Genomic DNA, 114251 nt, shown 5'->3' on the forward strand with positions numbered 1-114251 from the left:
CGAACTGGAGCGCCGCTGCGTCTCCATGCTCGCCCAGCTGTGGCACGCCCCCGACCCGGCGAAGGCCGTCGGCTGCTCGACCACCGGCTCCAGCGAGGCCTGCATGCTCGCCGGCATGGCCCTCAAGCGGCGCTGGAGCAAGCGGCACGCCGACCGCTATCCGGGCACCGCCCGCCCCAACCTGGTCATGGGCGTCAACGTCCAGGTCTGCTGGGAGAAGTTCTGCAACTTCTGGGAGGTCGAGCCCCGGCTCGTCCCCATGGAGGGCGACCGCCTCCACCTCGACGCCGAGTCCGCCGCCGCGCTCTGCGACGAGAACACCATCGGCGTCGTCGCCGTCCTCGGCTCGACCTTCGACGGCTCCTACGAACCCGTCGCCGAGATCTGCGCCGCTCTGGACGCCCTCCAGGAACGCACCGGTCTCGACGTCCCCGTCCATGTCGACGGCGCCTCCGGCGCCATGGTCGCCCCCTTCCTCGACGAGGACCTGATCTGGGACTTCCGGCTCCCCCGCGTCTCCTCCATCAACACCTCCGGTCACAAGTACGGCCTGGTCTACCCGGGCGTCGGCTGGGCCCTGTGGCGCTCCTCCGCCGAACTTCCCGAGGAGCTCGTCTTCCGCGTCAACTACCTGGGCGGCGACATGCCCACCTTCGCCCTCAACTTCTCCCGGCCGGGCGCCCAGGTCGTCGCGCAGTACTACACCTTCCTCAGGCTCGGCCGGGAGGGCTACCGGGCGGTGCAGCAGACCTCCCGCGACATCGCCCGCGGCCTCGCCGAACGGATCGATGCCATGGGCGACTTCCGGCTCCTCACCCGCGGCGACCAACTGCCCGTCTTCGCCTTCACCACCGCCCCCGACGTCACCTCCTTCAACGTCTTCGACGTCTCCCGGCGGCTGCGCGAGAGCGGCTGGCTGGTCCCGGCCTACACCTTCCCCCCGCACCGCGAGGACCTGTCCGTGCTGCGCGTGGTCTGCCGCAACGGCTTCTCCGCCGACCTCGCCGGACTGCTCGTCGAGGACCTGGACCGACTGCTGCCCGAACTGCGGAGCCAGTCCCACCCGTTCACCCAGGACAGGGCCGCGGCGACCTCCTTCCACCACTAGGGCCTGTCGTCAAACTCCCGTCTGCCCCGCCCGGTCAGCCGACCCGCTCGCCGCAGGCCAGCCGGAACTCCGACCAGCGCACACCGTCCGCGGTCAGCGCGTACGTACAGGGCGACCCCTCACGCAGCAGGCCCAGCGGGGTGCGGCGGGTGTGGTGCGTCCCGTCGTCGCGCCGGACGAACGTCCGGCCGCCGTCCGCGCTCTCGTACCCCGAGATCTCCGCGCCGATCCCCACCCTGCCGCCGGGCCCCCGTCCCGGGAGACGGCGACCGCCGCCCGCCCCGACAGCGGGTCCGTGCCCGAGACCCACCAGGACCCGTCGGGCTCCGGCTGCTCCTGGGGACGGGGACGCGCCCCCAGGAGGGGCACCCGGGCCAGCGCCCGGCGCCGCCCGTCCCGCGGCGAGATCATCACGAGCCGCTGCCGCGCACAGTCGTCCGGCCGGGCCGCGGACGGCACGGCGCAGTCGGTGCCGAGCACCGCCCCTTCGGGTATCTCCGGGGCCGTCCCGACCGTACGCCGGTCGCACGCCCGCCAGGTGCGCCCGCCGTCCTTCGTGAACCAGGTCCGCGCGCCCGGCTCGGCGCCGCCCTCCTCGACGAGCGCCCGGCCGGGGCCGAGGGGGAGCACGTTCGCCGATACGCCGTCCGTCCCCGTCACCAGGGGCAGCGGGGAGCGCCGCAGCACCCATTCCCTCGCCCCGGCGTCCCGCCTCCAGAGCCGGCTTCGACCCCGTACACCCGCTCGACACGACCAGCACCAGCGCCACGACGGCGCCGGCCACTCCTCCCACGGGCCTGCGCATCGACGTCCCCTCTGTCCTCCCTCGGGCGGTCCGCGGTGAACCACTGCTTTCGATACACCGCTCACCGCCTTCGGGTTCCCACCTCGGCGCCACCACTTCGCCGTCACTTCCCGAGCCGCCCGAACTTCCGCACCGCCAGCGGGAAGAAGACCGCGAGCAGCGCCAGGGGCCACACGACCGCCGCCCAGACGTGCCCCGGCTCGCCGCCCGGATTGCCGAAGAGGTCACGGACCGCCGTCGCGGTCGCCGACATCGGATTCCACTCCACGAACGTGCCGAGCCAGCCCGGCATCGAGTCCGGGGAGGCGAAGGCGTTGGAGAGGAAGCCGATGGGCCAGACCAGGATCTGCACCGCCTGCACCAGCTCGGCCCGCCCCGCGACCAGCGCGAGGAAGATCCCGATCCACAGCATCGCGAACCGCAGCAGGAGCAGCAGCCCCAGCGCACCCAGGGTGCTCCCCGGTCCGCCGTCGGCCCGCCAGCCGATCGCGTACCCGACGCCGACCATCACCGACAGCCCCACCGCCGACTGGAGCATGTCGGCCGCCGACCGTCCCACGAGCACCGCGCCGTCGCTCATCGGCATCGCCCGGAACCGGTCGATCACGCCCTTGTTCAGGTCCTGCGTCACCGCCGTCATGGTGCCTTCGAGCCCGAACACCATGGTCAGCGTGAGCATCCCGGGCACCAGGAAGTCGACGTAGTCGCCGTCGACGCTCCGGCCGCCGCCGACCAGATAGCCGAACATCAGCAGCATCATCACCGGGAACACGAGGCCGACCAGGACCTGCACCGGCTGCCGCGCCCAGTGCGCCAGCTCCCGGCGGGTCATCGTCCAGCAGTCGCTCACCACGTACGCCGCACTCATGCCGCCACCTCCGTCTGACGCGCGCCCGACCCGTCCGGGGCACCGCCCGAGGCACCCGACCCGTCCGACCCGTCCGACCCGCCCGGCCCGCCCGGCCCGCCCGTCAGATGCAGGAACACCTCGTCCAGCGTCGGCCGCCGCAGGGCGATGTCCTCCGCCTCGATCCCGGCCGCCCCCAGCACCCGCACGGTCTCGGCGAGCGAGGCCATCCGGTCCGCCACCGGCGCGCTGAGCAGCCGCCGGTCGGCGTCCACGGTCACCTCCGCCCGCGGCACGGGCAGCAGTCCGGCCGCCTCGTCGAGCCGCGCCCGGTCCCGTACGACGACGTCGATGCGGTCCACCCCGACCCGGGCCTTGAGCTCGTCGGCCGTGCCGTCGGCCACGACCCGTCCTCTGTCCACGACCGAGATCCGGTCCGCGAGCTGGTCCGCCTCCTCCAGGTACTGCGTGGTCAGCAGCACGGTGGTGCCTCCGCCGACGAGCGAGCGCACCGACTCCCAGACCTCGCCACGCCCGCGTGGGTCGAGTCCCGTCGTCGGCTCGTCGAGGAAGAGCACCTCGGGCTCCGTGATCAGCGAGGCCGCCAGGTCGAGCCGCCGCCGCATGCCGCCACTGAACTGCTTGACCGGCTTGCGGCCGGTGTCGGTGAGGCCGAAGCGCTCGAGGAGCTCGTCGGCCCGGGTGCCCGCACGGCGGGCGCCCAGGTGGTGGAGCCGGCCGAACATCTCCAGGTTCTGCCGGCCGCCCAGCTCCTCGTCGAGCGCCGCGTGCTGCCCGAGCAGCCCGATCCGCCGCCGTACCTCACGGGCCTCGGTCCGTACGTCGTGCCCCGCCACGCGCACCAGGCCCTCGTCGTGGCGCAGCAGGGTGGCCAGGATCCGTACGGTCGTCGTCTTGCCCGCGCCGTTGGGCCCGAGCAGGCCGTGGACGGTGCCGCGCCGGACCGTGAGGTCGAGACCGGACAGGGCGTCCTTCTCGCCGTACCGCTTGCGCGCGCCCTCCACGAGGATCGCGTCCCCAATCGCCGCCATGTCGATTCCTCCCGAAATCTTCTTAGTCAAATTTGATTAGCTCCCACCGACGGAGCAAGGTATGCCCTCCCGAGGGCTTAGTCAAACTTGATTAGCCCGCACTCGTCCCCAGCACCTGATCAGGCCGCGCTCCCGATCAGGTCGCGTAGGGGTTCTCCTCGCCCGCCGCGAGCACACCCACGAAGGGATCGCCCTCGCCCGCGAACACGTACGCCCCGCCCTCGATCCGCTCGATCAGGCCGAGTGTCCACGCCTTGCCGGCGTCCGCCGAGTGGACCCACATGTGCATGATCTCGCCGATGTGCCCGAGCTGACCGGGGCCGCCCTCCGGCGTGTAGTACTCCGTGACCGAGGTCCGCCACTCGTCGAGCGCCCGCACCCGCTGCCGGAGCAGCTCCGCCGCCTCCGCCCGGGGCAGGTCCACGATGAAGCCGATGCCCGCCGACAGGACGTCCATCTTCTGGTCGTACGTGGTCAGCGCCTCGCGCAGCAGGGCGAAGTACTCCGCGAGGCCGCTCTCCGTCAGCTCGTACTCGACGCGCGGCGGCCCGCCCACCGCGCTCGGCGCCACCTCGTGCGCGTGCAGCAGCCCCTGCTTGGCCATCTGCTTGAGCGCGTGATAGATCGAGCCCGGCTTGGCGTGGGACCACTCGTGCGCGCCCCAGAACTCCAGGTCGTTGCGGACCTGGTAGCCGTGGGCGCGGCCGTGCTGCTTCACCGCGCCCAGGACGAGAAGACGGATCGCCGACATCCCACGTACCTCCTAGTCAATTTTGACCAGGGTACGCGCGCGGGGTCACCCCGCCCGCTCCGCCGCGATCAGCTCGAAGGAGCCCTTGCCGTCCAGGGACTCGCGGATGACGTCGGCGTGCCCGGCGTGCCGGCCGGCCTCCTGTACGAGGTGGAGGAGCATCCAGCGGATGGAGACCCGCCCGTCCTCGGGGAACCAGGGGGCCTTGGGCAGCGGGAAGGTGTCGTCCAGGCTCGGCACCGAGCGGACGTACTCCTCGGTCTCCTTCGCCACGCCGTCCCAGAACGCCACGATCTCCGGGATCGTCTCGCCGTTCACGAGCCGGAAGCCCTCGCCCCAGGTCGCCTCGGTGCGCACCCGCTCGTTCGGCTGCTGCTGGGCCATCCGGAGCCAGTTCAGCTCGACCTCGGCGACGTGCTTGATCAGCCCGGAGAGGCTGAGTTCGCTGGCGCTGGGGCGGCTCGCCGCCTGCTCCTCGCTGAGACCGAGGACCGCGCGGCGGAGCGCGGCGCGCTGCGCCTCGACGAAGTTGAGGAGCGCGCCGCGCTCGTCGCCGTGAGCCTCCGTGGGAACAAGAGCCACCATGATGTCCGCCTTCCGTACGCCTACGCAGTGGGGTGCCGGGGAGGGGTTGCGCCCTTCCCGACACCCATCAACCTACGGACCCTTGCGGACAACCACTGTCCTCAAGGAGAAAGCCGCCCGGCCCGGATGCGGCCCGACCGGGCCCGGCGCGACGCCGCCCGGAGTCGGCGGGCTCACGCCGGCCGGATCAGAAGGGGAACCGACTCCGGCCGTGCTGGATCGAGATCCACTTCTGGGTGGTGAAGCTCTCCACCATCGCCTCGCCGTTGAGCCGCCCGACACCCGAGTGCTTCTCGCCGCCGAAGGGCACGATCGGCTCGTCGTGCACGGTGCCGTCGTTGATGTGGATCATGCCGGTGTGGATCCGCTTGGCGACCCGCACACCCCGCTCGACGTTCCCGGTGTGGACGGCGCCGCTGAGCCCGTACGGGGTGTCGTTGGCGATCCGTACGGCCTCCTCCTCGCCGTCGAAGGGGACGATCAGGGCGACCGGGCCGAAGATCTCCTGGCCCAGGATCGCGGCGTCCGGGGCGAAGCCGGTGAGGACGGACGGGGAGACGAGGTTGCCGTCGACCGTGCCGTGCAGAAGCGCCGTGGCGCCGGCCTCGACCGTCTGGTCCACGAGCGAGGAGACTGCCTCCGCCTGCTGGGAGTTGATGAGCGGACCGATGTGGGTGGCGGGGTCGGCGGGGTCGCCGACGCGCAGGGTCTTCACCTTCGCCACGAACTTCTCGGTGAACTCCTCCTCCACCGTCCGGTCCACCAGGATCCGGTTGGCGGCCATGCAGACCTGGCCCTGGTGCACGAAGCGGCTGAAGACGGCCGCGTCGACCGCGTAGTCCACGTCGGCGTCGTCGAGCACGATCAGGGCGCTGTTGCCGCCGAGTTCGAGGACGGCGTGCTTGAAGTTCTGCGCGCAGACCGTGGCGACGTGGCGGCCGACCTTGTCGGAGCCGGTGAAGGAGATGACCTTCGGCACGGGGTGGGTCAGGAGCGCGTCGCCGATCTCGGCGATGTCGGTGACCACGACGTTCAGCAGACCGGCCGGCAGGCCGGCCTCCTCCAGGACCTTGGCGACGAGGGTGCCGCCGCAGATCGGGGTGTTCTGGTGCGGCTTGAGGACGACCGCGTTGCCGAGGGCCAGCGCGGGCGCGACCGACTTGATCGACAGGAGGAAGGGGAAGTTGAAGGGGGAGATGACGCCGACGACGCCGACCGGGACGCGGTAGACGCGGTTCTCCTTGCCGTCGACCGGCGACGGCAGGATGCGCCCCTCGGGGCGCAGCGCCAGCTGGACCGCCTCGCGCAGGAACTCCTTGGCGAGGTGCAGTTCGAAGGCCGCCTTGAGACGGGTGCCGCCGAGCTCGGCGACGATCGTCTCGGCGATCTCCTCCTCTCGGTCCTCGACGATCCGCAGCGCGCGCTCGAAGACGAGCCGGCGGGTGTACGGGTTGGTCTCGGCCCACTCGGCCTGGGCGCGCTCGGCGGCACGGTACGCGCGGTCGACCTCACCGGCGGTGGCGACGGTGATCGACGCGAGCTTCTCCCCCGTGTACGGGTTGAAGTCGATGATGTCCCACGAGCCGCTGCCCGGCTTCCACTCGCCGTCGATGTACTGGTGGGCCAGGTCGGTGAAGTGCGACATGGATCGAGACTCCTTCTACCCGCTCTACTTCCGCACGGATGACAGAAGTGACGTCGAGGCGCCGAAACGCCAGAACTGATGTCACGTCATCGTACTGATGTGTCAGGTGAGTTGGAGGAGTCCTCGCAGAAGATCACGGCTTTCGGCCGGATCGGGCGCTTCCTTCTGCAGTCGCTCCATCACGCGCTGGTACTGGGCGACCTCCTCGCGCTTGTCGAGGTAGAGGGCGCTGGTGAGCTGCTCCAGGTAGACGATGTCGGACAGGTCGGACTCGGGGAAGCTCAGCATCGTGAAGGCGCCGCTCTCACCGGCGTGCCCGCCGAAGCTGAAGGGCATGATCTGGAGGGTGACGCCCGGGTGCTCGGAGATCTCGATGAGATGCCTCAACTGGCCCCGCATGACGGACCGGTCGCCGTAGGGGCGGCGCAGGGCGGCCTCGTCGAGGACCGCGTGGAACTGCGGGGCGCGCTCGGAGACGAGAACCTTCTGCCGTTCGAGGCGGAGCGCGACGCGGCGGTCGATCTCGGCGGCGGGGGCGCCGGGCATGCCCCGGGTGACGACGGCCTGGGCGTACGCCTCGGTCTGCAACAGGCCGTGGACGAACTGCACTTCGTAGACGCGGATGAGGGAGGCGGCGCCCTCCAGGCCGATGTAGGTCTGGAACCAGCCCGGCAGGACGTCGCCGAAGCTGTGCCACCAGCCCGCGACGTTGGCCTCGCGGGCGAGCCCGAGGAGCGAGCCGCGTTCGGCCTCGTCCCCGACCCCGTACAGCGTGAGCAGATCCTCGACGTCCCTGGCCTTGAAGCTCACCCGTCCCAACTCCATGCGGCTGATCTTGGATTCGGACGCGCGGATCGAGTAACCGGCCGCCTCGCGGGTGATCCCGCGCGACTCGCGCAACCGCCTCAGCTGTGAGCCCAGCAGGATGCGCCGCACCACACTCCCGCTCGCTCCGCCCGATTCGCCTGCGGTCACGGCTCCAGCCTCCCCTTACGGTGTCGAGCCCCCGTCGAGCCCCGGATTCTGCCACCAAACGCTTCAGCGCGTACACATTCGATTACGGAAAGACGGCGAGTTCCGGGCAGTCGCGGAAAGTTCGCCTCCAGCGTCGGACGACTTATGCACAGATTAGGCACGGGGACGGACAGGTCCGGCGCGTGCACGTGCATCTGCCCTTGCATCCAGTGGTCGCATTCGGAACCATGGACCCCGCGCAGCCGCGTACTCGTTCGTGTTGTCGTGTTGTCGCACCACAGTCGCGATTCCCGGGAGTGCCTCGCATGGGGACGAATGGATCGACCGTGCTCGAGCCGTTACGGCAGGGCCTTCCGCCGATCGATCCCGGAGCCGTCTCCACCTCCGCCTCGTGCGCGCTGCCCGCGCGGTACGAAGCCGTGCGCGGAGCCCGGAAGTTCACCAGCGCGACGCTCGACCGCTGGGAGCTGACCGAGCGCTTCGACGATGTGGCCCTGGTCGTCTCCGAGCTCGTCACCAACGCGCTGCGCCACGCGGTGCCCGCCGACGCGCCCCAGGAAGAAGGCCAGAACCCACCGGTCCGCCTGCATTTGATGCGCTGGTCCTCGCGCCTGGTGTGCGCCGTGCGCGACCCCAGCAGGGAGAGCCCGGAGGCACGCGGCGGCGAGGAGGACTTCGCCGCCGAGTCGGGACGCGGACTGTTCCTGGTGGACTCGTTCAGCGACAGCTGGGGGTGGCACCCGCTCGCCGGCACGCTGCGCGGCAAGGTCGTCTGGGCGCTGTTCCGGATCGGTCCGGAGTAGCCGCGCCGCGGACCGGACGTACGAAGGAGGGGCCCCGGCGACATCCGCCGGGGCCCCTCCTTCGTACGTCCGTCACCTGTCCGTCGTCCGTCCGCGTCTCCGCGCGCGCGTCGACCGTGCACCACGCACCCTCGTCGCGCTCACACCAAGTGGTCGAACTCGCCGTCCTTGACGCCGAGGAGGAGCGCCTCTATCTCCGCGGGCGTGTAGACGAGGGCGGGTCCTTCGGGGTGGCGCGAGTTGCGTACGGCAACGTTTCCCCCCGGCAGTTTGGCGAACTCCACGCAGGACCCCTGGGAGTTGCTGTGCCTGCTCTTCTGCCACACGACGCCTCGCAGCTCCGTGGCCGCCATGCCGTTGTACGCGCGATGCGCATGATGCACTGGTAGCTCCCCGAGTTGCTTGGTGCAGGTGTCAACTTCCTCGGATCATAGCTGTGTTCATATGCCCATGCATGAGCAGATGCACGTGCACGGGGGGTGGCGTAGCGGCTACGCGACAGAGCGTGCTACCAGCGGGTATGGCACCGCGTCCGCCCTCACCCTACGGGTCCCGATCTTGGACCGGACGCCCAGGAAGTCACGTCCTCGGTCAGGAGCCGTCGCCCGAGGGAATCAGGGGCAGCTCCGAGAGGAGCTTGCCCGTGCGGTCGTACAGCGCCGTTCCGACGGTCCCCATGCCCGGCCCGGTATGGACGTACCAGACGCCCCAGCCCGGATTCCCCGGCAGTTCGACGAGCGTGGCGACGGCCTTGCGGCCCTTGGCGTTCGTCAGCTCCACGCGGCCCGCCGCACGGGTCCCGTAGTAGAGCCCCGAGTGGAACGCCCCCTTCGGGTCCCCCTCGCTCTGGTGGCTCACGCCCGGCGCGTTCAGGTCGATGTTGCCGTCGGTGACGCTGCGCACGTTCTCGAACCCGTCCGGTCCCGCCCAGTGCTTGCCCTCCGCCGTCAGCCAGACCTTCCAGCCCTTCCCGGCGGCGACCCGCTCTCCGGAGGCCACGACCTTGACCGGGGTCGGGTCCGGCGGCGGCGGCTTCTCGCTCGTACGGACGGCCGGCGCCGAGGTCGGGACGAGGGTCGGCGGGACGGCGACAGGAGCCGGTCCCGGGGCCGGGCGTACGGGGGTCAGGACGACCACGACGGCCACCACGGCCGTCGCGGCCGCGAGCACCGAGAGCGCCGACAGCGCGGCCGTACGGCGCCGCCGCCGCGCCCGGCCCGCCCGCCGGACGGCCTCCAGCGGCAGCGGCCCCGGGACGAGGTCGGAGGCGGCCCGGGCGAACACCGCGCGCAGGTCGGTTTCGGGACGGGGCCCGGAACCTCGGTGGGAACGGGGACCGGGGCCGGGGCTCGGGTCGGGCCGGGGATCGGGGGGTGTCGTCGGCCGTGCGGGGGTCATCGTCGGGCTCCGGTGGGGGCGGGGAAAGACGGCGCGGGGACGGTGCCGAGCCCCGGGTGGGCGCGCAGCGCGGTCAGACCGCGCCGGGCATGGGTCTTGACCGTGCCGATCGAGCAGTTGAGGACGCTCGCGATCTCCAGCTCGGTCAGATCCTCCCAGTAGCGGAGCACCATGACCGCGCGCTGGCGGGCGGTCAGATCCGCTAACGCGGCCAGGAGCGCGGTGCGTTGCTCGACCGCGTCGGCATGGCCCGCCGAGGTGTGGCGCAGCGACTCCGGCAGGACCGGCGTCAGGAGATGGACGACCCGCTTCCGGCGGACCCGGCTGAGGTTGTTGTTGATCAGCGCGCGGCGCACGTAGAGGTCGATCTCCCCGCGCGGAACCCGGCGCCACCGCGCGTACACCTTGGCCAGCGTCGTCTGCACCAGGTCCTCGGCCTCGTGGAAGTCCCCGGTCAGGAGCTGGGCCGTGCGCACCAGACGCGGCCAGGCGGCGACGGCGAACTCGGTGAAGCCGTCGTCCTCGGAGGTCGCGGGCGCCCGGAAGTCCCCGGAGGTCCCGGTGTCCCCGGTCATCCCGGTCGTCCCGGTGTTCCCGGCGGTCCCGGTGTCCCCGGTCGTCCTGGCAGTCCCGGTGTCCCCGGTCGTCCTGGAGGCCCCGGTGGCCGCTCCCGCCTCGGCGACCTCGGTGGCGGACTCGTACGGCACGGTGTCGGACCTCGCGATCGGTCGGTGGATCGATGGAGCCGTGGAGAGGCGGCGGTGGAGAGGTGGCGGGGCCCGCCCCGTGCCGGGCCCCACCACGTTTCTGCCACGGTCAGCCGCGGCCGGCCGGGAAGTCGAAGCCGGGAAGCTCGGCCAGGAGCCTGCCCGCCCGGTCGTAGAGGGTGACGCCGAGGCCGCTGCCGCCGTTCCCGCTCGCCGGCCCCGTGTGCGCGTACCAGACACCCCAGTCGGGGTGGCCGGGCAGGGCGATGAGGGTGGCGACGGTCTTGTGGCCCTCGGCGTCGCTCAGTTCGACGCGACCCGCCGCGCGGGTTCCGTAGTAGAGGCCGGAGTGGAAGACGCCCTTCGCGTCCCCCTCGCTCTGGTGGCTCACGCCGGGCTCGGAGCGGTCGATGTTGCCGTCGACCACGCTGCGGAAGTTCTCGTAGCCGTCCGGGCCTGCCCAGTGCTTGCCATCGCGGGTCAGCCACACGGTGAAGCCCCCGCCGGCGTCCACCCGCAGGCCGGGGCGGACGGTGCGGACCGGCTTCGGCGCGGGCACGGCGGCCTTGGCCGGGGTGACCTCGGCGGGCTCGGTCCGGGCCGCGGTCCCGGCCGCGACGGAGGTCGCGGAGGTGGCCGCGGACGTGGCGGAGGACTCGGTGGGCGCTCCGGCCGCCGACGGTGCCGCGATCGCCACCGCTGCCACGACGCCGGCGGCCGCCAGCCAGTACTTCTTCATGCGGGTGCTCCTGGAGGGATGTCGGTGGAGGACCGCGGACGTCCGCGCCCCTCTTCCCCTACCAACTCCGGCCGGCCGCGCTCCGGATGACATGCTCGCGAAATTCGTACCGGACAGTGTCCCCGCCGGGCAGGGGGCGGCGGCTACCGCGTACGCGCCCGCGTGGAGTCCGTCAGGGCTGTCGTGACCTCGTCCAGTGCTTCCAGGAGGAGCACCGCGCCCTTGTGCAGCAGGAAGTGGTCCGGTGCGTCGTCGTCCCAGGCGTCGACCGTCTCGCGCAGCTCATCCCACTGCGGCGTCTTGCGCTCCCGGATGTGCCTGGCGCCCCGTTCCGTGGCGCGCCGCAGCGACTCCGCGAGGGTCACGGCGGCCGCCACGGGCGGAGCGCCGGGTTCCGGCAGGTGCGCCTCCATGAGCATCGCCACCCGCCCGAACTCCGCGAGCGCGTGCTCGGCCTGTTCGGCCGCCGCGTGCGAGAGGCCCCGGTGCCGCACGGGCTCGTGCGTCGCCCGCTCCACGGCCTCCTGCCAGGCGACGCGGGCCGCACGGGTGTCCAGAAGCGCCTCCCGTACGTCGGGGCTGCCGGGCCCGCGCGGATCGGCGTACCGCGCGGTGACGACCGCCGCGTACCGGCCGACCGACGCGAGCCAGTCGGCGAGCCGACCGCGCAGCCGGGGCGTCTCCCAGGCCGGGTAGACGGCGTACGCGAGCATCGCGAGCAGCCCGCCGACCAGGGTCAGCGTCACCCGGTCCCGCACGGTCTGGGTGACCCCCGCGCCCTCCATGCCGAGCAGGAACACGACGTACGCGGCGACGAAGACCTGGCCGGCCGCGTATCCCGTGCGCATCAGCAGGTACATCGCGAAGGCGCACACCACGGCAAGGCCCGCCGACAGATACACGCCCGGGTGGGCCCACTGGACGACCGCCGTCGCGAGGGTCACTCCGACGAGGGTGCCGCCGAAGCGGGCCACCGAGCGCGCGTACGTCTGCGAGAAGTCCGGTCGCATCACCATCACCGAGGCCATCGGCGCCCAGTAGCCGTGGCCGAGCGGGAGCGCCGTGCCCAGCAGGTAGCCGGCGGCCGTGACCGCCGAGACGCGGATCGCGTGGCGCAGGATCGGCGAGTCCCGGCGCAGCTCGGCGCGGGCCTTCGCGACGACGATCGGGGTGAGGCGGACGAGGGTGGGGCGCTCCCGGGGCGTGGCGCCGTGGCCCGAGGTCTCCGTCCTCGGCTCGGCCGTCTCGACGACGTCGCCGAGCAGCGCGACGAGACGGATCGCGGCACGGCGGGGCGGCCCGTGCAGGAGCGAGAGGGTCTCGGGGGCGTGGAGGGCTGCGACGGCGGGATCGGGGAGGGCGACCGGTTCGCCGTGCCGGATCGCGTGCGCGGCGGCGTCCAGAACGGAGCCCGCCGCTCCCAGCATCTCCCGCACGCGCGCGCGTGCGGGGCCTTCCTCCGGGACACCGACGGCCGGGTCGGCGAGGGAGGCGAGGACCGGGCGGATGCGCTCGGCGAGGCCGCGGGCGCCGTGGAGCTCGGCCGGGCGGCGGCGGGCCTGGGCGGGGGTCACGGCGGCGGCGGCGCGAGCGTGCATGAGGGGCAGGGGGTCGAACGGGGCGACCGGGTCGTGGCGGAGGCGGCGGGCGTAGTCCGCCTCGGCGGCGAGGGCGTCCGCGAGGGCGTCGCGCTGGGCGCCCCAGGGCCGGACCGGGAGGAGGACGACCAGGCCGGCCTGGACGACACCGCCCGCGAAGATCATGGCGGCGTGGCCGGCGGCCTCGGCCACGGAGGTGGGGAGGGTGACCGTGACCAGCATGATCGCCACGTTGGAGGAGGCGATGATGCCGGCGGTGGGCCCGGCGGCCCAGGCGAGCCCCGAGAGGAACGTCCAGAGGAGCAGCAGGGCGAGGAAGAGCGCCCCGTGGGAGACCGTGAGATAGCCGATGAAGGTCGACACGGCGAGGCTGGCGCCGGAGGCGAGGGCGAGGGTGGGGCGGGGGCGCCAGGAACGCTGGAAGGTGGCGATGGCCGCCTGGAAGGCGCCGAAGGCGGAGGAGGCGGCGACGGCGGGGCCGAAGACGGCGAGCGAGAAGCCGATGACGAGAGCGAGCCCGAGGGCGGCGCGGGCGGCGATGACGGGGTCGAGCCGCCGCCGCTCGACGGTGAGCCCGGAGCGGGCGGTCTCCTTCAACGCCCGGAGCCAGCTCATGCCCCGAGCGTATCCGGGACAGGGACGAAACGACCTATTTCACCCGCACGTGGGATTCTGCGTGCATGACGTCCGAGGTCACGGCCGCCGGCTGGGCCGTGCGGCAGGCCGCACCGGTCCGGGACGACCCCGCCGGGCGGACGGCACTGATGGAGCGGTGCCACGACGGCCCGTTCGGCAGGAGGCCCCGGCACCGTCCACCGGGCGGCGATGTCGTTCATGCGCCGGCAGCCGCGGTGGGGAGCTCCGCCGGCGCACGCTTCTCAGCGCCTGTTCCCGCCGCCCCGGCCGGGCCCTCGTCCCTCGACCCCCCGCCGCTCCGGCCCGAGCCCCGCGCGGTCCGCAGCCGAGGCGCCGTGCGTCCAGCCCTCCTCGTCCCAGGCCGCACGCACGCGCGTGGACCGGGTTTCCGGGAAGAGTTCGTCCGTGCGGGTGGTGACCGCCAGGTCCCGTGAGGCGAGGGCCGGGAGAAGGGTCGGGGCCTCGGACGCAACACGGCGGGACGTCGCCGCGAGACGCGCGCCGAGCCGGTTCGCGTACGCCAGCAGGAACGACTGCCGGAACGACTTCGTGCGCTTGCGGCCCCCCGCCCGCTGTTCCGCCTCCGCCCGGGTCATCGCCGCCGTCCCCTGCACGAGCAGCGAGGTGTAGAGCAGCTCCACCGGGTCCAGGTCCGCCTCGAAGCCGACCACCGTCGAGAAGCCGTACGCCTCATTCCACACCGCCCGGCAGTGGTTCGCCGTCGCGACCGCGTCGAGCAGGATCGCCTTCGCCTGCTCGTACGGCGGCTCCACCCCGATCCGGACCGCCCCCGGCGACTCCGGCGACGGCGCCCCGGCCGCGAGCGTCGCCTCGTCCAGGCTGTGCCGCGCCATCAGTTCCTGCGCCTTGGCGGTGAGGGCCTCCGCCTCCTCCGGGTACCCCGTCGCCTCCGCCTTCGCGAGCAGCGCCCGGATCCGGGTCAGCATCCGCGGCTCCCCCGCGATGCCCGGCGGCAGCGCCTCCCCCGGCACGGGGCCGACCGCGTCGAGCCTCGGCAGCCGCACCAGGAGCCGGTACAGCTCCAGGACCGTCGTCGCGTGCGAGAAGCGGTCCGTCGGCCGGCCGGGGGACGCGTCCAGCTCGTCGAGCTGGGACCGCCAGCGGTGCGGCAGCCTCTCGTAGCGGGCCGTCTCGGCCAGGACCAGGCCGGTCAGCACCCGGAGGTGCGCGTCGGAGAGGTCGCGGCGGGCGATGCGTACGAGGTCGGCGGGCTGCCAGCCGCGGCCCCACAGGGTCCGCACGAACTCCTCGCCGCGCCGGCCCAGTTCCGTGTCGGCGCGCCGGTCGGCGGCCAGCAGCGAGGCCGCCGTGTCGAGGGACCCGTCGTCGCGCGCGTACAGCGCCTCGAAGGCCCGCTCGACCGTGCCGCTGCCGCCGCTGGTGCTGCCGCTGTCTCCGGCGCTGCTCGTGCCGCCGGTGTCGCTCGTGCTCACGCCGTCCTCGTGTCCCATGCCTCGCGGTCCTCCGCGCAGCTCACCACGGGTTCGGTGGTTACCTCCGTGTGCCCCTCGGACATGAATGTGCCTCCTTCCGCGATCTTCTCCGTCCTCCACGATGGTCTCAGCCATCACGTCGTCACCGCGGCCGCAGGGTCCGAGGGGGAGAACATGCTGCTCGTCACCGGTGTCTCCGGCGCTCTCGGCTCGCTCGTCGCCGACCGCGAGGACGTCGTCCTCGGTACGCGCGCGGGGCTGCCCGGCACCCGCCGCCTCGACTTCGACGCGCCCGAGACGCTGCCGGAGGCCTTCGCGGGGGTGGAGACACGCCCGACGCCGAGAACCGGATCACGGGCCCGCTGGGCGGGGGCCGTCTCGCCGCGGTCGCCCGCGCGGACCTCGCCGACATCGCCGTCTCGGTCGCGACGGACCCGGCCGCCCACCGCAACCGGGTGTACGAACTCGTCGGCGAGCGCGCCCTCGGCGGCGCCGAGCTCACGGAGGCCCTGGGCGCCACGTACGCCCCCGGCAGCCTCGCCGACGCCCGCGCCGCGATCGCCGCGTCCGGGGCGGCGCCGTTCCCCGGCTCGGGGGGGGGTAGCGCCATGCCTCCGTACGAGGGGCCGAACGCGGCTCGGGGCGGGTCCGGCCTGCGTACGGGAGGGCCGGCCCCGGCTCGGGGGTAGGGCCAGGCATACCCCTCGGACGCCTGCCTGTGGTCGTGATCGGCGGCCGCGGGAACGGTTCGCTTGAGCCATGACCTCGATGCGCTCGAACACTCCCGCCGTCCCGCACGCCACGGCCTTCACCACCATCTCCACCGCTGCCGTACGGCTCCGCCGGCTCACCCGTCACCACCGGGACGTCCGCGCGCTCGACGGCGTCGACCTCGACTTCCGCGCCGGGACCTTCACCGCCGTCATGGGCCCCTCGGGCTCCGGCAAGTCCACGCTCCTCCAGTGCGCCGCCGGGCTCGACCGGCCGACCTCCGGGCAGGTGGAGGTCGGCGGGGTCGCCCTCGAAGGGCTGAGCGAACGGCGGCTGACCCTGCTGCGGCGGGACCGGATCGGTTTCGTCTTCCAGTCCTTCAATCTGCTGCCCGCCCTCACCGCCGCGCAGAACGTCGCCCTGCCCCTCCGGCTCGCCGGCCGCCGTCCGTCCCGCACCGAGGTCCGAGCGGCGCTGGCCCGCGTCGGGCTGGCGGGGCGGGAGCGGCACAGGCCGGGCGAGTTGTCGGGCGGACAGCAACAACGGGTGGCGATCGCCCGGGCACTGATCACGCGGCCGGCCGTTCTCTTCGGCGACGAGCCGACCGGCGCGCTCGACTCGACGACGAGCCGCGAGGTGCTGGACATGCTGCGGGAGCTGGTCGACCGGGACGGCCAGACGATCGTCATGGTCACCCACGACCCGGTGGCGGCGGCCCGCGCGGACCGGGTGGTCTTCCTGGTCGACGGGCGGGTGGCGGGCGAGCTCCGGGCCCCGACGGTGGAGACGGTCACGGCGCGGATGACCGCGCTGGAGACGGACGCGACGGACGCTGCGGTCCCGACCGCCCCGGAGCCGGACGCGGCGGTCCCGACCGCCCCGGAGCCGGACGCGGCGCGGTCGACCGCGCGTGAGCCGGGCGCGCCCGGCGCGCCGGAGGCTCCGGTCCGCACCACCGCTTCTCCCGCCCGGAGCGTCTCGTGCTGACCGTCGTCCTCTCCGGCCTCCGCGCCCGCTGGGCCTCCTTCCTCGGCGGGTTCGTCGCCCTCGCGCTCGGCGTGGGGCTGCTCGCCACCATGGGCCTGGGGCTGTCCGCGACCTTTCACGCGCCCGAGCGTTCTCCTCAGCGGTTCGCCTCCCCGCCCGTCGTGGTGCAGGGTCAGGACCGGCTCACACTGGACGTACGACGCGGGACCGGGACCGTGTCCGTGGCGCAGCGACTCGACCGTCCACAGCCTGTGGACAACGATCTGCTCCGCGAGCTGGAGGCCCGCTGGACCGTCACCCGCTCCGGCGGCCCCGACGCCGTCGGCGTCGACGCCCCCGCCGCCGAGGTCCGCGCCCTCGTCGGCGCTCGCGCCCAGGTCCTCACCGGCGACGAACGGCGGCGCGCCGACCCCGGCCACGACCGGGACGCCGACGCGCTGGTCGGCGTCAACGCCCTCCTCGGCACCTCCGGCGGCGTCACCGCCTTCGTCTCCGTCTTCGTCGTCGCCTCCACCTTCGCCTTCGCCGTCGCCCTGCGCCGCCGCGAGTTCGGGCTGCTCAGGACCGCCGGAGCCACCCCCGGACAGATCCGCCGGCTCCTCCTCGCCGAGGCCGCGGCACTCGGCGTCCTCGCCTCCGCCGCCGGGTGCGCGCTCGGCGCGGCCGGCGCGCCGCTGCTCGCCAGGACCCTCGTCGACGGTGGCCTCGCGCCCGCGTGGTTCACGGTCGGCGGCCCGGCCTGGCCCTTCCACGCCGCCTTCTGGACGGGCGTGACGGTCGCTCTGGCCGGGGCGGTCGCCGCGTCCCGGCGGGCCGGGAAGGTCGGCCCGGCGGCCGCGCTCCGCGAGGCGGACGTCGACGCCGACACCCTGCCCCTCGGCCGGGCCCTGCTCGGTACGGGGCTGCTCCTGGCCGGCCTGGGGCTCCTCGTCCACACCTACGCCACGGACCCGTCCGCGCTGCTCAAGCGGAAGACGTACACGACCCTCCCGATGCTCCTGATCACCGGAATCGCCCTGCTCTCCCCGCTCCTGGTCCGGCCGATGGCGCGGCTGCTGAGGCTTCGGGGGGCTGTGGGGACGCTGGTACGGGAGAACAGCGCCGCATCCGTCCGTCGTACGGCGGCCGTCGCCGCCCCCGTCCTCGTGACCGTCGCGCTCGCCGGGACGCTCTTCGGCTCGGCGACGAGCGTCACGCGCGCGAAGGGCGTCGAGGGGCGCGAGCAGACGGCCGCGGAGTACGTCGTGGCGGGCCCGGCCCTGCGGCCGGTGGCGGCGCCCGCCGGGGCCGTCGTCTCCCCCACGGGGCCGACCTCGGTCTTCGTACGGGACGGGGACGAGGCCGTCGTGAAGTACGGGGCGCGGGCGGTCACCGATCCGGCGGCCTTCGCCGCACTCGCCCGGCTGCCCGTGGTCACCGGCGATCCGCGGGACCTCGACGACCGGACGATCGTCGTCAACGAGGAGTTCGAGCGGCACCGGGTGGGCGAGACCGTCGAGGTCTGGCGGGCGGACGGGACCGGCCCGGTACGGCTCCGCGTCGTGGCCGTCCTCGCCCTGGGGACCGGCGACAACGGCCCGTACGTCACCCGGGCGAACGCCCCCGGCTCCGTCCCCGACCGGATCGACGCCCACGGCGGCGGTACGGCCACGGCGCGGGCCCTGGAGGCGAGCGGCGGCACCGTCAGGACGGCCGACGCCTGGGCCGAGGCCGAGCGCCCGTCGAGCGGCGGCCCGCAGGCGCGGCTCGGCATGGTCCTGGTCCTCGGCATCGCCCTCGTCTACACGGTGATCGGCCTCGCCAACACCCTGCTCATGGCGACCTCCGTACGCGGCGGAGAGCTGGCCTCCCTCCGGCTCGCCGGAGCCACCCGGGCCCAGATCCTGCGGGTGGTGACAGGCGAGGCGACCCTCGCCGTGGCGATCGGCACCGTGCTCGGCCTCACGGTGACCGCGCTGGTCCTGGGTGCCCTCGGAGCGGGCCTCGCCGCCCTCTCGGCCCCGGTCGCCCTGGCCCTCCCGTGGGCCACGGTCGGCGCGGCGGCGGGCGTGTGCGCGACGGTCGCGGTCGCCGCGTCGGCCCTCCCCGCGTGGCGCCTGACGCGCTGAGCGGCGATGGTGGGACGGACGGGGCGGTGACCGGGGTCGGAGCCGGGTCACCGCCCCGTCCACGCGCGCGTCCCCGCCGGTACGGGGCCGCCCGGCCCACCGGGCCCACCCCCGTCAGCGCCCGTCCCCGTCCCTCCGCGCCCGTCCCTCCACGTCCCTCCGCCCGTGCGAAACGCCTTGCGGCGCGCTCCGGAGGGCGGTGATCATCGGTCCCGTGCCAGGACAGCGGAAGCGGAAGAGACAACGGCGGCGGGGGCTCGACGAGCTCACACGCGAAGCGGACCGTTTCGGCCCGGACGCCGGGCACTGGGAGCTCCGCTACACGACGCGGGACGAGGCGGAGTGGCGGGCGGAACTCCGGCGGCTGCGGGCCGAGGAGCCCGGCCTCGACTGGGACGCGGTCCGGCTGGACATGCTCTGCGGACGCGCGACGCACCCGACGGCGTACCGACTGAGCGTCTTCGTCCCCCACCCGGTCCCGGCGGAGCCCCTGGCCACCCCGGCTCCGGAAGAACTCGCGGAAGGGCTCGCGGAAGGGCTCGCGGAAGGGCCCGCCACCCTCCCGTTCCCGGAGGAGCACCCCACCGCTCCGGCCCCCCGGCAGCCCTAGACAGGTGCCGGGACCGGGACGCACCCCCGTGCCGCCCCGGCCCCGCGGGGCCGGCGCGGGACCGGTTCAGGCCCCGCTCTCCCCCGCCTCCGCCGCCACGGACTTCGCCGCCCGCCACTCCGGGGCGAGGACCGACCAGACCTCCTCGTCGTGCCGTCGGCCCCGGTACGGGTAACTGCCCCTCAGGACGGCGTCCCTGCTCATGCCCAGGCGGCGGGCCACCGCGATGCTCGGCTCGTTGTCGGAGGACACCACCCACTCCACCCGGTGGATCCCGCGGACCTCGATCGCCCAGTCGATGAGCGTCCGGGCCGCCCGGGTGATCAGGCCCTTGCCGACGCCCGCCGGCTCCAGCCAGCAACCCGCCTCGGCCCTCCCGCTCCCGGTGTCGAGCTGACGGAGGATCACCGCGCCGACGAGGGTGCCGTCGGACCAGATGCCGTGGATGCGGCCCGAGTCGGCGGCCGCCTTCTCCGCGTACATCCGGAGGAACGCCCGGCTCGACTCCAGGTCGGTGACGACGTCGGGAAGGCCGTTGCGCGCGCCGATGAACTCGCGTCCCCGGTCCATGTGCGCCAGGAACTCCTCCGCCTGCCACGGTTCGAGCGGGCGCAGCTCCGCGCCGTCGTCTCCCAGGGGTGTCGCGTACATCGTCGTCGTCGCCTTCCGGGTCAGGGCCGCCACGCGCGGCGGACGGATCCTCTCACCCGACGGCGGGTTCACGGGATCAGGATCAACTTCCCGCGCACGTGCCCCGATTCGCTCAGCTCCTGGGCCCGCGCCGCCTCCTTCAGGGGGAGCGTGTCGGCGAGCCGGACCGCGAGGGTCCCGGCCGCGGCCCCGCGCGCGTGGGCGGTGAGTCCGGCCCGTACGGCCGCGGGCTCGCCCAGGACTCCGGAGAACACGATCCCGTGCTTCTCCGCGTCCACGTCCGCGATCGTCACGATCCGCTCCTTCGCCGCCTCGCCCCCGCCGGGCCCGCCGCCGCCGAGAAGCTCGATCGCGACCGGCAGCACCCCGTGCCCGGCCGCGTCGAACACGGCGTCCACGCCGTGCGGGGCGGCGGCCCGGACCCGGTCGGCCAGGCCCTCCCCGTACGCCACGGGGATCGCGCCGAGTTCGCGCAGGTAGGCGTGGTTGGACTCGGACGCGCTGCCGATCACGATGACCCCGGCGGCGACGGCGAGCTGGACGCCCACCGAGCCGACGACCCCCGCCGCGCCGTGCAGGAACAGCGTCTCGCCCGCCCGTACGCCGAGCAGGTCGAGAACCCGCTGCGCCGTCTCCCCGGCCACCGGGAGGCTCGCGGCGGCCTCCCAGGACAGCCCGGCCGGCTTCGGGGCGACGATGTCGGCGATCGCGTACTCCGCGTAGGCACCGGTCTTCGTCCAGCCGAGGACCTCGTCGCCGACCGCGAGGCCGGTGACGCCCTCGCCGAGCCCGTCGACGGTGCCGGCGAACTCCAGGCCGGGTACGGCCGGGAAGGTCGTCGGGTAGAAATCCTCGACCCAGCCGTAACGCCGCTTCCAGTCCACCGGGTTGACCCCGACGGCCGCCACCTTGACGCGGACCTCGCCGGGACCGGGCTCCGGTACGGCGACCCCCGCCGCGTGACGCAGCACCTCGGGACCGCCGAACTCCTCGTACACGATCGCTTCCATCTCAGCCTCCACAGCCGCCCGTTCACTTCGACGGATCAAGACTGCGGTCACGGACACCCCCTCCCCGCCCTCCCAACGGCCAGTCCCGCCTGTCCGAAAGACCGGCCGCTCCCCACCCCTCCCCGCGTACGCTCCCCCGCATGGACGCGCACACGCTGACCACCGCGTACGAGATCATCCGGCAGCCGCTCGGGGAGATCCTCCCCAAGGTCTCGGCGGCCCTCGCCCCGCTCGTCCCGCACGTGGACGCGGCCGAACTCTCCACCCACTGCGCCCACTCCCCCTTCAAGGCCCTCGGCGGTACGGAGCTGCTGACCGCCTCCGAACTGGCGCCGCTGCTCACGGCCGGCGTGCCCGGGAGCCCCTGGCAGGGCGTGGCGACGATCGGCGGCCGGGAGCGCGAGGTCGTCGCCGTCACCAGCCACGCGACCCGGCGCGGTGCCGTGCTCGTGCTCGTACGGGAGGACGGCAGCGCCCCCGCGGGCGAGGCCGAACTCGCCGTGGCGCAGGCGCTGTGGGACCTGGTGGCCGGCCACTTCGACCGGTTCGCGACGGAGGCCCTGCCCGGCGCCCTGGCCCGGTCGCGGGCGGCCGCCGACACCCGGGCGCGGGTGATCGCGGAGCTGACCGCCACGCACTCCGCAGCCCTCTCCGGAGTCCTCGGAGTGCTGCGCAGCCGCGCCCTGGACGACACGACCGCCCGGGCGACCGCGACCGACCTGGCCGCGTCGGCACTGATCGAGATGCGGGCGGCCCAGCGACAGGACCGGGCGCTCGCGGAGGAGCCGGTCCAGGACGCCTTCGAGCGACTCGCCGCCGAACTCCGGCCGATGCTGCGGCACAGCCGGGTCAGGCTCGACCTGGGCGCGCCCGACTCGGACCGCTCGCTCGCGGCGGACGTGGCGCACAGCGCGCGGGCGATCGTCCGGTCCCTGCTCCTGATCGTGCTCGAACAGGACTCGGCGCACCGGATCCATGTCGGCTGGCAGCTCACCGAACACGAGCTGCGGGCTTCGGTACGGGACGACGGGGCGGGCGCGCTCGCCCCCTGCGACCTGGGCGCGGGCACGGTCAAGGACCGGCTCGACGTGCTCGGCGGACGGCTCGACATGGACGCGGTGCCGGGCTGGGGCACGACGATCACGGCCGTGATCCCGCTGGCCGCGCCGGCCGCGCCGGTCGAGGCGGCGCACCCGCTGACCGGCCTCGGCGAGCGAGAGGTGGAGGTCCTGCGCCACCTGGCCCTCGGTCACCGCAACCGGCGCATCGCGGAGGCGCTGCACATCAGCGAGTCGACGGTGAAGTTCCACGTCGCGAACATCCTGAACAAACTGGGCGTCGACTCCCGGGGGGAGGCGGCGGCCCTCTTCCACGCGGCGGCGTAGAGCCTGCGGGGAGCCTGGGCCCGGCAAGGGCGCCGTCCGCTGCGCCCGCCCGTTCCGCCCCGGCGCAACGCATGCCCGCTACCGGGGGTGGGGCGAGGCGCGGCCGGAGCGCACCGGACCGCCTCACCGGCGCTGTCAGTGCCAGGTGCCAGACTCGCACCCATGACCGAGCGCTGGGCCCTCGCAGCCGACGCCGAGGGAGACGGCGCGCAGCTCGTGCCCCTCGGCCCGGACGGCCTGCCCGCCGGAGACGTGCGGCACGAGCCGGACCTGGTCGCGGCCGTACGAGCCAGGCCCGGGGTCGCCCGCTGGGTGTGGCGGTCGACGGCCGAGGTGTATCCCCGCCTGCTGGCCGGCGGCGTCCGGGTCGAGCGGTGCTACGACATGGAGGACGCCGAGCAGCTGCTCCTCGGCCACGAGGGCCGGCTCGGCGAACCCCGTTCCGCGGCGGCGGCCTGGGCGCGCCTGCGGAACGCCCCGGTGCCGCCCGATCCCCCGCAGCGCGGCGCCGAGCCCGGTTCGCAGGACTCCCTCTTCGAACCGCGTCCCGTCGTCTCCGTCCCCTTCGACGCGCTCCTCGCGGTCTACGCGGAGCAGCTGCGCCGCCACGAGCGGGCGGAGCACCCGGGCCGGATGCGGCTGCTCACCGCCGCCGAGTCGGCGGGGATGCTGGTGGCCGCCGAGATGCACCGGGCGGGCCTGCCGTGGCGGGCGGACGTGCACCGGGACCTGCTGCACGAACTGCTCGGCGAGCGGTACGCGGGCGGCGGCGAGCCGCGCCGCCTCGCGGAGCTCGCGGACGAGGTGTCGGCGGCCTTCGGGCGCCGGGTCCGGCCGGACCTGCCCGCCGATGTCGTGAAGGCCTTCGCGCAGGCCGGGGTGCGGGTGAGATCGACCCGCCGCTGGGAGCTGGAGGAGCTCGACCACCCGGCGGTGAAGCCGCTGATCGCGTACAAGAAGCTGTACCGGATCTGGACGGCGCACGGCTGGTCGTGGCTCCAGGACTGGGTGCGGGACGGCCGTTTCCGGCCGGAGTACCTCCCCGGGGGCACGGTCAGCGGCCGCTGGACGACGAACGGCGGCGGGGCCCTGCAGATCCCGAAGGTGATCCGGCGCGCGGTGGTCGCGGACGAGGGCTGGCGCCTGGTCGTGGCCGACGCCGACCAGATGGAGCCGCGGGTGCTCGCCGCGATCTCCCGGGACCCGGGCCTGATGGAGGTCGCGGGGCACCCCGACGACCTCTACACCCGGCTCTCGGACCGGGCCTTCTCGGGCGATCGCGACCACGCCAAGATCGCTCTCCTGGGCGCGATCTACGGACAGACCAGCGGCGACGGCCTGAAGAACCTGGCGGCCCTGCGGCGCCGCTTCCCGCGCGCGGTGGCCTATGTCGACGAGGCGGCGAAGGCGGGCGAGGAAGGCCTGCTCGTACGGACCTGGCTGGGCCGGACCAGCCCGCGGGCGGTGGGCTCGGGCGAGGACGAGGAGGCGGGACTGCCACAGGAGGGAGGCGAACCGGCATCGGAGGAAGCCGAGTTCACCCCGGGCTACGCCTCGGGGAACGCGCGGGCGCGCGGCCGCTTCACCCGTAACTTCGTGGTGCAGGGCAGCGCGGCCGACTGGGCGCTGCTGATGCTGGCGGCCTTGCGGCGCGCCCTCTCCGGGCTGCGGGCGGAGCTGGTGTTCTTCCAGCACGACGAGGTGATCGTGCACTGCCCCGCGGAGGAGGCCGAGGCGGTCACGGCGGCGATCCGCGCGGCCGGGGACGAGGCGGGCCGGATCGCGTTCGGGGACACACCGGTGCGGTTCCCGTTCACGGTGGCCACGGTCGAGCGGTACGCGGACGCGAAGTAGGAGCGGGAGGGGGAGGCGTCGGAGGGATGGACCCGCCGTGGGGCGGACCCATCCCCCCTCCGGCGGTCCTACGGGGCGGACACCTTCTGCCACTTCGGGCTGAGGGCGATCGCCTTGAGCTGCTCCATCGTGAGCGCGGGCTCGGCGCGGGTGGCCGCCTCGTGCTGCGTGCCGGCGTTGAAGGCGGAGACGACGACCCGGAAGCCCTCGGGGGTCATGGTGTCGGCGGTCCACCAGACGACGCCCTCGCCGCCCTTCTCGCCCGGCTGCTGGGTGAGCTTGACCCTGCGGCCGTCGGGGAGCGTGGTGACGTCCCCGCTGCCGAAGAGGTCGCCGGCCACGTCCGACATGTTCGGCTGGACGTTGATCTGGACGAGGCTCCTGCCCCTGCCGTCGTCGACGACCAGGTAGCCGTACCCGCCGTCGCCGCCCTTGTCGGCGACCTTCAGGCCCTTGGGCAGGAGGGAACGCAGCGTGGACTGGACGGCGGCGCCGCTCGGCTCCACGTGCTCCGGGGGCTCGCCCGTGCCACCCTTGCTGCCCTCGCCGGCCTTGTCGGCACCACTGCCCTGACCGCCCTCACCGCCGGGGGTGTCCAGGTTCTCGGGCAGCCGCGCGGCCAGCGGGCCCCAGGCGCGGGCCGTGACGAGCGCCCTGAGCTGAGCGGGAGAGAAGGGCGGGTTCTCACGGCTGACGGGAGCGCCCTTCTCCGCGGCGGCGTTGTACTCGCTCACGTCGATGAGGAAGCCGTCGTGAGTGAGCAGGACCGCACGCCACTGCTTGGTCTCCTCGCGCTTGTCGGGGTACTCGTACCCCTCGAGGATCATGAGCCGGGAGCCGTTCGGCAGGGTCTCCTCGGTGCAGTCGTCGTAGGGGACGGCGACCTTGTCCGGGCAGGACACCTGGTCCTGGCCCGCCTCGCCGGTGCCTGTGCGGAAGAGGCCGACGGTGACGGCGGCCCTGCCGTTCCCGTCGTCGAAGACGCCGCTGACGGACTGGCCCTCGCCCTCCAGGTCGGCGATCTCCCAGGGTCCGGCCGGTGTGTTGGCCTTGAGGACCGCCGCGAGGTCCTTGACCTCGATCGCGGAAACCGCCTTCCGGTCCCCCTGCTTCTCGGGCGGGGCCTGCTCGGTGGCGCCGCTGGGGTGGTTGCCGGTCCTGGGGCTCGCCACGGAGACCTTCTCCGGCGATCCGCCCGGGGACAGCAGCGAACCGCCGTACACGCCGCCGATGCCGACGGCGGCGAGCGCGAGGACGCCGCCGGTCATCGCGAGGCGACGGCGGACCAGCCGCCGCTTGCCGCGGCGCAGCCCGCCCTCGACCAGCTCGCGCCGGTCGTCGGCGGCGAAGCCGTCGCCGGTGCGGCGCAGGATCGCGCCGAGCTCGTCCTCGAAGCCTTCGGGCGGGGGGAAGTCGTTCTGGGCCATGCGGAATCACCGTCTCCGGTCGGGGGTGTCGGACGGGGGGGGAACGCGGGAGCGTACGGGGGAGGGAAAAGGTAGGGAGGGCAGGGAACGCGGAGGTCAGCGCGCGGCGAACTCGGTGATGCTGCCGCCGAGTCGTTCACGCAGCTTCGCGAGGGCGCGTACGGAGCGGGTACGTACCGCGGCGGAGCTGACGTGCAGGGCGTCGGCGGTCTCCTCGATGCTGCGGTCCTCCCAGTACCGCAGCACGACGACCGCCCGGTCCTTGGGGGCGAGTCCGGCGAGCGCGTCCAGCAGCGCGATCCGCAGGGCCGGGTCCTCGCCGTTGTCGGGGGCGCGGTCGGGCAGCTCACCGAGGGGGCGCTCGGTGGCCGAACGGCGTCGCTGGTGGCTGAGGAACGTGCGGACGAGCACGGTCTGGGCGTACGCGGCGGGGTTCCCGATCCGGGCCATGCGGCCCCACAGGGCGTACATCCTGCCGAGGGTCTCCTGGGTGAGGTCCTCGGCGAGGTGGGTGTCCCCGCTGGTCAGCAGACAGGCCGAGCGGAACAGCGGGCCCGTGCGTGCGGCGGCGAACTCCAGGAACTCGTCCGCGCGGGACTTTCTCATGCCCCTCCTCCCCCTCGCCGGTCACGTGGTGTGGTCGCCGTACACCTCATTGACGCGACGGGGAGGGGCAAATGTTTCAGCGAATCCGCGGAGATTTTCCGGCCGGTCCCCGGGGTCCCGCCGACGGATCTCCAAGGGAGTCCCCCCGAGCGAATCCGCAGGTGACCACCCCGAATACGTCCAAAAGCTCAGAAAAGGGGTAATCCTGGAGTATGAACACTCTCAGCGCAGCCCAGACCCTGGCCGCGGGAGTCTGGCAGTCAGGCCTCGGACAGCTGCTCGGCGGGCTCGTCATCGTCGCCGTACTGATAGCAGCGGTCTGGCTGGGCTTCCGGGTCCGCGACCGCGAATCCAATCCGCCCAAGCCGGACGAGCAGCCCCATCGCCCGGAGGACGGCAGCCTGCCGGGCGAGACGTCCGGGTACCGCAGGCCCACCGAGATGCCGCAGACGGACGGCGAGCACCGGCTCATGCCGTACCAGCTCAAGGACGGCTCCGAGGCGTCGCCCGAACCGCCGACCGAGGAGAAGCGCAAGTGGGGCGGGATCTCCAGCGGAGGCTTCGGCAGCGGAGGCACGGGCCACGGCGACTGAACCCTTCCCGCCCGACGGAGGCCACGCCCCGTGGATGAGAACGCTGTCCCCGCAACGCTCCCGGGAGCCCTCCCCCCGGCTCCCTTCGAGGAGCACCGACCGCACCTGCGGGCCGTCGCGTACCGCCTCCTCGGCACTGCCGAGGAGGCGGACGAGGCGATAGAGGACGTACGGAGGACCTGGCCGGCCCGGCTCCCCCCGGTCGCACCGGGCCCCGTTCCGGCCCCGTACGACCCCACCGAGGCCGTCGCCGGCGTCTGCCTGGACCGGCTGCGGTCCCGCGAGACCCATCGCGAACACCCCTGGGACCCATGGGACCCCTGGGCCTCGGGCCTGCCGCACCCCCCGAGCGACACGCACCACCGGAACCACCCGGGCGACCCGGGCGAACCCGAGGACCCACCCCTCCCGGCCGCCCTCGACGGACTGACACCGCCGGAACGGCTCGCGTACGTCCTGCACGACGAGTTCTCCGTCCCGTACGAGCGGATCGCACCGGTCCTGGAACGCACCCCGGCCGCCACCCGCCGGCTCGCGGGCCGGGCCCGCTACCGACTGCGGGAGGCCGAGGAGATGCCGGAGCCGGACCTGCCGCGCCAGCGGGACGTGGTCGCGGCCTTCCTTGCGGCCGCGCGGAGCGGCGACGCCGCAGCCCTGCACGACCTCCTCGACCCCGACGTGGTGCTGCGGGCCGACGCCACGGCCGAACGGGCCGGGACGAGGAACGCGCACGGCCCCGGGGCGGTCGCCGAGGCGATCGCCCGTCAGGTGGGCACGGCCAGAAAGGCCCTGGTGGACGGGGCGGCGGGACTGGCCTGGCCGGCGGAGGGCGATCCGGGGCTGGTGTTCGCCTTCACCGTCCTGGAGAACCGGATCACGGCGATCGACGCCCTGTCGGACGCGGACCACCTGAGCCGCCTGAAGCTCCAGCTCTGAGGGCCGCGGTCGTGGCTCACTCCCCGACGGCGCGCCCCGCACGGGAGGCCACATGGGCGGGCGGTACGACATCGGCGGGCAGCACGGGATCGGTGACCGGCTCGCCGAAGGTGGTCACCACGGGCAGCACCCCGGCCCACAGTCCGAGCGCCGCGTCCTCGGAGTCACCGTCGTCCGGCGGCCCGCTGCTGGTCTTCACGGAGGCCTCGGTCAGGTCGAGCGCGAGCAAGGCGGTGGCGGCCAGTTCCTTCCGACTGGGCTGCCGTGCGTACTCCCACTGCCCCGGAGAACTCTGCTCGGTGAGCGCCCGCAGGCCGCGCAGCTTCTCGTCCGGGTCGGTCACGAGGCGGGGGACGCCGTAGACCATCGCGCAGCGGTAGTTCACGCCGTGCTCGAAGACGGAACGGGCCAGGACCAGTCCGTCGACGTGGGTGACGGTGACGCAGACGGTGGCGCCGGGAGCCTGGACGAGGCTGCGGCTGGCGACGGACCCGTGCAGATACAGCTGGTCGCCCTCGACGCCGTACGCGGTGGGCACCACCATCGTCGTCCCGTCGACGGGGACGCCGAGGTGGCAGAGGAACCCGGCCGCGAGCACGGCGTCCAGATCGGCCCTCCGGTGACTGCCCTTCTCCCGCATCCGCCGCAACCGGGTCCGCTCGGTGACGGCCGGCACCTCGTCCCCGCCGACCGTGTCCGTACCGCCGCCCATGCTTCCCCCAGGTTCCTCGACCGACACGAATGATCTTCCGGAGTCGTACGGCCTCAGGCCCCGTCCCCGCCTCCGGGCATGAAAAAACCCCAGGTCACGGCGAGTGAGTCCTGGGGTGATTCCGAGCCGCCTTCGGGATTCGAACCCGAGACCTACGCATTACGAGTGCGTTGCTCTGGCCAACTGAGCTAAGGCGGCGCGCCGTCCGAGCCCATGGTGGGTGCAGCGGCGACGCCAAGTCTACACAGTTTCCGGGGGTGCTCCGACCACCCCCGGAGAGGGCCTATGAGCAGCGCTTTCCTTCGGCGGGAGGGGTGCCGTCGAGGAGGTAGGCGTTGATCGCCGTGTCGATGCAGTCGCTGCCCCGGCCGTACGCGGTGTGGCCGTCGCCCTCGTAGGTGAGGAGGGTGCCCGAGGAGAGCTGGCCGGCCAGGGACTGGGCCCACTTGTACGGGGTGGCCGGGTCCCGGGTCGTGCCGACGACCAGGATCGGAGCGGCGCCCTCGGCGGTGATCCGGTGGGGGGTGCCGGTCGGCGGGGTCGGCCAGGAGGTGCAGTTGAGGGCCGCCCAGGCGAGCCCCCGGCCGAAGATCGGGGAGGCCTTCTCGAAGGACGGCACGGCCTTCACGACATCGGCGGGGCCCCCGTAGGCGGCCGGCAGGTCGAGGCAGTTCACGGCCGCGTTGGCGAACATCAGATTGGCGTACGTGCCGTCCGCCTCCCGCTCGTAGTAGCTGTCGGCCAGTGCCAGCAGGCCCGAGCCCTCGCCGCCGATCGCCTGGGTGAGGGCTTCGCGCAGCTGGGGCCAGGCGCCCTCGTCGTACATCGCCGCGATCACCCCGGTGGTGGCGAGGGACTCGCCGAGCGCCCGGCTCTCGCCGGTGGGCACGGGATCGGCGTCCACCTCGCGGAAGAACTTCTTCATCGCCTCGCCGGCCGCCTCGACCGACTCCGTGCCCAGCGGGCAGTCCGGCTGGGTGATGCAGTCCGCGGCGAACGCACGGAACGAGGTCTCGAAGCCGGCGGTCTGGTCGCGGTTGAGGTCGATCGCCGGCAGCGACGGGTCCATCGCCCCGTCCAGGACGAGGCGGCCGACCCGGTCCGGGAACAGCTCGGCGTACGTGGCGCCGAGGAACGTGCCGTACGAGGCCCCCACGTAGGCGAGCTTCTCGTCGCCGAGCACCGCCCGCAGGATGTCCATGTCCCGGGCCGTCTCGACGGTGGAGACGTGCGGCAGGATCCCCCGGGACTTCTTCGCGCAGCCCGCCGAGAAGTTCCGGAAGGCGGCGCTCAGCGCGTTGACCTCCGCGGTGTCGTCGGGGGTCTGGTCGACCTGCGTGAACGTGTCCATCTGGGGGCCCGTCAGGCACTCGACCGGCTCACTGCGCGCGACCCCGCGCGGGTCGACGGCCACCATGTCGTAGCGGGCACGGACGGGCGCGGGGTAGCCGACGCCCGCGTACCCCTGGAGGTATCCGACGGCGGAGCCGCCGGGGCCTCCCGGGTTGACCAGGAGCGATCCGAGCCGCTTGCCGGGTCCGGTCGCCCGGACCCGCGAGACCGCCAGGTCGATCTGCTCCCCGTCCGGCTTCGCGTAGTCCAGCGGGGCCCGCAGGGTCGCGCACTGGAACCCGGTCACACCGCAGTCGCGCCACGTCAGCTTCTGCCCGTAGAACTTCTTGAGCGCCGCGGGCGAGGAGGACGGCGAGGAGGAGGGCGAGGCCTGCCGGGCCGCCGTCGTACGGGACGCCGCCGCGTCGCTCCCGCCCGAGCAGCCGGAGAGGATCAGTCCGGCGGCCGCGAGGGCCGTGGCGGACGTACGGAGCAAGCGCCTGGAGTCCATTCCCGGAGCGTATCCGGAGCGGTACGCACCGTGTCCAATCGGCCTTCGGCCCCCGCCCGCCGGCGACGTCCGGCTTCGCGCCGCGTCTCCCCCGGTCCTGCCGTCACCCGGGGCGGGCGGGAATCCGACGACAAGACACCCCCTGGTCCCGCAGCGCCATCGTCTAGTCCCGCAGTGCCATCGTCATCGCCTCCACCGCTAGCAGCGGAGCCACGTTCCGGTCGAGGGCCTGGCGGCAGGCCAGGATCGCCTCGATGCGGCGCAGGGTGCGCTCCGGTGCGGTGTCATGGGCGATCCGCTCGATCGCGTCCCGCACGTCGGTGTTGGCGAGGGCCGTGCGCGAACGCAGCTGGAGCGCCAGGACATCGCGGTAGAAGCCGGTCAGGTCGGTGAGCGCGAGGTCCAGACTGTCGCGCTGCGTACGCGTCCTGCGCCGCTTCTGCCGCTCCTCCAGCTCCTTCATCGCCCCTGCCGTGCCGCGCGGCATCCGCCCGCCCTGGGCCGCGCCGAGCGCCGCCTTGAGGTCCTCGGTCTCCTTGACGTCGACCTCCTCCGCGACCTGCTTCGCGTCCTCGGCCGCCGCGTCCACCAGCTCCTGGGCGGCCTTGAGGCAGCCGCCGATGTCCTCGACCCGCAGCGGCAGCCTGAGGACGACGGACCGGCGCGCGCGGGCCCGCTCGTCTGTGGCGAGCCGCCGGGCCCGGTCGATGTGCCCCTGGGTGGCACGGGCGGCGGCGTGCGCCACCTCCGGCTCGATGCCGTCCCGCCGTACGAGCACGTCGGCGACGGCCTCCACGGGCGGGGTGCGCAGGGTCAGGTGGCGGCAGCGGGAGCGGATCGTGGGCAGCACGTCCTCCAGGGAGGGTGCGCAGAGCAGCCAGACCGTGCGCGGGGCGGGTTCCTCGACGGCCTTCAGGAGGACGTTGCCCGCGCCCTCGGTGAGCCGGTCGGCGTCCTCCAGGACGATGACCTGCCAGCGGCCGCCGGCCGGCGAGAGATGGGCGCGGCGGACCAGGTCGCGGGTCTCCTTCACACCGATGGAGAGCAGGTCCGTACGGACGATCTCCACGTCCGCGTGGGTGCCGACGAGGGTCGTGTGGCAGCCGTCGCAGAATCCGCAGCCCGGCGCACCGCCCAGGGCGCGGTCGGGGCTCACGCACTGCAGCGCGGCGGCGAACGCCCGGGCAGCCGTCGCCCGCCCGGACCCCGGGGGTCCGGTGAAGAGCCAGGCGTGGGTCATCTTCGAGGCCTCGGGATCGGGCCCTCCGGCGGCATGGGCGGTCACGAGCGCGTCGGCGTCCCGCGCGGCCGCGGCGAGCTGCTCCTCGACCTTCGCCTGTCCGACCAGGTCGTCCCATACGGCCATGTCTGCCCCTCCTCAGGTACGCCCTCCATTGTGGGGCAGTCCTCTGACAACCCCCGCCGGACGGAGACAGCGCCGCACGGCGGCCGGATCCCGGCGCCCGGTGGGTCAGCCCTCCCTGCCGAGGTGGGTCAGGCCTCCCTGCCGAGGTGGGTCAGGCCTCCCTGCCGAGGTGGGTCAGGCCTCCCTGTCCCGGCGGGTCAGCCACAGGCCGACCGCGGAGCCGAGCAGGACCGTGCCCGTGCCGACGCTCGCCGTGACGTGGGCGGCGCCGTCCAGGTCGGCGACGGTGTTGATGTAGGCGTTGCCGAGGACGCTCGCGGTGAGCAGCAGCCAGAGCAGGACACGCATCGGGATCTCCATGGTTCGGGGGTGGCGACGGAAGCCGCGCAAGGGCTCGAAAGAGTGGGGTCCGTACGCATTCGATCTTCGTCGTCCCGGCGCTCCCGCACAGCGGTGCCCGCCCCCGGACCGATGGTGGTGCCTGCTCCACCGCACGCCTCGGGCCCGCCCGCATAACCTGGCGGGTATGCGCGACGCGATCAAGCAATCCGGCCGGGCGTCGCTCCACCTCCTGAGCGGGGCCGCGCTCGCGATCCTCTGCTACCTGATGGTGGGCGTCGCCCTCTTCACGGCCGTCCTCGTCGTCACCGTCCTCGGCGCGGGCGTGCTCCCCGAGAGCGTGCTGCTGCTGCGCCGGCTGGCCGGCTGGGAGCGGCGCCGGACCGCCGCCCGGACCGGGACGCCCGTCCCGGAGGCGTATCTGCCGCTCGAAGGCCCCCTCCCCGCGCGCGTGCGGACCGCCGTCACGGACCCCGGCACGGGGCGGGACCTGATCTGGGCCGCCGCGCAGCTGTTCTACGGCCTGGGGACCTGGTTCGCCTCGCTGGTGCTGTGGCCGCCCGCGCTGCTGGTCGACGGCGTGGTGGCCGGGCTCGCGGGGCGGCCGCCGGTGATCCTGCCGCTGATCGGACGGCTCGCCGACCTGGAGGCCGAGTGGTCGCGCGCGCTGCTCACGCCGACCCCCTCGGCCGCGCGGGACGCCGCGCTCGCCGCCCGTGTCGAGGAGCTCACGGCCACCCGGGCCGGCGCGATCGCCGCGCACGGCGCCGAGCTGCGCCGGATCGAACGCGATCTGCACGACGGCACGCAGGCCCGTCTCGTGGCGCTCTCCATGCGGATCGGCCTGGCCAAGCGCGCGTACGACTCCGATCCCGTGACCGCGCGGAAGCTCCTCGACGACGCGCAGACGCAGACCGAGGAGGCGCTGGCCGAGCTGCGGCACGTGGTGCGCGGCATCCACCCGCCGATCCTCACCGACCGGGGCCTGACCGGCGCGGTACGGGCCCTCGCCGCGAGCAGCGGCCTGGAGGTGGAGGTGTCCGTGACGGGCCTGGCCGACCACGCCCCCGGCGACGACCGGCCGGAGCGGCCCGACGCCGCCCGCGCGAGTGCCCCCCGCGCCCCCGCCGCCGTCGAGGCCGCCGCCTACTTCGTGGTCGCCGAGGCCCTGACCAACGCCGCCAAGCACAGCGGCGCCACCCGCGCCTCCGTCGCCCTCACCCGCGAACCGGCCGGGCTCCGCGCGCGCGTGGCGGACGAGGGCCGGGGCGGCGCCGAGGCGCGCGAGAGCGGGGGCTCCGGGCTCGTCGGCATGCGCCGCAGGGTCGCCGCGCTCGACGGCACCGTACGACTGACCAGCCCCGAAGGGGGCCCGACCGTGATCGAAGTGGAGCTTCCGTGCGTGTGGTGATCGCCGAGGACAACGCCCTCCTGAGAGAGGGCCTCGTGCTGCTGCTGACCTCGTCCGGCCATGAGGTCGCCGGGGTCGCGGCCACCGGCCCCGAGGTCCTGCCGCTGATTCTGGAGCACCGCCCGGACGTGGCCGTCCTCGACGTCCGGATGCCGCCGGGCTTCCGCGACGAGGGGCTGCGGGCGGCGCTCGCGGCCCGCGCGCAGCTGCCGGACCTTCCGGTGCTCGTCCTCTCCCAGTACGTGGAGGAGACGTACGCCGCCGAGCTCCTGGGCGGCGGCGCGCGGGGCGTCGGCTACCTCCTGAAGGACCGGGTGGGGCGGGTGGACGAGTTCCTGGACGCCCTGGAACGCGTCGCCGCCGGCGGTACGGCCCTGGACCCGGAGGTCGTCACCGAGCTGCTCTCCCGCCGCCGCGACGACCCGCTGGACTCCCTCACGCCCCGGGAGCGCGAGGTCCTCGAACTGATGGCGCAGGGGCACGACAACAGCACGATCGCCCGCTCGATGGTGGTCACCGAGCGGGCCGTGCACAAGCACATCGGCAATGTCTTCCTGAAGCTCGGCCTGCCGCCGAGCGACAGCGGCGGCCACCGCCGGGTCCTCGCCGTCCTGGCCTACCTCGACGCCTGAGCGGGGCCCGCACCGGGCGCCTTGCCGACACGGCGCCCGCCCGGGTCCGGCCCCGCCGCGCCGGTCCCGTCCGCGGCGCCCGCGTCAGGCCCGCTGCCGCCGGGAGGGCAGGAACACGCCCGCCACCACCGTGACCGTCACCGTGCCGGCGATCAGGGCCGCCTGCTCGGGCGGCAGGTACGGCAGTCCGTCCGTGAGCGCCCAGGCGAAGGCGGTGAGCGGGAGCGCTGCCACCACGACGCCGACGAGCAGTCCGATGGCGGTCAGGAAGCCCGCCTCCAGGCCGAGCATCCGGCGCAGCTGACCGGCCGACGCGCCCACCTGGCCGAGGAGATGGAGTTCGCCGCGCCGTCCCGCGCCGATCAGGGTGAGGGTGCTGAGGACGGAGAGGAGGGTGAGGCCGCCGATCGCGGAGACGATCACGGCCGAGACGATGCCGTTGAGTTCGGCCCCCGGCGGGCTCACCTGCTCGGGCGCCACGAGGGGCCCCGGGAGCGCGTCCGCCCCGGCCGCCTTCGCCGTCGACGCCAGGACGCGCGCGGGGTACGGATCGCCCATGTGCGGGGCCAGTTCGGTCTTCGGGAGCAGGAACTCGCCGAGAGCGAGAGAGCGTTCGTACACCGCCACCACCCGGAGCCGCTTCGGCGTGCCGTCGCCGAGCCGCAGGTCGACCGTCGAACCGGGCCGTACGTCCAGCGAGTCGGCCATGTCCGACCCGACCGCGACCGTGCCCGTACGGGCGAGTCCGGCGAGGTCACCGGCGACGACTCCGGGGTCGAGCGTGCCCGCCAGACCCGGCGCGTCCACGCCGAGCACCGGCAGCCGGTCGAGGCGCGGCGCACCGGCCTCCGTGCGGGCCAGGACGACCGTCGAACGCAGGACGTCGGTGGCCGCGTCGACCCCCGGCATCCGCCGCACCCGCTCCGCCGTCGTGCCGGTGAGCGCGAGGTCCGCGATCGTCGCCGCCCGCGCCTGCTCGTCGGCGGCCCGCCCCATCGTCGTGCCCGCCGAGAGCTGCACGAGCGCGAAGGCGGTGACGAGGACGACCGGCACGAGCGCCGCCCCGAGGCGCCGCGAGTGGGCGCTCGCGGCGGCGGCGGTGAGCCGTCCGGGCGCACCGCCGAGCCGGCGGAACGGCAGGTCCAGGACCTTCATCGCGGCCCCGGCGATCCAGGGGCCGAGCACCGCGCACCCGGCGACCAGCGTCACCGTGGCCGCTCCGGCGGCGGCCCCGGCGGCCGCGCCGCCCTGAGCCGTGGCGGTGACGGCCGCTGCCACGCCCAGCAGGATCAGCGCGATCCCGACGACCCGCCGCACGCCGCCCTCCCCCGGGCGCCGGGGCTGCCGGGCGGCGAGGAGGACGACGAGCCGGGTGATCCCCACGACCACGGCGGCGATGACGAGGGAGGCGGCGAAAAGCCAGGGCGGGGAGGGGAGTTCGAGTCCCTCGGGGACGACTCCGGTACGGTCCCGCAGGGCCGACCACAGTCCGAGGAACACCGGTACGGCCGCGACCGCGCCGCACAGCGCCGCGAGCCCGGCGACCCGGGTCACCTCCCGGCCGGCCGCCGCCCGCACCTGACGGGCCGTCGCACCGACCGAGAGCAGCAACTCCCGCTCACCGGAACGCTGCTGGAGCGCCTGCGCGACGAGCGAGGCGAGCACGAGCACGGCGACGAGCACGACGGTCCCGGAGACGGCGGCGAGGAGCTGGAGGAGCTCCATGCGCGCGGGCGCCGCGGCGAGGTGCTCGGGACCGCCCCGGCCGTCGCCGGTGAACGCCCGGAGCGGCTGCCCCGAAGCGGTGTCCTCGAGTCCGGCCTCGTCCAGGGCCACCCGCACGCGCGCGTGGAGGGTGTCGACGGGGACGCCCGGTGCGGCGAGGACGCCGACGGCGTCGACGGAACCCGGATGCCCGGCGAGCTTCCGCGCCTCGGCCGCGGTGACGTACAGGGCGGCGGGTCCTTCGGCGAGGCCGACGACCTTCCGGCCGGCGACGGTGTCCCCGAGCCGCGCCCCGGCACCGGAGCCCATGACGGCCTCGGCGGCACCGCGCGGCTCGCGCCCGTCGATCAGCCGGTACGGGGCCAGCCGGGCCGCCTCCCAGGACCGCCCGGTGTACGTCCTCGGGTCCGCGGCAGCGTCCGCTCCCGGCTCCCGTACGACGAAGGTGTGGTCCGGCACCGCCGCCAGGACCCCCGGCACCGCCCGCACGACGTCGACGGTCGCGTCCGGGATCCGGACCCGCTCGGTCAGACCGGCGGTCCGGGTCTCGGTCTCGCCTCCCCACGGCTTCGTCGTCCAGCTGACCTCCTGGTCACCGGCGACGACGACGGGCGCGGCGGCGTACCGCTCCACGCGCGCGTGGCCGAGGGCCGCCGAACCGGCGGCGAGGGCCAGGGCGCCGAGCAGCACCGAGGTGACGGCGACGGCGGCGAACACGGCCGCCCATGCCTTCCGGTGCGCTCGCAGGGAGCGGGCGGCGAGCAGCCGGACCGCCGGGTTCCGGGACGTCTTCACCTGGCCACCGCCGTCCGGCGGAACGGGTGACCGCTGTAGGCGCCCGCCGCGTCGAGCCCGGCCGCGTGCCCGCCCGCCGCGTCCGTGCCCGTCGCGTGCCCGCCCCTTGCACGGGTGCCCGTCGCGTGCGTGCCCTGAAGGCGCCCGCCCGGCAGGTGGGCGCCCAGCATCTCCCGTACCGCCGTCTCGTCCGGACGGCCGAGCCGCCCGGCGAGCCTGCCCCGGTCGAGGAACACCGCCTCGTCCGTCCAGGCGGCCGCCACCGGGTCGTGGGTGACGAGGACGACCGTGGTCCCCCGCTCGTCGACCGCGCGCCGCAGCAGGGCGAGCACGCCCGCCGCCGTGACCGGGTCGAGGGCGGCCGTCGGCTCGTCGGCGAAGACGACCTCGGGTTCGTTGACCAGGGCGCGGGCGATGGCCACCCGCTGGCGCTGGCCGCCGGACAGGTTCTCCGGCCGGTCACCGGCCCGGTCCGCGAGGCCGACGGCCGCGAGCCCGGCGAGGGCGCGGGCGTCGAGCTCCCGGCCCTCCCTGGCTCCGGCGAGGAGCAGCGGCAGGGTGACGTTCTCCCGCACGTCGAGGGCGGAGACGAGGTTCAGCGACTGGAAGACGAAGCCGATCCGGTCGCGGCGGAGCCGGGTGAGACCGGCGGCCTTCAGCGTGGCGAGATCGGTGCCCCCGATCCGTACCGTTCCGGTCGTCGGCCGTTCGAGTCCCGCCGCGCACCGCAGCAGGGTGGACTTGCCGGAACCCGAGGGGCCCATCACCGCCACGAACCGGCCGCGCGGCACCGTCAGACTCACCCCGTCGAGCGCGGGGGCCCCGCGTCCGTACGTCCGGCCCACCCGGTCGAGGGCGAGGGCCGCGTCCAGGGCGCGGGCGGCGCCGCTCTCCGTCACTGCAGTCGTCGTCATACCGACAACGCTAGAAAAGTGCAGATCAGAGCGGCATGGGGCTGGCTTCCCGATGGGGGGTGGAGCTGGCTCCACCCCCCATCGGGGGAAACGGGGTCAGCCGCGGCGGCGCTGCCCCTCGTCCTCGTCGTCGTGCGGTCCGAACAGTTCGTCCGCGAGCGTCGGCAGATCGTCGAGCGGGGTCTCCTCCGCCCAGTCGGAGCGGCGGAGGGGCCGGCCGTTCTCGTCGAGCTGGGGCAGCTCGCGGGTCCGGTCGTTCGCCCCCTGCGGCTGCCGCCGGGCGGGTCCGGCGTCCCGGAAGATGCCCTGCGGCACCCGGTCGACCGGGTCGGAGGCCTGGGTGCCGCCGACAGCGGGCAGCACGGCGGTCGACTCGGCGTCCCGCACGGGCGGCAGGACGGCGGTCTCGTCGGCCGCGCGCTCCTCGGTGACCCGGGGCAGGACGCTGGTCTCGGCCTCCGGCTTCGTGATCCGCACGATCGGCGTGGCGACGGTGACCTCTTCGGGCGAGACGGTCGGCTCGTCCGGCTCGGCGGCCGGTGTCCCGGCCCGCTTCGTGCCCGGCTTCGCGATCCGCGGATCCGGCTTCACGATCGGGGTCGCCTGGGTGACCTCGTTGGCCGAGAGCTCGACGGCCGCGGCCTCGGCGGCACGCGCGGCGGCGGCCTCCGCCTCGGCCTCGGCCCGCTCCCGCGCGGCCTTCGCGTCGGCGGCGGCCTTCGCCTCCGCCGCTGCCTTCTTCTCGGCGGCGGCCCGTTCGGCGGTGGCCTTGGCCGCCTCGGCACGCAGCGTCGCGGCGGCTTCCGCGGCGGCACGCTCGGCCGCGGCGCGCTCCGCCGCGGCCTTGGCGGCCGCCTCGGCCGCTGCCTTCTCGGCGGCGGCCTTCGCCGCGGCCTCCTCCGCCGCCTTCGCGGCGGCCGCGGCCTCGGCCATCCGGCGGGCCTCCTCGGCACGGAGCAGGGCCTGCTCCGCCTTGCGCTGCTTCTCCAGGCGGCGTTCCTCCGCCTCGGCCCGCAGCCGGGCCTCCTCCTCGGCCTCCTTGCGGAGCCGCTCCTCTTCCTCCTTGCGGGCCTTCTCCTCGGCCGCGAGGCGCCTGCGCTCCTCCTCGGCGGCGAGCCGGGCCTCCTCGGCCTTGCGCCGGGCCTCCTCCGCCTGACGCTCGGCCTCCAGGCGGCGCGCCTCTTCCTCCTCGCGCCGCTTGCGCTCCTCCTCCTCGGCACGGAGCTTGGCGAGCTGCGCCTGGCGCTCGCGCTCCAGCCGCTCCTCCTCGGCCTTGCGGGCGGCCTCCTCCTCGGCGCGGCGGCGCGCCTCCTCCTCGGCCTTCCGGCGGGCCTCCTCGACGGCCTTCACCTCGGCCTCGGAGAGCGGCAGCATCCGGTCGAGCCGGTGGCGTACGACGGTGGTGACGGCCTCGGGCTCCTGCCCGGCGTCGACGACGAGGTAGCGGCTGGGGTCGGCGGCCGCGAGGGCGAGGAATCCGGCCCGCACGCGCGCGTGGAACTCCGGCGGCTCGGACTCCAGGCGGTCGGGCGCCTCGGTGAACCGTTCCCGCGCGGTCTCCGGGGAGACGTCGAGGACCACGGTCAGATGGGGGACGAGTCCGTCGGTCGCCCAGCGCGAGATACGGGCGATCTCGGTCGGCGAGAGATCGCGGCCCGCGCCCTGGTAGGCGACGGACGAGTCGATGTACCGGTCGGAGAGGACGATCGCGCCCCGCTCCAGGGCCGGCCGGACCAGGGAGTCGACGTGCTCGGCGCGGTCGGCCGCGTACAGCAGGGCCTCCGCGCGGTTCGAGAGCCCCGCCGACGACACGTCGAGGAGGATCGAGCGCAGGCGCTTGCCGATGGGGGTGGCGCCGGGCTCGCGGGTGACGACGACCTCGTGGCCCTTGGCCCGGATCCACTCGGCGAGCGCCTGGACCTGGGTGGACTTGCCGGCGCCGTCGCCGCCCTCCAGGGCGATGAAGAAGCCGGTCGGCGAGGGCGCCTGCACGGGGTCGGAGCCGCGCAGCGCGTCGCGCAGGTCGCGGCGGAGCGGGACGCCCGCCCGGTCGTCGGTCTTCGCGAGGACGAGCGCGGCGACCGGCAGCAGCAGGGCGCCGATCAGGGCGAGCGTGAAGGCGGCGCCGCCGTGCTCGAAGACGAAGGTCCCCGAGGCCGAGGCGAGCCGGTGCGGTCCGATCGCGGCGGCGAGCAGCGGCGCGGCGAGCGCGCCGATCGCCATGCCGACGCGGGCGGTGGCCTGGAGGTGCTCGGTGGTGCGGGCCCTGCGGGGCTCCTCGGTCTCCTGGTCGACGAGGGTGTGCCCGGTGTTCGCGGCGACTCCGGCGGTGTATCCGGCGAGGACGGCGAGCAGCAGCACGGTCGCCGTGTCCGGCACCATGCCCATCGCGATCAGCGCGACGCCGGTGACGGCGGTCACCAGCGCGAGCAGCCGGCGCCGGGACAGGACGGGCAGGACGGAGCCGGCGGTGCGGATGCCGACGGCGGTGCCGCCGCTGAGCGCGAGGACCAGCAGCGCGTACGTGACGGGCCCGCCGCCGAGGTCGTAGGCGTGGAGTACGGCGACGGACGCGGCGGCGGCGATGGCTCCGGCGATGGTGGCGCAGGTCAGGACGAGCAGCGAGAGGGCTCCGGTGCGGCCCTTCCCGGCGCTTCCCTCGGCGCCCTTGTCGGTCGGCCGGCGCAGCCCCTCCAGGGGCGAGCGGGGCCGCGGGGTGTCCCCGCCGGGCAGTGCCATGGCGTAGAGGACGGTGACGGAGGCGGCGAACAGACCGGCGGCGACGTACGAGCCGAGAGCGGCCTGGTGGAGCGAGAACCAGTCGATCCCGGCGCCGAGCAGGTTGCCGATCAGGGTGGCGACGAGCAGGACGGCGGCGGCGACGGGGACGGCGAGGAAGCCGGTGCGCTGGGAGAGCCGGCGCAGCGCGCCGAGGTGGTCGGGGAGCGGCCGTACGGCACCGCCCTCGATCGGCGGGGCGGGCAACAGCGCGGGCGCGGCGCCTTCACGGCTGATCGTCCAGAGCCGCTCGGCCGCACCGGTCACGAAGACGGTGCCGAGCAGGTACCAGAGGGCGTTGCCGGGGGTCCAGTCGATCCACAGCGGTGCGATGACGAGCAGCGCGATCCGGACACCGTCGGCGCCGATCATGGTCCAGCGCCGGTCGAGCGCGCCCCCCGGTCCGGTGAGCGCGGTCAGCGGGCCGAGGAGGACGGCCCCGAAGAGGACCGAGGCGAGCAGCCGGGCGCCGACGACGGCGGCCACGGCGAGCGCGGCACCCCGTTCGCCCCCGCCGAACGCGCCCTCGGTCACGGCGGCCTGGAGGCCGAGGAGGACGAGCACGAGCAGGGCGAGCGCGTCGCCGGTGCTGCCGACGAAGTGGGCGCTCCACAACCTGCGCAGTGGCTGATGGCGCAAGAGGGCGCGTACGGCACGCTCCCTGGAATCCGCGACGAGTGCGGCGTCGGAATCGCCGAGGCGGTCTGGCTGCTCTGCTCGCGTCATCCGTCCACCCTATCCGGACGGCCTTGCTCCCCGTGGCCTCCGCCCGAACATCCGGACGAGCCTGTGACAGGACGAACAGAAGACGGTCACAGGAACGGAGGACGGGGGTGGAGGCAGCTGCCTCCACCCCCGTCGGAACGGTTCGTTCCAGGGTCGGCTACTCCGGCTTGGCCGCCGTCGTCTTCTTCGCGGTGGCCGTCTTCTTGGCCGTCGTCGTCTTCTTCGCGGCCGTCTTCTTCGCGGCCGTCGTCGTCTTCTTCGCCGCCGTCTTCGTGGCGGTCTTCTTCGCGGTGGTCGCCTTCTTGGCCGGGGCCTTCTTGGCGGTCTTCTTCGCCGGTGCCTTGGCCCGCTTCTCGGCGAGCAGCTCGTAACCGCGCTCCGGCGTGATGTCCTCCACGCTGTCGCCGGTCCGCAGGGTGGCGTTGGTCTCGCCGTCCGTCACGTACGGGCCGAAGCGGCCGTCCTTGACGACGACGGGCTTCTCGCTGACCGGGTCGGTGCCCAGCTCCTTCAGCGGCGGCTTGGCCGCGGCGCGGCCCCGCTGCTTCGGCTGGGCGTAGATCGCGAGCGCCTCTTCGAGGGTGATCGTGAAGAGCTGCTCCTCCTCGGTGAGCGACCGCGAGTCCGTGCCCTTCTTCAGGTACGGGCCGTAGCGGCCGTTCTGCGCGGTGATCTCGACGCCCTCGGCGTCCGCGCCGACGACCCTGGGCAGGGACATCAGCCGGAGCGCGTCCTCCAGGGTGACGGTGTCGAGGGACATCGACTTGAAGAGGGAGGCCGTCCGCGGCTTCACCGCGTTCTTGCCGGTCTTCGGGGTGCCCTCGGGCAGGATCTCCGTGACGTACGGGCCGTAGCGGCCGTCCTTCGCGACGATCTGGTTGCCGCTGACCGGGTCGGCACCCAGCTCGAAGTCGCCGCTCGGCTTGGCGAGCAGCTCCTCGGCGAGCTCGACGGTCAGCTCGTCGGGTGCGAGCTCCTCGGGGACGTCGGCGCGCTGGTGGCCCTCGGCCTCCTTCTCGCCGCGCTCGACGTAGGGGCCGTAGCGGCCGACGCGGAGCACGATGTCGTTGCCGACGGGGAAGGAGGAGATCTCCCGGGCGTCGATCGCGCCGAGGTCGGTGACGAGTTCCTTGAGGCCGCCGAGGTGGTCCCCGTCGCCGTTGCCGGCGTCCGCGGCGCCGCCGGAGGCGGCCGTGCCGCCCTCGGTCTCACCGAAGTAGAAACGCTTCAGCCACGGTACGGACTTGGCCTCGCCGCGGGCGATGCGGTCGAGGTCGTCCTCCATCCGGGCGGTGAAGTCGTAGTCGACGAGGCGCCCGAAGTGGGTCTCCAGGAGGTTGACGACGGCGAAGCTCAGGAAGGACGGCACGAGGGCCGTGCCCTTCTTGAAGACATAGCCGCGGTCGAGGATCGTGCCGATGATCGACGCGTACGTCGACGGGCGGCCGATCTCGCGCTCTTCCAGCTCCTTGACCAGCGAGGCCTCGGTGTAGCGGGCCGGCGGCTTGGTCGCGTGGCCGTCCACGGTGATCTCGTCGGCGGTCAGCGCGTCGCCCTCGGCGACCTGCGGCAGGCGCCGCTCGCGGTCGTCGAGCTCCGCGTTCGGGTCGTCGGCGCCTTCGACGTACGCCTTCATGAAGCCGTGGAAGGTGATCGTCTTGCCGGACGCGCTGAACTCGGCGTCGCGGCCGTCGGCGGCCCGGCCACCGATCTTCACGGTGACCGAGTTCCCGGTGGCGTCCTTCATCTGGGAGGCGACGGTCCGCTTCCAGATGAGCTCGTAGAGCCGGAACTGGTCGCCGGTCAGACCGGTCTCCGCGGGAGTGCGGAAACGATCACCCGAAGGACGGATCGCCTCGTGCGCCTCCTGCGCGTTCTTGACCTTGCCCGCGTAGACGCGGGGCTTCTCCGGCAGGTAGTCGGCGCCGTACAGCTGCGTGACCTGCGCCCGCGCCGCCGTGACGGCGGTGTCGGAGAGGATCGTGGAGTCCGTACGCATGTAGGTGATGAAGCCGTTCTCGTACAGCTTCTGGGCCACCTGCATGGTCGCCTTCGCACCGAAGCCCAGCTTGCGGCTCGCCTCCTGCTGGAGGGTGGTGGTGCGGAAGGGGGCGTACGGGGAGCGGCGGTACGGCTTCGACTCGACGGAGCGCACCGCGAACGCGGTGTCGGCGAGCGCGGCGGCCAGGGCGCGGGCGTTCGCCTCGTCCAGGTGGAGGACGGCGTCGCTCTTGAGCCGGCCGTCGGGGCCGAAGTCACGGCCCTGCGCGACGCGCTTGCCGTCGACGGACGCGAGCCGCGCGACCAGCTGCGACGGGTCGGAGGCGTCACCGGTGCGGCCGGTGCCGAAGGTGCCGGTGAGGTCCCAGTACTCGGCGGAACGGAAGGCGATGCGCTCGCGCTCCCGCTCGACGACGAGCCGCGTGGCGACGGACTGGACACGGCCGGCGGACAGCCGGGGCATGACCTTCTTCCACAGGACCGGCGAGACCTCGTAGCCGTACAGGCGGTCGAGGATCCGGCGGGTCTCCTGGGCGTCGACCATGCGCTGGTTCAGCTCGCGCGGGTTGGCGACGGCCTCGCGGATCGCGTCCTTGGTGATCTCGTGGAAGACCATCCGGTGGACCGGGACCTTGGGCTTCAGGACTTCCTGGAGGTGCCACGCGATGGCCTCGCCCTCGCGGTCCTCATCGGTGGCGAGGAAGAGCTCATCGGACTCGGCGAGGAGCTCCTTGAGCTTCCTGACCTGCGCCTTCTTGTCGGCATTGACGACATAGATGGGCTGGAAGTCGTGCTCGACGTCGACGCCGAGGCGGCGTACCTCACCGGTGTACTTCTCGGGCACCTCGGCGGCGCCGCTGGGGAGGTCTCGGATGTGCCCGACGCTCGCCTCGACGACGTAGCCGGGGCCGAGGTAACCCTTGATCGTCTTCGCCTTGGCAGGCGACTCGACGATGACGAGTCGGCGGCCGCCGTGTGCGGCTTCGCTGGTCGGGGACAACTTCGCTCTTCTCTCCGGATCGACACTCTCTGGCACGTACGGCGCTGGCACGCACGGCAGCGGCACGGACGGTGACGCTCCCGTCGCTGCGGAGTGTGACGGTACAACCCGCCCCCGTGTCAAACGGCGAAAGCCCGCAACGGCCACTCGAACGGTAACCCGAGTCCTGGCATTCCTGCCGCCCGGACTCCCGGCCGGGCGGGGCGCGGCAAGATCAGGAGAGGATCGGGGAAGGGGTCAGAGGCGGCCGAAGCACCAGACGCCGAGGGCCAGGAAGGCCACGCCGAAGAGGCTCGTCAGGGCGACGGCGGCCCGTGGGGCGACCCCGTGGGCGACGGGCGCGCGGTGCATGGTCCGCACGGTGGTCCACAGCAGCAGCGCGCCTCCGAACAGCGTGAACGCCGCCCCCGCGAAGATCGCCGGCCCGCTCTCCATGCCCGTACCCCGTTCCGTCCACATGCGGTGTTGGTCTCCCGCAGGCGAGGCTGACACCTCCCGGCGTCGGCGGTGCGAATTCCGGGTGAACGACGCGGAGCATCCCGTACGGTTTCGAAGATGGCCGGTAGTGACCCACTCGTCACTTCTCGTACTTCTCGGGCTTCCCTGCCTCCTCGCCCCCTCTTCTGTCACATCGTGTCGAGGGTGGCCCGGCGTCGGCTGCCCCGCTCGAAGACACCCAGCAGCACGACTGCGAGCAGCGCCCAGCCCCCGCACACGGCGAGCTCGGCCCCGAGCAGTGAGCCGTCGAGACCGCCGCCGGCGGTCAGCCCGCGCGCCGCGTCCGCCGCGTGGGTGAGCGGCAGCAGCTCGCCGGCGGCCCGCATCCACTCCGGCAGCGTCTCCCGGGGCACGGCCGCGCCGGTCAACAGCAGCAGTACGGAACTCGCCACGTTCGACACCAGGAACACATCGCGGAAGCGCAGGCCGAGCGCGCCGAGCGCGAGCCCGAACGCCGAGCAGGCGCCGGCCGCGACGAGCAGGACCAGGACCAGACCGGGCAGCGCCCCGGCGGGCACGGGCATGCCGAGGACGAGCGAGGCGGCGGTGAGCACGAAGGCGCTGACGAACAGGCCGTTGAGCACGTACGGCAGGGCTCGCCCGGTCCACAGCGGGACCCGGTGCCTGGGCGAGAGCAGGACCGCGCCGAGCGTGCCGTACCGGCGCTCGTTGGCGACGGCCATCGTGCCGCCGTACACGCAGGAGGCGGAAGCCGCGAGGACGGCGTTCCCCACGAGGTGGAAACGGTCGTCGGCGACCCCCAGTTCCCTCCCCAGACAGACGAAGAAGAAGACCTGGAGGAGCGGCCCGACCAGCAGGGTTCCGATGAACATCGGCGGGGTCGTCCAGTTGAAGAGAGCCCGGTAGGAGATCGCACCGCCGACGACGACGAGCCGCGCGGTGCCGAGGAAACGGAACATGGTTGTCGTGCCTCTCGAAGGTCGGGTGAGGGTGCGCGCCGGACGGGCGACGGCGCCTGTCGGACGGGCGGGAGTGCTCGCCGGACGGGCGGGGGTGCTCGCCGGACGGGCGGGGGTGCTCGTCCGTCTCACGTGAGGGCGAGGGTCGCTGCGGCGCGCGCCCGGCGCTCCACCCGTCCGAGGACGAGGACGGCGGCCAGGGCGTACCCGGCGCCCAGCGCGGCGGCGGTCAGCAGCGGGGTGAGCACGTCGCCGCCGGAGGTCGCCGCATGCACGGCCCGGGCGCCCCAGGTCGTGGGAAGGGCCCAGGAGATCGGGTGGGTCCAGGCGGGCAGCACCGTGACAGGCACGAGCAGCCCGGACAGCAGCCAGACCGGGGTGTCGAGCGGGTTGGCCAGCGCGTTTGCGTTGCGCAGCAGGACGAACGTGGCGGCGAGCAGCAGCCCGGTCATGCCGAGCACGAGGACGCACACCGGGACGGCGACCAGGAAGAGCAGCGGATGTGCGAAGTCCAGGGGCACGTCGAAGAGCAGGACGCCCCACAGGACCGTCGCGCCCATCGCGTACGTGCCGATGACGGCGGTCGCCAGGGTGATCGGGAGCAGGACGAGCGCGAGCGGCGTCGGCGCGACGACCAGGGTCTCCAGGGTGCCGAGCCAGCGCTGGTTCTGCACCGCGCCGCCCGAACCGAACAGCACCGAACCCCAGATGCCCATGAGTCCGGCCCCGACGGAGGCGGTGAGCAGCCGGTCGGGATCCCCCGCCGCACGGAACAGATAGACGGCGAGGGTCGCGTAGACGAGGGGGACGAGGACGGCGAAGGTGATCTCGATCGGGGAGCGCGACATGTACGAGACGTGCGTGCGGACTCCGACGAGGATCAGCCGCAGGACCCGCCGCGGGTCGACGGTCCGGCCGCTCATACCGGCGCCACCTCCGGCGCGGCGCCCGCCGTGTCCTCCACGATCGCGATGTAGGCGTCCTCCAGGGACGGTTCGCGGCTCGTGACCCGGCCGATCCGAACACCGTCGAGCGCGGCGAGGACCGGTCCGTGCAGCTCGGCGGCCCCCCGTCCGGTCTGCACGGTCACCGTCTGCAGCGCGCCCCGGTCCTCGGCCGAGACGCCCCGCACGCCCGGCACCCGCCGCAGCCGGTGGAGCCGCTCGTCGTCGACGCCGTACGCCTCTATCTCCAGCACATCCCGGTCCCGTACGCGGGACTTGAGGCTGTCGGGGGTGCCGAGGGCGCGGATCCGGCCGCCCGCGATGACCGCGATCCGGTCGCAGAGCTCGTCCGCCTCGGCCATGTAGTGGGTGGTGAGCAGGACGGTCGTCCCGGCGGCGGCCAGATCCGCGACCGTACGGCGCAGGTCGCGGGCGGCGACGGGGTCGACGCCGATGGACGGCTCGTCGAGGAAGAGGACGTCGGGGCGGTGCAGCAGACCGCGGGCGATGTGGAGACGCTGCCGCATGCCGCGCGAGTAGCCCTCGACGCGCTCCTTCTCCCGGCCCAGGAGGCCGACCAGATCGAGGAGTTCGGCGATGCGACGCTTCTGCTCCCGGGCGGGGACGGCATACAGCTCGGCGAAGTAGCGGAGGTTGTCGAGCGCGGAGAGCCGGTCGTACAGGCCCCGGTCGCCGCCGAAGACGTACCCGATCCTGCGGCGGACGGCGACGGGGTCGCGGGCGACGTCGTGGCCGAACACCCGGGCCGTGCCGGAGGTCGGCAGGAGCAGGGTGTTGAGCATCTTGATGGTGGTGGTCTTCCCGGCGCCGTTGGGCCCGAGGAGCCCGAACAGCTCCCCGGGCGCCACGTCGAAGGTGACGCCGCGGACGGCCTCGGTCTCGGTCCGCCGGGACTTCGGCCACCCGGTCCTGCCGGTGTAGGTGCGGCGCAGCGCGTCCGCCTCGATTGCGAGCATGCGCCGGACGGTAGGAGCCCGGGGAGGGGCGCGGCCATCGATTCGGAACGCCCCGAATCGTCGGACGCCGGCCCGCCGCCTTCAGGCCACCGCCGCGAGAACGCCCTCCCCCGCGAGCAGCGCGAGCAGCGAGCGGCCGGTGTCCGTCAGCTGGTAGTACACCGAGCGTCCGACCCGGTGGCGGGTCACGACACCCGCCTCCGCGAGCACCGACAGATGCTCGGAGACGGTGCTGGGCGCGAGACCGAGGCGGTCGGCGAGGCCTGCCGTCGTCAGGGGCCCGCCCAGCTCACGCAGCACCGCGGCCCGGCCGCGGCCGAGCATCAGCCCGAGCCGGTCCTCGGCGACGGGCTCCGGCGGTTCGCGCAGGGCGCCCGCGCCCCGGGCCTGGAAGCTGAGCGCGAAGACCTCGGGGTCGTCCGTGGAGTACAGCCGGCAGCCCTCGGCGAAGACCAGCGGCACGAGCACGAGACGCCGCTCGCCCGGCGCGTACTCCGCGTCGATGTACTTGGTCAGTTCGAGCACGGGCGGCTGCCATCGCCCCCGGGTCTCCAGTCCGGCGAACAGCGCGTCGACGCCCTCGGTCGCGAACGTCCTGGCGCGGACGAGCACTTCGTCCTCCACGAGCCGTCGCATCGTCGGCCAGTACGGCTCGATCGCACCCTCCCAGTACGCCGCGTACGCGTCGGCGAGCGCCGCGCAGGCGGCCTCCGGGTCCTTCAGATAGGGCCGCAGGAAAGGCGCGTCGCCCATGCCGGGGTAGCAGACGGCCGCCTGCGCGCGAACGAACTCCGGGTCGGTGCCCCGCAGCGCGGCGAGCTCCTCGTGGATGTGGACCGTGCCGAACGGCCGGGGCAGCAGGAAGTCGGAGATCTCGTACCGCCCTTCGGCGAACAGGTCCCACAGCGGCCGGAGCCGGTCGTCCTCGCGCCACACCTCCCGCGCCTGCCCGACCCACTCCTGGTACGGCCAGGAGGGGCGGCGGTGCGGCAGCGCGAGGTGCATCGAGCAGAACGCGTCCCGCAGCGGGCTGATCGCGATCCGGGTCGCGCCGAGCGAGACCTCGTCCAGCTCGATCCGTATCAAGCGGCGCCCCCGTCGGCGGTCGGCGCGCCGCCCCCGTTCTCGTCGTCCCCCACGGGCAGCAGGAAACCCTCCTCCACGAGCAGCCGGATCGCCTGCGGGGTGCGGTCCCGCAGTATCACCGGGTCCTCGCCCATCAGCTGCCCGATCGCGTCGAGGATGCGGCCCGCGCTGAGGGTGCCGTCGCAGACACCGGCGAAGCCGGCGCCGACGTGGTCGACCCGGGTGGCACGGCGCATGCCCCGGTTCTGCCGGAGCACGACGTGCTCCGGGTCCTCGGCCCCGGGGAGTCCGACCTGCTCCTGCACCACCTCGGGCGCGAGCGTGAACCGGTCGGCGAGCAGCGCCGCGTCGTCGTGGGACCGGAGATAGTCCTGGCGCTCGAAGTGGGCGAGGACGGTGGGACCGAGGGGCTGCTCGACGGGGTGCGGCCACTCCTCGACGACGATCGACGGCTCGACGTCGCCGGACGCCACGGCGCCGTTCCGCCGGATCGTGATCCAGCCGAAGCCCACGGCGCGCGTCTCGCGGGCCTCGAACTCGTCGAGCCAGCGCCCGTACGCCTCGGCGTACGCGTCCGGGTCGCCGCGGTGGTCCCCGCTGTCACGGAGCCACAGCTCGGCGTACTGGGTGATGTCCTGGACCTCGCGCTGCACGATCCAGGCGTCACAGCCCGCCGGCACCCAGGACCGCAGCCGGTCCTGCCACTCCTCGCCCTCGACGTGCTGCCAGTTGGCGAGGAACTGGGCGTACCCGCCGTCGTTGAGCCGGTCGCCGGCCTGCTGCACGAGCGTGCGGCACAGGTCGTCGCCGCCCATCCCGCCGTCCCGGTAGGTGAGCCGGGCGCCGGGCGAGATCACGAACGGCGGGTTGGAGACGATCAGGTCGTACGTGTCCCCGTCGACCGGATCGAAGAGCGAGCCGGTCAGCAGCTCGGCCTCCCGGGCGCCGGAGAGCGCGAGGGTGAGCCGCGTGAAGTCCAGGGCGCGCGGGTTGAGGTCGGTGGCCGTGACCAGGGTGGTGTGCTGGGCCGCGTGCAGCGCCTGGATGCCGGAGCCGGTACCGAGGTCGAGCGCGGAGGACACCGGCGTACGGACCGTGATCCCGGCGAGGGTGGTGGAGGCGCCGCCGACGCCGAGGACGACCCCTTCGTCCTTCTTGCCGATCCCGCCGGCTCCGCCGACGGCGCAGCCCAGGTCGGAGACGATGAACCAGTCCTCGCCGTCGGGCCCGCCGTACGGCCGGATGTCGACCGTGGCGGAGACGGTGTCGTCCTCGCGGACCACCCAGCCGTCGCCCAGGGCCTCGTCGAGCGGGAGCGAGGCGGCGGCCCGCTCGTGCCCGACGCCCTGCTGGAGCAGGAAGAGCCGGACGAGGGTCTCCAGCGGGGAGTCGCCGCGGGTGGCGCGCAGCGCGGGCACGGTCTCGCTGCGCGCGAGCGCGGCGTAGGCCGGGGCGCCGAGCAGGTCGAGGAGTCCGTCGGCGGTGAAGTCGGCGGCGAGCAGGGTCTCGCGCAGACGGGCGGCGTGCGCGGGCACCGGGAGGCGGGGAGGCAGGCTGGTCGTACTCACCGCTCCATTGTGACCGCCGCCACCGACAACCGGGCGGCCGACCCGGCGACGGGCCCGGGCGGACCCTGCCACGGGCCCGGGCGGACCCGGCAGAGGCCGACCGCCGACCCGACGGCGACCGGCCGGGGGCGCCGGACGACCCGGCGGCCGCGGCGCATCGCCGCTGCCACCGGGTCCGGGCGGGGCGCCCGGCGGGACTACTCCTCGGTCTTGGCCGACGCGGTCGGGGCGGCAGGCTTCGCCGAGGCCTTGTCGGAGGAGCCGGAGGCGGTGGAGCCGGGCGCCGGGGACGCCGAGCCGGAGGCCTTCGGCGGGGTCGAGGCGGTGGGCTTCTGGCAGCCGGGCTGCTTGGCCATCGCCTGGCCCAGCTCGCCCTCCTCCAGCTTGGACAGGGCGTTCTGGTCCATCTTCTCGATCTTGGTCAGACCGTCGGCGACACCCTGCAGGCCGTCCGCGAACTTCTGCTGGTTCGTCGGGTCCAGCGCGTCGACCTGCTTCTTGAGGCCCTCGTAGGCCACCGCGGTCGCGTTGAGCTCCTTGATCGCGTCCTGCTGGACCTTCTCGCCGTTCTCGACGGGCGGGGCGCCGGCGCCCTCGACGGCCTTGGCCAGCGCGCGGTCGGCGTCGGCGATGTCCTGGAACGCCTTGGAGTCGGCGGCCTGGATCTCGGCGGGCTTGCTGTCCGCCGCCGTCGAAATGATGATCTGGTGGGCGTCGGCCCGCTTCTGGATCTGGGGCTTGGCCTGGTCGCAGAACGTCTTCGCCCAGTCGTCCACCTTGTTGCCCTCGTCGTCGCTGCAACCGGACAGCGCGAGCACGAGTACCGCGCCGCCGGACAGTGCGGCCGCAAGCTTCTTGTTCACCGGATCGGTCCCTTCCAAGGCTCTCGGCCCCGGAACATACACGCCGAACGGGCTACTTCCACCTTTCGTACGACCGATTCACCCCGTATTGCAGTCTTTTGACCCAAGGGAGAGACCTCTCACGCACCCCCGACGCGCCCGGGAATGAGACGGACACCACGCGGGGAGGCCGCACGGAACGCGTACGGGGCGCACATACGACAGTCGTACGGACGTCACGTCAGGACACCGTCACGGAACGCCTCTTGGAGACCCTCACGGCGACGACGACGACGATCAGCGCGACCCCCGCGACCGCCGCCCGCAGTCCGGCGCTGGCGTCACCTCCGTAGCTGAACCGCACGACGGCAGGAGCGATGAGCAGCGCGACCAGGTTCATCACCTTCAGAAGAGGGTTGATCGCCGGTCCCGCCGTGTCCTTGAACGGGTCGCCGACCGTGTCCCCGATGACGGTCGCCTCGTGCGCCTCGCTGCCCTTGCCGCCGTGGTTCCCGTCCTCGACCAGCTTCTTCGCGTTGTCCCAGGCACCGCCGGAGTTGGCGAGGAAGACGGCCATCAGGGCGCCCGTGCCGATCGCTCCGGCGAGGTACGCGCCGAGCGCTCCGACGCCCAGCGCGAAGCCGACCGCGATCGGCGCCATCACCGCGAGCAGCCCGGGCGTGGCGAGTTCGCGCAGCGCGTCCTTGGTGCAGATGTCGACGACCCGTCCGTACTCGGGCTTCTCGGTGAAGTCCATGATCCCGGGGTGCTCGCGGAACTGCCGCCGCACCTCGTGGACCACCGATCCCGCCGACCGCGACACGGCGTTGATCGCGAGCCCCGAGAAGAGGAACACGACCGCCGCGCCGAGGATCAGGCCGAACAGGTTGTTGGGCTGGGAGATGTCCATCGACAGGGTCAGCTCGTCCGCCTTCGCCCCGACCTCGGCGACCGAGGCGGCGATGGCGTCCCGGTACGAGCCGAACAGCGCCGCGGCGGCGAGGACGGCGGTGGCGATGGCGATGCCCTTGGTGATGGCCTTCGTCGTGTTGCCGACGGCGTCCAGGTCGGTGAGGACCTGGGCACCCGCCCCCCGCACGTCCCCGGACATCTCCGCGATGCCCTGGGCGTTGTCGGCGACCGGGCCGAAGGTGTCCATGGCGACGATCACGCCGACCGTGGTGAGCAGGCCGGTACCGGCGAGGGCGACCGCGAACAGCGCCAGCATGATCGAGGAACCGGCGACCAGGAACGCCCCGTACACGGTGAGGCCGATCAGGAGCGCCGTGTAGACGGCGGACTCCATGCCGAGCGCCACGCCCGCGAGGACGACGGTCGCGGGGCCGGTGAGCGAGGACTTGCCGATGTCCCTGACCGGCCGGCGGCTCGTCTCCGTGAAGTAGCCGGTGAGCTGCTGGATGAGCGCGGCGAGGACGATGCCGAGGGCGACGGCGACCAGGGCGAGGACCCGGGGATCACCGGCGTGGTCGCGGATGCCGGGCTCGGTGACGCCCTCCAGCTCGGCGTAGGAGGAGGGCAGGTAGACGAAGGCGGCGACGGCGACCCCGGCGAGCGAGATCGCGGCGGAGACGAGGAATCCGCGGTTGATCGCGCTCATCCCGCCCCGGTCGGCGCGCCGCGGGGAGACGGCGAAGATGCCGATCACCGCGGTGATCACCCCGATCGCGGGCACGATCAGCGGAAACGCCAGGCCGTGGTCGCCGAAGGCCGCCATGCCGAGGATGAGCGCGGCGACCAGGGTGACGGCGTACGACTCGAAGAGGTCGGCCGCCATGCCCGCGCAGTCGCCGACGTTGTCGCCCACGTTGTCGGCGATGGTGGCCGCGTTGCGCGGGTCGTCCTCCGGGATGCCCTGCTCGACCTTGCCGACCAGGTCGGCGCCGACGTCGGCGGCCTTGGTGAAGATGCCGCCGCCCACGCGCATGAACATGGCGATGAGCGCGGCGCCGAGTCCGAATCCCTCCAGGACCTTGGGCGCGTCGGCGGCGTAGACGAGGACGACGCACGCGGCCCCGAGCAGTCCGAGGCCGACCGTGCACATGCCGACGACCCCACCGGTGCGGAACGCGATCCGGGTGGCCCGGTGGGCCACCTCCGTCAGGTTCTTCTCGGGTTCGCCCTCGGCCGGCGTGGCCTCCCGGGCGGCCGCCGCGACCCGCACGTTGGCCCGTACCGCGAGCCGCATGCCGATGTACCCGGTGAGTGCCGAGAAGAGCGCCCCGACCAGGAAGAACAGGGAACGTCCGGCGCGCTGCGACCAGTTGTCCGCGGGCAGCACCATCAGCAGGAGGAACACGACGACCGCGAAGACGGCGACGGTCCGCAGCTGCCGCGCGAGGTAGGCGTTGGCCCCCTCCTGCACGGCTGCGGCGATCTCCCTCATCCGCTCGGTGCCCTCACCGGCCCTGAGCACCTGGCGGACGAGCAGCCGTGCGACGACCAGCGCGGCGAGGGCGACGGCGCCGACGACGTACACGATCGTCCGGTTCCCGCTCGTGAGCACCGCCGCGGCGAGAGATGTGGGGTACATGGGGACGGATCATAGAGAGACAGACCGGTACGTACGGGGACGCCGGAAGCCCCCCGCGCGGATGCACCAATCGGGGTCCCGAGCGGAGCGGGGCCGGTTCGATCCGGTTCTGTTCGGTTCGGTGCGCTACGGGGGCGGCCACGGGGCGGAGGGCGACCCGTCGCACGACGAGAAGAGGCCCTGCGGGGCAGGGCCTCTTCTCGTCGTGCTTCGTGACTCCGTTCGGGTCATGACGGCCCGCTCGGGTCAGGACAGGATGTCCGCCGAGTTCACCGGCCAGCTCATCCGGATGGTGCCGCCGTCCTCGCCGGCGCTCACCTCGACATCGTCGACGAGCCCGCGGATCACCGCGAGACCCATCTCGTCCTCACCGTCGGCGTCGTCGAATTCCTCGGCCGGGGCCGCGGCCCGCGCGCCGGGGACACCGGCGGCATCGGCCGCCGCGACCCCCGCACCCGGGACCTCGTCGCCGACCTCGATGGAGAACGTCTTCTCCTCCTCGGTCAGCACGACCCTGATGGGCGTCGTCACGTCGTTGCTGCGGTGCAGCCCGACGGCACGCGAACACGCCTCACCCACGGCGAGCCGCACCTCGTCGAGGACCGCCTCGTCCACCCCGGCCCGGCGCGCCACCGCGGCCGCCACCAGGCGGGCCGTACGGACGTGCTCGGGCTGAGCGCTGAAGCGGAGTTCAACGGTTGCCATACGAACCCCCTGGGCTCAGTCGACGGCGTTGACGGCCTCGTCGACCGAGGTGTGGATCGGGAACACCTTGGTGAGACCCGTGATCCGGAAAATCTTCAGAATGCGCTCCTGGTTGCAGACCAGACGCAGCGAGCCCTCGTGGGCACGAACGCGCTTCAGGCCGCCTACGAGCACGCCGAGACCGGTGGAGTCGAGGAAGTCCACGCCCTCCATGTCGACGACCAGGTGGTAGCTGCCGTCGTTCACCAACTCGACCAACTGCTCGCGCAGCTTGGGCGCGGTATACACATCAATCTCGCCACCGACCTCGACGACCGTACGGTCGCCACCAGCGCCGGACACATTGCGAGTCGACAGGGACAGGTCCACGGATCCTCCAGCACCTTGCTATCGAACGATCGTTCCCACTGGGTCTCCCGGGCGGAGTCAGGGAACTGATCGCCAGCCGCGATGGCATTCAATCACTTACCAGCAGCCATGCACGACGCCTTGGAAGCATTGTCCGTCATGGCAGTGACACACTCGGTGCCGATGGCCAAGAATCAGCGCCCCCGTCGACCGGCCGGAGACACGGGCAGCCGCCCCTCCCCCGGCATGGTCCTCGACCGGCTCTCCTCGGGCGAGAGCCGGGCCGCGCGCATCACTCATACGGAGCACATGCCCGCCCGGGAGGGTCGTCATGCCGTCTGGCCGCATCGCATCCGTCCGGAGGTGGTCGCGGCGATCGAGGCGGCCGGGATCGAGCACCCCTGGGCACACCAGGCGGAGGCCGCAGAGCACGCCCTGGACGGCGAGAACGTGGTGATCGCCACCGGAACCGCCTCGGGCAAGTCGCTCGCCTACCTCGCCCCGGTCCTGAGCGCCCTCCTGGACGGCTCGGAGGCCCCGAACGGCCGCGGGGCCACCGCCCTGTACCTCTCGCCCACCAAGGCCCTCGCCGCCGACCAGCGGCGCGCCGTCCGGGAACTGGCCGCCCCGCTCGGCAACCGGATCCGCCCGGCCGTCTACGACGGCGACACACCCGTCGAGGAACGCGAGTGGGTCCGCCAGTACGCGAACCACGTGCTGACCAACCCCGACATGCTGCACCGGGGCATACTCCCCTCCCACCCCAGGTGGGCCTCCTTCCTGCGCTCCCTGCGCTACGTCGTGATCGACGAGTGCCACACCTACCGGGGCGTCTTCGGCTCCCACGTCGCCCAGGTGCTGCGGCGACTGCGCCGGATCTGCGCCCGGTACGGCTCCGAGCCGGTCTTCCTCCTCGCCTCCGCCACCTCCGCCGAACCCGCCCTCGCCGCCGGCCGCCTCACCGGCCTGCCGGTCACCGAGGTCTCCGACGACGCCTCCCCGCGCGGCGAGCTGGTCTTCGCCCTGTGGGAGCCGCCGCTGACCGAGCTGCACGGCGAGCGGGGAGCGCCCGTGCGCCGCACCGCCACCGCGGAGACCGCGGACCTGCTGACCGACCTGACCCGCCAGGGCGTCCGCTCGGTCGCCTTCGTACGCTCCCGGCGCGGCGCCGAACTGATCTCGGTGATCGCCCAGGAACGCCTCGCCGAGACCGACCGGTCACTCGCCCGCCGGGTCGCCGCCTATCGCGGCGGCTACCTCCCGGAGGAGCGCCGCGCCCTGGAGCGGGCCCTGCACTCCGGCGAACTCCTCGGACTGGCCGCCACGACCGCCCTGGAGCTGGGCGTGGACGTCTCCGGCCTGGACGCGGTCCTGATCGCCGGCTACCCGGGCACCCGGGCCTCGCTGTGGCAGCAGGCGGGCCGTGCCGGCCGCTCGGGCGAGGGCGCCCTGGCGATCCTGATCGCCCGGGACGACCCGCTGGACACCTTCCTGGTCCACCACCCGGAGGCGATCTTCGACCAGCCGGTCGAGTCGACCGTCCTCGACCCCGACAACCCCTACGTCCTCGCCCCCCATCTGTGCGCCGCCGCCGCGGAGCTCCCGCTGACCGAGCCGGACCTTGCCCTCTTCGGCCCGGCCGTCCCGGACCTGCTGCCCCAGCTGGAGGGCGCAGGCCTGCTGCGCCGCCGCTCCACCGGCTGGTACTGGACCCGCCGCGAGCGGGCCGCCGACCTCACCGACATCCGGGGCGGAGGCGGCAGCCCCGTCCGGATCGTGGAGGCCGGCACCGGCCGGCTGCTCGGCACCGTCGACGAGGCCGCCTCCCACGCGGCCGTCCACGAGGGCGCCGTCCACCTCCACCAGGGCCGCACCTACCTGGTGCGGGAACTGGACCTCAAGGACTCCGTGGCGCTCGTGGAGGAGGCCGTCCCGCCGTACTCGACCACCGCCCGCGACACCACCTCCATCGCCGTCCTCGACACCGAGACCGAGATCCCCTGGGGAGCCGGCCGCCTCTGCTACGGCTCCGTCGAGGTCACCAACCAGGTCGTCTCCTTCCTGCGCCGCCGCCTGATCACGGGCGAGGTGCTCGGCGAGACCAAGCTCGACCTGCCGCCCCGCACCCTGCGCACCCGCGCCGTGTGGTGGACGGTCACGGAGGACCAGCTCGACGCCGCCCGGGTCACCCCGGAGATCCTCGGGGGCGCCCTGCACGCCGCCGAGCACGCCTCCATCGGCATGCTGCCGCTCTTCGCCACCTGCGACCGCTGGGACATCGGCGGGGTGTCCGTACCGCTCCACCCGGACACCCTGCTGCACACCGTCTTCGTGTACGACGGCCACCCGGGCGGCGCGGGCTTCGCCGAGCGCGCCTTCCACACGGCCCGCGCCTGGCTGACGGCCACCCGGGAGGCCATCGCCTCCTGCGAGTGCGAGGCGGGCTGCCCGTCATGCATCCAGTCCCCCAAGTGCGGCAACGGCAACGACCCCCTCCACAAGCGCGGCGCGGTCCGTCTCCTCACGGAGATCCTCCGCGAGGCCCCGGAGCCCCCGAAGACACCCGAGACGCCCCAGCCGCCCCCGGAGACGGCTCCGGAACCCCCGGGGGCCCCGGCGGTCCCGGAGGACCCGGAGGCCCCGGAGGTCCCGCCCGGGACCTGATCGGCGGCCGGTAGAGGCCGCCTACGACCCGGGCGGTCACCTCCGCGAGTTCGCCTCGCACCGTGCAGCCCACCAGCTCGGCGCCCTGCGCGGCGGCCACGCGGGAGGCGGCGGCACAGGCCTCGCCCTCGCCCCACAGCGCCCGGTCGGCGGCGGCGAGCGCCGCCAGGTCGGCCGCCCCGCCGGCCCGGTGCCGTGCCGCCACCGCCTGCCCGAGCGCGAGCACCGCCCCGAACAGCACGCACAGCGCACAGGCCGCGAACGCCGCCCACACCGTCGCCGCACCCCTGTCCCGGCCGCGACCACGAACGGCCACGGCCGTCACGACGGCCCCCCGCTCTCCGGGCCGCCGGACACCAGCCCGCCCGCTTCCGAGCCGCCCGCTGCCGGGCCGTCGAGCGGTATGGCCTCAGCGAGCGCCGCGGCCTCCGCCCGCAGGGTCAGTCCCATGCCCCGGGGGCCCGGCGCCGCGGCCTCCACCGTCACCCGCCACAGCTCCCCCGAGCGGGTCACCGCGACCCGCGCGCCCTCGGGCGCGGCGGCCCGCGCGGCCGACTCGGCGGAGGCCACGGGCTCGGCGCGGGCCGCGACCCGTGCCCCGGCCCGGGCCGCGTCCACACAGCGGATCTGCGCGGCGGCCGCCGCCAGCGCCCAGAGCAGCGTGACCGTGAAGAGGGCGAGGACCGGCAACACCAGCGCCGCCTCCACGGTCACGAAGCCCCGGTCAGAACGGCGCATCGAGGGCCTTCCCGATCATCGACTCCAGCGCCCCCGAGACCGTTTCGCTGGTCACGATCTTGTACAGGACCGCGGCGAACCCCGCCGCCGCGATCGTCCCCACCGCGTACTCGGACGTGGTCATCCCCGCGTCACGGTCCGCCGCCTCCCGTCGTGTCCGCCACCACTCGCCCGTAGCCGCCCTGACTCCCATGCCGACCTCCTCGGTCCGTCGTTCTCGTCGTGTCATGCCGTTCATCCGTCCAGAAGTCCCGTCGCCAGGCCGATGACCACCGGGGCCACCCCCACCGCCAGGAAGGCCGGCAGGAAGCAGAGCCCCACGGGCCCGCTGATCAGCACCTGCGCCCGGCGCGCCCCTGCCGCCGCCGTCCGGGCGCGGGCCGACCGCAGCGCGGCCGCGTGCCGGGCGACGGCCTCCGCCGCGGGCGCCCCCGAGGAGCCGGCCCGCTCCATGCAGCGCGCGAGGCCCGAGGCGCCCGGTATCGCGCCGAACCTCCGCCACACCTCGGCCGGTTCGCCACCGAGCCGCAGCTCGGCCGCCGTACGGGTCAGCCGCTCGCCCAGCGCGCCTCCCAGGGACCGCCCGACGGCCTCCGCCGCCTCCCCGGGCCCGGCACCGGCCGAGGCACAGGCCGCCAACAGATCGGCGGCCAGCGGAAGATGCCGCACCGTGTCCTCCTCCGCGTCCGTCGGCACGTCCGACCTGCCCGCCGCTCCGCGTCTGACGACGACGGCCACCAGCACGGCGGCCGTCAAGCCGCCGAGCACCCCGAACAGCACCCAGCCGAGCCCGGCCGCCCCGAAGGGCGCCGCCCAGTGCCCCACCCACGGCGGCAGCCCTGCGGACCGAACCCCTCGCGATCGCGGGGCCGGGGCCGCGGGCACGGCTGCCGCCGGGGCCGGCAGCACGTCTCGCAGCCTCCGCCGCATCCCACGCGCCCTCCGCCCGCCCACCAGTTCCCGCACACCCTGCTCGCCCCAGACGATCGCCGCGGCCGTCATCACGGCCACCTGCACGGCCCCCGTCACGTCCGCTCCCCTGCTCGGACGATCCGCGCGGCCCACCACAGCCCCGCCGCCTCCAGAGCCCCGCCCACGGCAAGGCAGCCCAGGCCCGCCGGCGTGTGCAGCAGCACCCGCAGCGGGTCCGCGCCCAGAGCCGCGCCGAGGGCGACACCCGCGAGCGGCAGCACCGCGAGAACCACCACCGTCGCCCAGGCCCCGGCGAGTTCGGCCCGCAACCGCTCGCGCTGCTCGCGGTGGTCCCGCAGGGCCGCTTCGAGCCGGTCGAGCCCGGCCGCCAGGCCCGCGCCCCCGTCCACGGCCACCTGCCAGCAGGCCGCCATGCCCGAGAGCCCGTCGGCGCCGTCCTGCCCGGCCGCTCCGCGCAGGGCCTCCGGCACGTCCCCGCCGAACCGGGCCGCGGCGAGCACCGCCGCCTCCTCGTCGCCGAGCGCGCCCGTCTCGCGGGCCGCGAAGGCCAGGGCCTGCGCGGGCTGCCAACCGGCCCTCAACTCCCCCACGACGGCCCCGCACAGGGCCACCACGCGCTCGGCCCGCGCCTCGCCTTCCCTCCGGCGCCCGGCCTCGCGCAGCCGCCGCCCGACGACCGGCACCGCGACCGCTCCCGCGATCAGCGGCAGCGGCGACTCACCGAGCAGCGCGACGACTCCCGCCACCGGCAGACACAGCCAGGCCCGCCGTCCCCGCAGCACGGCCCACCAGCGCGCGGCCACCGCCGACCACACCGCCCGCCCCCCGAGAGCCCCGGGGACCCCGGAAACCCCACCGCCGAGCACCAGTCGCGCCCGGCCCGTGGCGCGCCTGCGCTCCACCACCTCCCACAACGCCGCGACGGCACAGACCGCCGCCACCGCCTGGGCCACATCCCGTACGGGCACCCCCGTCGTGCTCACGATCCCCCTCCGATCAGCGACCTCAGCCGGTCCCAGCCCCGCTCCCGCTCGAACCCGGACGCGCTCCACCGGAGCGCGGGAACCGTCCGCACCAGACCGTCCCGGTCCCGCTCCAGGACGTGCGCCTCGGCGATCCGCCGCCGCCCGTCCCCGTCCCGCGCGAGATGCAGCACGACCGACAGACCGGCCCCCAACTGGCTGTGCAGGGCGGCCCGGTCGAGCCCGGCCGCAGTCCCCAGGGCTTCGAGCCGCGCCGGCACGTCCGCCGCGGTGTTGGCGTGGAGAGTGCCCGAGCCGCCTTCATGGCCGGTGTTGAGAGCGGCGAGCAGATCGACCGCCTCACCGCCCCGGACCTCGCCGACCACCAACCGGTCCGGCCGCATCCGCAGGGCCTGCCGGACCAGGTCCCGCAAGGTCACGAGCCCGGCGCCCTCCTGGTTCGCGGGCCGGGCCTCCAGACGCACCACGTGCGGATGGTCGGGCCGCAGCTCCGCCGAGTCCTCGGCGAGGACGATCCGCTCCCGCTCCCCCACCAGCCCGAGCAGAGAGGCGAGCAGCGTGGTCTTCCCCGTCCCCGTGCCACCACTGACCAGGTACGACACCCTGGCGTCGATCAGCGCGCGCAGAATGGGCGCGCCGCCCGGCGGCACCGTGCCCGCCGCCGCCAGCTCCTCCAGGGTGAAGGCGCGCGGGCGGACCACCCGGAGCGACAGACAGGTCGAGCCGACCGCCACGGGTGGCAGCACGGCGTGCATCCGGGTGCCGTCGGGCAGGCGCGCGTCCACCCACGGCCTGGCGTCGTCGAGCCTGCGTCCGGCCACCGCCGCGAGCCGTTGCGCCAGCCTGCGCACGGCGGCGGCGTCGGTGAAGGACACCGGGGCCCGCTCGAGGCCGACGCCGCGGTCCACCCACACCCGGTCGGGTGCCGAGACCAGGACGTCGGTGACGTCCGGGTCGGCGAGCAGCGGTTCGAGCGGACCGGTGCCGATCAACTCGCACCTCAACTCCTCGGCCACGCCCAGCACCTCCGCGTCGCCGAGCAGCCGACCCTGGGCCCGCAGCGCCGCCGCGACCCGCGCCGGGGTGGGCTCGGACCCGCTCGCCGCGAGCCGCTGCCGCACCGCGTCCAGCAGCCCCGCACCGCCGCTCCCGGTCACGCCGCACCACCAGAGGCGAGAGCCCTCACCCAGAAGGCGTCGCAGAACCGTCCGAGCGGACCACGGGGCTCCGCGCCCGGCGGCACGCCCGCGTCCTGATCGGCCACGATCCCCGGGTCGTAGGGGAGTTCACCGGCGAGCGGCAGCCGCAGAGCGTCGGCGACCCATCGCTCGTCGAGCCCCGCCGCATACGGCCCCCGGACCACCGCCCGCACGTCGCGCACGCCCATGGAGAGCGTCGACGCCACCCGGTGCGCGGCCGCGACGGCCCTCAACTCGCCCGGCACGACGAGCAGTCCGAGGTCGAGCTGGGCCAGGGCCTCGACGGCCGCCGGGTCGGCCGCCCGGGGCAGGTCGACCACGACGATCCCGCCCCGCCGGCGGGCCGCCGCGAGCACGGACCGCACGGCCTCCACCGGCACCGCATCCGCGGGCTCCCTGCCCCAGCTGAGCACCCGGACACCCCGCACGGACGGCAGGGACTCCTCCAGGGCGCCGCCGGCGAGCCGGCCCTTCGAGCCCGCGAAGTCGGGCCATCGTCTGCCCTCCTCGCGCTCGCCGCCGAGCAACACGTCGAGTCCCCCGCCCAAGGGGTCTCCGTCGACGAGCAGGGTGCGCCGCCCGGATCGCGCGGCGGCGAGCGCGAGACCACAGGCAAGGGTGGAGGCGCCCGCGCCGCCTCGGCCGCCGACGACCCCGACGGTCAGTGCCTGCCGGCCCACGCCCTCGGCCGCGTCGGCGATGCGGTCGACGAGCAGCCCCTCGGCGTCCGGAAGCCGCAGCACGCACTCGGCCCCGATCTCGACGGCGAGCCGCCACACCTCCGAATCGTCCCGGTCGCGCCCGACGAGGACGGTCCCGGGCCGGCGGGCCGCTCCCCGGCACCGGGCGGCGGCGTCGTCACCGACCAGGACGAGCGGCGGGTCGGTCCAGTGCGCCCGGCGCTCCGGCACCCGGTGGTGCACCTCGGGCTCGACCCCGGCCGCGGCGCACAGCCTGAGGAGGTCGTCGAGCAGCCCGAGGTCCTCCGTGACGATCAACGGCCCGGCGCGGCGCTGCTCCTGGGCTCCGGCCCCGTCCGGACCACTCGGCACCGGAGCCCGGTCCGCCCCGCTCGGCACCGCGGTCCACGGCGCACCCCTGCCCCCGGAAGTCCTGGAAGTCTCCATGACGCCCACCCCTCTCGTGATTCCTGCCGTTCGCGAACTTCGCGACAGGAATCACCGTGGGGCCGTACCGGAAATCCTGGGGATCTTGCCGAAAAACTGTGGATATCCGAAGCCCTGTCAATATCTTCGTCACCCCTCAGGGGACTGTCCGGAACGCAGCCCGCCGGTTACTGTGAGTGATGAATCGAGGGCTGGGGCGAGCGCCGGACGATGCGCGGCCGATGGCCGGAAGGAAGGAGGAGGACGATGTCCCGCAGCACCAAAACGGCTCCGGACATGCGACGACCCCCGCCGGGGGGGAGAGCGGGGGTCGTCTCTCCGGCCGACTCGGGGGGGGGAGGAGCCGGACCGGGTTAGCACGGTCGCGAACGATCCGTGACTTCCATGGTGTACCCGAGAGCCTTCTCAGGCAAACCCACGCGCCCCAGCGTACGCCGAATGGCGGGCACCTATGCTCAGGCTTGTGGAAAACCACTCCTTGCCGCGCACAGCCGCCTTCTTTGACCTGGACAAGACGGTCATTGCGAAGTCCTCGACGCTGACCTTCAGCAAGTCCTTCTACCGGGGCGGACTGATCAGCCGCCGCGCCGCCCTGCGGACGGCCTACATCCAGTTCGTCTTCCTGGCAGGTGGGGCCGATCACGACCAGATGGAGCGGATGCGTGAATATCTTTCCGCGCTCTGCAAAGGCTGGAACGTGGCCCAGGTGAAGGAGCTCGTCGCCGAGACCCTTCACGACCTGATCGACCCGATCATCTACGACGAGGCCGCCTCCCTCATCGAGGAGCACCACGCCGCCGGCCGCGACGTCGTGATCGTCTCGACCTCCGGCGCCGAGGTCGTCGAGCCGATCGGCGAGATGCTCGGCGCCGACCGGGTCGTCGCCACCCGGATGGTGGTCGGGGAGGACGGCTGCTTCACCGGTGAGGTGGAGTACTACGCCTACGGGCCGACGAAGGCCGAGGCCGTCCGGGAGCTCGCGAAGTCCGAGGGCTACGACCTCTCCCGCTGCTTCGCGTACAGCGACTCGGCGACCGACATCCCCATGCTGGAGGCCGTCGGGCACCCGTACGCGGTCAATCCGGACCGGGCGCTGCGCCGTGAGGCCGTGGCGCGGGAATGGCCGGTCCTCGCCTTCGAGAAGCCGGTACGGCTCAAGCAGCGGCTGCCCGAATTCCGTATGCCGCCACGTCCCACGCTGGTCGCCGCGGCGGCGGTCGGCGCCGCGGCCGTGGGGGCCGGCCTCGTCTGGTACGCCGCCCGGCGTCGTCAGGCTGCGCTCGCTTCATCGGCCTGCTGATGACTTTGCCCTGATGTGAGCAATGAGCAGAGAAGTGGAGCCAGCACTTTCGCTTCTACCCCGACAGGAGTAGAAAGGAATCAGGCCCGCGAGACCGAGGACATCCGAGAGGATCACCTGTTGAGCATGAAGGCCCCACGGACCTAGCACAGAAACCGAGCACCCACGCGACGTCGACCCGTCGATTACGGGCCAGCCGCACCAGGCCACGGGCAAAGTTCCCGGCCTGATGGGCACATATTCGAGGACGCATGGTAACTGGGTAGACGTGCCAGCGGCGGTACCTGAACGGGTGCCGCCGCAACCCGTTCCGGGCCCCGCGAGGGGCCCGGATTCGTTTGCCGGGACGGGGATGCGTAGCGACGCCGCCGTCCGCCCCGCGTCGGTTCAGGCCGCGCCGCGCTGGAGGGCCTCGCACACGGCTGTCGACTCGCGGACACCGAGTTCGACCGAGCGGCCGCAGTGGGCGATCCAGCCGCCGACGCCCTCGGGCGTCCCCGACAGATACCCCTCGAACGCGGCCAGGTAGGCGGCCCGTCCCTGCTCGGCGTGACCGACCTCCGCCGGGCAGATCGCCTTCGGGTCGAGACCGCTTCCGACCAGCGCGATCCGCTCGGCGGCCCGCGCGACCAGGCCGTTGTACGAGGTGAAGGGGCGCAGCGCGAGCAGCTCGCCGTGGACCACCGCGGCCGTCACGAGCGCGGGGGCCTCGCCGCCCGCGACGATCAGCTCCGCCAGGCCGTCGAGCCGTCCGCCGACCTCGGCGGGCGTCGGCAGCGGGGCCGCGACCAGCGGTTCGTCGACCGTCTCACCGTCCAGCCGGGGGCGGCCGACCGAGGCGCCCGGGTCGCCCGCGGCGACCAGGTGGAGCCGGGCGAGGACCCGCAGCGGCGACTGGCGCCAGATGGAGAGCAGCTGCCCGGCCTCGGCGCCGAGGCGAAGGGCGGCGCCGACCGTGCGGGCCTCGGCGTCGGAGCCGAAGTCGGTGCGGCGGCGGACCTCTTCCAGGGCCCAGTCGGCGCCCGACAGGGCGGCCGATCCGCGCGCCCCGCGCAGGGCCGCCTCGGAGGAGATCTCGTTGCTGCGGCGACGCATCACACGGTGGCCGTAGACCCGGTCGACGGCCTTGCGTACGGAGTCCACCGCGTCGGCGACGCCCGGCAGGGAGCCGAGGGCGGCCAAGGGGTCAGAGGCGTGCGTACTCATAAGTAGGGAGGCTACGCGCCCCGGCGGCCCGCCCCACGATGGAGTGGTCTTCTTCACGCATCACGACCACGGGGCGCGTTCATGCCACTACCCTAGGTGAACATGAAGATCGCTTTCGTGGGGAAGGGCGGCAGCGGCAAGACCACGCTGTCCTCGCTCTTCATCCGCCACCTCGCAGCCAACGAAGCCCCGGTCGTAGCCGTCGACGCCGACATCAACCAGCACCTGGGCGCCGCGCTCGGCCTGCCCGACACGGACGCCGCCGCGCTGCCCGCGATGGGCGCGCATCTGCCGCTGATCAAGGAGTACCTGCGGGGCAGCAACCCCCGGATCGTCTCCGCCGACACGATGATCAAGACGACGCCGCCCGGGGAGGGCTCGCGGCTGCTGCGGGTCCACGAAGAGAACCCGGTCTACGAGGCCTGCGCGCGGACGGTGGCGCTCGACGACGGCGAGATCCGTCTGATGGCGACCGGGCCCTTCACGGAGTCGGACCTCGGGGTGTCCTGCTACCACTCGAAGGTCGGCGCGGTGGAACTGTGCCTGAACCACCTGGTCGACGGCGCCGACGAGTACGTGGTGGTCGACATGACCGCCGGCTCGGACTCCTTCGCCTCCGGCCTCTTCACCCGCTTCGACATGACGTTCCTGATCGCCGAGCCGACCCGCAAGGGCGTCTCGGTCTACCGCCAGTACAAGGAGTACGCGCGGGACTTCGGCGTCGCGCTCAAGGTGGTCGGCAACAAGGTGCAGGGCCAGGACGACCTGGACTTCCTGCGCGCGGAGGTCGGCGACGACCTGCTCGTGACGGTGGGCCACTCGGACTGGGTCCGCGCGATGGAGAAAGGCCGGCCGCCCCGCTTCGAGCTCCTGGAGGCGGAGAACCGGATGTCGCTCCAGGCCCTCCAGGACGCGGCGGACGACTCGTACGCCGACCGCGACTGGGACCGCTACACGCGCCAGATGGTCCACTTCCACCTGCGCAACGCGGAGAGCTGGGGCAATGCCAAGACGGGCGCCGACCTGGCCGCCCAGATCGACCCCGACTTCGTCCTCGGCGAGCCGATGACCGCGCGGCTCGGCTGACGACCGCGACGGAAGGCGGCGGCCGCCGACACCGGGGCCGACCGCCGGACGAGTCCGGCGTCAGCCGCGAGGCCCCGCCCCACGCGAGCGGGACGGCACGAACGGACCGAGGGGCCGCACCGCGCGCCGGGGGGCACGGACGGACCCGAGGGGCCGGCCTGGCCGCGCAGGCCGGCCCCGTTGTCGTACGTGCCGGGAGCCTCAGCGCCGTTCGGTCTGCTGGGCGGCGGTCGTCGCCCTGGCGCCCGCCGCCGCCGGGGCGGCCGGGGCCGTCGTCGGCTGAGGGGCGAGGAAGGCCTTCCAACCGTCCGACGGGGCCTCGCCGACCTTCAGGGTGCGCATCTTGGCGATGACGTCCGGGTCCTGGGCGTCGAGCCAGTCGGCGAGCTGCCGGAAGGACACGCACTTCACGTCCTTCTGGACGCAGACCGTGGCGATGGTCTCCTCGATGGCCCGCATGTACACGCCACCGTTCCAGGACTCGAAGTGGTTGCCGATGACGAGCGGCGCGCGGTTGCCCCGGTACGAGCGCTCGAAGGCCTGCACCAGGCCGTCCCGCATCTGGTCGCCCCAGCGCTCGCGCTGGGACGGGTCGCCCTGGGTCGTGCCCGGCGACTGGTTGACCATGAAGTTGTAGTCCATGGACAGCGTCTGGAAGGCGCGACCCGGGACCGGCACGAGCTGGAGCGACAGGTCCCACAGGCCCAGGTCCTTCTTGGGCCAGATGTGGTCGTTGACGCCGCTCGTGTCGTAGCGGAAGCCCAGCTGCGCCGCCGCCTGGACGAAGTTCGTCCGGCCTTCGAGGCAGGGGGTGCGGGCGCCGACGAGTTCCTTGTCGTAGTCGAACGGCAGCGGTTGCTCGGCGCGCAGCCCCGAGTTGGTCTTCCAGTTCTTGACGAAGGACTTGGCCTGCTTGATCTCGCTCTTCCACTCCTCGACGGACCAGGTGCCGACGCCGCCCTCGGCCCCGCAGAAGTGCCCGTTGAAGTGGGTGCCGATCTCGTTGCCCTCCTGCCACGCGCCGCGCAGTTCACGGACGGTGGCACGGATGCCCTCGGTGTCGTTGAAGCCGATGTCGGAGCGCCCGGCGCTGTGCTGCGGCGGGTCGTAGAGGTCCCGCTTCCCCTCGGGCAGCAGGTACACGCCGCTGAGGAAGTACGTCATGGTGGCGTCGTACTTCTTGCCCACCTTGCGGAAGTGGGAGAAGAGCTTCTGGCTGTCCTCGCCGGCGCCGTCCCACGAGAAGACGACGAACTGCGGCGGGGTCTCGCCCGGCTTGAGGCGCTGCCAGACGGGCTGGTGGGGCTGGGCGCCGGTGAACGCGGTGGAGCCGTCCCCGATCAGGCGGACCGCGTTCGGCGGGGCGGCGACCGGCCCCTTCTTGGCGCCCGCACCGCCCTGCACGCCCTTGGTGGCGGTGCCGTCGGAGCCCGAGCAGCCGGCGAGGCCACCGATCAGGGCGACGGCGAGGGCACCGGCGGCGAGCGCCTTCCTCTGGGCAGTGGTCCTTCTCCCGGCGGCTGTCATCCGCGCACCTCTCCTCGGTTCCGTACGAGCGGCGTCAACGTCGCACCGCGACAGCCGAAGTGATGAAACGACAAGCGGCAATCCGCTCGCCCTTCACCGGAACCGGTGAATCTTTGCACCGTTTGCCCCGAAAATAATGCCGGAGACTTTACTCTCCATTACGATCCATTTACCGAGCGTTGATCCTCGCCCTGGCCGGGATCCCGCCTTGCCGCCGCACTGCATCCCGCCGCTGCACGCCGTGACCCACGGCCGCGAGCCCCCACGTTCGTCACCCACGAACCGCGACCGCGCCGCCCCGGAGGAGACGGGAATGACCCTCTGCACCCCTGACCGCACCACCAACAGGCCCCGCGTCCAGCGGCCCCACAGTCCGCCGGGGCCGCCACGCCGCTTCCGTGTCGCCGGCGCCGATCTCTCGGCGTCCGTCGCCGTCTTCCTGATCGCGCTGCCGCTCTCGCTCGGCATCGCGCTCGCCACCGGAGCCCCGCTCCAGTCCGGTCTGGTCGCCGCCGCCGTCGGCGGCCTGGTCGCCGGCCGGTTCGGCGGCTCCCCGCTCCAGGTCAGCGGCCCCGCCGCCGGCCTCACCGTGGTGACCGCCGAGCTCATCCAGCTGTACGGCTGGCGCACCACCTGCGCCATCACCGTGCTCGCCGGGCTCGCCCAACTCGGGCTGTCCGCACTCCGGGTGGCCCGTTCGGCGCTCGCCGTCTCGCCCGCGATCGTGCACGGCATGCTCGCCGGCATCGGCGTCACCATCGCCCTGGCCCAGCTCCACATCGTCCTCGGCGCCACCCCGCAGAGCTCCGCCGTCGGCAACGTCCAGGGCCTGCCCGCCCAGTTGGCTCACATCCATCCGGCGGCACTCGGCATCAGCGCCCTCACCGTGGCCGTGCTGCTGTGCTGGCCCCGGCTGCCCGGCCGGACCGGACAGCTCGTGCGCAAGGTCCCGGCCGCGCTCGTCGCGGTGATCGGGGCGACGGCGGTGGCGACGTTCGCCGGGCTCGCCGTCCCGCGCGTCGACCTGCCCTCCTGGAGCAGCCACGCCCTGCCCGGTCTGCCCGAGGGCCCGGTGCTCGGCATCGCCGCCGGGGTGCTGACGATCACTCTGGTCACCAGCGTGCAGTCGCTGCTGTCCGCCGTCGCGGTCGACAAGCTGGTCGCCGCCCGCCCGGACGGCGGCCGGGGTGTCCCGCGCTCCGCGCTCGACCGCGAACTCGCCGGTCAGGGCGCCGCCAACCTGATCTCCGGAGCACTCGGCGGCCTGCCGGTCGCCGGCGTCGCGGTCCGCAGCGTCGCCAACGTCTCGGCGGGCGCGGTGAGCCGCGCCTCCACGATGCTCCACGGCCTGTGGATCGTGCTCGCGGCCCTGCTGCTGGTGCCCGTGCTCGACCTGATCCCGCTGCCCGCGCTCGCCGCCCTGGTCATGGTGGTCGGCATCCAGATGGTCAGCATCACCCACATCCGTACGGTCACCCGGCACCGCGAGGTCGTGGTCTACGCGGTGACGCTGTCCGGCGTCGTCCTCATCGGCATCCTGGAGGGCGTCGCCCTCGGCATCGGCGTGGCCATCGCGGTCGCCCTGCACCGGCTCGCCCGGACCCGGATCACCCGCGAGGAGCGGGACGGGCGCCACCTGCTGCACGTCCGGGGCCAGCTGACCTTCCTCGCCGTGCCCCGGCTGAGCCGCGCCCTGCACCAACTGCCGCACGGCTCCGACGTGGTGGTCGAGCTCGACGGCTCCTTCATGGACCACGCCGCCTACGAGGCGCTCAGCGACTGGACCGCGGGGCACCTCGCCCACGGCGGGACGGTCGAGACGACCGGCCCCGCCGGGACGAGGATCGCCGATCCCACCCCCTCGGCCGCCGCCGCGCACACCTGCTGCCGGCCCTGGACGCCCTGGCACAACCACCAGTGCGGCGAGCAGCCGGACGAGCGGCCCGACGAGACCGTGGAGACCCCTCGTACGACCGGTCTGAAGCTGGCCAGCGGCATCGGCAAGTTCCAGCGGAACACGGCCCCGCTGGTCCGGGACGAGCTGGCGCGGCTCGCCCGGGAGGGCCAGACGCCGTCGCAGCTCTTCCTGACCTGCGCCGACTCCCGTCTCGTCACCAGCATGATCACGTCGAGCGGTCCCGGCGACCTCTTCACCGTGCGGAACGTGGGGAACCTCGTCCCGCTCCCCGGCGAGGAGAGCGGGGACGACTCGGTGGCGGCGGCGATCGAGTACGCGGTGGACGTGCTGCGGGTCGAGTCGATCACCGTCTGCGGTCATTCCGGCTGCGGCGCGATGCAGGCCCTGCTCAACGCCGGGCCGGACGACCCGCCGACCCCCCTCCGCCGCTGGCTGCGCCACGGCCGGCCCAGCCTGGAGCGGATGGAGAGCCGGAGACACGCCTGGGCCCGGATCTCCGGGCGGCTTCCGGCGGACGCGGTCGAGCAGCTCTGCCTGACCAACGTGGTCCAGCAGCTGGAGCACCTGCGGGCGTACGAGCCGGTGGCGCGACGGCTCGCGGAGGGCACGCTCTCACTGCACGGGGTGTACTTCCACGTGGGCGAGGCACAGGCGTACCTCCTCTCCGGGACGGACGAGGTGCACTCGTACGACGACGTCTTCACCCAGGTCATGCCGACGGAGCCGCTGGAGGCGGCGAGGGCGTCCTGACTCCCTACGGGGCGGACAGGGACGGCCCGTCCTGATCAGGGGAAGGGCAGCGCGCCCTGAACCTTCCGCTCCCGCCGTCCGTGAGACTGTGTGGCCCCTTCTCCCACCGCTCGGGAGGAGGGGCCCCCGCACGCCGTACGCCTCACAGGTCTAAACCAATTGCCTGGATGCTCTTGTCACCCGGGCCTCCGACTGATGAGCTATGACGCGGGACACATACGCACAGAGGACGCCCTGGGAAAGGGAGATGTCGTGAGCAACGAAAGCCTGGCCAATCTGCTTCGGGAAGAGCGTCGATTTTCGCCGCCCGCCGAGCTGGCCGCGCACGCCAACGTGACGGCGGAGGCGTACGAGCAGGCCAAGGCGGACAGGCTGGGCTTCTGGGCCGAGCAGGCCAAGCGCCTGACCTGGGCCACCGAGCCGACCGAGACCCTCGACTGGTCGAACCCGCCGTTCGCCAAGTGGTTCGCGGACGGCGAGCTGAACGTGGCGTACAACTGCGTCGACCGGCACGTCGAGGCCGGCCATGGCGACCGCGTCGCCATCCACTTCGAGGGCGAGCCGGGCGACAGCCGCGCGATCACCTACGCCGAACTCAAGGACGAGGTCTCCAGGGCGGCCAACGCCCTGACCGAGCTGGGTGTCCGCAAGGGCGACCGCGTCGCCGTCTACCTGCCGATGATCCCCGAGGCGGCCGTCACGATGCTGGCCTGCGCCCGCGTCGGCGCCGCCCACTCGGTGGTCTTCGGCGGCTTCTCGGCCGACGCCGTGGCCTCCCGCATCCAGGACGCCGACGCCAAGCTGGTCGTCACCGCCGACGGCGGCTACCGCCGCGGCAAGCCGAGCGCCCTCAAGCCGGCCATCGACGAGGCCGTCGCCAAGTGCCCGCAGGTCGAGCACGTCCTCGTGGTCCGCCGAACGGGCCAGGAGACCGCGTTCACCGAGGGCCGCGACGTCTGGTGGGACGACATCGTCGCCCGCCAGTCCGCCGAGCACACCCCGGAGGCCTTCGAGGCGGAGCACCCGCTCTTCATCCTCTACACCTCCGGCACCACGGGGAAGCCGAAGGGCATCCTGCACACCTCCGGCGGCTACCTCACCCAGGCCGCCTACACCCACCACGCCGTCTTCGACCTCAAGCCGGAGACCGACGTCTACTGGTGCACCGCCGACATCGGCTGGGTCACCGGGCACTCGTACATCGTCTACGGCCCGCTGGCCAACGGCGCGACGCAGGTCATGTACGAGGGCACCCCGGACACCCCGCACCAGGGACGGTTCTGGGAGATCGTGCAGAAGTACGGCGTCACGATCCTCTACACGGCGCCGACCGCGATCCGCACGTTCATGAAGTGGGGCGACGACATCCCCGCCAAGTTCGACCTGTCCAGCCTCCGGGTGCTGGGCTCGGTCGGCGAGCCGATCAACCCCGAGGCCTGGGTCTGGTACCGCGAGCACATCGGCGCGGGCAAGACCCCGATCGTGGACACCTGGTGGCAGACCGAGACCGGCGCGATGATGATCTCGCCGCTGCCGGGCGTCACCGAGACCAAGCCGGGCTCCGCCCAGCGCCCGCTGCCGGGCATCGCCGCGACCGTCGTCGACGACGAGGCCAACGAGGTGCCGAACGGCGGCGGTGGCTACCTGGTCCTCACCGAGCCGTGGCCGTCGATGCTCCGCACCATCTGGGGCGACGACCAGCGCTACATCGACACGTACTGGTCCCGCTTCGAGGGCAAGTACTTCGCCGGCGACGGGGCCAAGAAGGACGAGGACGGCGACATCTGGCTGCTCGGCCGGGTCGACGACGTCATGCTCGTCTCGGGCCACAACATCTCGACCACCGAGGTCGAGTCGGCCCTGGTCTCGCACCCGGCCGTCGCCGAGGCGGCCGTCGTCGGCGCCGCCGACGAGACCACCGGTCAGGCGATCGTCGCGTTCGTCATCCTGCGCGGAACGGCCAGCGAGGACGAGAACCTGGTGGCCGAGCTCCGCAACCACGTCGGCGCGACCCTCGGCCCGATCGCCAAGCCTAAGCGCGTCCTGCCGGTGGCGGAGCTGCCCAAGACCCGCTCGGGCAAGATCATGCGCCGTCTGCTGCGCGACGTGGCGGAGAACCGCGAGCTGGGCGACGTCACGACGCTGACCGACTCCTCGGTCATGTCGCTCATCCAGACCCAGCTGCCGGCCGCGTCCAGCGAGGACTGAGCCCGGCCGTACGACGGGACACCCGCCCGTACGACAGGAGACGCCCGCCCCGAGCCAGTGGGGGCGGGCGTCTCGCTTGCCCTTCTCCGAAGGGACGAAAGCAGCAAATATCCCTAAAGTAAATCTCGCCGGACACACCCCCGCTCGTTAGGTAAGGTAAGGACCGCGTCAACGACGCGACAAGAAAACCTAGGTGCGCCGGGAAGTCTGGTCGGCATGTGCTCAGTCCTGCCCACCCGACCGGAGGTTTTCCCCACGTGGCCGCGCCCGCACCCACCGACCGCAAGTTCCTCGGCCGTCTCCCCCTGCCCGAGCGCCAGCACCTCACCGACGCCCTGCGCACCGAGACCGTCGGCGGTGTCCTGCTCCTCCTCGCCGCCGTGGTCGCCCTCGTCTGGGCCAACACGCCGCTGAGCGCCAGCTACGAGACCGTCAGCGACTTCCACATAGGCCCCGCCGCCCTCGGCCTCGACCTGTCGATCCAGCACTGGGCCGCCGACGGCCTCCTCGCGATCTTCTTCTTCGTCGCCGGCATCGAGCTCAAGCGCGAACTCGTCGCGGGCGAACTCCGCGACCCCAAGGCCGCCGCCCTGCCCGTCATCGCCGCCCTCTGCGGCATGGCCGTGCCCGCCCTCGTCTACGCCCTGGTCAACACCCTCGGCAACGGCTCGATGGACGGCTGGGCCGTCCCCACCGCCACCGACATCGCCTTCGCGCTCGCCGTCCTCGCCGTGATCGGCACCTCGCTGCCCTCCGCGCTGCGCGCCTTCCTGCTCACCCTCGCCGTCGTCGACGACCTCTTCGCGATCCTGATCATCGCGGTCTTCTTCACCAGCGACCTGAACTTCGCCGCGCTCGGGGGCGCCTTCGCCGGACTGTTCGTCTTCTGGCTGCTGCTCCGCAAGGAGGTCCGCGGCTGGTACGTGTACGTCCCGCTGGCCCTGGTCATCTGGGGGCTGATGTACAACAGCGGCGTCCACGCCACCATCGCCGGTGTCGCCATGGGCCTGATGCTGCGCTGCACCACCCGGGAGGGCGAGAAGCACTCCCCCGGCGAGCGCATCGAACACCTCGTCCGCCCGATCTCGGCCGGCCTCGCCGTCCCGCTGTTCGCCCTCTTCTCGGCCGGCGTGAGCATCTCCGGCGGCGCGATCCACGACGTCTTCACCCAGCCCGTCACCCTCGGCGTCGTCCTGGGCCTCGTCGTCGGCAAGGCGGTCGGCATCTTCGGCGGCACCTGGCTCGCCGCCCGCTTCACCCGTGCGGAGCTCAACCCCGACCTGGCCTGGCCGGACGTCTTCGCCGTCGCGGCCCTCGCCGGCATCGGCTTCACCGTCTCGCTGCTCATCGGCGAGCTCGCCTTCGCCGGGGACGAGGTCCTGACCGACGAGGTGAAGGCCGCGGTCCTCATGGGCTCGCTCATCGCGGCCGTCCTCGCCTCCGTCCTGCTGAAGCTGCGGGTGCGGAAGTACCAGGCCCTGGTCTCCGACGAGGAGCGCGACGAGGACGAGGACGGCATCCCCGACATCTACGAGGAGGACAACCCGGACTACCACCTGCGGATGGCCGCGATCTACGAGAAGAAGGCCGCGGAACACCGTGAGCGCGCCCAACTGGCGGGGGCACCGCGCGACGGGGCCGACCGTCCGGCATGATCTGAGTCGGACCGCGTAGAAGAGAACTCGGACCGCAGAAGAGAAGAGGGAGCAGCGATGAGCGACCCGTACGACGGCACCGAGCGCAGCCTCGGCCAGCTGGTCGCCTCGGCGACCGCCGAGATGTCCGCACTCGTGCACGACGAGCTCGCCCTGGCGAAGGCCGAGATCAGGCAGGACGTCAAGCGGGGTGTGATCGGAAGCGCGGCCGGCATCACGGCCGCGGTCGTGCTGCTGTTCTCGCTGCCGATGCTGAGCTTCGCGCTCGCGTACGCCATCAACACCTGGACCGGCGGGCACAACGGCAACGGGGGCTGGAACCTCGTCTGGTGCTTCCTGCTCTCCTTCGCGGCGAACGTACTGCTCGCGGTGCTGCTCGGCGTGATCGCGTACGCCAAGTTCAAGAAGGTCAAGCCGCCGGAGAAGTCCATCGCCTCGGCCAAGCAGACGGCCGCGGTGATCTCCAGCGTCAAGCCGCACCCGCGCCCCGAGCCCGCCAAGGCACTGGACAAGGCGCTGGACAAGGCCCCCGTTGTGGCACGCTCGTCGGTATGACCCTCCCCGAGAGCAGCAACGGCGGGCCCGTCCGGCTCGACGGGCCATGGACCCATCGCGACGTGGCAGCCAACGGCGCCCGCTTCCACATCGCCGAGATGGGTGACGGCCCGCTGGTGCTGCTCCTGCACGGTTTCCCGCAGTTCTGGTGGACCTGGCGCCATCAGCTGCCCCTCCTGGCCGAGGCCGGGTTCCGGGCCGTCGCGATGGACCTGCGCGGGGTCGGCGGCAGCGACCGCACCCCCCGGGGTTACGACCCCGCCAACCTGGCCCTCGACGTCACCGGTGTGATCCGCTCGCTGGGTGAGCCGGACGCGGCGCTCGTCGGCCACGACCTGGGTGGCTATCTCGCCTGGACGGCTGCCGTCATGCGGCCCAAGCTGGTGCGCCGGCTCGTGGTCTCCTCGATGCCGCACCCGCGCCGCTGGCGTTCGGCGATGCTCTCCGACTTCGCCCAGTCGCGGGCCGGTTCGCACATCTGGGGCTTCCAGCGGCCGTGGCTGCCGGAGCGCCGGCTCGTCGCGGACGACGCGGCGCTGGTGGGCGAGCTGATCCGGGACTGGTCGGGGCCGCAGCCCCTCCGGGCCTCCGAGGAGCAGGCGATCGAGGTCTACCGGCGGGCGATGCTGGTCCCGTCGACGGCGCACTGCTCGATCGAGCCGTACCGCTGGATGGTGCGGTCCCTGGCCCGCCCGGACGGCATCCAGTTCAACCGGCGCATGAAGCGCCCGGTGCGGGTGCCGACCCTGCATCTGCACGGCTCGCTGGACCCGGTGATGCGGACCCGCAGCGCCGCGGGATCGGGCGAGTACGTGGAGGCGCCGTACCGCTGGCGGCTCTTCGACGGGCTCGGCCACTTCCCTCACGAGGAGGACCCGGTGGCCTTCTCGACGGAGCTCGTCAACTGGCTGAAGGACCCCGAGCCCGACCGCTGACACGGGCCTCGCCAGGGTCCGGACGGACCCGAGCCCGGCCGCTGACGGACCCTCTGGCCGCTCCGGTGCGTACAGACTTCCTTCGAACGGCCATGTGCCTCGCGCATACTCCAATTGGCGGGCCCCGGGGCGGTTACCGACCTTGGGGCACGGGCAGACGTCGAAGTATGGGCTGGACGCACGACTACGGTGACACGACAGCACGCAACCGCCGCTCGGCCGCCGGGCCGGGCTCCCGCGAGGGGGCCGGACCGCCGGACCCGGGCGGTACGCACGCGGCGCAGGGGGTGGGGATCTCGCGCATCCTCCGCCGCCGGGCCCGCTGGGTCTCGGCCAGGCTGAGGCATCCCCGCGACACCCCGTAACAGCACTCCTGACAGCGCCGGGGGCCCCTCACGGGGTCCCCGGCGTCACAGCGCGCAGGCCTGGGTGTCGACCTGCTGGTTCGCGGTCCTGCCGAGCTCGATGTCCTCGCGGATCTCGTCGGCGGTCAGGGCGTAGCCGGTGTTCGCGTCGTCGAGGGAGCGGGCGAAGATCACCCCGGACACCTCGCCGTCGACGGTGAGGAGCGGGCCGCCGGAGTTGCCCTGGCGGACGGTCGTGTACAGCGAGTACACGTCCCTGCGCACCTCTCCCCGGCGGTAGATGTCGGGCCCGTCCGCGTTGATACGGCCGCGGACACGCGCCGAGCGCACGTCGTACGAGCCGTTCTCCGGGAATCCGGCGACGATCGCGCTGTCGCCGCTGCGGGCGTCCTCGTCGGTGAAGGTCAGCGGTGTGGCCTTGAGGTCCGGCACGTCCAGGACGGCGATGTCGCGCTGCCAGTCGTAGAGGACGACCTTGGCGTCGTAGAGCCTGCCCTCGCCGCCTATCTGGACGGTCGGCTCGTCGACGCCGCCGACGACGTGGGCGTTGGTCATGATGCGGCGCTCGGCGAAGACGAATCCGGTGCCTTCGAGGACCTTGCCGCAGCTCTGCGCGGTGCCGACGACCTTCACGATGGAGCGCTGGGCGCGGGCCGCGACCGGGCTCTGGGCGAGCTCCGGGTCGGGAGGCATGACCGGGGTGATCGGCTCGTTGGCGAAGGGACTGAAGACCGGGGGGAACCCGCTGCGGGCCAGGGTGGAGCTGAAGTCGTCGAACCACCGGGACGCCTGAGCGGGCATCACCTGCTCGACGCCGAGCAGGACCTTGGAGTTCCGTACCTCCTTGCCCAGGGTGGGCATGGTCGTACGGGCGAGGCCCGAGCCGATCAGCCAGGCCACGAGCAGCATCGCGACGACGTTGACCAGGGCGCCGCCGGTGGCGTCGAGGGCACGGGCGGGCGACCAGGTGATGTGGCGGCGGAGCTTGTTTCCCAGGTGGGTGGTGAAGGCCTGGCCCACGGACGCGCAGACGATGACCACCATCACGAACACGACCGTCGCCGTGGTCGAGACCTCGCTGTTGTCGGTGAGCTGGTCCCAGAGGATCGGCAGCAGCAGTACGGCGACGAGGCCGCCACCGAGGAAGCCGATCACCGACAGGATGCCGACCACGAATCCCTGGCGGTAGCCGATGATCGCGAACCAGACGGCGGCGAGCAGCAACAAGATGTCCAGCACGTTCACCGTCAATTGCCTCGCAGATTCGTTTCCGGTCGCCGGGGATCAGCCAGTCCGCCGGGGTTCAGCCTGTCATGAGCGCCAGTCGAGCGGGACCTGCTTGGACCGGTCCCACGGGCGCTCCCAGCCGGAGAAGTGCAGCAGTCTGTCGATCACTCCGGCCGTAAAACCCCAGACCAGAGCGGATGCGACCAGGAACGCGGGGCCTTGGTGGCCGCTCGGGTGGACCGCGGTCGCGCGGTTCGCCGGATCCGTGAGATCTGCCACGGGCACAGTGAAGACCCGGGCCGTCTCGCCGGGGTCGACGACCCCGACGGGGCTGGGGGCCCGCCACCAGCCGAGCACCGGGGTGACGACGAAGCCGCTGACCGGGATGTAGAGCTGGGGAAGGACGGCGAAGAGCTGGACGCCGGCCGGGTCGAGCCCGGTCTCCTCCTGGGCCTCGCGCAGGGCGGCGCGCAGCAGCCCGCCGTCGGACGGCTCGCCGTCCTCGGGGTCGAGGGCGCCGCCGGGGAAGGAGGGCTGTCCGGCGTGCGAGCGGAGGCTGCCGGCCCGCTCCATGAGGAGCAGCTCGGGGCCGCGGTCGCCCTCGCCGAAGAGGACGAGGACGGCGGACTGCCGCCCGGCGCCGCTCGCGGGCGGCAGGAAGCGGCTCAGCTGCTCGGGCTCGACCGTGCGGGCGGCACGGTCGACGGGCCCGAGCCAGTCGGGCAGTCCGTCCCTGCTGAGCAGCCCGCCGGTGCCGGGCCCGTGGATCTCTTCGTCAGTGCGCGTCATAGGCACCCCCGAGTTTCACAACGCGATCGATGTACGGGTTCGTTCCCTCCGGAACCGGTCCGGGTGGGCCGGGGACCGGCTCTCAGCCCTCGCTCGCGCCCAGTGGGGGCGCGGGGCGGCCCGGGTAGCCGGGCGGCGGGTCGAGCCGCTGGCCGGGGAAGCCGCCCATCTCGTACTTGAGCAGCTTCCTCGCCTTCTCCGGGTCGGTCTCACCCTCGCCGTACGACGGGCAGAGGTGGGTGATCGGGCAGGCGCCGCAGGCCGGCTTGCGGGCGTGGCAGATGCGGCGGCCGTGGAAGATCACCCGGTGCGAGAGCATCGTCCACTCGCTCTTCGGGAAGATCGTGGCGACCTCGGCCTCGATCTTCACGGGGTCGTCGGACTCGGTCCACCGCCAGCGCCTGGCGAGGCGCATGAAGTGGGTGTCGACGGTGATGCCGGGGACGCCGAAGGCGTTGCCGAGGACGACGAAGGCGGTCTTGCGTCCGACGCCGGGCAGCTTGACGAGGTCGTCGAGGCGGCCGGGGACCTCGCCGCCGAAGTCGTCCCGGAGGGCCGCGGCGAGACCCATGATCGACCTGGTCTTGGCGCGGAAGAAGCCGGTGGGACGGATGAGCTCCTCGACCTCCTCGGGCACGGCGGCGGCGAGGTCCTCGGGCGTGGGGTACTTCGCGAAGAGGGCCGGGGTCGTCTGGTTGACCCGCAGGTCGGTGGTCTGTGCGGAGAGGACTGTGGCGACGAGCAGCTCGAAGGGGTTGCGGAAGTCGAGCTCCGGATGGGCGTACGGGAAGACCTCGGCGAGCTCGCGGTTGATCCTGCGGGCCCGGCGGACCATCGCGAGCCGCGACTCCGGCTTGGCGGGCCTTGCGGGCTTCACGGCCGTGGCGGGCTCGGCGGAGGCGGCGGCCTTCGCGGGCTTCGCTGCTTTCACGCCCTTCGCTGCTTTCACGCTCTTCACGGACTTCACGCTCTTCGCGGGCTCGGCGGCCTTGGTCGCCCTCGTGGGGTTCGCGGGCTTCGCGGGCTCGGCGGACCCTCCGGGCTTCCGATTTGCGGCTTTCGCACGTTTCGACACGCCGTGTTCGCCCACGGCGGAATTACCTTCGGCCGACACTCTTTCAGCCCCCTTGGCCTGCGCTCTCACCGGCGAGTTGGACACCCGGCCAGCCTAGGGGCCACCACCGACATCCGCCCCGGGCGTGGCCGATCAGCGCCCAATCGGGCCCCTGACGTTCGAACGGGTGGCTCGGTACGTCAAACTTGTTGTGATTGATCGCACTGTTTTGTACGTCCGGCATCATGGGACGCAGGTCCCTGAGCAGGTCGACAGTATGGAGAGAACTCGTGGACGACGTTCTGCGGCGCGCCCCGCTCTTCGCGGCGCTCGATGACGAGCAGGCTGCCGAGCTGCGCGCCTCGATGAGTGAGGCGACGCTCGCCCGTGGCGACGCGCTCTTCCACGAGGGCGACCCCGGCGACCGCCTGTACGTGGTCACCGAGGGCAAGGTGAAGCTGCACCGCACCTCCCCGGACGGCCGGGAGAACATGCTGGCCGTCCTCGGCCCCGGCGAGCTGATCGGCGAGCTGTCGCTCTTCGACCCGGGCCCGCGCACCGCCACCGCCACCGCGCTGACCGAGGTCAAGCTGCTCGGCCTCGGCCACGGCGACCTCCAGCCCTGGCTGAACGCCCGCCCCGAGGTGGCCACCGCGCTGCTGCGCGCCGTCGCCCGCCGACTGCGCAAGACCAACGACCAGATGTCCGACCTGGTCTTCTCCGACGTCCCGGGCCGTGTCGCCCGCGCGCTCCTCGACCTGTCGCGCCGCTTCGGCGTGCAGTCGGAGGAGGGCATCCACGTCGTCCACGACCTCACCCAGGAGGAGCTGGCCCAGCTGGTCGGCGCCTCCCGCGAGACGGTCAACAAGGCGCTCGCCGACTTCGCCCAGCGCGGCTGGCTGCGCCTGGAGGCCCGCGCCGTGATCCTGCTGGACGTGGAGCGCCTCGCGAAGCGCTCCCGGTAGGCATCCGGGTACGTCCGCGTACGTCTCGTACGAGAAAGGGCCGCCCCGGCCGGACAGGCCGGGGCGGCCCTTCTCGTACGCCCGAAGGCGCCGCTACGCGCTCGTCGTCAGCGCTTCGAGCCGTCCACGATCACCGGCGCCGAGGAGCCGTTCGCGCAGGGCACGGTGTAGATCGGGTTCTTCGCCGCGGCCTCCTTGAACGCGTCGATGCACTGGTTCATCAGGACCCGGTCCGTCAGCGAGTCGTTGAGGATCTTGTTGGCGCGGGCGATGCCCTCCGCCTCGATCCGGCGGCGGTCGGCCTCGGCCTTGGCCGTGCGGGCGGCCTCGGTGGCGCGCTCGGTGGCCTGCTGCTGCTGGATCTTGCGGTCGATCTGGCCCTGGAGGGCGTCCGAGGGCTTCACGTTGCGCAGGTTGACCGTGGTCACGTCGATGCCGCGCGGGACCAGGCGCTCCTTGATCAGGGTGCCGATCTCGGCGTTGATCTTCTCGCGGTCGGAGGCGTAGCCCTGCTCGCTGGTGTAGCGGGCGAAGACGTTACGGACGATCTCCCGGCTGTCCGGGTAGACCAGGCGCTGCTGGATGGAGTCCTCGGTGCCCGCGAGCTTGTAGAGCTCCACGGCCTTGCTCGGGACGACGGCCCACTTCACCGTGACCTCGACGTACATGACACCGCCCTGCGAGGAGCGGACCTCGACGATGTCCTTGTCGGAGAGGTTGAGGTCGACCGGGCGGGTCGAGAAGGTCGTCACGTCGGTGAACGGCGACTTCACGTGCATGCCCGAGGTCATGGGCGAGCCGACCTTGCCGAAGGCGACCGGCACACCGACCTCGTACGCGCTGATCACGTACGTCATGCTCACGATCAACGAGAACACGCCGGCCAGGACCGCGCCGAGGGCGCCGAATTTCAGCCCCTTGGAGTCGTTGGCACGACCGACGAAAAAGAGCACCACTGCGGCTATGACCAGCAGGATGGCGATGACGAACACGGGCGTTCCCCCCGAAAGCTACGGCCAGAAGTAAGCGGAGCGTAAAGCACAGGTCAAGACGACCGACGCGCCGGGGGGTCCCCCCGGTTCCGGACCGCGCCGACTCCGCCCCGCCGCTCGGTTCCGGACCGCGCCCGCTCCGCCCCGCCGCTCAGACCAGGCCGCGCTCCCTGAGGTACTCCAGTTGCGCCCGTACGGACAGCTCGGCCGCGGGCCACAGCGACCGGTCCACGTCCCCGTACACATGGGCGACGACCTCCGGAGCCGTCCGGTGGCCGCTCTCGACCGCCGTCTCCACCTGGGCCAGCCGGTTCGCCCGGTGCGCCAGATAGAACTCCACGGCCCCCTGCGCGTCCTCCAGGACCGGTCCGTGGCCCGGCAGGACGGTGTGCACCCCGTCGTCGACGGTGAGCGAGCGCAGCCGCCGCAGCGAGTCCAGGTAGTCGCCGAGGCGGCCGTCCGGATGCGCCACCATCGTCGTCCCGCGCCCCAGGATCGTGTCGCCCGTCAGGACGGCCCGGTCGGCCGGCAGGTGGAAGGAGAGCGAGTCGGAGGTGTGGCCGGGCGTCGGGACGACCCGCAGCTCCAGTCCGCCGATGGCCACCACGTCCCCCGCGCCGAGCCCCTCGTCGCCGAGCCGCAGCGCCGGGTCGAGGGCCCGTACGGCCGTCCCGGTCAGCTCGGCGAAGAGCCCGGCGCCCTCGGCGTGGTCCGGATGGCCGTGGGTCAGCAGGGTGAGCGCGACCCGCTTGCCGAGCTTCTCGGCGGTGTCGATCACATGACGCAGATGGCCCTCGTCGAGCGGCCCCGGGTCGACGACGACGGCCAGGTCGGAGCCGGGCTCGGAGAGCAGCCAGGTGTTGGTGCCGTCGAGGGTCATCGCGGACGGGTTCGGCGCGAGGACGTTCACGGCGCGGTCGGTCGCGGGCCCGGAGGCCACGAGTCCGCGCGGCTGGCCGGGCAGGGCGGCCGCGTCGCTCATCGGTCGCCTCCCATCGAGATGATCTTGGTGAACTCCTCATGGCCCGGCCAGCTCAGGACCAGCTCGTCGCCGTCCAGACGCGCCTGCGCGAGCACCGGGGTCATGTCCTGCTCCCGAGCCCCCGCGAGGGCCTCGGCGGCCGTGCCGTACTGCTCCAGGGTGCGCAGGGTCGAGATCGTCGGCGGCATCATCGTCAGCTCGCCCCGGTCGTAGCCGGCCGCGGCCTCCGCCGGACGGATCCAGACGGTCCGGTCGGCCTCCGTGGAGGCGTTGCGGGTGCGCTGCCCGGTGGGCAGGGCGGCCACGAAGAACCAGGTGTCGTACCGGCGCTGCTCGAACTCCGGCGTGATCCAGCGGGCCCACGCGCCCAGCAGGTCGGAGCGGACGACGAGCCCGCGCCGGTCCAGGAAGTCGGCGAAGGACAGCTCGCGGGCGACGAGCGCCTCCCGGTCCCGCTCCCAGTCCGCGCCCGTCGTGTCGCCGACGACCGCGTCCCCGGTCTCCCCGGCGAGCAGGACGCCCGCCTCCTCGTACGTCTCGCGCACGGCGGCGCAGACCACGGCCTGCGCCTCCGCGGGGTCGTCGAGGCCGAGCCGGTCCGCCCAGGTCTCCAGAGAGGGCCCCGCCCAGCGCACCGGGTGCTCGTCGCGCGGGTCGACCCCGCCGCCGGGGTAGGCGTACGCACCGCCCGCGAAGGCCATCGAGGCGCGGCGGCGCAGCATGTGGACGTCGGGACCGGCGGCCCCGTCCCGCAGCAGCAGGACGGTGGCGGCGCGCCGCGGGGTCACCGGGGTGAGCTCACCGGCGGCGAGGGCGCGGATGCGGTCGGGCCACTCGGGCGGGTACCACTGACCATTCGACATGGCCGGATGCTATGCGCAAGTACTTGAATGCACGAGAGCCGGTTCCCGCCGGGTGGGCCCTGGCGGGCCCGCTCGGAGGAACCGGCTCCGTGACGCGTACGGAGGCCGTACGCGGTGTCGTACGGAGGCCTGCACCGCGACGTCGTACGGAAGGCCGTGCGGCGGTGCCGTACGGAAGGCCGTGCGGCGGCGGCTCAGGCCTCGACGAGCTCGACCTGGACCTCGACCTCGACCGGGGCGTCGAGCGGCAGCACGGCCACGCCGACGGCGCTGCGCGCGTGCACGCCCTTGTCGCCGAGGACCGCGCCCAGCAGCTCGCTGGCGCCGTTGATGACGCCCGGCTGCCCGGTGAAGTCGGAGGCCGAGGCAACGAAGCCCACGACCTTCACGACCCGCTTGATCCGGTCCAGGTCTCCGGCGACCGACTTCACGGCCGCGAGGGCGTTCAGCGCGCAGGTGGCGGCGAGCTTCTTGGCCTCCTCGGCGGTGACCTCGGCGCCGACCTTGCCGGTCAGCTGGAGCTCGCCGCCCACCATCGGGAGCTGGCCCGAGGTGTAGACGTAGACGCCCGACTGCACGGCCGGCTGGTAGGCGGCCAGCGGCGGCACCACGGCGGGCAGGGTCAGGCCGAGCTCGGCGAGCTTCGCCTCGACGGCCCCGCTCACGACTTGGCCCGCTTCAGGTAGGCCACGAGCTGCTCGGGGTTGTTCGGCCCGGGCACGACCTGGACGAGCTCCCAGCCGTCCTCGCCCCAGGTGTCCAGAATCTGCTTGGTCGCGTGCACCAGAAGCGGCACCGTGACGTACTCCCACTTGGTCATGGGCCCGACTGTATCCGCTGACGCCGGGCGCCCCCTCCGAGGCGGCCCCGGAGCCGCCCCCGGCGGGCGTCTGAGGGGCGGCCTCCTGATTGGGCGACGCCGCCAGTGGTTAGGCTCGACAGCGTGAGCAGGCTCCAGGTCGTCAGCGGCAAGGGCGGTACCGGTAAGACGACGGTCGCCGCCGCCCTCGCGCTCGCCCTCGCGACGGAGGGCAAGCGCACCCTTCTCGTCGAGGTCGAAGGCAGACAGGGCATCGCACAGCTCTTCGAGACGGAGGCCCTTCCGTACGAGGAACGCAAGATCGCCGTCGCTCCGGGCGGCGGGGAGGTGTACGCGCTGGCGATCGACGCCGAGCGCGCGCTCCTCGACTACCTCCAGATGTTCTACAAACTGGGCACCGCGGGGCGGGCTCTGAAGAAGCTCGGCGCGATCGACTTCGCGACGACGATAGCGCCGGGCGTACGGGACGTCCTGCTGACCGGCAAGGCGTGCGAGGCGGTCCGGCGGCGCGAGAGGCACGGCGGCCACACCTACGACCACGTGGTCATGGACGCGCCGCCCACCGGCCGCATCACCCGCTTCCTCAACGTCAACGACGAGGTGGCCGGCCTGGCGAGGATCGGCCCGATACACAACCAGGCGCAGGCCGTCATGCGGGTCCTCAAGTCCCCCGAGACCGCCGTGCACCTGGTGACCCTCCTGGAGGAGATGCCGGTCCAGGAGACCGCGGACGGCATCGCGGAGCTCCGCGCGGCCGAACTGCCGGTGGGCCGGGTCGTGGTGAACATGGTCAGGCCGCACGTTCTCGACGAGGCGGCGGTACGGGCCGCCTCCGGCGACCACCGGGACGCGATCGCCAGGACGCTGGCCTCCGTGGGCGTGGCGGGCGCCACGACGCTCGTCGAGCCGCTCCTCGACCAGGCCTCCGAGCACGCCCGGCGGGTGGAACTGGAGCGGGCGCAGCGCGCGGTCCTGGACGACATCGGCGTCCCGTCGTACGAGCTCCCGTTCCTGGGGGACGGGGCGGACATCGCGGGGCTCTACCGGCTGGCGAAGGAACTGCGGAAGCAAGGGGTGGGCGCGTGACGGAGAAGACCCCCGGTCGCGGCACGGCCCCGTCGGCGGCCCCCGCCGGTCGTGACGAGCGTGACGGTCGCGGCGCTCGTGACGGGCACGGCCCGCTTCCCGAGGCGCACGGTCTCGACGCCGTGCCCGTCCTGGAGCTCGACCCGCTGATCGACGACCTCGGCACCCGCATCATCGTCTGCTGCGGCGCCGGCGGGGTCGGCAAGACCACGACGGCGGCGGCGCTCGGCGTACGGGCGGCGGAGCGCGGCCGCAGGGTCGTCGTCCTGACGATCGACCCGGCCCGCCGGCTCGCGCAGTCGATGGGCATCGACTCCCTCGACAACACCCCGCGCAAGGTCGACGGCATCAAGGGCTCCGACGGCGGCGAACTGCACGCCATGATGCTGGACATGAAGCGGACCTTCGACGAGATCGTCGAAGCGCACGCGGAGCCCGACCGCGCGCGGGCGATCCTGGAGAACCCCTTCTACCAGTCTCTTTCGGCCGGATTCGCCGGTACGCAGGAGTACATGGCGATGGAGAAGCTGGGCCAGCTGAGGGCGCGCGACGAGTGGGACCTGATCGTCGTGGACACCCCGCCGTCCCGCTCCGCGCTGGACTTCCTGGACGCGCCCAAGCGGCTCGGGTCGTTCCTCGACGGGAAGTTCATCAAGCTGCTCATGGCGCCGGCGAAGGTGGGCGGCCGGGCCGGGATGAAGTTCCTGAACGTCGGCATGTCGATGATGACGGGGACCCTCGGCAAGCTGCTGGGGGGTCAGTTCCTCAAGGACGTGCAGACGTTCGTCGCGGCGATGGACACGATGTTCGGCGGATTCCGGACCCGCGCGGACGCCACGTACAAGCTGCTCCAGGCCCCGGGCACGGCCTTCCTCGTGGTGGCCACGCCGGAGCGGGACGCGCTGCGGGAGGCCGCCTACTTCGTGGAGCGGCTGGCCGCCGAGGAGATGCCGCTGGCGGGTCTCGTCCTCAACCGCGTGCACGGCAGCGCCGCCGCCCGGCTCTCGGCCGAGCGGGCGCGGGCCGCGGCGGAAAATCTTGACGAGGGGCGCATTGTGGATCAGGGCGCCGGGAAGACTGACCGAGGTGGCTCCCCGGCCACCGAGCCCGAGCTGTCAGACCTCGCCACCGCCGCCACCGCCCCATCTCCCGTACCCCAGGCTGCCCCCACAGCCGACCCGGCACAGGAATCCGCTGGAGACGACGCAGAGCAAGCAGAGCACGGAGAAGACACCGACGTACGACATCTCACCGCGGGACTTCTGCGCCTGCATGCCGAGCGCATGCGGGTGCTCGCGCGTGAGCAGCGCACGCGCGACCGCTTCACCGCGCTTCACCCCGAGGTCGCGGTGACCGAGGTGGCGGCCCTGCCCGGCGATGTGCACGACCTCGCCGGGCTGCGGGCCATCGGCGACCGGCTCACGGCCGGCCGTTGATCCTCGTCGTACGGACCCTTGTTCCGGTCCGTGCCCTCAGGGCCGCCCCTGTCGGGGTCCGGCCCGTCATGGCCTAGCCGACCGCGGCGTACGCCTCGTACGTCGCGTCGTCCTCGATCGCCACGGGCAGCAGGCCCGCTCCCCGCTCGTACTCCGTGCGCGCGGTCTCGAGGAGCCGGCGCCACGAGGTGACCGTCGGCCTGCGGCGCAGCAGGGCGCGGCGCTCGCGCTCCGTCATGCCGCCCCACACGCCGAACTCCACGCGGTTGTCGAGGGCGTCGGCGAGGCACTCGGTCCGCACCGGGCATCCGGTGCACACCGCCTTTGCCCTGTTCTGTGCCGCTCCCTGTACGAAAAGTTCATCCGGATCGGTAGTGCGGCAGGCCGCCTGCGCACTCCAGTCAGCTACCCAGCCCATACCGGCGCCGTCCTCTCCCGAATCGAGGCTCCCCCACGGCGGCAGCGGCATATTCACCGCTGCCAGTTGGGACGTTACGGAAGGTGGGCACAGCGCAACACCCCCTTCGGGCCCAATCTTGGATGGCCCGAACGGACTATGCGTGCGCGTCAGATCACCCAGGGGAGTGATCGAAGGACATGCGTGTGATAGCGGACATATCGCCTGGATACGCCCTTCTCCGACGGTGCCGCTTCGGACACCGTGTGACGCATGAGCCGGAATCGGACACGAGGTTCCCGTGTTTCGGGGTCACGGGAATTCATGCCGAAGTCACACCCGGGTCTTGATGCCAGACCACACTGCTGTGACAGTTGGGAGCAGCTTAGGCCAAGGCATATCCGTGTGTCCGGCGAATGCGAACGTAGGCGCCTCACCTCGCCGCGCCCTCGCGTCCAGGTTGCGGATTCCGGGCGTCACGGCCCCGCGGCCGCCGGATGTCACGGTCTGGTACGCGAACGCTCCGAGAGACCCCCGCTCCTGCGGATCGCACAGGACTACGGATTAGGCTGCCCCCATGGCAAAACAGCGCTCCGGCGGTGGTCTGACCGGGACCCAGCAGGCCGCCAAGTTCCTCGGTGTCAGTGTGCTCGCGGGAGCCGTCCTGGCGGGCATCGCCCTGCCCGCGGCCGGCGCACTGGGCCTGGCCGCGAAGGGCACGGTCGAGGGATTCGACGAGATCCCCTCCAACCTGAAGACCCCGCCGCTGAGTCAGCGCACCAAGATCCTCGACTCCGAGGGCGGTCTGATCGCCACGGTGTACTCGCGGGACCGGACGGTCGTCCCGATCGACAAGATCTCCCCGTACATGCAGAAGGCGATCGTCGCGATCGAGGACGGCCGCTTCTACGAGCACGGGGCGGTCGACCTCAAGGGCGTGCTGCGCGCCATCAACCGCAACGCGCAGTCGGGCGGGGTCTCGCAGGGCGCGTCGACCCTGACCCAGCAGTACGTGAAGAACGTCTTCGTCGAGGAGGCCGGTGACGACCCCGAGAAGGTCGCGCAGGCCACCCAGCAGACCATCGGCCGCAAGGTCCGCGAGCTGAAGTTCGCGATCCAGGTCGAGGAGGAACTGGGCAAGAAGAAGATCCTGGAGAACTACCTCAACATCACGTTCTTCGGGCAGCAGGCGTACGGCATCGAGGCCGCGTCCCAGCGGTACTTCTCCAAGCACGCCGCCGACCTGAGCCTCGGTGAGGCGGCGATGATGGCCGGTCTCGTCCAGTCGCCCAGCCGCTACGACCCGATCAACGACATCCAGGAAGCCACCAAGCGCCGCAACGTGGTCCTCCAGCGGATGGCCGACGTGAAGGACATCAGCCAGGCCGAGGCGGACAAGGCGAAGGCGGCTCCGCTCAAGCTGAAGGTCAAGACCCCGAAGAACGGCTGCATCACCGCCGTCGACGGCGCCGGCTTCTTCTGCGACTACGTCCGCAAGACGATCCTCAGCGACCCGGTATTCGGCAAGACGGCCGAGGAGCGGACCAAGCTGTGGAACCTGGGCGGTCTCACCGTCAAGACCACGCTCGACCCGCGCGCCCAGGCCGCCGCCAACGAGGCCGCCATCGCGAAGATCAACAAGGACGACCCGGTCGCCGCTTCGGTCGTGCAGGTCCAGCCGGGCACCGGCAAGATCCTCTCGATGGGCCAGTCCCGCCCGTACGGCCTGGACCAGAAGCAGCACCAGACGACGCTGAACCTCGCCGTCGGCAGCAAGATGGGCGGCACGACGTACGGCTTCCAGGTCGGCTCGACCTTCAAGCCGATCACGGCCGCGGCGGCCCTGGAGAAGGGCCTGAGCCCGGCCCAGAGCTTCGACACCCCCGCGCAGATCAACATCAGCGAGACCGAGTACACCCGCTGCGACGGGAAGCCCTCGGGATACGCGAACTGGGAGGTGAACAACGAGGTCGAGTCGGAGAAGGGCATGTACGACATGACCAGCGCGCTCGGCAAGTCCATCAACACGTACTTCGCCAAGCTGGAGCAGATGGCCGGCCTGTGCGAGACGCTGACGATGGCGAAGAACGTCGGCTACGAGCGCGAGCTGGGCAAGCCCATCCGGCAGAGCCCCTCGGTCACCCTCGGCAGTGTCGAGAGCACCCCGCTCGACATGGCGGTGGTCTACGCGACCTTCGCCAACCGCGGTCTGCACTGCACCCCGATCGCCATCGAGTCCGTCAAGGCCGCCAACGGCGAGAAGCTCAACGTGCCGGACACCAAGTGCACCCGCGCGATGAGCGAGCGCACCGCCGACATGATCAACCAGATGCTGAAGGGCGTCGTCGAGGACGGCACGGGTACCAAGGCCGGCCTCAGCGACCGCGACAACGCGGGCAAGACCGGTACGACCAACGACCGCAAGGACGCCTGGTTCGTCGGCTACACCCCCAACCTCTCCACCGCCGTCTGGGTCGGTGACGACGTCGGCGAGAAGCAGTCGATGTACGACATCACCATCGGCGGCGTGACCTACGACAAGGTCTGCGGTGGCTGCCTCCCCGGCCCCATCTGGAAGATCGCGATGACCGGGGCGCTCAACGCCTCCCAGACGCCGGGCTTCGCCCCCATCTCCGTACCGCGGGCCGAGAAGCCCAAGGACCCGGCGGAGGGTGACGAGGGCCCGAACAAGCCCAAGAAGCCGAAGCCGGGCGACGGCAAGCCGGGTGACACCAAGCCCCCGAACAACACCTTCCCGCCCATCACGATCCCGTCGGACCTGCTGGGCGGCGGGCACGGCGGCGGAGGCCGCGGGAACCGCTGACGCCGCTCGGGCGACGACTCCGCACGGACGACAGGAAGGGCGCCCCACCTCGGTGGGGCGCCCTTCCTCGTACCGTCCTGTCCGTCTGCCGCGTCTCCGCCGGGTGCTCCGGCGGCCGCGGCCGCTCCGGCTGCCGGGGGCGGCCCGAGAGGAGCCTCCTCACGGAGGCCCCGGCTGCCGGTCCGGCTCCCCGGAGGTCAGCCCGCGAGGAGCTTCTTCACGGAGGCGGCGACACGGCCGCCGTCGGCCTGGCCGGCCACCTTCGGGTTCACGATCTTCATGACGGCGCCCATGGCACGCGGGCCCTCGGCGCCCGCCGCCTTCGCCTCGGCGACGGCCGCCGCGACGATCCCGTCGATCTCCTCGTCGCTGAGCTGCTTCGGCAGGTACGCGTCGAGGAGGACCCCCTCCGCCTTCTCCCGCTCGGCCGACTCCGGGCGACCGCCCTGGGCGAAGGCGTCCGCGGCCTCGCGGCGCTTCTTCGCCTCCTTGGCGATCACCTTCTGCACCTCGTCGTCGGAGAGTTCGCGCTTCGTCTTGCCCGCGACCTCCTCCTTGGTGATCGCGGTGATGGTCAGCCGCAGGGTCGAGGAGCGCAGTTCGTCGCGCTCCCGGATCGCGGCGTTGAGGTCGGCCTGGAGCTTCGCCTTCAGCGTGGTCATGGGGTCAAGTGTGGCAGGTGTGCCGCCCCACCCGCCCGCGCATTTACGCCCGGAGGGTCTGCGACGATGGGGGGATGCGCGCACGGTACGGCATCCCCCTGAAGATCACGGCAGGCCTCACGGCCACGGCGGCCGCGGGAATCGTCTACGCGGCGGGCTTCGAGGCCCGCTCGTTCCGGCTCCGCCGTGTGACGGTCCCGGTGCTCCCGCCCGGCATGGCGGATCTGAGGGTCCTCCAGGTCTCCGACATCCACATGGTGAGAGGCCAGCGCAAGAAGCGCGCCTGGCTCCAGTCCCTCGCCGGACTCCGCCCGGACTTCGTCGTCAACACGGGCGACAACCTCTCCGACCCGGACGCGGTGCCGGAGGTCCTCGACGCGCTCGGCCCGCTGATGGAGTTCCCGGGCGTGTACGTCTTCGGCTCCAACGACTACTACGGGCCCCGGCTCCGCAACCCCGCCCTCTACCTCCTCGAAAGGGCGCAGGGCCGCCACGGGCTCAACGGCAACAAGCCGGTCGTCGGCGCCGTCCACAACCCGTGGGAGGACATCAAGGACGGCTTCGACGCGGCCGGATGGGTGGACCTCACCAACACCCGCGGCCGGCTCAAGCTCCCGCAGGCGGACCTCGCGTTCACCGGCCTCGACGACCCGCACATCAAGCGCGACCGGTACGAGCGGGTGGCCGGCGGCCCCGACGACTCGGCCGACTTCTCGGTGGGCGTGGTCCACGCCCCGTACCTGCGCGCGCTCGACGCCTTCACCGGCGACGGGTACGAGCTGCTCCTCGCCGGGCACACCCACGGCGGTCAGCTGTGCATCCCCTTCTACGGGGCGCTCGTCACCAACTGCGACCTGGACACCGACCGGGTGAAGGGCCTCTCCACCCACACGGTCGGCGACCGTACGTCCTACCTCCACGTCTCCGCGGGCTGCGGCACCAGCCGCTTCACCCCGGTCCGCTTCGCGTGCCCGCCCGAGGTCACCCTGCTGACGCTGACGGCCCGCGCCTGACCTCCGCGGTGGGGGCACGGCCTCCAGCGGCCTCCGGCGGCCCCTACGGTGGGGGCATGATCACGCCGAACCGCGGACCCGCCGTCCCGGCGTCCGCCGTGCTCCCCACCACCCGCAGGCCGTACGCCGCGGCGCTCCGCGGCCTGATCGCGCTCGCCGCGGTGACGGGGCTGCTCATCGAGTGCCTCCACGGAAACGTCCTCGTCGTCCTGAGCTTCTTCACCATCTGGTCCAACATCCTGGTCGCCCTCGTCCTCGGCCGGGGCGCCGTCCGCGCCTGGACCGGCCGCCCCCCGCTGCCCGCCCTGTGGACCGGCGGCGTGGTGCTCTGCATCACGGTCGTCGGCCTCGTGTTCCACCTGGTCCTCGACAACCCGGCGAGCGAGTTCAACGAGGCCGCGGCGATCGCCCGGCTCAGCGGCGCGAGGGCCGTCGCGAACCAGCTCCTCCACACCGTGACCCCGATCGGCACGGCCCTGGACTTCCTGCTCCTCACCGCCCCAGGCGCCCTCCACTGGCGCCACGCCGCCCAGTGGCTGGCGGTCCCGGGCCTGTACCTCGCCTTCGCGCTGGCCCGCGGGGCGCTGCTATCCGACGACACGCCGACCCGCTACACGTACCCGTTCCTCGACGTCACCGAGCACGGCTACGCCGGCGTCCTCACGAACGCGCTCGTGCTCGGCACGGGCTTCTACGCCCTGGGCCTCGCGATCGTCGCCCTGGACCGCATCCGACCTGCGCCGCGACCGCCGGGAAACCGGATTTCGCCTCAGCGCGCGCGTGGGCTAAAGTAATCGATGTCGCCGCGACGTGAACAACAGAGCAGCGACATCGGGGTGTAGCGCAGCTTGGCAGCGCGCTTCGTTCGGGACGAAGAGGTCGTGGGTTCAAATCCCGCCACCCCGACAGCCGCAAGACCACTCAGGGCCCGATCCGCACAGCGGATCGGGCCCTGAGTGGTTTCCGGGCACGCGGTACGCGGCTTCCGGGAGGCGGGCGGGGCGGGGGTGCGGTGGTGGGCCGCCACCCGTGGGGTGGGCGGCGGCCCTGGGGTCAGATGACCGGCGGGCGGCCCAGGCGGGTCATGCGGCGGACCGTGGACCAGCGCATGGGGTGGCGGGGGCCGCAGGAGACGCGGACGCCCTCCGCGAAGCCGGCGAACCAGGACGCGAGGCCCGGCAGGGAGCGGGTGCGGGCCAGGGTGAGGAGGGTCCAGACGCCCAGGTAGACGGGGACGAGGAGGGCCGGCAGGTTGCGCTTGGCGAGCCAGACGCGGTTGCGGGCGGTCATCCGGTAGTAGACGGCGTGCCGGGCCGGGCTGGTCTTCGGGTGCTGGAGGAGGAGTTTCGGCTCGTAGACGACCTTCCAGCCCGCGTCGAGGGCACGCCAGGCCATGTCGGTCTCCTCGTGCGTGAAGAAGAAGTCCTCCGGCCAGCCGCCGATCTCGTCGAGCATCACCATCGACAGGCCGTGGCCGCCGCCCAGGAAGGTCGTGACCTCCCCGCCGCGCATCGGGTCCTTCGCCCCGAGCCGCGGGACGTGGCGGCGCTGTGTCTCGCCCGTCTCGTCGGCGATGCGGAAGGACACGACGCCCAGGGCGTCGTCCCCCTCGTACAGGTCGGCCAGGCGGCGGAAGACGTCCGTGTCGACGAGCAGGCCGTCGTCGTCGAGGTCCACCACCACGTCGACGTCGCCGAAGGCGCGCAGTGTCTCGATCGCGACGTTCCGGCCCCCGGACACGCCCCGGTTCTCGGGCAGTTCGACCCCGGTCACGCCCTCGGGGAGTTCCGGCAGGGTTCCCGTGCCGTTGCCGACGACCACGATCCGGGTGGCGGCCTCGTCCTGCGCCGCCACGGCGTCGAGCAGCGCCCGCAGCTCGTCGGGGCGCGTGCCCATGGTCAGTACCGCCACACCCACGCGAGGTCGCGCCACGACTGTCTCCGTTCCACGATCACCGGCGTCGCCGGCACTCATTTCCGGACGCACTCCGGTCCGCGATGCTAACCGGCCGGTGCCACCTTCCGTTCACTCGAGCCTCGGTTGTCGTCCATCGCCCCGCCCGTATCACCGGGGTGGGGGTGCCGGACGTGGGCTTCCTCACCGGGGTCGGTGGACGCACCGGGGGGAGCGCGGCGAAGCGCGTCGCCCGGCGGCTCTACGCTGGTTCCCTTCCGTCAAGTTGATCGATCGTCGAAGGGGTGGTCTCCAGGTGCTGGTCGCGGACCGATATCGGCTCCATGTGTGTATCGGCCGGGGCGGTATGGGTGAGGTGTGGCAGGCCACCGACGAGGTGCTCGGCCGGGACGTCGCCGTGAAGCTGATGCTGGCGCACGGCACCGACCCCTCCGCCGCCGACCGGTTCCGGCTGGAGGCGCAGACCGCCGCGCGGCTGAGCCACCCGCACGTGGTGGGCGTCTTCGACTTCGGCACCTGGGACGGAAAGCTGTTCCTCGTCATGGAGTTGGTGGAGGGCGACAGCCTCGCCGGCAGTCCCTCCGAACCGCTGGTGCTGTCCGCCGAGCGGGTCGCCGTGGTCGCCGCCCACGCCGCCGCCGGGCTCGCCGCCGCGCACCGGCAGGGTGTCGTGCACCGGGACATCAAGCCGGGGAACCTGCTGGTCGACGCCGACGGGACGGTGAAGCTCGCCGACTTCGGCATCGCCCGCTTCGTCGACGACCCCTCGGCCGCGCTCACCACGACGGGCCAGATCGTCGGCACGGGGCTCTACCTCGCCCCGGAGCGGGCCCTCGGGCAGCCCGCCTCGTCCGCCTCCGACGTGTACTCGCTCGGCTGCGTGCTCTACCAACTCCTCACCGGCCGGCCGCCGTTCCGCGCGGACACCGCCACGGCCCTGCTGTACCAGCACATCGACACCGCTCCGGTGCCGCCCGGCCGGCTCGGGGTGGCACTGCCGCCCGAATTCGAGACGTATCTGCTGAGCCTGCTGGCCAAGCAGCCGGAGCAGCGGCCGCCGGCGCAGGCCATCGCGGACTGGTTCTCCTCCGGCGCCTGGCGCGCCTACGGCCGGCCCGCCCCGTCGACCGGCCGGATGCCGGGAGCCGGGCAGATGCCGGGGAGCGGGCAGATACCCGGGGCCGCGCCCCGTACCGGCGCCGCGCCCCTGCCCGTACCGGCGCCGATGCCCGCACAGGCGCACAGACCCGCGCCCCCTCAGGGGCACAGACCGCCGTCCGCCGGGGGGTCCTCCTCCCGGCGCCGTGAGCGGCCCAGCAGCAGCACCACCGGCGCGCTCGCGGAACTCTCCCGGCGGCGTCCCCGCAAGACGGCCGCCGTCGCCGGCGCCATCGCCTTCGTGGTCTTCCTGATCATCGGGATGTCCTGGCTCTCCTGAGCCGCGGCTCCCGTACGGCCCCGGGCGCACCGGGGCCCCTCAGTACGCCCTCGGCGCCATCACCCGGGGCTCCCCGTCCCCCGACGCGAGCAGCAGGCAGCTCGGCTCACCGGGCCCGAGGACAGCCCGTACGGTCACCGTCGTCGGCGGGTCGGTCGGCAGCTCGACCGGGACCGTCACCGTCCCGTCGTCCTGATCCGTCGCATGGCCCGTCTCCTTGCCGTCGACGAGGATCTCGACGACGGGCCTGTGCCCGGTCTGGACGGTCGCGGAGACCGAGTGCCCGAGGTGGTCGATGTGGAAATGGTGCCGTCGGCTCATGAGTGACCTCCGTACCTCCAGAGTAGGTACGGACCCCCGATCCCGCCGCTCCCGCGGTGCCCGGAGCGGATCACGTCCGGAGTGCGGCCCCGTCGGCCCGGTGTTCAGATGGACCGGTACGCCGATCAGCGCCCCCGCGGAACGGAGCACCCCGATGACCGAGCGCCGGACTCAGCGACTCGCCCACACGAGTGCCCCGAGCAGGATCAGGGTCCCCAGGATCCCGAGGTTGACCACCTTGTACTGGAGGAAGACCGCGGCGAACTCGCGCATGGTCGCCGACGGCCAGAAGTAGGCGGCGGTCGGCGAGCCCACCACCTGGCCGTTCACACCCGCGCGGCGGGCCAGGATGGCGGCCCGGAAGGCGTGGAAGTTGTTGGTGACGATCACGCACGAGGAGCCCGGCCGGTCCCGCTCCATCAGCTCCTTGCTGAAGACCATGTTCTCCTCGGTGGTCCGCGAACGGTCCTCGCGCACCAGCGCGCCCGCCGGGAAGCCCCGCTCGACGAGGTAGTCGGCCATCGCGTGGGACTCGGGCACCTCCTCGTCCGGGCCCTGGCCGCCGGAGGCGATGAGGACGGGGGCGCCGCCCTCGCGCCGCTCGTACGCGGCCAGCTTCCCGTGCACCTCCCGCCCCCGGTCCAGCCGGCTCGCGAGGAGCGGCGGGACCCGGCGGCCGCCGATCAGGCCGGAGCCGAGCACCACGACGTAGTCGGCGTCGCGGCGGATCCTCATCCGGCCGTACAGGAACGCGTAGCCGACGAAGCAGACGAAGAGGAAGGAGACATAGCCGAGGACGAGGAGGAGGGTGACGACGAGGACCCGCAGGGCCCACGACTCGGTGGCGGCGGCCGTCACCGCGAGCACCATCACGCCGAACATGCCGAGCCCGGCGAGGAGCGACAGCAGGTTGGACGGGCTTCTGCCCTCCTTGCGGACCATCTTCACGCCGTTCGCGGTGAGCAGCCCCGCGAGGACGACCGGGCCGAGGCCGAGCACCAGCAGCCCGCAGATCATCACCGTCTCGGCGACACCGGGCGGAGCGTCCTCGACGCCGACGAGCAGGCCGATCCCGAAGAAGGTGACGGCGAGACCGAGGAGCACGGCGTTGCCGAAGCGGCGCCGGTCCCGTCGCACATTCAGCGCGAAGAACAGCAGGAAGACCGCGGCGACGGCGAAGGCGTACGACATGACGGCATCGTAGGCAGACCTCAGGCCTCCCCCGCCAGAGCGAACAGACCACGTCGCGCGCCCTCTTCGTAGGCGGACCGGAGCTCCCGGCCGCCGGGCAGCAGCCGCAGCGCCCGCTCGCTCCGGGCCCGGGTCGCCACGCAGAACTCCGCCGGCCGGTAGGAGACGTCGAAGACCGAGCCCCGCAACAGGTCCACCGCGCCCAGCAGATGGGCCGCCGCGTCCCGCCTGCCCGCCGACACCCGGATCTGGGCGAGGAGTTCCGCCGCGCCGGCCGCGCCCGCCGCCGACCCCATCCGCAGATGCTCCCGGAGCGCCCAGCGGGCGTGCTCGGAGGCCCGCTCCAGATCCCCGTCCCATGCCGCGAGCTCGGCGCGGGCGATGGACGACCAGGCCTCGGCGTACAGGTCGCGGCCCACCCACGTCCACCGGCTCTCGCGGTCGAGCTCGGCCTGGTCGAGGGCCTCCTGCGCGGCCTCCGGGTCCGTACGGCACAGGGCGAGCGCGAGACCCGCCCAGCACGCGTGCCGGGTCGGGCCGAACTCCGGGTACTCCCCCATCAGCGCGAGGGCCTCCCGGTACTCGTCCGCCGCCGCGCGCGTACGCCCCTGATAGAACGCCGTCGAGCCCCGCAGATGGGCCAGGAGCCCCAAGGCGCCGCCGTCCCCGTCCCGTACGGCCGCCGCCCAGGCCCGGACGAGCAGCGGATCGGCCTCCTCCGGGCGGCCCGACTCCAGCTCCAGGAAGGCGGCGAGCCACAGGGCGCGCGCCGTCGGCTCACCGTCGAGCAGGGCGAGAGCGTGCCGCAGCCGGGTCCGGCCCTCGGCGACCCGCCCGCAGACCACCCACAGGAACCACAGCGAGACCGCGATCTCGACGGAGGTGCCGGCCTCGTCGTCCCGCGCGAACGGCGCGGTCGTCGGATCCATGGCGGCGGCCAGATCCGGGAGTTCACGCAGGGCGAGGTCCCGGGCGTCGAGCTGCCGGCCGCTCTGCCACCAGTCGGCGGCCCGCCGGGCGAGCGTCACGCACCACCGACGGTGCCGCAGGACCAGGTCCGGACGGTCACCGCGCGCGGTGAGCCGACGGGCGCCCACGGCCCGCATCGGGTGCGGCATCCAGTAGCGGGGGACGTCGTCCTCACCGGCGAACAGGTCGTCCACGAGGAGCAGGGCGATCGGCACGAGCCGGTCGAGGACGGCGAGGACCGTCCCCGGGGGCAGCGTCCACGACGCGCACACCTCGTGGACGGCGTCCCGGCCGAAGGTGCCCTCGAAGACGGACAGCCGCTCCCACAGGAGCCGCTCCGCGGGCCCGCAGCGGGCGTATGCGCGCTCGGCGGCGGCGAGCTGGTCGGCGCTCACCGGCTCGCCCCACAGGAGCCGCTCGTCGGCCACGGGGCCGCCCCACGACAGCCGTTCCTCGCTCACGGGGCCGCCCCACGACGAGCCGTCCTCGGCCACCAGGCCGCCGCCCCACGGCATTCGTTCCTCGCCCGGACGACCGCCCCGGAACGTCCGCTCCGCGGTCCCGGGTGGATCCTCGAACCCCATGCGCATCGCCCCCGTCCTCTCCCCGTGTGTGACTTGTGCCCGAGTCCATGGCGGACGACCGCCGTTGCGGCTTGAATGCAAACGCCTCGGTTCACCATCCTGGGGCGCCCCGGAAACCACGCACACGCTTTGCCGGGGATCGACCAGGGAGGGAAATGACGACCGGGGAATCCGTCCTGGGAGAGGCGGATCTGTCGCTGATCCACGCACTGCAGATGGCCCCGCGCGCCAGCTGGACCCAGCTCTCGGCCGTGCTCGGGGCGAGTCCGGACACCCTCGCCCGGCGCTGGGAACACCTCACGGCCGGGGGATACGCCTGGAGTTCGCTGCTCGCCGCCCGCCACGGCTCGGACGAGATGCTCTACGCCTGGGTCGAGCTGGAATGCGCCGCGGGCACCTCCGAGGCCACCGCGACCGAGGTCGCGGGCGACCGGCACACCCTCGGCGTCCACCAGGTGACCGGCGACGCCGACCTCGTCCTGCTCGTGATCAGCCCCGACCTGTACGCCCTCGACGGCTACCTCGCCGGGCGCGTGCGCCGACTGCCCGGGGTGCTCCGGTGCCGCACCCAGGTCGTCACCCGCATGCACAACCGTCCGTACAGGTCCCGGATCGAGCAGCTCACCCCCGGGCAGGTCCGGCTCCTCACGGAACTCACCGGCGGCGACCGGCGACCGCGCACGCACGCGCGTCCCTTCCCGAACCTCACGGGACTCGACCACCGGCTGATCGCGGAGCTGGCGGGCGACGCCCGCCGCAGCGCCGCCGAACTGGCCCGGCAGTGCGGTACGAGCGAGTCGACGGTACGACGGCGGCTGGACGCCCTCTCCGCGGGCGGCGCCCTCCACCACCACTGCCTGCCGTCCCCGAGGTTCTCCGGTCGTCCGATGTGGGCGATGGTCACCACCGACGTACCGCCCCTGGAGGTCCCGGCGACGGTGGCGGCGCTCGCCCGGCTGCCCCAGACCCGGCTCGTCACCTCGGTCACCGGACCGCACAACCTGGCCGTCGCGATGTGGCTCCGCACGGTCGACGAACTCCACGAGGTCACGTCCGCGTTCGTACGGGCCGCCCCGGCGCTGCGGATCGCGGGCACCGCGCTCGCGCTGCGCACCCACAAGATCGGGGCGCAGGTCCTCGGCCCCGACGGGCGGCGGACGCACCACATCCGCCCCGACACCCCCTGACACGCCCGCCCGGGCGTGGTCTGATGGGGGCGTGGAGTTCGCCGTGTTCGTGACGCTGCCCGGACTGGTCATCCTGCTGACCGGGATCGCGTTCGCCGATCAGATCCTGCGCATGACCGGTCGCGGGAAGCGCCGCGGGCAGATCTCGTCGACCGGCTTCGAGCAGCTCCACGCCACCTTCTCGCAGGGCAAGCAGAACGAGCTCGAGGAGCGCCGGAGCGCCCTGGTGCTCCGCGACGACGAGGAGGACGGCGCCCCGCCGCACCATTCGACGGTGGACCTCACGGGCGGGCGCGCGGTCATCCGGCTGCCGTGAGCCGCCGGGCGGCCGGGCGGGTCGGACAGGTCAGCGGGTCGCCTTGATCGAGTACATCATCGGGATGCGCGGCCGGTCCGCCGGGAAGCGGTAGTAGCCGTCCTCGTGCTGCTGGAGCGCGCCGTAGCGCGGGTACAGCGAGGCGTCGTGCTCGTGCAGGAACTCGATCCGCAGACCGGCCCTGGCGAGCGCGGTGACGACCTCACCGACCGGATGCACCCATTCCACGCTGCGGTTGTGGACGGTCGCGGCGTCGAGCTCGGCGTACGTGCCCGGGCTGGTGTCCACCCAGGGATCGCGGACGAAGTAGTCGTTCACGACCCGGCTGCCGGTCTCGTCGTCCAGCGAGTCGGTGATCGGATGGAACTCCGCCACGTAGAGGAAGCCGCCGGGGGCGACGAGCGAGGCGGCGGTCTCCGCCCAGCGCTCGATGTCCGGCAGCCAGTTCAGGGCGCCGCAGCCCGTGTAGACGATGTCGTACGCGCTGTCCGGGGCCGCCTCCGCCGCGTCGTACACGTCGGCGGCGACGAAGGCCGCCCTGTCCTGCGTGAGGCCCAGGTCCGCGGCGAGCGAGCGGGCGGTCTCGACGGCCGGCTCGGAGAAGTCCAGGCCGACGACGCGCGAGGCGCCGTGGCGGGCCCAGGAGAGGGTGTCGAGGCCGATGTGGCACTGCAGGTGCAGCAGCGAACGTCCGGTGACGTCGCCGACCTCCGCGAGTTCGAAGTCCCGCAGGGCGTCCTTGCCCGCGCGGAAGGCGTCGAGGGCGTAGAAGTCGCTCGCCGCGTGGATCGGGACGCGCTCGTCCCAGCGGGCACGGTTGGCCTCGTGCCAGTCTTCGGGCGTCGGAGAGTACATGTCGGCGAGGTTATCCACAGGTTGAGGGTGACGCGACCCGATTGTCCGCGGCTCGGAGCATCATGGGTGCCATGACTGAGAGCAAGAACTCCGAGCCCGACGACGAGCTCACCGACCCGGCCCCCGCCTGGCAGCGGCGCTTCCGCGCGCCGCGCGTCTCCCTCCCCGAGTGGGCGGAGGACGTCCCGGACCGCTCGCTCTTCGTGTCGAACGCGACGGGGACGTACGAGCTGTACGCCTGGGACCGGGCGAGCGGGGAGCAGCGTCAGGTCACGGACCGGCCGAACGGCACGACGGACGGGACCCTGTCGCCCGACGGCGCCTGGATCTGGTGGTTCGCGGACACCGACGGGGACGAGTTCGGGGTGTGGATGCGCCAGCCGTTCGCCGGTGGTGCGGACGAGCCGGCCGTCCCCGGCCTCGACGCCTCCTACCCGGCGGGCCTCGCCATCGGCCGGGACGGCACGCTCCTGGTGGGGCGCTCCACGGACGAGGACGGCTCGACGGTCCATCTCGTACGCCCCGGGGCCGACGCCCCGGTCGAGATCTACCGGCACCGGGAGTCGGCCGGCGTCGGCGACCTGTCCTACGACGGCTCCCTGATCGCCGTCGAGCACACCGAGCACGGCGACGCCATGCACTCGGCGCTGCGGGTGCTCCGGTCCTCGGACGCGAGCGTCGTGGCCGAGCTCGACGACACCAAGGGAGGCACGGAGGAGCTGGGGCTCGCGGTCCTCGGCTTCGCGCCCGTGGAGGGTGACGGCCGGCTGCTCGTCGGGCACCAGCGGCGCGGCCGCTGGGAGCCGATGATCTGGGACGTCGCGGCGGGCACGGAGACCGACCTCCGGCTCGACCTGCCGGGCGACGTGTCGGCCGAGTGGTACCCGGACGGCTCGGGACTGCTGATCGTGCACAGCTTCGAGGCCCGCAGCGAGCTGTGGCGGTACGAGATCGCGACCGGCGCCCTGGTGCGGGTGGAGACCCCGGCCGGTTCGGTGTCGAGCGCGACGGCCCGGCCGGACGGCAGCGTGGAGTACCTGTGGTCCTCGGCCGCCGAGCCGCCGGTGGTGCGGTCCACGGACGGCGGCGTCGTCCTCGACCCGCCGGGCCCCGAGGCCCCGCCGTCGGTGCCGGTGGAGGACGTGTGGGTGGAGGGTCCGGGCGGCAGAGTCCACGCGCTCGTGCAGCGCCCGGCGGGCGAGGGGCCGTTCCCCACGGTCTTCGAGGTGCACGGCGGCCCGACCTGGCACGACAGCGACGCCTTCGCGTCGGGCCCGGCGGCCTGGGTGGACCACGGGTACGCGGTGGTGCGGGTCAACTACCGGGGCTCCACGGGGTACGGACGGGAGTGGACGGACGCGCTCAAGCACCGGGTGGGTCTGATCGAGCTGGAGGACATCGACGCGGTCCGCGCCTGGGCGGTGGCGAGCGGCCTCGCCGACCCGGCCCGGCTCGTGCTGTCCGGCGGCTCCTGGGGCGGCTATCTGACGCTCCTCGGCATCGGTACGCAGCCGGAGGCCTGGGCGGTCGGGCTCGCCGCGGTCCCCGTCGCGGACTACGTGGCGGCGTACGAGGACGAGATGGAGGCCCTCAAGGCGCTGGACCGGACGCTGCTCGGCGGCTCCCCCGAGGAGGTGCCCGAGCGGTACGCGGCCTCGTCGCCGCTGACGTACGTGGACGCGGTGAAGGCCCCGGTGCACATCTCGGCCGGCGTCAACGACCCGCGCTGTCCGATCCGCCAGATCGACAACTACGTCGAGCGGCTGAAGGCCCGGGGCGCGGTCCACGAGGTGTACCGCTACGACGCGGGCCACGGCTCCCTGGTGGTGGAGGAGCGGATCAAGCAGGTCGGCCTGGACCTGGCGTTCGCCGCGAAGCATCTGGGGGGTGGACCGGTGCAGAGCTGAGGCGGCCGGGGACCCGGCCGACGGGCGGCCCGGGCCGCTTGCGTACCGTGGGGGTGTGTACCGGTTCCTGAGAACGCCCCGCTGGTGGGGGATCAACGTCTTCGTCCTGCTGGCGATCCCGTTCTGCGTGTTCATGGGGACCTGGCAGCTGGGCAAGTTCGAGGATCGTGTCGACTCCCACGAGTCGGCCGAGAAGCGACCCGCCGCGAGCACGCTGAAGGCGGAGCCGCTGGACTCCCTGCTCCCGGTGGACCAGGAGACCTCCGGCCGGTCGGCCGAGGCGCGCGGCCGGTTCGGGGAGCAGTTCCTCGTCCCGGACCGTGATCTGGACGGCCGGACCGGCAGCTACGTGCTGACGCTGCTGCGGACGGACGGGGGCAGGTCGCTTCCGGTGGTCCGCGGCTGGCTCCCCACCGGCGCGAACGTCCCCGAGCCGCCGTCCGGCGAGGTCACGGTCGTGGGCGCGCTCCAGGCCTCGGAGAACGGCGGCACCAAGGGGGTCGGCCAGGCGGGTGGGCTGCCCGAGGGCCAGCTGGGGATGATCAGCGCGGCTTCCCTGGTGAACGTGGTCAGCGACGACGTCTACGACGCCTGGATCACCCTCGCCGACTCCCCCGCCGGGCTCACCCCGGTCCCGGCCGCGGCGGCCGCGGGCACGAGCCTGGACGCGAAGGCCTTCCAGAACCTCGGCTACACCGCCGAGTGGTTCGTCTTCGCGGGCTTCGTCCTCTTCATGTGGTTCCGCCTGGTCCGCCGCGAGGCGGAGGCGAACCGCGACGAGGCGCTGGGCCTTTAGAGAACGGGGCGGGAGGGGCGGGGAGGGAGGGGGGCGGGGAAGCCCCCCGAGACCCTTGTCGCCCCCGAGGCCCGGATCCCGCTCGCCCCGGATCCCGCTCGCACCGGATCCCGCTCGCCCCGAGGCCCGGATCCCGGACTCGCTCGGCACTCGGTCACGGTGGTCGCCTCAGGACCCCGACAGGACCCCGGTCCGGTAGATCGTGCCCGCGCAGGCGTTGGGGATGGTCGCCGACGCCGAGGGGCCGCCCGGCTCCGCGACGTGGCTGACCAGGACGCTGCCGTCCGCCGGGCCGCCGTCCTCGTGGAGCAGCTGGGGCGCGGCGCCCGCGCCCGCGCCGTTGTCCGGGCCGGTGCCGGGGTCGGTGCCGCTGCCTCCGGAGCCCGCGCCCCCGCTGGGGTCGGGGGTGCCCGTGCCGTTGGTCGGGGTGTCCGTCGTCGGCGGTGTGGTCGGCGGCTCGGTCGGCGATGTCGCCGTCGGGGTCGGGGTGGTGGGGGTCGTCGGGCAGGTCTCGCTCGGCACCCAGACGAACTTCACCTCGTAGGAGGCGTTCGGCTTCAGGGCCAGTGCGGAGAACTCCTGGGAGGGGTCGGGAAGACCGCTGCCCCCGTCTCCCGAGGTGTGCCGGACGACCGAGATCCGCGCCGGGTCGGCGGCGCCGCGGGCCTCGAAGCCGACGACTCCGCTGCCGTCCACGATGCACACCCGGTCGGAGATGTTGGCGATGCGGAAGGTGCCGTACACCTTGCCCTCGCCGTCGGGTCCGCCGGCTCCCGCCGAGCTGACGCCGAGCTGCGCGGCCTCGCACACCGGGAACGATCCGGGGCGGGCCTCGGCCTGCTGGTGGCTGGTGGAGGAGACGCCGGGGCCGGGTCGCTGCGGCTTGCCGGCGGAGCCGTCGGTGGCGCCCTGGCTGGGCGACACGCTGCTCGCGGGGGGTGCGGCGCTCTGGCCGCCCTCGACGCCGGTCTCGGCGCCGGTGCCGCCCTGGGCCTCCTCGCCGTGGCCGGCGTTCACCGGGTTTCCGGCGGCGGAGACGCCGCCGGAGGAGGCGACGTGCACGAAGGCGGGTACGGCGGTGCCGATGAGGACCGCGGCGGCGGCCGCGCCGACGACGGCCTGGCGCTTGCGGGCGCGGCGGGCGGGGACGGCACGGCGCAGGTGTTCGAGCGAGCCGTGGGAGGGTTCCAGGCCGGACACGGCGCTGTGGAACAGCCGCCGCAGCGCGAGTTCGTCGTCCCCGTCGCCCTCGCCGGGGCCGGGCTCGATGTTCACCATGCGCTGTCCACTCAGGTCGTCACGTTCATCAGGGACGTCGTTCTCGACGCTGTCGTGGTCGTTCTCGACGCTGTCGTCGCCGTTCTCGACGTCCTTGCCGGGTGCCTCGCTCACGACGTCGCTCCCATCGCGACGCGCAGCGACGCGATGCCCCGCGAACCGTACGCCTTCACCGATCCCAGGGATATCCCGAGCGCCTCGGCGACCTGAACCTCGGTCATGTCCGAGAAGTACCGCAGGGCGAGCACCTCGCGCTGCCGCCGCTGGAGTCCGCGCATCGCCTTGATGAGGTCCTCGCGCTCCAGCTGGTCGTACGCGCCTTCTTCCGCGCTGGCCATGTCCGGCATCGGCTTGGACAGCAGCTTGAGTCCGAGGATGCGGCGGCGCAGTGCGGACCGGGAGAGGTTCACGACGGTCTGGCGCAGGTAGGCGAGCGTCTTCTCGGGCTCGCGCACGCGCTTGCGGGCGGAGTGGACGCGGATGAAGGCCTCCTGGACGACGTCCTCGCAGGAGGCGGTGTCGTCGAGGAGGAGGGCGGCGAGGCCGAGGAGCGACCGGTAGTGGGCGCGGTAGGTCTCGGTCAGGTGGTCGACGGTCGTTCCGGCCGCCGGTGCGCCTTCGCTGCTGGTCCGGGGGGCCGGGATGCCGTCCACGGAGCTCGCGCGGGATCCGGTGGGCACGGGGGCGATCACCGGCATTCCGCCGAGCGCCCGCGGCCGGCGGTAGGGGACGACCGCGGAGCCGCGTACGGGAACGACCGCGGAGCCGCGTACGGGAGCGACCGCGGGGCCCCGTGCGGGGACGGCCGCCGTGCCGCGTGCGGGGACGACGGCGACGCTCCGCGCGGGGAGCACGGCGGTGCCCCTGCCGCGCAGCGGAGCGACGGTCGCGATGTCGAGTACGTCTGCCACGCATGTTGGACACGCTTCCCCCCGGCAGGGTTGTACGCGTGCGCCACCCTTTTCGACGGTGAGTTGTTCGTCCTCATGCGTAACCGTTCTCCCCCAACGCCCCGCTTCGCAGCGTGTTCCGCGCCACACATGGTGAGTGCACGCAGAGACGCCTCCCACCCAACTGCTGGTTGCAGTAAGGGGGAAGAGCATCGTCGACCACGGCATCATCCCAGTTCAAGGGGTATCTGACGCCTAATTGCTCACAGGTCGTTCACAGATCCTACAAATACGTGACAACCGATTCCGCGATCTGGAGGGCGTTGAGGGCGGCGCCCTTGCGCAGGTTGTCGGCGCAGACGAAGAAATCGAGGGCCCGCTCGTCGTCCATGGAGCGCCGCACCCGGCCGACCCAGGCGGGGTCGGTGCCGACGACGTCGGCGGGGGTGGGGAAGTCGCCGGCGGCGGGATCGTCGTACAGCACGACCCCGGGCGTGGTCGCGAGGATCTCGTGCGCGCGGTCGAGCGGCACGGGGCGCTCGAAGCGGGCGTGCACGGAGACGGAGTGTCCGGTGACGACGGGCACGCGGACACAGGTGGCGGCGACCCGCAGCGCGGGGAGCGCGAGGATCCGCCGGGTCTCGTCCCGTACGCGCTCCTCCTCCGAGGAGGCTCCGTCGGCGCCGGCGGTGCCCGACCAGGGCAGGACGTTGAGCGCGAGGGGTCCGGGGAAGGGCCCGGTGTTCTCGCCGACGGCCCGTCGTACGTCTCCGGGGTGGGTGCCCAGGTCGCCGAGGCCGGCCACGAGGCCGAGCTGGGCGCGGAGCGCGTCGGCCCCGGCCTGTCCGGCGCCGGCGCCTGACGCGGCCTGCTGGGCGGTGACGACCAGTTCGGAGAGTCCGAACTCGGCGTGCAGGGCGCCCACGGCGACGACCAGCGCGAGGGTGGTGCAGCCGGGGCTGGAGACGATGCCCCGGGGGCGGACGCGTGCGGCGTGGGCGTTGGTCTCGGGGACCACGAGGGGGACGTCGGGGTCCGCGCGGAAGGCGGCGGAGGTGTCCACGACGACGGCGCCCTTGGTGGCGGCGACGGGTGCCCAGCGGGCGGCCACGTCTTCGGGCACCAGGAAGAGCGCGAGGTCGACGCCTTCGAGGGCCTCCTCGTCGAGCGCGAGGATCTCGCACTCCTCCCCGCGCACGGCGGCCTTGCGGCCGGCCGCGCGCGGGGAGGCGAGGAGGCGTATCTCGCCCCAGACGTCCGCGTGGTGCGTGAGCATCTGGAGCATCACCGAGCCGACGGCTCCGGTCGCACCGACGACCGCGAGCGTCGGCTTCGGCGTCATCGGCCGGTGCCTCCGTAGACGACGGCCTCGTCCGAGTCGCTGTCCAGGCCGAAGGCGCTGTGGACGGCGCGCACGGCCTCGTTGACGTCGTCGGCGCGGGTGACGACCGAGATGCGGATCTCGGAGGTCGAGATCAGCTCGATGTTCACGCCCGCGTCGGAGAGCGCGCGGAAGAAGTCCGCGGTGACGCCGGGGTTGGTCTTCATACCGGCGCCGACCAGGGAGATCTTGCCGATCTGGTCGTCGTAGCGGAGCGAGTCGAAGCCGATCGCGCTCTTCGCCTTCTCCAGGGCGTCGATGGCCTTGCGGCCCTCGGCCTTGGGGAGGGTGAAGGAGATGTCCGTGAGACCGGTCGAGGCGGCGGACACGTTCTGCACGATCATGTCGATGTTGATCTCGGCGTCCGCGACGGCGCGGAAGATGGCCGCGGCCTCGCCCGGCTTGTCCGGCACGCCGACGACGGTGATCTTCGCCTCGGAGGTGTCGTGGGCGACGCCCGAGATGATGGCCTGCTCCACCTTGCGGTCCCCTTGCGGCTCGTTGCTGACCCAGGTGCCCTGCAGCCCCGAGAAGGACGAGCGGACGTGGATCGGGATGTTGTATCGGCGTGCGTACTCGACGCACCGGTGCAGCAGCACCTTGGAGCCGGAGGCGGCGAGCTCCAGCATGTCCTCGAAGGAGATCCAGTCGATCTTCTTCGCCTTCTTCACCACGCGCGGGTCGGCCGTGAACACACCGTCGACGTCGGTGTAGATCTCGCAGACCTCGGCGTCCAGCGCGGCGGCCAGGGCCACGGCGGTGGTGTCGGAACCGCCACGGCCGAGCGTGGTGATGTCCTTCTTGTCCTGGGACACGCCCTGGAACCCGGCGACGATGGCGATGTTGCCCTCGTCGAGGGCGGTGCGGATCCGGCCCGGCGTGACATCGATGATGCGCGCTTTGTTGTGGACCGAGTCGGTGATGACACCTGCCTGGCTGCCCGTGAACGACTGGGCCTCGTGGCCCAGGTTCTTGATCGCCATGGCCAGCAGGGCCATGGAGATCCGCTCTCCGGCGGTCAGCAGCATGTCGAACTCACGCCCGGCAGGGATCGGGGATACCTGCTCGGCGAGATCGATCAGCTCGTCCGTCGTGTCGCCCATCGCGGAAACCACGACGACCACCTGGTGGCCGTTCTTCTTGGCGTCCACGATCCGCTTGGCGACGCGCTTGATGCCTTCGGCATCGGCAACGGAGGAGCCTCCGTACTTCTGCACGACAAGGCCCACGTGCGCTCCTCGCTCAGTGTGTGCCGCAGCCGGCGCTGCGATCGGCTCAGTCTAACGAGCGACCCGCGAACGCCTACGTGGTATCGCATCGTGAGACGCGGCGCTCACTGGGTGATCATTGCGACCCCGGCCCGCAGCCCGGCCCCGCCCCGTGACCCGGTCCCGCCCCGCAGCCCGGCCCCGCCCCGTGACCCGGTCCCGCCGTACGACTCGGCTCCCGCTCGTCGTCCCACCAGGGCGCGTCGAGGACCTCGCGTACGTGGACGGTGTACGGGTGGTCGTCGCCGAGGAGGCGGACGCAGACCGACGACAGCTCCAGGTAGTCGGCGCGGGCCCGGTCGGTCAGGCCGGCGCCGACGTACAGGCCGGCCAGATTGATCCGGGTGACCAGGGTGTCCAGATCCTCCTCACCGAGGACCGCCCTCATCCCGGCCGCCGCGTGCGCCGCCAGCGAGACGGCTTGGGAGGTCCGGTTCAGGGCCTGGTAGATCCCGGCGAGCTCGGAGCAGGCCAGCAGCGTCTCCCGGTCCTTCGCGCCCAGGACACTGACCATGTCCGCGAGGACGCTCTCCTGCAGTGCGGCCGCCCGGTGGACCAGCCCGGCCTTCATATGGGCTCTCGCGAGGCAGCATCGCGCGCTGAGCGTGTGCGTGTCGTCGGCTCCCAGCACCTCGGTCATGCTCCGCACCAGGGCGGCCGCCGCCTGGATCGCCTCGTCGCCGCGGCCGGCCGAGGCGAGGTTGTCGGCCATGGCGACGCGCAGGCCGAGGGTGATCGGATGGTCCGGTCCGAGCAGCCGCTCACAGCCGGCCAGCGTGCGCTCGGCCACGTCGGCGGCCTCCGCGTACAGCCCGTTGAGACTCAGGTACTCGCTCGCGGAGGCCAGCACGAAGAGCAGGGGCTCGCCGTCCTCGGCGGGGTCCGAGTGCCGCAGGTACGCCTCGACGTGCGGCATCAGTGACCGCCATGTCTCCCAGTGGTTCGGGCCCGTGCCTTCCAGCAGTGTGGCGTGGGTGAACGCCGTCTCCACGAGTCCGCGGGCCCGCTCGGCCGCCTCCCGCCGCTCGGGTTCGCCCCCGGGGGGCGGACGGCGGGCGACGGCCTGCACGAGCCGGTGGACGGACACCGAACCGTCCTCGTGCAGGGTGACCATGCTGTGCGCGGCCAGCTCGCCGAGCGCCCCCCGGACCTCGGGGAACGGCGGGAGGAGCACCACGGGTATGCGGTCGGGTGCGAACCAGCCGAGGAACCGGAGGATGCCCGCCGCGTACGGGGTCGTGGCGGAGAGGCTGTCGAGCGTGACGCGCAGCGTCCGGGCCACGGCCTCCTCCACGTCGCCGAGTGCGCCGCTCGTGCCCAGCTCCGCCAGGTACGCGAGCGGGGGCGTGGCCGTACGACCGCAGTACGCGGCGGCGATCTCCACGGCCAGCGGCAGCTGCCCGAGGGCCTCGCACAGTTCCTCGGCGCCGCTGGTGTCCCGGGGGCCCGTGTGGGTGGCGACCCGGGTGAACACCTCGACGGCCTCGCCCGCCGTGAGCACGGGCAGCGCCAGAACCCGTCCGATCCCGTACCAGCCGTCCGTCGTCCGGCTCGTGACGACCACCCGCCCGCGGCCGCCGGCCCTGGCCAGCAGGCCCTCCACATCGGCGGGATCGGTGACGTTGTCGAGCACGAGCAGCCACCCGTCGTGCGCCGACAGCCACTGCAGCGCCCGTTCCCGCAGGGCCTTCTGCGGGAGTACGTCGATCAGCTCCGGCTGCATCGCGGCGGCCAGGCCCGCGAGTCCCGCGTCCACGTCCGCGCGGCTCTCCGCGGTGATCCACCAGACGGGGTCGCGGTGTGCCGTCTGCCGGAGCGCCCAGCGGGCGGCCAGCGAGGACTTCCCCACCCCGCCGAGGCCGCAGATCACCACGGTCTCCGACTCCCCGTCGAGCACGGCGCCCTCGGCTGCGCGCCCCACGAAGTGGGCGGCCCTGCGCGGCACGTTGACCAGCCCCGGCGGACAGCGCACCGGCGTGAGGGCCGCGGGCGGCAGCACCGTCACCCGGTCCCCGGTGTGCACCCAGCCGATGTCCCGGCCCGCCGCGACGGACCGCTCCCCCGACGCCTCGACGCCCCCGCTCACGCGTCGCCCGTGGACACGCTCCCGATGTCCCCGCCGGCGGCGACGGAACGCTCGCCCGAGGCGGTGACGGGCCCGGTGGGGGTCGTGCCGCCGGCGGGAGGCGCGGCGGGCGGGGCGGCCGGGGTCCGCGTGCCGTCCCCGGTGACGACGACGCCGATGCTTCCGCCGGCGGCCACGGACCGGGTGCCGGAGGCCTCCACGGGGGCGGCGCCGCCGCGCCCGAACTGCGCCCACAGGGAGAGCCCGAGCCCGGCGAGGGCGAGCACGACACCCGTCACGCTGGCGATCTGATCGGCCGTCCCGAGGTCGACGAAGGCTACGACGAGGAGGGCGAGGACTCCGGCGGCGGCTACGCCGATTCCGCTCCGGAGGAGGGCTTTCGAGGGGGCGGTCGCTGCCATGAAGCCATGATGCGGGACTCAGCCGTCCAAGGGGAGTGTTTCCCCGGGGAGTTGTCGCAGTGCCATGGCCAGATCGGTGTCTCTCAGGGCGATTTCGTTCCCAGGGCGCGGCCCGCCCGGCCGCCCGGCGGGCGGCGGGGGTCGGCTTGCCGATACCGGCGAGTCCGCGGAGGACCTCATGCCGGCAGGGAGCTTCCCGGGCGGTCCGCTACTTCCTCGACCTGATCCCCAGCGGTGCGCCGATCTCCTCCGCCATCACGCGCCCCGCCTCTTCGGCGAGGTCGTCCTCCGTCAGGTCCTCGTCGGTGTCGAGGCCGTCGAGGGCCGCGAGGGGCTGGTCGAGGCGGACGTGGGCGACGAGGGACTGGAGGGCGCGGAGGGTGGCCGAGGCGGTGGGGCCCCAGTTGGAGAAGTAGGAGAACTGCCACCACCAGAGGGCTTCGCTGGTGCGGCCGGCGCGGTAGTGGGCCAGGCCGTGGCGGAGGTCGGTGACGATGTCCGCGAGGTTGTCGGAGATCCGGGCCGGGACCGGGGCCTTGCGGGGCTCGTACGGGTCGAAGACCTCGGAGAAGACGTCGACCGGTTCGAGGAGGACCGCGAAGCGCATGCGCAGGTCGTCCACGTCGGGCTCGGGGCCCGTGTCGGTCTCGTACCGCTCGTCGGGGACGATGTCCTCGTGCGCGCCGAGCCGGCCGCCCGCGAGGAGCAGCTGCGAGATCTCCAGGAGCAGGAAGGGCACCGCGCTGTCCGGCTCGTCGCCCTTGGCGACCTCGGTGGTCGCGACGATGAAGCTCTCGATGGAGTCGGCGATCTGGACCGCGAAGTCGTCGGGGTTCTGCGTGATCGCGTGCAGCGTGGGGTCAGACATCGAGGAGCCTCCCTGAGAGCGCGCCGGCCCGGTCGTCATACATCTAGCAGCCTCCGCCCCTCGAACGCACGGCCGAGGGTCACCTCGTCGGCGTACTCGAGGTCGCCGCCGACCGGGAGCCCGCTCGCGAGCCTGGTCACCTTGAGTCCCATGGGCTTGATCATCCGCGCCAGGTACGTCGCGGTGGCCTCGCCCTCCAGGTTCGGGTCGGTCGCGAGGATCAGCTCGGTGACCGTGCCGTCGGCGAGCCGCGCGAGCAGCTCGCGGATGCGGAGGTCGTCGGGGCCGACGCCCTCGATCGGGCTGATCGCGCCGCCGAGGACGTGGTACCGCCCCCGGAACTCGCGGGTCCGCTCGATCGCGACGACGTCCTTCGGCTCCTCGACCACACAGATGACGGTCAGGTCGCGGCGCGGGTCCCGGCAGATGTTGCACTGCTCCTGCTGTGCCACGTTGCCGCAGACCGCGCAGAACCTGACCTTGTCCTTGACCTCCAGGAGCGCGTGCGCGAGACGCCGGACGTCGGTCGGCTCGGCCTGGAGGATGTGGAAGGCGATCCGCTGCGCGCTCTTGGGACCGACGCCGGGCAGCCTGCCCAGTTCGTCGATGAGGTCCTGAACCACGCCTTCGTACACGGAACGCCCTTTCAAGGGGGTGCTTGATTCTTACGGTAGTGGCTTGAAGCGAGCGTAAGAAGCCCACGGGAGGAGGGGCCTCGGAAGACCCCCGCCCGGAAGCCTCAGAAACCGAGGCCGGGCATGCCGCCCATGCCCTGGGCCAGCGGGCCGAGCTTGGCCTGCTGGAGCTGCTGCGCGTTGTCGTTGGCGGCCTGCACGGCGGCCACGATCAGGTCGGCGAGCGTCTCGGTGTCCTCCGGGTCGACCGCCTTCGGGTCGATGACCAGGCCGCGCAGCTCGCCGGAGCCGGTCACGGTCGCCTTGACCAGGCCGCCGCCCGCCTGTCCGTCGACCTCGGTCGCCGCCAGCTCCTGCTGGGCGCGGGCGAGGTCCTGCTGCATCTTCTGGGCCTGCTGGAGAAGCTGCTGCATGTTGGGCTGACCACCACCGGGAATCACGGTCACTCCTGAGGTTCGCTCTGTCCGTATGTCGGTACGCCGAGCCTACGTGGTCCCCGGCCGCCCTGCTCCACCACTCTTTCGGGTGAGAAACTGCGGGCTCCTCTACCTGATCAAGACCCCCTTGCGGGCGGAAATCCTGGGATTCCGGGCCCATCGCCCACCATTCGGCGGTAGGAAGGGCAGGCACCACGTGCACCGCACGTCACAGAAGGACACGAGCACTGAGCTGAACAGAGGAGTCCCCCGGTGAGCCAGCAGCCGGAGATGCAGCCACCGGGACCCCCCGGGGGAGACGTCCACCGCGATCTGACCGGTACGCCGTTCCCCCTGGGCGACTGGGGCGAGCCCGCCGAGCGGCTCGACGAGCTGTACCGCTGGGCCGAGTCCCATGCCCTGCGCACCGCCGAGTGGTACCTCTCCGACCGCGTCTGGAAGCGCCGCAGCGCCCGGATCCTGCGGATCGGCACGGCCGCCGGGGTGATCGCGGGCGCCGCGCTCCCGCTGCTCGACCTGACCGGCGTCGCGGAGGGCGCCGCCGGCTGGGGCTACCTCTCCCTGCTGCTCGGGGCCGCCTGTCTGGCCTGTGACCGGTACTTCGGTCTGACGTCCGGCTGGATGAGGGACGTGGCGACGGCACAGGCCGTGCAGCGGCGTCTCCAGGCTCTGCAGTTCGACTGGGCCTCGGAGAGCGTCAGGGAGGTCCTGGGCCCCACGGAGGGCACCGCCAGCGAGGCCGCCGAGCGGTGTCTGGGCGTGCTGCGCCGCTTCTCGGAGGATGTGACGGAGCTGGTGCGGGCGGAGACCGCGGACTGGATGGTCGAGTTCCGCTCGGGCCCGGCGCCGCTGGCACTCCAGTCGGTGGGCGTGATGCCCGCGCGGGCCGAGAGCCATCACCCCTCGGGCCGTTTCCCGCTGCCGCCCGGGACCCGGCCGAACATGCCGCGTCAGCGGCCCCCGGAGGCCCGCTGACGCAGGCCTCCGGCGGATGGGCCCGCGGATCTCAGCTCAGGATGATCATCGATCCCTGGGCCAGGCTCCGGGTCGCCGCCGCGTGCAGCCCCAGCCACACGTGGCGCTCCCGGGCGAAGGGGCCGCCGTCCAGCGGAACCGCCACGGCCGGTTCCTCCAGGGTGGTCGGCCGCTCCGGCGGTACGGGGGGCGCCGGCGGGTTCGACGGGTCGATGCCGATCGCGGGCGCGACGAATTCCAGCTCGCGCAGCAGCCCGTACGAGGAACCGAGCGGTCCGCCGCCCTCCAGGAGCTCGTCGCTGGCGAGCGGGACCGGGAAGTCGACCGGCACGTAGGCGCCCGCGTGGTCGTAGTGCCAGACCATGTGCGACTGCTGGGCGGTCGCCTCGAACATCTCCAGGAGCTGTTCGTAGTCCCCGCCGAGTTCGCCGACCGGTTCGACGGGCAGTCCGCACACCTGGAGGAGGTAGGCGCGGCGCAGGAAGTGCAGGGCCTCGTAGTCGAAGCCGGCGATCGGGGCGACGTCGCCGGAGAGCCCCGGCATGTAGGCGTAGACGGGCACGGTCGGCAGACCGGACGCGGTGAGCACGGCGTCGTACGCGGCGATCTCTTCGGCGAAGGGATTGTCGGGGCTGTGGCACAGCACGTCGACGAGGGGGACCAGCCACAGGTCACAGGCCAAGGGAGGCTCGCTCTCCGTCAGTTGCGGGGGACGCTCGCAGGGCGTACGCCAGGCTTTTGCAGGGACGGCCAGGGTAGTCGGCGCCCCACGGACACCGTCCACCCGCTGAGGAACTGCCCGGGGAGCCGGGCCCTCAACCCGGAGACCGCCCCTCAACCCGCCCGGCCGTCCCGCTCGCGGCGCGCGGCCCGCTCAGCGGGACCGCCGCTCCAGCCGGTCGGCCCATTCCATCGAGTGCGCGTTGTACTCCCGTACGACAGCGACGGCCGCGTCCGCGTCGCCGCGGGTGATCGCGTCGACCAGGTCGACGTGCCCGCTCCACAGCCAGCCGAGGACGTCCCGCTCGGAGCGCAGGTAGGGGACGGAGAACACCCAGGCCTGGACGCGGAGGCGGTGGAGGAAGTCGGCGATGTAGTCGTTGGCGGCGACGAGCCGGGCGAGCTCGCGCCAGTACCGGATGTCGTACCCGATGAGGATGTCGAGGTCGCCGGCGCGGGCGGCGCGGGCGGCGGCCTCGCCTCTGCGCCGGATCGAGACGAGGGCGACGCCGATCCCGAGGTCGGGTTCGGTGACGGCCGAGCGGGGCGGCACCATGGCGGCGTCGCGGCGGAAGATGCCGTCGACGACGAGCATCCGGGCCTCGACCATCCCCCGGTAGTCGTCGACCGAGTACTGGTGGACGCGGAAGCCGCGGTGCTGGTCGGAGTCGAGGAGGCCCTGCGCGCAGAGGTCGACGAGGGCTTCGCGGACCGGGGTCGCGGAGACGCCGTACTGGTCGGCGATCTGCTTGACGGTGAATTCCTCGCCGGGTTGGAGACGGCCCGCGAGCACCTCGTCACGCAGCGCGTCCGCGATCTGCTGTCGCAAGGTGTTGCGGGTGACAGCTCCGCTCGCGGGCATGGGTCGGCCCCCTCCGTCCGGCTCCGGACACCCTAGTCCAGACGGAAGGGA

At 73.1% G+C, this 114251-nt stretch carries 102 protein-coding genes, 2 tRNA genes and 1 pseudogene (1 of these 105 cut by a window edge); 34 read left to right on the top strand and 71 right to left on the bottom strand.

Annotated elements, in window-relative coordinates; all coding sequences use genetic code 11:
- Positions 1-1108: the 3' portion of a glutamate decarboxylase gene (locus OG392_RS16690; RefSeq protein WP_329280125.1), read on the top strand. The gene continues 311 nt to the left of window position 1, outside the view; only the last 1108 of its 1419 coding nucleotides appear in the window; the start codon falls outside the window, past its left edge; it ends in the stop codon at positions 1106-1108.
- 34 nt (positions 1109-1142) lie between these two features.
- Here the strand turns inward: OG392_RS16690 and OG392_RS16695 are convergent, their stop codons facing one another.
- The 7 genes from OG392_RS16695 to OG392_RS16725 form a co-directional block, all read right to left on the bottom strand.
- Entirely contained in the window at positions 1143-1343 is a 201-nt protein-coding gene (locus OG392_RS16695; protein ID WP_329280127.1) for a hypothetical protein, read from the bottom strand.
- A gap of 673 nt (positions 1344-2016) precedes the next feature.
- Positions 2017-2781, bottom strand: coding sequence for an ABC transporter permease (locus OG392_RS16700; RefSeq protein WP_329280129.1), 765 nt, complete (start codon positions 2779-2781; stop codon positions 2017-2019).
- The gene (locus tag OG392_RS16705; RefSeq protein ID WP_329280131.1) at positions 2778-3812 is read right to left on the bottom strand and encodes an ATP-binding cassette domain-containing protein; all 1035 of its coding nucleotides are present in this window, start codon (positions 3810-3812) and stop codon (positions 2778-2780) included. Before OG392_RS16705 ends, OG392_RS16700 begins: the two co-directional genes overlap by 4 nt.
- Positions 3813-3948: 136 nt before the next feature.
- Complete coding sequence (locus OG392_RS16710) at positions 3949-4563, bottom strand: PadR family transcriptional regulator (protein ID WP_329280133.1); 615 nt, start codon at positions 4561-4563, stop codon at positions 3949-3951.
- Between the two features lie 45 nt (positions 4564-4608).
- Complete coding sequence (locus OG392_RS16715; protein WP_329280136.1) at positions 4609-5148, bottom strand: DinB family protein; 540 nt, start codon at positions 5146-5148, stop codon at positions 4609-4611.
- Between the two features lie 187 nt (positions 5149-5335).
- Complete coding sequence (locus tag OG392_RS16720) at positions 5336-6793, bottom strand: aldehyde dehydrogenase family protein (protein WP_329280138.1); 1458 nt, start codon at positions 6791-6793, stop codon at positions 5336-5338.
- 102 nt (positions 6794-6895) lie between these two features.
- Positions 6896-7768 (bottom strand): helix-turn-helix domain-containing protein, encoded by an 873-nt coding sequence (locus tag OG392_RS16725; protein ID WP_329280140.1) that lies wholly within the window; start codon positions 7766-7768, stop codon positions 6896-6898.
- Positions 7769-8073: 305 nt separating this feature from the next.
- Between OG392_RS16725 and OG392_RS16730 the strand changes: the two genes are divergently transcribed.
- Positions 8074-8571: an ATP-binding protein gene (locus OG392_RS16730; RefSeq protein WP_030324106.1), complete on the top strand. Its 498-nt coding sequence runs from the start codon at positions 8074-8076 to the stop codon at positions 8569-8571.
- 140 nt (positions 8572-8711) lie between these two features.
- On the opposite strand, the gene OG392_RS16735 is transcribed toward OG392_RS16730, so the two are convergent.
- The 6 genes from OG392_RS16735 to OG392_RS16760 all read right to left on the bottom strand — a co-directional run bounded on the left by OG392_RS16735 (position 8712) and on the right by OG392_RS16760 (position 15121).
- Positions 8712-8924: a DUF397 domain-containing protein gene (locus tag OG392_RS16735; protein WP_173861569.1), complete on the bottom strand. Its 213-nt coding sequence runs from the start codon at positions 8922-8924 to the stop codon at positions 8712-8714.
- A gap of 238 nt (positions 8925-9162) precedes the next feature.
- Positions 9163-9855, bottom strand: a complete 693-nt coding sequence (locus OG392_RS16740; protein WP_329280143.1) for a hypothetical protein — start codon at positions 9853-9855, stop codon at positions 9163-9165.
- Between the two features lie 110 nt (positions 9856-9965).
- Positions 9966-10544 (bottom strand): SigE family RNA polymerase sigma factor, encoded by a 579-nt coding sequence (locus OG392_RS16745; RefSeq protein ID WP_329287315.1) that lies wholly within the window; start codon positions 10542-10544, stop codon positions 9966-9968.
- A gap of 241 nt (positions 10545-10785) precedes the next feature.
- The gene (locus OG392_RS16750; RefSeq protein ID WP_329280145.1) at positions 10786-11415 is read right to left on the bottom strand and encodes a hypothetical protein; all 630 of its coding nucleotides are present in this window, start codon (positions 11413-11415) and stop codon (positions 10786-10788) included.
- A gap of 143 nt (positions 11416-11558) precedes the next feature.
- Complete coding sequence (locus OG392_RS16755; RefSeq protein ID WP_329280147.1) at positions 11559-13628, bottom strand: FUSC family protein; 2070 nt, start codon at positions 13626-13628, stop codon at positions 11559-11561.
- Between the two features lie 263 nt (positions 13629-13891).
- Entirely contained in the window at positions 13892-15121 is a 1230-nt protein-coding gene (locus OG392_RS16760; RefSeq protein ID WP_329280150.1) for a DUF2786 domain-containing protein, read from the bottom strand.
- Positions 15122-15558: 437 nt separating this feature from the next.
- Here OG392_RS16760 and OG392_RS16765 point away from each other — a divergent pair, with 437 nt between their 5' ends.
- The 4 genes from OG392_RS16765 (at position 15559) to OG392_RS16780 (ending at position 19519) form a co-directional block, all read left to right on the top strand.
- Positions 15559-15792, top strand: coding sequence for a hypothetical protein (locus OG392_RS16765; RefSeq protein ID WP_329280153.1), 234 nt, complete (start codon positions 15559-15561; stop codon positions 15790-15792).
- A 79-nt stretch (positions 15793-15871) separates the two neighbouring features.
- Positions 15872-16801 (top strand): ABC transporter ATP-binding protein, encoded by a 930-nt coding sequence (locus tag OG392_RS16770; RefSeq protein WP_329287317.1) that lies wholly within the window; start codon positions 15872-15874, stop codon positions 16799-16801.
- Positions 16795-18909 (top strand): ABC transporter permease, encoded by a 2115-nt coding sequence (locus OG392_RS16775; RefSeq protein ID WP_329280156.1) that lies wholly within the window; start codon positions 16795-16797, stop codon positions 18907-18909. Before OG392_RS16770 ends, OG392_RS16775 begins: the two co-directional genes overlap by 7 nt.
- A gap of 214 nt (positions 18910-19123) precedes the next feature.
- A complete protein-coding gene (locus OG392_RS16780; protein WP_329280157.1) occupies positions 19124-19519 on the top strand; it encodes a hypothetical protein in 396 nt (131 codons plus the stop codon).
- Positions 19520-19585: 66 nt separating this feature from the next.
- On the opposite strand, the gene OG392_RS16785 is transcribed toward OG392_RS16780, so the two are convergent.
- Positions 19586-20170 (bottom strand): GNAT family N-acetyltransferase, encoded by a 585-nt coding sequence (locus tag OG392_RS16785; protein ID WP_329287318.1) that lies wholly within the window; start codon positions 20168-20170, stop codon positions 19586-19588.
- A 68-nt stretch (positions 20171-20238) separates the two neighbouring features.
- A complete protein-coding gene (locus OG392_RS16790) occupies positions 20239-21180 on the bottom strand; it encodes an NADP-dependent oxidoreductase (protein WP_329280159.1) in 942 nt (313 codons plus the stop codon).
- Between the two features lie 140 nt (positions 21181-21320).
- Between OG392_RS16790 and OG392_RS16795 the strand changes: the two genes are divergently transcribed.
- Both OG392_RS16795 and OG392_RS16800 read left to right on the top strand, forming a co-directional pair.
- Positions 21321-22565: a helix-turn-helix transcriptional regulator gene (locus tag OG392_RS16795; RefSeq protein WP_329280161.1), complete on the top strand. Its 1245-nt coding sequence runs from the start codon at positions 21321-21323 to the stop codon at positions 22563-22565.
- Positions 22566-22727: 162 nt separating this feature from the next.
- A complete protein-coding gene (locus OG392_RS16800; RefSeq protein ID WP_329280163.1) occupies positions 22728-24419 on the top strand; it encodes a bifunctional 3'-5' exonuclease/DNA polymerase in 1692 nt (563 codons plus the stop codon).
- Positions 24420-24487: 68 nt separating this feature from the next.
- Here OG392_RS16800 and OG392_RS16805 read toward each other — a convergent pair whose 3' ends face one another.
- The gene (locus tag OG392_RS16805) at positions 24488-25846 is read right to left on the bottom strand and encodes a hypothetical protein (RefSeq protein ID WP_329280164.1); all 1359 of its coding nucleotides are present in this window, start codon (positions 25844-25846) and stop codon (positions 24488-24490) included.
- A 96-nt stretch (positions 25847-25942) separates the two neighbouring features.
- Positions 25943-26452 carry a SigE family RNA polymerase sigma factor gene (locus OG392_RS16810; protein ID WP_329280167.1) on the bottom strand — a complete coding sequence of 170 codons (510 nt, stop codon included), beginning with the start codon at positions 26450-26452 and terminating at the stop codon, positions 25943-25945.
- 212 nt (positions 26453-26664) lie between these two features.
- Here OG392_RS16810 and OG392_RS16815 point away from each other — a divergent pair, with 212 nt between their 5' ends.
- Positions 26665-27045, top strand: a complete 381-nt coding sequence (locus tag OG392_RS16815) for a DUF6479 family protein (protein WP_329280169.1) — start codon at positions 26665-26667, stop codon at positions 27043-27045.
- 30 nt (positions 27046-27075) lie between these two features.
- Positions 27076-27981, top strand: a complete 906-nt coding sequence (locus tag OG392_RS16820; protein WP_329280173.1) for a sigma factor-like helix-turn-helix DNA-binding protein — start codon at positions 27076-27078, stop codon at positions 27979-27981.
- Between the two features lie 16 nt (positions 27982-27997).
- On the opposite strand, the gene OG392_RS16825 is transcribed toward OG392_RS16820, so the two are convergent.
- The 5 genes from OG392_RS16825 to OG392_RS16845 form a co-directional block, all read right to left on the bottom strand.
- Positions 27998-28693 (bottom strand): pyridoxamine 5'-phosphate oxidase family protein, encoded by a 696-nt coding sequence (locus tag OG392_RS16825; RefSeq protein WP_329280176.1) that lies wholly within the window; start codon positions 28691-28693, stop codon positions 27998-28000.
- A gap of 124 nt (positions 28694-28817) precedes the next feature.
- A tRNA-Thr gene (locus OG392_RS16830) sits at positions 28818-28891 on the bottom strand.
- Between the two features lie 85 nt (positions 28892-28976).
- Positions 28977-30536 (bottom strand): alpha/beta hydrolase, encoded by a 1560-nt coding sequence (locus OG392_RS16835; protein ID WP_329280178.1) that lies wholly within the window; start codon positions 30534-30536, stop codon positions 28977-28979.
- Between the two features lie 163 nt (positions 30537-30699).
- Positions 30700-31902, bottom strand: a complete 1203-nt coding sequence (locus tag OG392_RS16840) for a DNA polymerase III subunit delta' (RefSeq protein WP_329280180.1) — start codon at positions 31900-31902, stop codon at positions 30700-30702.
- Positions 31903-32076: 174 nt separating this feature from the next.
- Positions 32077-32250 carry a hypothetical protein gene (locus tag OG392_RS16845; RefSeq protein WP_329280182.1) on the bottom strand — a complete coding sequence of 58 codons (174 nt, stop codon included), beginning with the start codon at positions 32248-32250 and terminating at the stop codon, positions 32077-32079.
- Positions 32251-32428: 178 nt separating this feature from the next.
- On the opposite strand from OG392_RS16845, the gene OG392_RS16850 reads away from it, so the two are divergent.
- Entirely contained in the window at positions 32429-33652 is a 1224-nt protein-coding gene (locus OG392_RS16850; protein ID WP_329280184.1) for a sensor histidine kinase, read from the top strand.
- The gene (locus OG392_RS16855) at positions 33640-34284 is read left to right on the top strand and encodes a response regulator transcription factor (protein ID WP_329280186.1); all 645 of its coding nucleotides are present in this window, start codon (positions 33640-33642) and stop codon (positions 34282-34284) included. Before OG392_RS16850 ends, OG392_RS16855 begins: the two co-directional genes overlap by 13 nt.
- Before the next feature lie 84 nt (positions 34285-34368).
- On the opposite strand, the gene OG392_RS16860 is transcribed toward OG392_RS16855, so the two are convergent.
- The 14 genes from OG392_RS16860 to OG392_RS16925 all read right to left on the bottom strand — a co-directional run bounded on the left by OG392_RS16860 (position 34369) and on the right by OG392_RS16925 (position 54683).
- Positions 34369-36804, bottom strand: a complete 2436-nt coding sequence (locus OG392_RS16860) for an FtsX-like permease family protein (RefSeq protein ID WP_329280187.1) — start codon at positions 36802-36804, stop codon at positions 34369-34371.
- Entirely contained in the window at positions 36801-37718 is a 918-nt protein-coding gene (locus OG392_RS16865; RefSeq protein ID WP_329280190.1) for an ABC transporter ATP-binding protein, read from the bottom strand. The genes OG392_RS16860 and OG392_RS16865 overlap by 4 nt, the downstream gene beginning before the upstream one ends.
- Before the next feature lie 96 nt (positions 37719-37814).
- On the bottom strand, positions 37815-41222 hold the full coding sequence (tmk, locus tag OG392_RS16870) for a dTMP kinase (RefSeq protein WP_329280191.1): 3408 nt from the start codon (positions 41220-41222) through the stop codon (positions 37815-37817).
- Between the two features lie 157 nt (positions 41223-41379).
- Positions 41380-44223, bottom strand: coding sequence for a type I DNA topoisomerase (topA, locus tag OG392_RS16875; RefSeq protein WP_329280193.1), 2844 nt, complete (start codon positions 44221-44223; stop codon positions 41380-41382).
- 237 nt (positions 44224-44460) lie between these two features.
- Positions 44461-44658 (bottom strand): hypothetical protein, encoded by a 198-nt coding sequence (locus OG392_RS16880; RefSeq protein ID WP_329287320.1) that lies wholly within the window; start codon positions 44656-44658, stop codon positions 44461-44463.
- A 191-nt stretch (positions 44659-44849) separates the two neighbouring features.
- Positions 44850-45641: an ABC transporter permease gene (locus tag OG392_RS16885; RefSeq protein ID WP_329280195.1), complete on the bottom strand. Its 792-nt coding sequence runs from the start codon at positions 45639-45641 to the stop codon at positions 44850-44852.
- A gap of 128 nt (positions 45642-45769) precedes the next feature.
- Positions 45770-46564, bottom strand: a complete 795-nt coding sequence (locus OG392_RS16890) for an ABC transporter permease (protein WP_329280196.1) — start codon at positions 46562-46564, stop codon at positions 45770-45772.
- A complete protein-coding gene (locus OG392_RS16895) occupies positions 46561-47562 on the bottom strand; it encodes an ABC transporter ATP-binding protein (protein WP_329280198.1) in 1002 nt (333 codons plus the stop codon). Before OG392_RS16895 ends, OG392_RS16890 begins: the two co-directional genes overlap by 4 nt.
- Positions 47563-47643: 81 nt before the next feature.
- Positions 47644-48648 (bottom strand): ArsR/SmtB family transcription factor, encoded by a 1005-nt coding sequence (locus tag OG392_RS16900; RefSeq protein ID WP_329280200.1) that lies wholly within the window; start codon positions 48646-48648, stop codon positions 47644-47646.
- Positions 48645-50216, bottom strand: a complete 1572-nt coding sequence (locus OG392_RS16905; RefSeq protein WP_329280201.1) for a class I SAM-dependent methyltransferase — start codon at positions 50214-50216, stop codon at positions 48645-48647. Before OG392_RS16905 ends, OG392_RS16900 begins: the two co-directional genes overlap by 4 nt.
- A gap of 197 nt (positions 50217-50413) precedes the next feature.
- Complete coding sequence (locus OG392_RS16910; RefSeq protein ID WP_329280203.1) at positions 50414-51079, bottom strand: small secreted protein; 666 nt, start codon at positions 51077-51079, stop codon at positions 50414-50416.
- A 220-nt stretch (positions 51080-51299) separates the two neighbouring features.
- A complete protein-coding gene (locus OG392_RS16915; RefSeq protein WP_329280205.1) occupies positions 51300-53609 on the bottom strand; it encodes a sodium-translocating pyrophosphatase in 2310 nt (769 codons plus the stop codon).
- Between the two features lie 246 nt (positions 53610-53855).
- Positions 53856-54314, bottom strand: a complete 459-nt coding sequence (locus OG392_RS16920) for an ATP-binding protein (protein WP_329280207.1) — start codon at positions 54312-54314, stop codon at positions 53856-53858.
- Between the two features lie 15 nt (positions 54315-54329).
- Entirely contained in the window at positions 54330-54683 is a 354-nt protein-coding gene (locus OG392_RS16925) for an STAS domain-containing protein (protein ID WP_015034520.1), read from the bottom strand.
- 81 nt (positions 54684-54764) lie between these two features.
- Between OG392_RS16925 and OG392_RS16930 the strand changes: the two genes are divergently transcribed.
- Positions 54765-57326, top strand: a complete 2562-nt coding sequence (locus tag OG392_RS16930) for a DEAD/DEAH box helicase (protein WP_329280209.1) — start codon at positions 54765-54767, stop codon at positions 57324-57326.
- 43 nt (positions 57327-57369) lie between these two features.
- On the opposite strand, the pseudogene OG392_RS16935 reads toward OG392_RS16930, so the two are convergent.
- The 7 genes and pseudogenes from OG392_RS16935 to ssd form a co-directional block, all read right to left on the bottom strand.
- A pseudogene (locus OG392_RS16935) lies at positions 57370-57651 on the bottom strand (Rv3654c family TadE-like protein); the annotation flags it as partial.
- Complete coding sequence (locus OG392_RS16940; RefSeq protein ID WP_329280212.1) at positions 57648-58064, bottom strand: TadE family type IV pilus minor pilin; 417 nt, start codon at positions 58062-58064, stop codon at positions 57648-57650. The pseudogene OG392_RS16935 and the gene OG392_RS16940, both read right to left, overlap by 4 nt.
- The gene (locus tag OG392_RS16945; RefSeq protein ID WP_443055075.1) at positions 58051-58257 is read right to left on the bottom strand and encodes a DUF4244 domain-containing protein; all 207 of its coding nucleotides are present in this window, start codon (positions 58255-58257) and stop codon (positions 58051-58053) included. The genes OG392_RS16940 and OG392_RS16945 overlap by 14 nt, the downstream gene beginning before the upstream one ends.
- A 41-nt stretch (positions 58258-58298) precedes the next feature.
- Positions 58299-59066 carry a type II secretion system F family protein gene (locus tag OG392_RS16950; RefSeq protein WP_443055076.1) on the bottom strand — a complete coding sequence of 256 codons (768 nt, stop codon included), beginning with the start codon at positions 59064-59066 and terminating at the stop codon, positions 58299-58301.
- A 23-nt stretch (positions 59067-59089) separates the two neighbouring features.
- On the bottom strand, positions 59090-59980 hold the full coding sequence (locus OG392_RS16955; RefSeq protein ID WP_329280219.1) for a type II secretion system F family protein: 891 nt from the start codon (positions 59978-59980) through the stop codon (positions 59090-59092).
- A complete protein-coding gene (locus OG392_RS16960; RefSeq protein ID WP_329280222.1) occupies positions 59977-61137 on the bottom strand; it encodes a TadA family conjugal transfer-associated ATPase in 1161 nt (386 codons plus the stop codon). The genes OG392_RS16955 and OG392_RS16960 overlap by 4 nt, the downstream gene beginning before the upstream one ends.
- Positions 61134-62306 carry a septum site-determining protein Ssd gene (gene ssd / locus OG392_RS16965; RefSeq protein ID WP_329280224.1) on the bottom strand — a complete coding sequence of 391 codons (1173 nt, stop codon included), beginning with the start codon at positions 62304-62306 and terminating at the stop codon, positions 61134-61136. The genes OG392_RS16960 and ssd overlap by 4 nt, the downstream gene beginning before the upstream one ends.
- A gap of 451 nt (positions 62307-62757) precedes the next feature.
- Between ssd and OG392_RS16970 the strand changes: the two genes are divergently transcribed.
- Complete coding sequence (locus OG392_RS16970) at positions 62758-63606, top strand: HAD family hydrolase (RefSeq protein WP_329280226.1); 849 nt, start codon at positions 62758-62760, stop codon at positions 63604-63606.
- A gap of 387 nt (positions 63607-63993) precedes the next feature.
- On the opposite strand, the gene OG392_RS16975 is transcribed toward OG392_RS16970, so the two are convergent.
- The gene (locus tag OG392_RS16975) at positions 63994-64812 is read right to left on the bottom strand and encodes an oxidoreductase (protein ID WP_329280229.1); all 819 of its coding nucleotides are present in this window, start codon (positions 64810-64812) and stop codon (positions 63994-63996) included.
- A 102-nt stretch (positions 64813-64914) separates the two neighbouring features.
- On the opposite strand from OG392_RS16975, the gene OG392_RS16980 reads away from it, so the two are divergent.
- Entirely contained in the window at positions 64915-65898 is a 984-nt protein-coding gene (locus OG392_RS16980) for an ATP-binding protein (protein WP_329280231.1), read from the top strand.
- 201 nt (positions 65899-66099) lie between these two features.
- Here the strand turns inward: OG392_RS16980 and OG392_RS16985 are convergent, their stop codons facing one another.
- The gene (locus OG392_RS16985; RefSeq protein WP_329280233.1) at positions 66100-67425 is read right to left on the bottom strand and encodes a hypothetical protein; all 1326 of its coding nucleotides are present in this window, start codon (positions 67423-67425) and stop codon (positions 66100-66102) included.
- A gap of 313 nt (positions 67426-67738) precedes the next feature.
- On the opposite strand from OG392_RS16985, the gene OG392_RS16990 reads away from it, so the two are divergent.
- The 6 genes from OG392_RS16990 (at position 67739) to OG392_RS17015 (ending at position 75811) form a co-directional block, all read left to right on the top strand.
- Positions 67739-70093, top strand: coding sequence for a bifunctional SulP family inorganic anion transporter/carbonic anhydrase (locus OG392_RS16990; protein WP_329280235.1), 2355 nt, complete (start codon positions 67739-67741; stop codon positions 70091-70093).
- Between the two features lie 252 nt (positions 70094-70345).
- Positions 70346-72301, top strand: a complete 1956-nt coding sequence (acs, locus tag OG392_RS16995; RefSeq protein WP_329280237.1) for an acetate--CoA ligase — start codon at positions 70346-70348, stop codon at positions 72299-72301.
- 257 nt (positions 72302-72558) lie between these two features.
- Entirely contained in the window at positions 72559-73956 is a 1398-nt protein-coding gene (nhaA, locus tag OG392_RS17000; RefSeq protein WP_329280239.1) for a Na+/H+ antiporter NhaA, read from the top strand.
- 57 nt (positions 73957-74013) lie between these two features.
- The gene (locus OG392_RS17005) at positions 74014-74511 is read left to right on the top strand and encodes a phage holin family protein (protein WP_329280241.1); all 498 of its coding nucleotides are present in this window, start codon (positions 74014-74016) and stop codon (positions 74509-74511) included.
- A complete protein-coding gene (locus OG392_RS17010; protein ID WP_329280242.1) occupies positions 74508-75446 on the top strand; it encodes an alpha/beta fold hydrolase in 939 nt (312 codons plus the stop codon). The genes OG392_RS17005 and OG392_RS17010 overlap by 4 nt, the downstream gene beginning before the upstream one ends.
- Before the next feature lie 167 nt (positions 75447-75613).
- On the top strand, positions 75614-75811 hold the full coding sequence (locus OG392_RS17015; protein ID WP_329280244.1) for a hypothetical protein: 198 nt from the start codon (positions 75614-75616) through the stop codon (positions 75809-75811).
- A 45-nt stretch (positions 75812-75856) separates the two neighbouring features.
- Here OG392_RS17015 and OG392_RS17020 read toward each other — a convergent pair whose 3' ends face one another.
- The 3 genes from OG392_RS17020 to nth all read right to left on the bottom strand — a co-directional run bounded on the left by OG392_RS17020 (position 75857) and on the right by nth (position 78986).
- Positions 75857-77056, bottom strand: a complete 1200-nt coding sequence (locus tag OG392_RS17020; RefSeq protein WP_329280246.1) for a MarP family serine protease — start codon at positions 77054-77056, stop codon at positions 75857-75859.
- 66 nt (positions 77057-77122) lie between these two features.
- Complete coding sequence (locus tag OG392_RS17025) at positions 77123-77827, bottom strand: NUDIX hydrolase (RefSeq protein ID WP_329280248.1); 705 nt, start codon at positions 77825-77827, stop codon at positions 77123-77125.
- A gap of 82 nt (positions 77828-77909) precedes the next feature.
- Positions 77910-78986: an endonuclease III gene (nth, locus tag OG392_RS17030; protein WP_443054792.1), complete on the bottom strand. Its 1077-nt coding sequence runs from the start codon at positions 78984-78986 to the stop codon at positions 77910-77912.
- 185 nt (positions 78987-79171) lie between these two features.
- Here nth and OG392_RS17035 point away from each other — a divergent pair, with 185 nt between their 5' ends.
- Complete coding sequence (locus OG392_RS17035) at positions 79172-79846, top strand: Crp/Fnr family transcriptional regulator (protein WP_015034542.1); 675 nt, start codon at positions 79172-79174, stop codon at positions 79844-79846.
- A 107-nt stretch (positions 79847-79953) separates the two neighbouring features.
- Here OG392_RS17035 and OG392_RS17040 read toward each other — a convergent pair whose 3' ends face one another.
- From OG392_RS17040 to OG392_RS17060, 5 genes are all read right to left on the bottom strand, one after another.
- Positions 79954-80838, bottom strand: coding sequence for a prohibitin family protein (locus OG392_RS17040; protein WP_329280252.1), 885 nt, complete (start codon positions 80836-80838; stop codon positions 79954-79956).
- Positions 80839-80989: 151 nt separating this feature from the next.
- Positions 80990-81820 carry an MBL fold metallo-hydrolase gene (locus OG392_RS17045; RefSeq protein ID WP_329280253.1) on the bottom strand — a complete coding sequence of 277 codons (831 nt, stop codon included), beginning with the start codon at positions 81818-81820 and terminating at the stop codon, positions 80990-80992.
- Positions 81817-82683: an NUDIX hydrolase gene (locus OG392_RS17050; RefSeq protein WP_329280255.1), complete on the bottom strand. Its 867-nt coding sequence runs from the start codon at positions 82681-82683 to the stop codon at positions 81817-81819. The genes OG392_RS17045 and OG392_RS17050 overlap by 4 nt, the downstream gene beginning before the upstream one ends.
- Before the next feature lie 194 nt (positions 82684-82877).
- The gene (locus tag OG392_RS17055) at positions 82878-83348 is read right to left on the bottom strand and encodes a RidA family protein (RefSeq protein ID WP_055602482.1); all 471 of its coding nucleotides are present in this window, start codon (positions 83346-83348) and stop codon (positions 82878-82880) included.
- Positions 83345-83503 carry a DUF4177 domain-containing protein gene (locus OG392_RS17060; protein ID WP_015034547.1) on the bottom strand — a complete coding sequence of 53 codons (159 nt, stop codon included), beginning with the start codon at positions 83501-83503 and terminating at the stop codon, positions 83345-83347. Before OG392_RS17060 ends, OG392_RS17055 begins: the two co-directional genes overlap by 4 nt.
- A 123-nt stretch (positions 83504-83626) precedes the next feature.
- Here OG392_RS17060 and OG392_RS17065 point away from each other — a divergent pair, with 123 nt between their 5' ends.
- Both OG392_RS17065 and OG392_RS17070 read left to right on the top strand, forming a co-directional pair.
- A complete protein-coding gene (locus OG392_RS17065) occupies positions 83627-84589 on the top strand; it encodes an ArsA family ATPase (RefSeq protein ID WP_329280258.1) in 963 nt (320 codons plus the stop codon).
- Between the two features lie 122 nt (positions 84590-84711).
- Positions 84712-86025, top strand: a complete 1314-nt coding sequence (locus tag OG392_RS17070; protein ID WP_329287321.1) for an ArsA family ATPase — start codon at positions 84712-84714, stop codon at positions 86023-86025.
- Between the two features lie 73 nt (positions 86026-86098).
- Here the strand turns inward: OG392_RS17070 and OG392_RS17075 are convergent, their stop codons facing one another.
- Positions 86099-86443: a WhiB family transcriptional regulator gene (locus OG392_RS17075; protein WP_015034550.1), complete on the bottom strand. Its 345-nt coding sequence runs from the start codon at positions 86441-86443 to the stop codon at positions 86099-86101.
- A gap of 556 nt (positions 86444-86999) precedes the next feature.
- Here OG392_RS17075 and OG392_RS17080 point away from each other — a divergent pair.
- Positions 87000-89246 (top strand): transglycosylase domain-containing protein, encoded by a 2247-nt coding sequence (locus tag OG392_RS17080; protein ID WP_329280260.1) that lies wholly within the window; start codon positions 87000-87002, stop codon positions 89244-89246.
- Positions 89247-89443: 197 nt separating this feature from the next.
- Here OG392_RS17080 and OG392_RS17085 read toward each other — a convergent pair whose 3' ends face one another.
- Positions 89444-89908 carry a GatB/YqeY domain-containing protein gene (locus OG392_RS17085; protein WP_266893488.1) on the bottom strand — a complete coding sequence of 155 codons (465 nt, stop codon included), beginning with the start codon at positions 89906-89908 and terminating at the stop codon, positions 89444-89446.
- A 74-nt stretch (positions 89909-89982) separates the two neighbouring features.
- Between OG392_RS17085 and OG392_RS17090 the strand changes: the two genes are divergently transcribed.
- The 3 genes from OG392_RS17090 to OG392_RS17100 all read left to right on the top strand — a co-directional run bounded on the left by OG392_RS17090 (position 89983) and on the right by OG392_RS17100 (position 91827).
- Entirely contained in the window at positions 89983-90921 is a 939-nt protein-coding gene (locus OG392_RS17090; protein WP_329280262.1) for a metallophosphoesterase, read from the top strand.
- A 56-nt stretch (positions 90922-90977) separates the two neighbouring features.
- Complete coding sequence (locus OG392_RS17095; RefSeq protein ID WP_329280264.1) at positions 90978-91715, top strand: Pr6Pr family membrane protein; 738 nt, start codon at positions 90978-90980, stop codon at positions 91713-91715.
- Positions 91716-91753: 38 nt separating this feature from the next.
- Positions 91754-91827: transfer RNA gene (locus OG392_RS17100), tRNA-Pro, on the top strand.
- A 147-nt stretch (positions 91828-91974) separates the two neighbouring features.
- Here the strand turns inward: OG392_RS17100 and OG392_RS17105 are convergent.
- Positions 91975-92853: a glycosyltransferase family 2 protein gene (locus OG392_RS17105; RefSeq protein WP_329280266.1), complete on the bottom strand. Its 879-nt coding sequence runs from the start codon at positions 92851-92853 to the stop codon at positions 91975-91977.
- A gap of 277 nt (positions 92854-93130) precedes the next feature.
- Between OG392_RS17105 and OG392_RS17110 the strand changes: the two genes are divergently transcribed.
- Entirely contained in the window at positions 93131-94273 is a 1143-nt protein-coding gene (locus OG392_RS17110) for a protein kinase domain-containing protein (RefSeq protein ID WP_443054793.1), read from the top strand.
- 39 nt (positions 94274-94312) lie between these two features.
- Here OG392_RS17110 and OG392_RS17115 read toward each other — a convergent pair whose 3' ends face one another.
- From OG392_RS17115 to OG392_RS17125, 3 genes are all read right to left on the bottom strand, one after another.
- On the bottom strand, positions 94313-94594 hold the full coding sequence (locus OG392_RS17115; protein ID WP_329280271.1) for a hypothetical protein: 282 nt from the start codon (positions 94592-94594) through the stop codon (positions 94313-94315).
- A gap of 171 nt (positions 94595-94765) precedes the next feature.
- Complete coding sequence (locus OG392_RS17120; RefSeq protein WP_329280273.1) at positions 94766-95785, bottom strand: YdcF family protein; 1020 nt, start codon at positions 95783-95785, stop codon at positions 94766-94768.
- 20 nt (positions 95786-95805) lie between these two features.
- A complete protein-coding gene (locus OG392_RS17125; protein ID WP_329280275.1) occupies positions 95806-97344 on the bottom strand; it encodes a tetratricopeptide repeat protein in 1539 nt (512 codons plus the stop codon).
- Positions 97345-97493: 149 nt separating this feature from the next.
- Between OG392_RS17125 and OG392_RS17130 the strand changes: the two genes are divergently transcribed.
- Positions 97494-98525 carry an Lrp/AsnC family transcriptional regulator gene (locus OG392_RS17130; protein ID WP_329280277.1) on the top strand — a complete coding sequence of 344 codons (1032 nt, stop codon included), beginning with the start codon at positions 97494-97496 and terminating at the stop codon, positions 98523-98525.
- 31 nt (positions 98526-98556) lie between these two features.
- Positions 98557-98841 (top strand): DUF6191 domain-containing protein, encoded by a 285-nt coding sequence (locus OG392_RS17135; RefSeq protein WP_329280280.1) that lies wholly within the window; start codon positions 98557-98559, stop codon positions 98839-98841.
- 30 nt (positions 98842-98871) lie between these two features.
- On the opposite strand, the gene OG392_RS17140 is transcribed toward OG392_RS17135, so the two are convergent.
- Positions 98872-99696: a class I SAM-dependent methyltransferase gene (locus OG392_RS17140; protein WP_329280282.1), complete on the bottom strand. Its 825-nt coding sequence runs from the start codon at positions 99694-99696 to the stop codon at positions 98872-98874.
- A 62-nt stretch (positions 99697-99758) separates the two neighbouring features.
- Here OG392_RS17140 and OG392_RS17145 point away from each other — a divergent pair, with 62 nt between their 5' ends.
- The gene (locus OG392_RS17145) at positions 99759-101603 is read left to right on the top strand and encodes a prolyl oligopeptidase family serine peptidase (RefSeq protein ID WP_443054795.1); all 1845 of its coding nucleotides are present in this window, start codon (positions 99759-99761) and stop codon (positions 101601-101603) included.
- Positions 101604-101658: 55 nt separating this feature from the next.
- A complete protein-coding gene (locus tag OG392_RS17150; RefSeq protein ID WP_329280286.1) occupies positions 101659-102399 on the top strand; it encodes an SURF1 family protein in 741 nt (246 codons plus the stop codon).
- Between the two features lie 168 nt (positions 102400-102567).
- Here the strand turns inward: OG392_RS17150 and OG392_RS17155 are convergent, their stop codons facing one another.
- The 9 genes from OG392_RS17155 to OG392_RS17195 all read right to left on the bottom strand — a co-directional run bounded on the left by OG392_RS17155 (position 102568) and on the right by OG392_RS17195 (position 111646).
- Positions 102568-103791, bottom strand: a complete 1224-nt coding sequence (locus OG392_RS17155) for a hypothetical protein (protein ID WP_329280287.1) — start codon at positions 103789-103791, stop codon at positions 102568-102570.
- Positions 103788-104588 carry a SigE family RNA polymerase sigma factor gene (locus OG392_RS17160; protein WP_329280288.1) on the bottom strand — a complete coding sequence of 267 codons (801 nt, stop codon included), beginning with the start codon at positions 104586-104588 and terminating at the stop codon, positions 103788-103790. Before OG392_RS17160 ends, OG392_RS17155 begins: the two co-directional genes overlap by 4 nt.
- Before the next feature lie 262 nt (positions 104589-104850).
- Positions 104851-105909 (bottom strand): aspartate-semialdehyde dehydrogenase, encoded by a 1059-nt coding sequence (locus OG392_RS17165; RefSeq protein WP_329280289.1) that lies wholly within the window; start codon positions 105907-105909, stop codon positions 104851-104853.
- Positions 105906-107177, bottom strand: coding sequence for an aspartate kinase (locus OG392_RS17170; RefSeq protein WP_329280291.1), 1272 nt, complete (start codon positions 107175-107177; stop codon positions 105906-105908). The genes OG392_RS17165 and OG392_RS17170 overlap by 4 nt, the downstream gene beginning before the upstream one ends.
- A gap of 115 nt (positions 107178-107292) precedes the next feature.
- Positions 107293-109302, bottom strand: a complete 2010-nt coding sequence (locus OG392_RS17175) for a tetratricopeptide repeat protein (protein WP_329280294.1) — start codon at positions 109300-109302, stop codon at positions 107293-107295.
- A complete protein-coding gene (locus tag OG392_RS17180; RefSeq protein ID WP_329280296.1) occupies positions 109299-109703 on the bottom strand; it encodes a hypothetical protein in 405 nt (134 codons plus the stop codon). The genes OG392_RS17175 and OG392_RS17180 overlap by 4 nt, the downstream gene beginning before the upstream one ends.
- Before the next feature lie 208 nt (positions 109704-109911).
- The gene (locus tag OG392_RS17185) at positions 109912-110571 is read right to left on the bottom strand and encodes a DUF5063 domain-containing protein (RefSeq protein ID WP_329280298.1); all 660 of its coding nucleotides are present in this window, start codon (positions 110569-110571) and stop codon (positions 109912-109914) included.
- Positions 110572-110606: 35 nt separating this feature from the next.
- Entirely contained in the window at positions 110607-111206 is a 600-nt protein-coding gene (recR, locus tag OG392_RS17190; RefSeq protein WP_329280300.1) for a recombination mediator RecR, read from the bottom strand.
- Between the two features lie 104 nt (positions 111207-111310).
- Positions 111311-111646 (bottom strand): YbaB/EbfC family nucleoid-associated protein, encoded by a 336-nt coding sequence (locus OG392_RS17195; RefSeq protein WP_015034576.1) that lies wholly within the window; start codon positions 111644-111646, stop codon positions 111311-111313.
- Between the two features lie 267 nt (positions 111647-111913).
- Between OG392_RS17195 and OG392_RS17200 the strand changes: the two genes are divergently transcribed.
- Positions 111914-112618 carry an SLATT domain-containing protein gene (locus tag OG392_RS17200; protein WP_329287323.1) on the top strand — a complete coding sequence of 235 codons (705 nt, stop codon included), beginning with the start codon at positions 111914-111916 and terminating at the stop codon, positions 112616-112618.
- Positions 112619-112649: 31 nt separating this feature from the next.
- Here OG392_RS17200 and OG392_RS17205 read toward each other — a convergent pair whose 3' ends face one another.
- Both OG392_RS17205 and OG392_RS17210 read right to left on the bottom strand, forming a co-directional pair.
- Positions 112650-113300 (bottom strand): hypothetical protein, encoded by a 651-nt coding sequence (locus OG392_RS17205; protein ID WP_329280302.1) that lies wholly within the window; start codon positions 113298-113300, stop codon positions 112650-112652.
- Between the two features lie 192 nt (positions 113301-113492).
- Positions 113493-114200: a GntR family transcriptional regulator gene (locus OG392_RS17210; RefSeq protein ID WP_329280304.1), complete on the bottom strand. Its 708-nt coding sequence runs from the start codon at positions 114198-114200 to the stop codon at positions 113493-113495.
- Between the last annotated feature and the right edge of the window lie 51 nt (positions 114201-114251).

The organism is Streptomyces sp. NBC_00691 (assembly GCF_036226665.1).
Taxonomy (GTDB): domain Bacteria; phylum Actinomycetota; class Actinomycetes; order Streptomycetales; family Streptomycetaceae; genus Streptomyces.

Excerpts from the sequence above, each read along its gene's own strand:
- tmk (WP_329280191.1), bottom strand. The coding sequence starts at position 41,222 with ATGACGCGAGCAGAGCAGCCAGACCGCCTCGGCGATTCCGACGCCGCA.
- OG392_RS16970 (WP_329280226.1), top strand. The coding sequence starts at position 62,758 with ATGCTCAGGCTTGTGGAAAACCACTCCTTGCCGCGCACAGCCGCCTTC.
- OG392_RS17045 (WP_329280253.1), bottom strand. The coding sequence starts at position 81,820 with ATGAGCGACGCGGCCGCCCTGCCCGGCCAGCCGCGCGGACTCGTGGCC.
- OG392_RS17180 (WP_329280296.1), bottom strand. The coding sequence starts at position 109,703 with ATGGCAGCGACCGCCCCCTCGAAAGCCCTCCTCCGGAGCGGAATCGGC.
- OG392_RS16745 (WP_329287315.1), bottom strand. The coding sequence starts at position 10,544 with ATGACCGGGGACACCGGGACCTCCGGGGACTTCCGGGCGCCCGCGACC.
- OG392_RS16815 (WP_329280169.1), top strand. The coding sequence starts at position 26,665 with ATGAACACTCTCAGCGCAGCCCAGACCCTGGCCGCGGGAGTCTGGCAG.
- OG392_RS16805 (WP_329280164.1), bottom strand. The coding sequence starts at position 25,846 with ATGGCCCAGAACGACTTCCCCCCGCCCGAAGGCTTCGAGGACGAGCTC.
- OG392_RS16825 (WP_329280176.1), bottom strand. The coding sequence starts at position 28,693 with ATGGGCGGCGGTACGGACACGGTCGGCGGGGACGAGGTGCCGGCCGTC.
- OG392_RS16835 (WP_329280178.1), bottom strand. The coding sequence starts at position 30,536 with ATGGACTCCAGGCGCTTGCTCCGTACGTCCGCCACGGCCCTCGCGGCC.
- OG392_RS17185 (WP_329280298.1), bottom strand. The coding sequence starts at position 110,571 with ATGTCTGACCCCACGCTGCACGCGATCACGCAGAACCCCGACGACTTC.
- OG392_RS16700 (WP_329280129.1), bottom strand. The coding sequence starts at position 2,781 with ATGAGTGCGGCGTACGTGGTGAGCGACTGCTGGACGATGACCCGCCGG.
- OG392_RS17145 (WP_443054795.1), top strand. The coding sequence starts at position 99,759 with ATGGGTGCCATGACTGAGAGCAAGAACTCCGAGCCCGACGACGAGCTC.
- OG392_RS17130 (WP_329280277.1), top strand. The coding sequence starts at position 97,494 with ATGACGACCGGGGAATCCGTCCTGGGAGAGGCGGATCTGTCGCTGATC.
- OG392_RS16840 (WP_329280180.1), bottom strand. The coding sequence starts at position 31,902 with ATGGCCGTATGGGACGACCTGGTCGGACAGGCGAAGGTCGAGGAGCAG.
- OG392_RS17050 (WP_329280255.1), bottom strand. The coding sequence starts at position 82,683 with ATGTCGAATGGTCAGTGGTACCCGCCCGAGTGGCCCGACCGCATCCGC.
- OG392_RS16755 (WP_329280147.1), bottom strand. The coding sequence starts at position 13,628 with ATGAGCTGGCTCCGGGCGTTGAAGGAGACCGCCCGCTCCGGGCTCACC.
- OG392_RS16950 (WP_443055076.1), bottom strand. The coding sequence starts at position 59,066 with ATGACGGCCGCGGCGATCGTCTGGGGCGAGCAGGGTGTGCGGGAACTG.
- OG392_RS16705 (WP_329280131.1), bottom strand. The coding sequence starts at position 3,812 with ATGGCGGCGATTGGGGACGCGATCCTCGTGGAGGGCGCGCGCAAGCGG.
- OG392_RS16895 (WP_329280198.1), bottom strand. The coding sequence starts at position 47,562 with ATGCTCGCAATCGAGGCGGACGCGCTGCGCCGCACCTACACCGGCAGG.
- OG392_RS16980 (WP_329280231.1), top strand. The coding sequence starts at position 64,915 with ATGAAGATCGCTTTCGTGGGGAAGGGCGGCAGCGGCAAGACCACGCTG.
- OG392_RS16845 (WP_329280182.1), bottom strand. The coding sequence starts at position 32,250 with ATGCGTGTCCTGCTCTGGCTGCTGCTCACCGCGAGCGTCCTCGGCAAC.
- OG392_RS17080 (WP_329280260.1), top strand. The coding sequence starts at position 87,000 with ATGGCAAAACAGCGCTCCGGCGGTGGTCTGACCGGGACCCAGCAGGCC.
- OG392_RS16975 (WP_329280229.1), bottom strand. The coding sequence starts at position 64,812 with ATGAGTACGCACGCCTCTGACCCCTTGGCCGCCCTCGGCTCCCTGCCG.
- OG392_RS17025 (WP_329280248.1), bottom strand. The coding sequence starts at position 77,827 with ATGACGCGCACTGACGAAGAGATCCACGGGCCCGGCACCGGCGGGCTG.
- OG392_RS17075 (WP_015034550.1), bottom strand. The coding sequence starts at position 86,443 with ATGGGCTGGGTAGCTGACTGGAGTGCGCAGGCGGCCTGCCGCACTACC.
- OG392_RS16810 (WP_329280167.1), bottom strand. The coding sequence starts at position 26,452 with ATGAGAAAGTCCCGCGCGGACGAGTTCCTGGAGTTCGCCGCCGCACGC.
- OG392_RS16730 (WP_030324106.1), top strand. The coding sequence starts at position 8,074 with ATGGGGACGAATGGATCGACCGTGCTCGAGCCGTTACGGCAGGGCCTT.
- OG392_RS16865 (WP_329280190.1), bottom strand. The coding sequence starts at position 37,718 with ATGACGACGACTGCAGTGACGGAGAGCGGCGCCGCCCGCGCCCTGGAC.
- OG392_RS17125 (WP_329280275.1), bottom strand. The coding sequence starts at position 97,344 with ATGCGCATGGGGTTCGAGGATCCACCCGGGACCGCGGAGCGGACGTTC.
- OG392_RS16715 (WP_329280136.1), bottom strand. The coding sequence starts at position 5,148 with ATGGTGGCTCTTGTTCCCACGGAGGCTCACGGCGACGAGCGCGGCGCG.
- OG392_RS16885 (WP_329280195.1), bottom strand. The coding sequence starts at position 45,641 with ATGTTCCGTTTCCTCGGCACCGCGCGGCTCGTCGTCGTCGGCGGTGCG.
- OG392_RS17060 (WP_015034547.1), bottom strand. The coding sequence starts at position 83,503 with ATGACCAAGTGGGAGTACGTCACGGTGCCGCTTCTGGTGCACGCGACC.
- OG392_RS16710 (WP_329280133.1), bottom strand. The coding sequence starts at position 4,563 with ATGTCGGCGATCCGTCTTCTCGTCCTGGGCGCGGTGAAGCAGCACGGC.
- OG392_RS16985 (WP_329280233.1), bottom strand. The coding sequence starts at position 67,425 with ATGACAGCCGCCGGGAGAAGGACCACTGCCCAGAGGAAGGCGCTCGCC.
- OG392_RS16915 (WP_329280205.1), bottom strand. The coding sequence starts at position 53,609 with ATGTACCCCACATCTCTCGCCGCGGCGGTGCTCACGAGCGGGAACCGG.
- OG392_RS17085 (WP_266893488.1), bottom strand. The coding sequence starts at position 89,908 with ATGACCACGCTGAAGGCGAAGCTCCAGGCCGACCTCAACGCCGCGATC.
- OG392_RS16880 (WP_329287320.1), bottom strand. The coding sequence starts at position 44,658 with ATGGAGAGCGGGCCGGCGATCTTCGCGGGGGCGGCGTTCACGCTGTTC.
- OG392_RS16795 (WP_329280161.1), top strand. The coding sequence starts at position 21,321 with ATGGACGCGCACACGCTGACCACCGCGTACGAGATCATCCGGCAGCCG.
- OG392_RS16920 (WP_329280207.1), bottom strand. The coding sequence starts at position 54,314 with ATGGCAACCGTTGAACTCCGCTTCAGCGCTCAGCCCGAGCACGTCCGT.
- OG392_RS16790 (WP_329280159.1), bottom strand. The coding sequence starts at position 21,180 with ATGGAAGCGATCGTGTACGAGGAGTTCGGCGGTCCCGAGGTGCTGCGT.
- OG392_RS16760 (WP_329280150.1), bottom strand. The coding sequence starts at position 15,121 with ATGGGACACGAGGACGGCGTGAGCACGAGCGACACCGGCGGCACGAGC.
- OG392_RS17200 (WP_329287323.1), top strand. The coding sequence starts at position 111,914 with ATGCAGCCACCGGGACCCCCCGGGGGAGACGTCCACCGCGATCTGACC.
- OG392_RS17010 (WP_329280242.1), top strand. The coding sequence starts at position 74,508 with ATGACCCTCCCCGAGAGCAGCAACGGCGGGCCCGTCCGGCTCGACGGG.
- OG392_RS16750 (WP_329280145.1), bottom strand. The coding sequence starts at position 11,415 with ATGAAGAAGTACTGGCTGGCGGCCGCCGGCGTCGTGGCAGCGGTGGCG.
- OG392_RS17120 (WP_329280273.1), bottom strand. The coding sequence starts at position 95,785 with ATGTCGTACGCCTTCGCCGTCGCCGCGGTCTTCCTGCTGTTCTTCGCG.
- OG392_RS16800 (WP_329280163.1), top strand. The coding sequence starts at position 22,728 with ATGACCGAGCGCTGGGCCCTCGCAGCCGACGCCGAGGGAGACGGCGCG.
- OG392_RS16930 (WP_329280209.1), top strand. The coding sequence starts at position 54,765 with ATGGCATTCAATCACTTACCAGCAGCCATGCACGACGCCTTGGAAGCA.
- OG392_RS17165 (WP_329280289.1), bottom strand. The coding sequence starts at position 105,909 with ATGACGCCGAAGCCGACGCTCGCGGTCGTCGGTGCGACCGGAGCCGTC.
- OG392_RS17015 (WP_329280244.1), top strand. The coding sequence starts at position 75,614 with ATGGGCTGGACGCACGACTACGGTGACACGACAGCACGCAACCGCCGC.
- OG392_RS17095 (WP_329280264.1), top strand. The coding sequence starts at position 90,978 with ATGATCACGCCGAACCGCGGACCCGCCGTCCCGGCGTCCGCCGTGCTC.
- OG392_RS16890 (WP_329280196.1), bottom strand. The coding sequence starts at position 46,564 with ATGAGCGGCCGGACCGTCGACCCGCGGCGGGTCCTGCGGCTGATCCTC.
- OG392_RS17090 (WP_329280262.1), top strand. The coding sequence starts at position 89,983 with ATGCGCGCACGGTACGGCATCCCCCTGAAGATCACGGCAGGCCTCACG.
- ssd (WP_329280224.1), bottom strand. The coding sequence starts at position 62,306 with ATGGAGACTTCCAGGACTTCCGGGGGCAGGGGTGCGCCGTGGACCGCG.
- OG392_RS16990 (WP_329280235.1), top strand. The coding sequence starts at position 67,739 with ATGACCCTCTGCACCCCTGACCGCACCACCAACAGGCCCCGCGTCCAG.
- OG392_RS16945 (WP_443055075.1), bottom strand. The coding sequence starts at position 58,257 with ATGGGAGTCAGGGCGGCTACGGGCGAGTGGTGGCGGACACGACGGGAG.
- OG392_RS16785 (WP_329287318.1), bottom strand. The coding sequence starts at position 20,170 with ATGTACGCGACACCCCTGGGAGACGACGGCGCGGAGCTGCGCCCGCTC.
- OG392_RS17140 (WP_329280282.1), bottom strand. The coding sequence starts at position 99,696 with ATGTACTCTCCGACGCCCGAAGACTGGCACGAGGCCAACCGTGCCCGC.
- OG392_RS16940 (WP_329280212.1), bottom strand. The coding sequence starts at position 58,064 with ATGCGCCGTTCTGACCGGGGCTTCGTGACCGTGGAGGCGGCGCTGGTG.
- OG392_RS17005 (WP_329280241.1), top strand. The coding sequence starts at position 74,014 with ATGAGCGACCCGTACGACGGCACCGAGCGCAGCCTCGGCCAGCTGGTC.
- OG392_RS16735 (WP_173861569.1), bottom strand. The coding sequence starts at position 8,924 with ATGGCGGCCACGGAGCTGCGAGGCGTCGTGTGGCAGAAGAGCAGGCAC.
- OG392_RS17210 (WP_329280304.1), bottom strand. The coding sequence starts at position 114,200 with ATGCCCGCGAGCGGAGCTGTCACCCGCAACACCTTGCGACAGCAGATC.
- OG392_RS17115 (WP_329280271.1), bottom strand. The coding sequence starts at position 94,594 with ATGAGCCGACGGCACCATTTCCACATCGACCACCTCGGGCACTCGGTC.
- OG392_RS16720 (WP_329280138.1), bottom strand. The coding sequence starts at position 6,793 with ATGTCGCACTTCACCGACCTGGCCCACCAGTACATCGACGGCGAGTGG.
- OG392_RS16770 (WP_329287317.1), top strand. The coding sequence starts at position 15,872 with ATGCGCTCGAACACTCCCGCCGTCCCGCACGCCACGGCCTTCACCACC.
- OG392_RS16850 (WP_329280184.1), top strand. The coding sequence starts at position 32,429 with ATGCGCGACGCGATCAAGCAATCCGGCCGGGCGTCGCTCCACCTCCTG.